This window comes from Pseudomonas sp. GYB4201 (assembly GCF_056312595.1).
In genome coordinates this window covers 1-114,271 of sequence record NZ_JBWGIG010000014.1, presented here as the reverse complement: position 1 = coordinate 114,271, position 114,271 = coordinate 1, and the positions used below count along the sequence as shown (strand labels likewise).

Here is a 114,271-nt window from a genome sequence, read left to right as displayed (position 1 = left end):
AGGCTGGCTTCCTGGAACACGTAGCCCAACGGGCGCTGGTGCGGCGGCAGGAACAGGCCGCGCTGGCTGTCCTGCCAGACCTGGCCGTTGATTTCGATGTAGGCGTCGGCGGCGCGCTCAAGGCCGGCCAGGCAGCGCAGGCAGGTGGTCTTGCCCGAGCCGGACTGGCCGAACAGCGCGGTGACACCGCGGCCGGGCAGTTGCAGGTCGACGTCCAGGGTGAAGGCGGGGAAGCGCTGGCGAATGCGCGCGGTCAGGGGGGCGGCCACGGGTCAACTCCAGCGGGCTTTGGCGTGGCCGCGGGCGTACAAGGCCAGCAGCACCAGGAACGAAAAGACCAACATGGCACCGGCCAGCCAGTGGGCCTGGGCGTACTCCATGGCTTCCACGTGGTCGTAGATCTGCACCGAGACCACGCGGGTCTTGTCGGGGATGTTGCCGCCGATCATCAGCACCACGCCGAACTCACCGACGGTGTGGGCGAAACCCAGGATGCTGGCGGTGACGAAGCCGGGGCGGGCCAGGGGCACCACCACGCTGAAGAAGCAGTCCCAGGGGCTGGCGCGCAGGGTCGCGGCCACTTCCAGGGGGCGGTCGCCGATGGCGGTGAAGGCGTTTTGCAACGGCTGCACCACGAACGGCAGGGAATAGATGGCCGAGCCGATCACCAGGCCGGCGAAGCTGAAGGTCAGGGTGCCCAGGCCCAGGGCCTGGGTGGCATGGCCGATGAAACCGTTGGGCCCCATGGCCAGCAGCAGGTAGAAACCGATGACCGTGGGCGGCAGCACCAGCGGCAGCGCTACCACGGCCCCCACCGGCCCGCGCAGGCGCGAGCGGGTGCGGGCCAGCCACCAGGCGATCGGGGTGCCGATCACCAGCAGCAACAGGGTCGTCAGCGACGCCAGCTTGACCGTCAGCCAGATGGCCGACAGGTCACTTGCATCCAGTGGCATCAGAGCTCATAGCCGTAGGACTTGATGATGGCGGCGGCTTTCGGGCCTTTCAGGTACTGCACCAGGGCCTTGGCGGCGGCGCTGTCCTTGCCCTTGTTGAGGATGACCGCGTCCTGCTTGATCGGGTCATGCAGGTTGGCCGGCACGATCCACGCCGAGCCGCTGGTGACCTTGCCGTCCTTGTAGATCTGCGACAGCGCCACGAAGCCCAGCTCGGCGTTGCCGGTGGAGACGAACTGGTAGGCCTGGGTGATGTTCTGGCCTTCGACGATCTTGGCCTTGGTGGCCTCGGTGAGTTTCAGCTTGTCCAGCACCTGGGTGGCGGCCAGGCCGTAGGGCGCGGCTTTCGGGTTGGCGATGGACAGGTGCTGGTACTGGTTGGCCTTGAGCACCTCGCCCTTGCCGTCGACGTAGCCGTCCTTGGCCGACCACAGCGCCAGGGTGCCCACGGCGTAGGTGAAGCGCGAGCCCTTGACGGTGTCGCCTTCGCTTTCAAGCTTGGCCGGGGTGGTGTCGTCGGCGGCCAGGAACACCTCGAACGGCGCGCCGTTCTTGATCTGGGTGTAGAACTGGCCGGTGGCGCCGTAGGCCGCGACCAGCTTGTGGCCGGTGTCGGCCTCAAAGCCCTTGGCGATGGCCTGGATGGGTGCGGTGAAGTTGGCGGCCACGGCCACCTGCACTTCATCGGCGTGGGCGTTGAAGGCCAGGGCGGCGAACAGGCCGAGAAGGGCGAGGCGAGGGGTGCTGACGGACATGCTGAAACTCCTTTTTTGAATTTTTCGTTATGTTCGCGAATATATAGCGAAGCGCCATAAGTGCCTACCCCCCCAGTGATGGCGGGACGCAGCCTTCGGCAGCTGCTACGGGGGCGCGTTCGACAATGGTTGACAATCGAGACGGCCAGTCTAATATCGGTGTTCATGACTACGCCAACCCAAGCACCCGTCCCCCGCAGACCCGGCCGCCCCCCCAAGGTGCCTCGCGAGCATTACGACACCCGCGAGCTGCTGGTCCGTTGCGGTACTGAAATCCTCACCGAGCAAGGCTTCAGCGCCACCGGCATCGACATGATCCTCAAGCGTGTCGGGGTGCCCAAGGGCTCGTTCTATCACTACTTCGCCAGCAAGGACGCCTTCGGCCGGGCCTTGCTCGACAACTACGCGCAGTACTTCGCCGCCAAGCTCGACCGCTGGCTGCTGGACGAGTCGGTAGCGCCGCTGGAGCGCGTGCTGGCGTTTGCCGAGGACGCGCAGAAGGGCATGGCCAAGCACGAATACCGCCGTGGTTGCCTGGTAGGCAACCTGGGCCAGGAAATCTCGGTGCTGCCCGAAGGCTACCGCGAGGCCATCGACGCGGTGTTCCGGGACTGGCAGCAGCGTTTGAGCACCTGCCTCAAGGCCGCCCAGGCCGCCGGCGACCTGCCCAAGGAAGCCGACTGCGACGAGCTGGCGGCATTTTTCTGGACCGGTTGGGAAGGCGCGGTGTTGCGCGCCCGGCTGGTACGCAGTGCGCAGCCCATGCGCGTGTTCGTCAGCGGCTTCCTGCGCTCGGCGTTTTTCCAGATCTGAGGTTGATCAAGCCGGCACTGCCGGCTTTTTCAGCGCCATTAAAAGACAATCGGTCTATATAAGGGAGAGCTCCATGTTCAACGCTATCGTGATCGAGAAGGATGAGCAGGGCCAGCGCGCCGCCGTGCAAGCGCTGGATGAGGCGCAGCTGCCTGCGGGCAACGTCACCGTCGCGGTGGCCTACAGCACCCTCAACTACAAGGACGGCCTGGCCATTACCGGCCAGGGCCCGGTGGTGCGCAGTTTCCCCATGGTGCCGGGCATCGACCTGGTGGGCACGGTGCAAAGCAGCCAGCATGCCGATTTCAAGCCCGGCGACGCGGTGCTGCTCAATGGCTGGGGCGTGGGCGAGGGGCATTGGGGCGGGCTGGCGCAGCAGGCGCGGCTGGACGGCGACTGGCTGATTCCGTTGCCCAAGGGCTTCACGCCGGCCGAGGCCATGGCCATCGGCACCGCCGGCTACACGGCGATGCTGTGCGTGATGGCCCTGGAGCGCCATGGCGTGACGCCAGACAAAGGTGAGGTGCTGGTGACCGGCGCCAACGGCGGGGTCGGCAGCTTCGCCATCGCCCTGCTGGCCAGGCTCGGCTACCGGGTGGTGGCGTCAACCGGCCGCGCCAGCGAGCACGACTACCTCAAGCGCCTGGGTGCCAGCGAGGTGATCGACCGCGCCAGCCTGTCGGCGCCGGGCAAACCGCTGGCGAAGGAACGTTGGGCGGGGGCGGTGGACTCGGTGGGCAGCCACACCCTGGCCAACGTCTGCGCCACCACCCGCTACCACGGCGCGGTGGCGGCCTGCGGCCTGGCCCAGGGCATGGATTTCCCAGGCTCGGTGGCGCCGTTCATTCTGCGGGGGGTGGCGTTGCTGGGCATCGACAGCGTCAAGCGGCCCAAGGCCGACCGTGTCGAGGCCTGGGACCGCCTGGCCCGCGACCTGGATCGCGAGCTATTGCCGCTGATCAGCCGTGAAGTCGGCTTGAGTGAAGCGGTGGAAGTGGCCAATCAATTGATGGCCGGCACCGTGCGCGGGCGCGTGGTGGTGGACGTCAACCGCTGACGGTCAGCGCTTGCCCATCGAACGGCGAGTGCCGTTGGGCGCGCGGCCCGGGGTCTTGTCGTGGTTGGACTTGCCGGCGCCCGGGTAGGTGGCGGCTTTTTTCGCCGCGGCGAAGGCGCCGGGCTTGAACGGGAAGCTGAACGCCGGCACGGCGGCCTGGCTGTCGCTGCCGGTGTCTTCGGGCAGGGCTTGGGCAGGGGCTTGTTGGTCGACAGACATGCGGGAACTCCGGGGCGTGCAGGGTAGTGTCCGGGGCCGTCCCCGGGAGCCGCGCAGTATACCTGCGCGGCTGCGCGGGCGCGCCTACTCGCCGCGAATATATTGCTCCAGCTGGCGGATCAGGTCGGCCTGCTCGGCAATGGCCTCCTTGACCAGGTCACCGATGGACAGCAGCCCCACCAGCTGGCCATCCACCACCACCGGCAGGTGGCGCAGGTGGCCGTCGGTCATCATGTTCATGCAGGCGTCGATGTTCTGGTGGGTGTCCACGGTCACCACCTTGGCGCTCATGATGTCGCGCACCGGCGTGCCTACTGACGAACGCCCCTCCAGCACCACCTTGCGGGCGTAGTCGCGTTCACTGACGATGCCCACCACGGCGCCATCCTTGACCACCGGCAGGGCGCCGACGTTTTTCTCGGCCATCAGGCGCAGGGCCTCGACCACCATCTGGTCGGGGCCGATGGTGTGCACCTGCTGATTCTGCTGGGCCTTGAGCTTGAGTAATTCGGCAACGGTCTTCATCACAGCCTCTGCGGTTCTGGTTATACGCACAGCGTAGCAGCAACTGTGTGAGGAAGTTCCCGTAGCCGCTGCCTATAGGCTGCGCTGGCCCCTGAGTACACTGCAGATCTTCAGTGAGGAGGCGGGCCAGCGCAGCCTATCGGCAGCGGCTACGGTCGATCTGCGTACCGGGCGCGGGCTATTGCACCTTCGGCGGCTGCGCGCCCTTGGGCCACAGCAGCCAGATCTGCCCCTGCTGCTTCATGTTGCCCGCCAGTTCGCCGGCCTTGTCGCCGGTGCCCCAGAACAGGTCCGCGCGCACTTCGCCGGCGATGGCGCCGCCGGTGTCCTGGGCGGCCACCGGGCGTACGATGGTCTTGCCGTCGGGGCTGGTGGTGTTCAGCCACAGCAGGCTGCCCAGTGGGATCACCTTGCGGTCGATGGCCACGCTGTAGCCGGCGGTCAGCGGCACGTTCAGCGAGCCGCGCGGGCCTTCGTTGCTGTCCGGGCGGGTGGAGAAGAACACGTAGCTGGGGTTGCTGGCCAGCAGCTCCGGCACCCGCGCCGGGTTGGCGGTGGCCCAGTCGCGGATCTTGCCCATGCTGACCTCTTCCTTCTTCAGCAGCCCCTGTTCCACCAGCCAGCGGCCCACCGGCTTGTAGGGCCAGCCGTTCTGGTCGGCATAACCGATGCGCAGCTGGCGGCCGCTGTCCAGCTGGATGCGCCCCGAGCCCTGGATCTGCAGGAATTGCAGGTCCATGGGGTTGGTCAGCCAGGCCAGGGTGGGCGCGTTGACCGGTTTCTGGTTAATGGCGGAAGCGTCGTCATAGGGGCGCAGCACATGGCCGTCCAGGCGCCCGCGCAGGCGCTTGCCCTTGAGTTCGGGGTAGACGCTGTCCAGCGCTACCACGATGAGGTCGTCGGGCACGCCCAGCACCGGCACGGTGTGCTGGTCGTCGCGGGCCAGGCTGCCGGGGTACACCGGCTCGTAGTAGCCGGTGATCAGGCCGCGGTCCTGGTCCTGGCCCGAGCGCAGGCTGTAGACCTGCAACTGGTTCTGCAGGAAGGCGCGCACGGCGGCCGGTTGTGCCGGCACCTGGGCGGCGGCCGCGCAGGTGGCGCCCCAGGTGGCGTCCTTGGCCAGGCGCTGGCAGGCCGAGTTCCAGGCGGTATAGCCGGCCATCAGGTCGGCGTCGCTGACCGCCGGCAGGGCGCTCCAGTCGACACTGACGTAGGTGGTGGGTGGCGGTGGCTTGGGCTTGCCGAAGTCGCAGCCGGCCAGCAGCGCCAGCACACCGGTGGCGGCCAGCAGCAGGCGTGGCCATTTGATCGCTGAAGTCTTCACTCAGGGGGTGTCCGCAATACGAGTGGAAAGGGGCGTAGCTTGGGCAAAGGCGGGCGCGGCGTCAAATCGTCGGGCAAGCAGGTATAATGGATGTTTATCCAGCGGTTCGACGAGGTCAGTGCAGTGGATGTCCAGCAAGGTTTTATCCTGACCCGCCATTGGCGCGACACGCCGGCGGGAACGGAGGTCGAGTTCTGGCTCGCCACCGACGCTGGGCCCCGCCAGGTGCGCCTGCCCGTGCAGCCCGCGGTGGCCTTCGTGCCGGCCGAACACGCCGAACGGGCCCAGGCGCTGGTGGCCGCGCAGGCTGGCGCCGAGCTGCGGCCGCTGGGGCTGCAGGACTTTCACCGCCGCCCGGTGCAGGGCCTGTACTGCCAGCAGTACCGCCACCTGCTGGACCTGGAAAAAAGCCTGCGGCGCAACGATGTCGACGTTTATGAAGCCGATATCCGCCCGCCCGAGCGCTACCTGATGGAGCGCTTCATCAACGCCCCGGCCACCATCGCCGGGCGCGACGACGGCAGCGGCCTGCTGCTGGACGCCCAGCTCAAGCCGGCGCCGGGCTACCGCCCCAACCTCAAACTGCTGTCGCTGGACATCGAGACCACCGAGCACGGCGAGCTGTATTGCATTGGCCTGCAGGGCTGCGGCCAGCGCCAGGTGTACATGCTGGGCCCGGCCAACGGCGACGCGAGCGGGCTGGACTTCGACCTGCAGTACTGCCCGTCGCGGGTTGAGCTGCTGGAATGCCTGAACCAGTGGATGGCCGAGCATGACCCCGACGCCATCATCGGCTGGAACGTGGTGCAGTTCGACCTGCGCGTGCTGCACGAACAGGCCCGGCGCCACGGCGTGCAACTGCGCCTGGGGCGCAACGGCGGCGAGCTGCTGTGGCGCGAACATGGCAGCGGCAACGGGCACTACTTTGCCAGCGCCGCCGGGCGGCTGATCATCGACGGCATCGAGGCGCTGCGCCAGGCCACCTGGAGTTTCCCCTCGTTCAGCCTGGAAAACGTCGCCCAGACGCTGCTGGGCGAGGGCAAGGATATTTCCACGCCGTACCAGCGCATGGACGAGATCAACCGTCTGTTCGCCGAGGACAAGCCGGCCCTGGCGCGCTACAACCTCAAGGACTGCGAGCTGGTGCTGGGCATCTTCGACAAGACCCGCATCATGGACTTCCTGCTCGAACGCGCGACCGTCACCGGCCTGCCCGCCGACCAGAGCGGCGGCTCGGTGGCGGCGTTCACCCACCTGTACCTGCCGTTGATGCACCGCCAGGGCTTCGTCGCCCCCAACCTGGGCGAGCGCCCGCCCCAGGCCAGCCCCGGCGGCTTCGTCATGGACTCGCGGCCGGGCCTGTACGAATCGGTGCTGGTGCTGGACTACAAGAGCCTGTACCCGTCGATCATCCGCAGCTTCCTGATCGACCCCATCGGGTTGATAGAAGGCCTGCGCCAGCCCGACGACGCCCACTCGGTGCCCGGTTTCCTCGGCGCGCGCTTCTCACGCACGCGCCACTGCCTGCCGTCCATCGTGCGCACCGTGTGGCAGGGCCGCGAGGCGGCGAAGGCCCAGGGCAACCAGCCGTTGTCCCAGGCACTGAAGATCATCATGAACGCCTTCTACGGCGTGCTCGGCTCCAGTGGCTGCCGCTTCTTCGACCCGCGCCTGGCGTCGTCGATCACCCTGCGTGGCCACCAGATCATGCAGCGCACCCGCCAGCTGGTCGAAGCCCAGGGCTACGAAGTGATCTATGGCGACACCGACTCCACCTTCGTCTGGCTCAAGCGCGCCCACGGCCAGCAAGAGGCGGCGGACATCGGCCGGGCGCTGGTGGCCCACGTCAACGCGTACTGGCGCAGCCACCTGCAGGCCGAATACGGCCTGGAAAGCGCCCTGGAACTGCAGTTCGAAACCCATTACAGCCGCTTCCTCATGCCCACCATTCGCGGCGCCGAGGAGGGCAGCAAGAAACGCTACGCCGGCCTGGTGCGGCGCGCCGACGGCAGCGACGAAATGATCTACAAGGGCCTGGAGGTGGTGCGCACTGACTGGTCGCCGCTGGCCCGGGCCTTCCAGCAAGAACTCTATGAGCGCATCTTCCATCACCGGCCCTACCAGGCCTACGTCCGCGACCTGGTGCAGCGCACCCTGGCCGGCGAGCTGGACGCCCAACTGGTGTACCGCAAGCGCCTGCGCCGGCCGCTGGACGACTACGAGCGCAACGTGCCGCCCCACGTGCGCGCCGCGCGCCTGGCCGACGAGTACAACGCCCGCCACGGCCGGCCGCTGCAGTACCAGCGTGGCGGCTGGATCAGCTATGTCATCACCCTGGCGGGGCCGCAGCCGCTGGAAGCCATCGACGCGGCCATCGACTACGACCACTACATCAGCCGCCAGCTGCAGCCGGTGGCGGACGGCATCCTGCCGTTCGTGGACGACGATTTCGCCACCCTGGTTGGCGGGCAGATGGGCTTGTTCTAACGTGGACCTTACTTCAGCACACCTAACGGAGAAACACCCATGACCCGGATTGCAGTCGTGGCATTGATGCTGCTGTGCACCCTCGGCAACGCCCAGGCCCGGCAGAACACCCAGTCCAGGGGCGAGGCCGGGGTATTCGATTACTACCTGTTGAGCCTGTCCTGGTCGCCGACTTTCTGCCTCACCCATGGCAACAACGAGCAGTGCAGCGGCAAGGGCTATGGTTTTGTCCTGCATGGCCTGTGGCCGCAGTACCAGGCCGGCGGCTGGCCGCAGCGTTGCGCGCCGGTCACGCCCTTGACGGCGGCGCAGCGACAGCAGGGCGCTGCGCTGTTCCCCAGCCGCCAGCTGCTGGCGCATGAATGGGAGCGTCACGGCACCTGCAGCGGCCTGGACGCCTCGGCGTACCTGGATACCGCTGACAAGGCGCTGGGCCGGGTCAAGGTGCCGGCTGCATTGCAGCCGTCCGAACGCGCCCAGGCCTTCGCGCCACGGCAGATTGTCGATCTGTTCCGCCAGGCCAACCCCGGCATGCCTGCCGATGGCGTAGTGGTGCGCTGCAGCGGTGCGCAACTGGCCGAGGTGAAGGTCTGCCTGTCCAAGGACCTGGGCTTTGTTTCCTGCGGGCGCGGGGTCAAGATGCAATGTGCGCAGGATGAGGTCAGGGTGCCCGGTATCCGCTGAAGCGCCAGCGGCTCAGGGCACCAGCACTCGGCGTGCCTGGGGCGATTCGAACACACAGCTCACGTCATGCCCGCAACCCGGCGCCACCACTAACGGCGCCTGCTGGCTGCGGGCATAGGCCTGGGCGCGCTCCAGCCGGTACGGGCCCTGGGCCTGGGCTGCGCAGGAGCGGTCCAGCACTGAATAAGCGGTGCCCTTGCCGGTGCCGGTGTCCAGGCCGCCGGCCAGGTAATGCACCTCGGCCGCAGCGTACTGCCGCTGTGCGCTGGCGGCATCCCTGGGCAGCCAGGCGGGCAGGGCGTCGGTGCCATATTTCCACTGGTTCAACCCAGGGCAATCCGCGGTCGGGAAGGGCCGTGCGGCGCTGAAGTACAGCCAGCTACCCGGGTCTGCCACCACGAAGCGCAGGCCCGGCTGCGGCGCGGCGAAGCCGATGTAATGCTGCACCAGCTGCGCCCCTGCGGAAAAACCTGCCACGGTAATGGACTGTACCTGCGGCCACTGCTGGTGCACCTGCGCGATCAGTGCGTCCATGGCCTTGAACGCCGTGACCTGCGGCGCATCCAGCGCCGGTTCGCCCTGGGCCCAGCCGCCGCAGCTCCACACCAGGTCGCCAGGCTGGGGCTCTGGCTCATCGCCGCCGCATTTGCCTGAACGTGCCGCGAACAACGGCGCAATCACCAGCCCATCCGGGCTCACCGCGGTGCCGGCGTCGAAGGTGGCCTTGGCATCATGATGAAAGCCATGCACCACGATCAGCGCCGAGCGCGCCTGGCGGTTGGCCGCCTGCGAGGCGTAGTAATGCAACCGGCCCTGGCCGGGCACGGGCGTCACCGCCAGCCACTGGCTGGCGTGGGCGAGGGCGGGCAGGGTGAACAGCAGGGCGAGCCAGTGGCGCATGGCGGGGTACTCGTCGAGGGATAGGGGCAGATTACCACTCGGCTATGCCGCGCCAGATGAATCTGGCACTCTTCAAGCCCCGCAGCCGAAGGAACGCAGGCCATGCCCACGGATTTTCAAGTCAGCGGCGCCAATGACGCCGCCCTGTTCAGCCTCAAGCTGCACCGCAGCGAAGGCATGCTGCTGTTGGCGATGAACTGGAAAAACGGCCCGCCACCGGCGGATTTCGTCGGCTTCGGCATCGAGTACAAGGAGCCGGGCGGCGACCGCTTCTACGCCCTCAACAACCGCCTGACGTTCCCCACCGCCGACGGCAGCGTGCCCACCACGGCGCTGTCCAGCCTGCTGTCGCCGATCCAGAAATTTCGCTGGGTGCACTTCCCGCGCAACGCCGAACTGGCCGGCGCCTTCACCTACCGGGTCACCCCGGTGTTCATGAACGCCCAGGACCAGCTCAGCTACGGCGAGGCCCAGAGTGGCGACATCGAACTGCAGCGCGACACCTGGCCGGGCCAGCTCAACGTCACCTTCACCCGCGGCTACGTGTCGTCCCAGGCGTTCGTGGAGCGCTACGGCAAGGACGACCGCAACCTGACCACGCTGCTGCCACGCAAGGCCGACGACGGCCTGGACTTCGTGCCCAGCAACCCCGACGCCAGCGCCGCGCTCCAATGGATGGGCTTCGAGGCCCGCGAGGCGATCCTGGCGGTGCTCGACCAGGCCGTGGCCGACAGCGGCGCCAAGGTGCAGGTGATTGCCTATGACCTCAACGAGCCCAACGTCGTCGGGCGCCTGGAAAAACTGGGCAGCCGCCTGCAGATCATCATCGACGACAGCAGCGACCACGGCGCCGCCGACTCTGCCGAGACCCTGGCCGCCGCGCGGCTGGCCCAGGCCGGTGCCACGGTGAAGCGCCAGCACATGGCCAGTCTGCAGCACAACAAGGTCATCCTGCTGGACGGCACGGCGCTGAAGACCGTGGTGTGCGGTTCCACCAACTTCAGCTGGCGCGGCTTGTACGTGCAGGCCAACAACGCCCTGGTACTGCAGGGTCAGACCGCGCTGGGCCTGTTCCAGGCCGCGTTCGCGCAATACTGGGCCAGCAGCGCCGCCAAGGCGTTCGGCGCCCAGCCGCCGGCCCAGTGGCACAGCCTGGGCCTGGACAACATCGACGCCCAGGTGACGTTCTCGCCCCACGCCCTGGACAATGCCGCCCTGGCCGGGGTGGGCAGCGACATCGCCACCACCGGCTCCAGCCTGCTGTTCTCCCTGGCCTTCCTGTACCAGACCAATGGCCCCATCCAGGCGGCGATCAAGCAGGTGGCGGGCAACCCCCAGGTGTTCGTCTACGGCATCTCCGACCGGCAGATGCAGCAGGGCCTGGACGTGCTGCTGCCGGGCGGTGAGAGCGCAATACTGCACGCGGCGGCGCTGAACAAGAACATCCCGGCGCCGTTCCAGGCCGAGCCCACCGGGCTGATCGGTGGCGCCGGGGTGCGCCTGCACCACAAGTTCGTGGTCATCGATTTCGACAAGCCTAGCGCGCGGGTGTACATGGGCTCCTACAATTTTGCCGACGCCGCCGACCGCAGCAACGGCGAGAACCTGCTGCTGATCCGCGACCGCCGCGTGGCCGTGGCCTACATGGTGGAGGCCGTGCGGTTGCTGGACCACTACCACTTCCGCGTGGCCCAGGAAAGCGCCAGCGCCGGCACGCGCAAGGCCCTGACCTTGCAGCGCCCGCCACGGCAGGCCGGCGAAAGCGCCTGGTGGCAGGAGGATTACAGCGATGCGCGCAAGGTCCAGGACCGTGAGTTGTTTGCCTGAGGCGTCGTGGGGGGGGGCGGGACGCGGCCTTTGGCCGCTGCTACGGGGATTCGCGGCGTCCGGGGTGTCAGAAGGACGCTACGATCCGCCCCAGTATCGCCATCGCATCCTCGTTGCGCTTGTCCCAGGGGTGCCCATGGTTCAAGCGTGCACAGTGGCTGAACCCGCGCGTGGCGGAAAAGATCGGCCCCGGCGCGATGCTGATGCCCTGGGCCAACGCCAATTGGAACAGCTGCAGCGCGTCCACCTGCTCGGGAAACTCGAACCACAGGAAATAGCCGCCGTCGGGGCGGGTCACCCGGGTGCGCTCGGGGAAATGCCGCGCCGCTGAGGCCAGCATGGCGCTCTGCTGCATCTCCAGGTTGTGCCGCAGTTTGCGCAGGTGGCGGTCATAGCCGCCGTGCTGCAGGTAATCGGCAATGGCCGCCTGGGCCGGCACCGAGGGCGAAATAGTGGTCATCAGCTTCAGCCGGCTGATCGCCTGGGCAAAGCGCCCGCCGGCCACCCAGCCCACCCGGTAGCCAGGCGCCAGGCTTTTGGAAAACGAGCCGCAGTGCATCACCAGCCCGTCGCGGTCCAGGCGCTTCACCGGCTGCTGGGGTTGCGGGCCGTAATGCAGCTCGCTGTAGACGTCGTCCTCGATCAGCGGCACCTGGTGGCGCTGCAGCAGGCCGTACAGCGCCTCCTTGGCCGGCCCCGGCAGGCTGGCGCCCAGCGGGTTCTGCAGGCTACTCATGAACCAGCAGGCCTTGATGGGCAGGCGTTGCAGGCGGTCTTCCAGCACGCTCAGGTTGACGCCTTCGCGCGGGTGCACCGGGATCTCCACCGCCTTGAGCTTCAAGCGTTCCAGCACCTGCAAGGTGGCGTAGAAGGCCGGCGACTCAATGGCCACCAGGTCGCCGGGCTGGGTCACCGATTGCAGGCACAGGTTCAGCGCTTCCATGGCGCCGTTGGTGATCACCAGCTCCTCCATGGCCAGGTGCACGCCGCTGATCATGTAGCGCAGGGCGATCTGCCGGCGCAGGTCGGGGTTGCCGGCGGTCATGTCGGCGATCACTGCCTGGGGCGCCATGTCGCGCACCGTGCGGGCCATGGAGCGGGCCAGGCGCTGCAAGGGGTACAGGTCGGGGCTGGGGAAGGCCGAGCCGAACGGCACGGTGCCCGGGTCCTTGAGCGAACCGAGCACGGAAAACACCAGCTCGCTGACGTCCACGTCGGTGCTCTCGGCCTGCCGGTCGGTGATGGCCGGCTCGTCCAGCGGGCGTGCCTGCTGCTCGCGCACGAAGTACCCCGAGCGCGGCCGCGCCTGGATCAGGCCGCGGTCCTCCAGCAGGTAATAGGCCTGGAACACGGTAGAAGGGCTGACCACAAAGGTACGGCTGGCGGTGCGCACCGACGGCACCTTTTCACCGGCCTTGAGCACCCCGTTGCGGATCATCAGGGCAATGTCGTCAGCAAGCTGTTCGTAGCGTTTCATGGCGGGCCGGTGCGGGGGAGGGGGGCACCAGCATGGCGCCAAATCTGCCTGCATACCAGCGGCAGATTCGGCGCAAAACAGCAGATCAGGCGATGGGCTCAAGCCCGGCGAAGGGTTGCGGCCACGGCGTGAGGATCTCGAAACCGTCGTCGGTCACCGCCACCATGTGCTCCCACTGCGCCGACCACGAGCGGTCGCGGGTCAGCACCGTCCAGCCATCGGCCAGGGTCTGGGTGCCGCGCTTGCCGGCATTGAGCATCGGCTCCACGGTGAAGATCATGCCCTTCACCAGCTTCATGCCCTGGCCCTTCATGCCGTAGTGCAGCACCTGCGGCTCGTCGTGGTAGACCTTGCCGATGCCGTGCCCGCAGTACTCGCGCACCACGCTGAAGCCGGCGCCCTCGGCCACCGTCTGGATGGCATGGCCAATGTCACCCAGGTGCGCGCCCGGGCGCACCTGGCGGATGCCGGCGCACATGGCTTCGTACGTAATACGTATCAGGCGCTGGGCTTCGTCATTGACCGTGCCCACCTGGTACATGCGGCTGGTGTCGCCGAACCAGCCGTCCTTGATCACCGCCACGTCGATATTGAGAATGTCACCATCGGCCAGCGGCTTGCCGTTGGGAATGCCGTGGCAGATCACCTCGTTGGGCGAGGCGCAGATGGTTTTGGGGAACCCGTGGTAGCCGATGTTGGCCGGCTTGGCCTTCTGCACGTTGACGATGTAGTCGTGGCAGATGCGATCCAGCTCGTCGGTGGTCACCCCGGGCTTCACATGGGGGGCGATCATGTGCAGCACATCGGCGGCCAGCTTGCCGGCAATGCGCGACTGCTCGATATCGGCGGCGCTGTTGATCGTGACTTTCTTGCTCATTGTACATTCCCGGCCAGTTGGCGTTGGTCCATGCAGGTGGCGACCGTCTGCAGGTCGAAGCCGCCGGCCTGTTCGGCGCGGATCAGCAGTTGCGTGAGTTCATTGTGGGGCAGGTGCGGGTGCAGCTCGGCCAGCATGCCGATGCGCATCCAGTGTTCGGCCTGGGCGTTGATGGAACGGCTCAGGGCGTTGGAGGTGATGCGCAGGTTCTCGTGCATCACGTCGGAGATTTTCACGATGCCCATGAGATAGGGTCCGTATATGAAGTGTATATGGAACATATGGTATCCGCCCCACCCAACAAATGCCAGCGCCCAAACCTGTAGCAGCGGCCCCAGGCCGCGTCCTGGCCCCAATGCCTTTCATGTACCTGTCATGTTTCATTGCTAGCGTTGCGCGCGGTCGTCTGTACCGCCGCCCATACAACAATGAAACATCAGGACGTTCGCCATGCTCCCCACCTCTGCGCGCAAGCCGTTCATCATCCGTTCCGACGCCATGGGCGCGGATGAATTCGGCGCGCTGTTCAGCCGGGTGTTCGGCGATCTTTACGCCGACGTGCCGCGATTCGGCCAACTGATGGGCGTGGCCGGGGTGTATGGCCGTTATGAGGGCGTGAGCTTCCGGCGCATGAGCTACCGCGGTAATTTCACCGTGCAGATCCCCGACTTGAACGACGAGATCACGTTCGTGATTCCAACCGCGGGGCAGATCATCTTCAACATCGGCGACGATGCCGTGGGCCGGCCCGACGTGGGCCTGGCGGTGGAGAAAAGCGCGGTGCGCTCGGTGACCTTCGTCGACGGCCACGGCCAGCACGGCATTTCCGTGCGCCGCGGGCTGTTCACCCAGCGCCTGGCCACGCTGCTGGGGCGGCCGGTGGTGAAGAAAATCCACTTCGAGCCGGTGGTGGACCTCAACCGCCCGGCTTTCAAGGCCATTCGTGCGCTGGTGGATTTCGCCACCGGCGCCGAGCTGGATGCGCTGATGAACGCCAGCGTGCTGATGCCCACGCGCTTGCAGGAGATGCTGGTGGACGCGCTGCTGGAAGGCTGGCCGCACAGCTACAGTGAAGCCTTGCAGCGCCCCGGGCCGAGCATTGCGCCGCGCCATGTGCGCCTGGCCATGGATTACATTCAGGCGCACCCGCACTGCCTGGTCAGCGGCACCGAACTGGCGCAGCTGAGCAACGTCAGCCTGCGCGCGTTGCAGGAAGGGTTTCGGCGGTTCATGGGCACCTCGATCGTCGCCTATCAGCGCCAGGTGCGGTTGGAGCGGGCCTACCAGGCGTTGCGCCAGGGGCCGGTGGTGTCGGTGACGGACGTCGCCCTGGGGCTGGGCTTCTCCAACGTCGGACGCTTCTGCCAGTACTTCCAGAGCGCCTACGGCGTCACCCCCCAGGACGTGCGCAAGGGCCGGTAGCGCGGGCTACCGGCCCCGCCCTGATCAGAAGCGGTAGCTGGCCTTCAGGCTGCCGCTGGCCCCCTGGCTGTCGCCACCGCTGACGGCGCCCACCTCGGCGCCGACGCTGACGTTGCCCAAGCTGGCGGTCAGGTTCACCGCGCCGCTGTACAGGTCGCGGGTGGCGAAGGCGGCGCGCTGGTCCACATCGAAGCCCAGGATGCTCGCCGAACTGTCGACGTGGGCGTTGCCCAGCACGTGCTCGTAGCCTACCTGCACGCCTGGCACCAGGCTCCAGCCACCGCTGATGCCGATCGGCGCCAGCGCTGCCTTGAGGTTGGCGAAGGCGCTGCGGCGGGTCTGCTGGTTGCTGTCGACGTCCAGCGCCAGGTCGCTGCCTTTCTCGTCGAAGCCGGCCAGGTTCAGGTGGCTGATGCGCACGCCGGCGCTGGGCTCCAGGGTCACCGCGCTGATCGGCAGGCGGTAGCCCAGGGCCAGGCTGGCGGCGCTGAGGGTGCCGTGGGTGTCGCCCTTGGTCGAACCCAGGCCGCCGCCCAGTTGGCGCTTGCTGTCGTAATCGACGTAGCCGGTGCTGGCGTCGGCGGCCACGAACAGGCCGCGGTCCAGGCTGTCGAGGGCCAGGCGCGCGCCGGCGGACAGGAAGGTGTAGTCGGTGGTCACTTCACCGCCGGCGCCGCCCACGCTGCCGTGGCTGTAGCCGAAGCTGGCGTGGCCGCTGAGCTGCTCGCTGAAGCGCTGGGTGAGGCCGACCATGGTGCCCTGGGTGTGCTCGTTGCTGCTGTCGGCGTGGGCCGAGCCGTCGGTGCCCAGGTAGCCGGCAAGGCCTGCGGTCCACAGGCTGCGCTGGCCGACCTTGAGGTCGGTGCCGCTGGTGTAGGGCGCCGCGGCGGCGTCGATCAGGGCGTTCTGGCGCAGCAGGAAGGCGGCGGCGTCGGCGTGCACCTGGCCGCCGATGGTGTTCTGCACGCCGCCCAGGGTGCCGGCGTCGATGGCCGATTGCAGGTAGTAGTTGTAGTCGGTGTAGGCGCCCGACAGGCTGCTGTTCTGCAGGCGTTGCAGCAGCAGCGCGCCGGCGGCGGCGTTGCCCACCATGGCGTCCTGGCCGGGCAGGCTGTTGTAGTAGACCATCTTGCCGCGCAGCACGTAGATAGTGGCTTGGGACAGGCCCAGGCCTTCCTTGAGGTAGTTGTCCATGCTGCCGTACAGCGCGGTGATCTCGTCGAGACCTGCCTGCAGGTAGCTGGCGTCCACGGTCAGCAGCGGCTCGTAGATGGCCGCCATGCTCGACGGCAGCGCTGCCAGGGTGGCGGCCACGCGGGTGGCGGTGTAGTCGTTGGTGGCCAGGTAGTTGGCCATGATGGTGGCGCTGTCCACCCCGGCGATGCTCAGCAGCACGGCGGCGGTCCAGCCAGTGCGGTCCTTGCCGGCGGTGCAGTTGAACAGCGCGGCGCCGTCGGTGGACGCCAGGTCGTTGAACAGCGTGGCGAACTGGCTGCGCATGCCGGCGTCGCTGACGAACTCGCGGTTGGTCTCCTGCATCATGGCCACGGCGTCGGCGGCGCTGCTCACCGAAATCGAGCTGATGTTGGCGCCGGAAGTGGCGTTGCCGATGATGTCGATGTTGGTGTAGGTGGCGCCGGTCAGCGGGCTGTCCGGGGTGGCGGCGATCTCGCTGGCGGTGCGCAGGTCATACACCGCAGTGATGCCCAGGGTGTTGAGGGTGGCGATGTCGGCGGCCGAGCCCGACAGCGCGTTGGAGCGGTAGAACACCCCGGCGCGCATGGTGCCGTCGTTGGCGGTGGTGTAGGCGGTGGTGGTGCCGGCGATGTCGCGGAAGTTGTCGATGGTCGACAGGATCGGCGTATCGAGGGCGTAGGTCTCGGCGGCCTGCGCGGCGGAGATGGACAGACTCAACACAGACAGCGAAAACACAATGCGGTGCAACACGGTGTAGCTCCTTGGATACAAGTCAAGGGGGCTACTATCGGTATCGTCGGGGACGCGATTGTGACAAGTTCAGGTACGTGGCGAATGGCGGCGCGATGTGTCCGTGGCGTGCGTGATGTGTCTGTGTTGGGGCCTGACGCGGCCTGCGGCCGCTGCTACGGGGCAACCGCGTCAGGCGCACCGCTTACCAGCGGCCGTAACCCCGGCCATGGTCATAACCGTAACCGTGGCCGTAACCGTCATGGCGGTAGTGGCCGCCATAACCATAGTAGTAAGGGCGCGGGGCTACCGGTACATAAGCCACCGGCTGGTACGCGGGCTGGTACACCGGCTGGTAATAACCCTGCTGGTACGCCGGGCGGTAATAGTGTTCATGGTACGACGGGCCACTCAGCGCGCCAGCGACGACGGCGCCTACCACGGCTCCAGCGATGACAGGCACGACCACGTTGCGTTCGCCTGCGCTGGCGGTGCCGGCGGCAATCAGGCAACCGGACAGGATCAGGGCTTGGGTCATCTTCGAAATCATGGGTGTCTCCTCAGGCGGATATGGGTTCGCCATGGAGCTATGAAACAACGGATTCGTGTCAGCGGACGTCTACATTTCGTAAAGGTTACGTAAACCTCTCAACGCCGGCTTTCCAGTGCCATGCGCACCGCCAGGCCCGCCAGCACGGTGCCCATCAGCCAGCGCTGCACGGTCTGCCACAGCGGCCGGCCACCGAGGAACAGGGCGATGCTGCCCGCCGTCAGGGCGATCAGGCCGTTGACGCTGACGCTGATGACGATCTGCGTAGCGCCCAGCACCAGCGACTGCCCCAGCACGCTGCCATGGCCGGCGGGGCTGATGAACTGCGGCAGCAGCGACAGGTACATGACCGCAATCTTGGGGTTGAGCAGGTTGGTCAAGAAGCCCATGGCGAACAGCCGGCGCGGGCTGTCGGCGGGCAGGTCGCGCACCTGGAACGGCGAGCGGCCACCCGGCTTCACTGCCTGCCAGGCCAGGTACAGCAGGTACAGGGCGCCGCCCAGGCGCAGGGTGTCGTAGGCGAACGGCACGGCCATCAGCAGGGCGGTGATGCCCAGCGCGGCGCACAGCATGTACACCACGAAGCCCAGCGCCACGCCGCCCAGGGAGATCAGCCCGGCCTTGCGGCCCTGGCAGATGGAGCGCGAAATCAGGTAGACCATGTTCGGGCCTGGGGTGAGCACCATGCCCAGGGAAATCAGGGCGAAGGCCAGCCAATGGGTGAGTTCGGGCATGGGGCGCTCCAGGCGGAAAAGGCGATGGCAAAGGATCCGATTTATTGTCGGACAATGCCACTCTTTTCACTCAAGCCATCGGCTTTCGAGCCGATAGGGGTGCAACGAGCAAATGAGCCTTGGAATCCGGTCATCATGATGTTTAACAAGCGGTTGAAAGAAGAGTTGGCGCAGCTGCGCGAGAAGCTGTCCTCCATGGAGCAGGTGCAGCGCAGCCTGGACAGCGAGATGCTGGTGCTGATGCTAGACCCCCAGGGCCGGATTCAATACACCAACGCCAACTTCGACAAGGAGTTGGGCCACCGCCGCGAGCAGCTCACGGGCCGCGCCCTGGTGGACCTGGTGCCCAGTGACGCCCGCACCACCGATCATTTCAACCGCATGAAGGCCGCCATCCAGGCCAGCGCGCACTGGGCCGGGGCCTTGCAGCTGATGCGTGGCGACGGCGGCGAGGCCTGGTTGCGTGCCATCGTGCAGCCGGTGCGCGACAGCGAAGGCAAGGTCATGCACTGCGAGGTATACGCCAACGACCTCACGCGCACCATCGAGACCTCGCGCGAGCACCAGAACCTGATCGACGCCTTGCAGCGCTCCACCGCCGTGATCGAGTTCGACCTGGACGGCAACGTGCTCACCGCCAACGGCCGCTTCCTCAGCGGCATGGGCTACCGCCTGGAGCAGGTGCAGGGCAAGCACCACCGTATGTTCTGCTCGGCCGAGGAAGCCAACTCGGCCCAGTACCAGGCGTTCTGGGACACCCTGCGCCGGGGTGAATTCGTCGCCGACCGCTTCCAGCGCCTGGACAGCGCCGGCCGCGTGGTGTGGCTGGAAGCCTCCTACAACCCCATCGCTGACGTACAGGGCCGCCTGTACAAAGTAGTGAAGTTCGCCACGGTGATCACCGAGCAGGTGAACCGTGAACAGGCCGTGGCCCAGGCGGCGGACATCGCCTACACCACCTCGGAAGACACCGACGCCGCCGCGCGCCGGGGCAGCGGCGTGGTGCAGGACACCGTCGAGGTGATGCGCCAGCTGGCGGCGCAGATGCAGGCCGCCGCCGATGGTATCGCCGCCCTGGACCAGCAGTCCCAGGTGATCGGCACCATCATCAAGAGCATCAGCAGCATTGCCGACCAGACCAACCTGCTGGCGCTGAACGCGGCCATCGAGGCGGCGCGGGCGGGCGAGCAGGGCCGTGGCTTTGCCGTGGTGGCCGACGAAGTGCGCCAGCTGGCCTCGCGCACCAGCACCGCCACCGACGAGATCGTCACGGTGGTGCTGCAGAACCAGAAACTGGCAGCGGACGCGGTGCAGGTCATCGAGCAGGGCAAGCGCCAGGCCGAACAGGGCCTGGCGCTGGCGGCGCAGTCCGGCGAGGTGATCGCCGAAATCCAGGACGGGGCGCGCAAGGTGGTGGACGCGGTGGGGCAGTTCAGCAGCCAGTTGAGCCATTAAGCATTGCGCACCGCCCTGTAGCAGCGGCCGCCAGGCCGCGTCCGGGCGTTGCGCGGTGCCTGGGACGCGGCCTGCGGCCGCTGCTACGTGTGCGGTGGGTGCGACTGCTGCAGCCGCTGCCGCCAGGCTGCGGCCCACGGGGCCTCGTCTATCGCGTCGCCTGCATCGCGGCCAAGGCCGGCTCCTACCACGTACGGCGTAGGAGCCGACTTTAGTCGCGATGCAGACGACGCGATTTCAAGACAGTTGCTGGCACGGGGGCGGCTCAACCATCTACCGCCAGCGTCACTTCCACCGCATCCGGGCGCCAGAACTCCAGGTCCAACTCGACCACGTTGCCGTCCTCGTCAAAGCACAGCCGCTCCAGGTACAACCCGCTGGAGCCGCTGGCAATCTCCAGCCGTTCGCTCTGTTCCTCGTCCAGCAGGCATGGCTTGAGGCTGATCTGGCTGCGCGCCTGCTGGCGGCCGTAATGGTCGCGCAGCAGGGCGGTCAGCGAGCCGTCCAGGCGCTGGTCGAGCAGGCCGGGGCAGCCACTGGGGTTAAGCACGTTGGTCTCCAGCAACACCGGGCGGCCGTCCACCCAGCGCCGCCGCTGCAACTGGAACAGCGGCTCGCCAAGGGCTACCTGCATGCGCTGGGCCAGCCAGGCATCGGCCGCGCGCAGCTCGGCCAGCAGGCACTCGGTGCGCGGCTCGCGGCCCTGGGCGCTGACGTAGTCCATGAAGCCGGTGATGCGCGTGGGGTCGTAGCGGATGGGCACCGGTGACACGAACCAGCCGCGCCGGTGGCCACGGTACAGCGCGCCCTGGGCCTCCAGGCGCTGCAGCGCCTGGCGCAGGGTGACGCGGGTGCAGCCGAACTGCGCGGCCATGTCGCGTTCGGTGGCCAGGCGCGCGCCCGGCGCCAGGCGGCCGTTGGCGATGTCCTCGGCCAGCTGCTCGCCGATGCGCAGGTACTGGGACTGGGCAGGCCGGATGCTCATGCCACAGCCTGTAGCGCGGCTTCATGGGGCTGCTGCGCCAGGTCACGCTGCCAGGCGCGCAGGCCATACACCGCCAGCACGATGAAGCCGGCGTACAGCACCGCCGTCAATGGCAGGCCCTTGTAGTAATACAGGCCGGTGTACACCACATCCAGCACGATCCACAGCCACCAGTTGGCGACGAACTTGCGCGCCGCCCAGTAGCTGGCCACCAGGCTGTAGCCGGTGAGGGTGGCGTCCAGCCACGGCACGGCGGCGTCGGTGAAGTGCGCCATGGCCGTGCCCAGCAGCACCGACAGCACGGCGCCGGCCACCAGGCTCAGCAGCGCCACGCGCGCCGGCAGCGGCTCGATGCGCACCTTGCCCTGGGCCAGGCGCCCGGTGCGCCAGCGCCACCAGCCGTAGCCCTGCAGGCCGGCGAACAGCACCTGCAACAGCATGTCCGAGTACAGCTTCACGTCGTAGAAAATCCACACGTAAAGCAGCACCGCCACCACGCCCACAGGCCAGCACCAGGGGGTGCGGCGGGCGGTCAGCCAGACGCCGAGGACGTTGACGATGACCGCGAGTATTTCCAGGTTCGACATGGTTGCAGCCCTTAGAAGTTGACGGTGGCGGACAGCCGCGCGGTACGCGGGGCGCCCAGGAACAGGTAGTCGTCGCCGGCGTATTCGCCCACGTCGCGCCAGTAGCGCTTGTCGAACAGGTTGTCGACGCTCAGGCGAAACACCGTATCGTACCCTTCGATGCGCGTGGTGTAGCGGCTGCCGGCGTTGAACACGGCGTAATCGCCGACCTGCACCGTGCCTTCGCGGTTCGCGTACTTCTTGCCGCTGTACTGCACGCCGCCCAGCAGCGCCAGGCCGTCGATGCCCGGCACGCTGTAGTCGCCGTAGAAGCTGGCGCGCAGGGTGGGCACGTTGATGGCCTGGTGGCCTTCGTAGGCGTCCACGCCGCTGTCGGTGACCCGCGCGCGGGTGGCGGCGACGCTGGCGTTGAGCTGCAGGCGCTCGGTGGCGCGGCCGCTGGCGGTCAGCTCCAGGCCGATGTTCTTCTGCTTGCCCTGTTGCACGTAGGTGAAGGTGCCGTCGCCGTTGGGCCGCGGGAACTGGTAGGCCTGGGTGATCTGGAACAGCGCCGCGCCCAGGCTCAGGCGTTGCCAGTCCTGCTTGATGCCCACTTCCAGCTGCCGCGAGATCGTCGGCGCCAGGGTCTCGCCGGCGTTGCTGGCGAACCACGACGCCTCGCTGCCCAGGGACAAGCCCTTGCTGTAGCGGGTGTACAACGACAGGTCGTCGGTGGGCTTGTAGACCACCGCCAGGTTGGGCAGGAACTCCCACATCTGCGTATGGCGCGTGGTGCCGCCGTCGGCGTCGAAGGCCTTTTCGTCCAGGCGCACCTCGCGGCCGCCCAGCACCAGCTGCCACTGCTCGTTGAGGTGCAGGCGGTCGTTGATGAACAGGCCGTACTGGCGGCTGTCGAGGTGGCGGTAGGTGTGGTTCAGGCTGCCGTCGTAGGGGGCGTAGGTGGGCGGCGTGGCGCCGATGTTGCCGCTGCCCACGTACTCGTTGATGGCGTCGCGCTGGTCCACGGTGCGGCGGAACGCGCTGACGCCCACGTCCAGTTCGTTGCGCAGGCCGAAGGCGTTGAACGCGCCGCTGAGCGAGGCCTCGGCCTCGTCGTTGCGGCGGGTGTCGTCGGGGTTGCGGTAGTCGTAGATGTCGTAGTCGCCGCTGCTGCTGAACGAGCTGGTGGTAGCCGTGCAGCCGGCGCCGTAGTAGCAGCCATAGGGGAAGGCGCTGTAGTCGTCGATGATCACCCGGCTGCGCGACAGGCTCAGTTGCGCGCTCCAGTCATCGGTCAGTTGGTAGCGGTAGCGGCCTTCCATGTTCAGCGAGGTGATGCCCACCGGGTTCGACCAGCTCTGGTAGCCCAGCAGGTCGTGCGGGTCGGCGTGGTGGGGCACCTCGGTGCCGCCCAGCAGCTGGTAGCCGGGCACCGAGCGTTGTTCGCGGTGCTGGTATTCGACGTCCAGCTGCAGGCTGGAGCGCGGGTCGATGTTCCAGTCGAAGGCCACCGAACCGAAGTCGCGGCTGCCGTCGGCGTGGTCGACGTAGGAACGGATGTCCTCGTGGGCCAGGTTGGTACGAATGCCGAACTGCTGCTCGCTGCCGAACCAGGTACCCAGGTCGGTGGCCAGGTAGCGGCCGCCTTGCTCGTCCGTGGAAACGGTCACCGAGCGCACGTCGGTGGGGCGCTTGGTCTGGTAATTGATGACCCCGCCCGGCTCGCTGACGCCGCTTTGCAGGCCGGCCAGGCCCTTGAGCACTTCCACCTGCTCCTTGTTCTCCAGCGCCACGTTCTGCTCGCCGGTGATGGTGCGGCCGTTGATCTTGTAGCTGCTGGCGGCGTTCAGGGAAAAGCCACGCACCACGAAGTTCTCGTAGTAGCCGATGGGCGCGTAGCTGTCGCCCACCGCGGCGTCGTTGCGCAGCACTTCGCTGAGCAGGCGCACCTGCTGGTCTTGCAGCAGTTGCGCGTTGAACACCGACACGGCGGCAGGGGTGTCCAGCAGCGGCGTATCGCTGAGGCCGGTGACCGAGGCATGGTCGGCCCGGTAGCTGTCCGGCGCGTCACCGGTGACGGTGACGGCGCTCAGCGTCGTCGGTTCTTCCGCGGCCACCCACGGCGAGGCGAGGGCAATGCTCGTCGCCAGCACACGGGCCCGGAAGGGAATGGGGGGAAACATGGGGCAGCTCCTTGTCGCGCATGATTTTTTTGGGTGCAGGCTACCCTGCGCGGGGCCGTAAAGCCACGCGCATGGGTCATTACCTGACCTATTGGTTTTTCAGGCCGGAGCTGCTCCGGTGGTCATTGGCAAGGCGGGGTCGGCGCTCCATTGCTGCAGCGAGCCGTCAAACAGGGTGACATCGTGGCGCCCCAGCAGCGCCAGGGCGAAGGCCGTGGCGGCGGCGGAAATGCCGCCACCGCAGTACAGCAGCAGGGGTTCGGGCAGGGCGTCCACCGCCAGGATCTGGCGCAGCAGCGGGGTGAAGTGGTAGCGCCCGCTGGCGTCGAACAGTTGCCGCGCCGGGCGGTTGCGGCTGTTGGGAATGTGCCCGCGGCGGCTGTAGCGGGTGGCGGCGCTGCCGTCGAACACGGCCTGGCCCAGGGCGCAGATCAGGTGGCCGGGCAGGCGCCCTTCGCTCACCGCCTGCACCTGTTCCAGGCTGGCCCAGTAGCCGGGTTGCGCGTGCAAGGTCGCAGGCGTTGCACCCCCGGGGGTGTTGGCAGCGCCGCTGGCCAGCGGCAGGCCGGCCTGGCGCCAGGCGTTCAGGCCACCGTCCAGAATCGCGGCCGCAAGACCAACGCTGCGCAGCATCCACCACAACCGCGCCGCCCAGAAGCCGTCGCTGCGGTCGTAGATCACCACGCGGCTGTGCTGGCCGACGCCCAGGGCCTGCAACTCGGCAGCCAGCTGCGGCAGCGGTGGCATGGCGAAGCTGTAGTGGGCCTGGGCGTCGTGCAGGCGCTCGAGCAGGTCGGCGTGGCGGGCGCCGGGAATGTGCGCGGCGCGCCAGCCGGGTTCGCCGCTGAAGGCCTGGTAGTCACCGTCGAAGCGCGGCGCGCGCAGGTCCACGGTGGCGTCCAGCAGCACCAGGTCGCTGGCGTTCAACTGTTCTGCCAGCCAGGTCGGGTCTACCAGCAAACGGTTCATGGCCAGCTCCGCAGGTGTTCGATCAGGCGCTGGCCTTCGCTGCCCTGGAACCAGCGGGCGTGGCGCAGCAAGTAGTCGTCCCAGGCAATGTCGGCGCTGGCGCGGTCGTCGAGGATGCCGGCGAAGTACTCGGTTTCGGACACGGCGAAATCGGCGTGCACCAGCGGCAGCCAGGCGGCCAACGCCTGCAGGTCGGCCGGTGACAGCGGGCGCACGCTGGCGTAGCCGTTCAGCAGCGCATCCACCGTGGCCAGGTCGGCGCGGGCCACGCCGCCTGCGTCCAGGTCCAACCAGGGAATGGCATTGCGCTCCAGCGCGGTGGCCAGGTCGTACAGGGCGAAGGTGCGGTCGCACAGGCCGAAGTCGAGCACGCTGCGCACCTCGCCGTCGGCCCACAGCAGGTTGGAGGCGTGCCAGTCGTTGTGGGTCCACAGGGGCGCCTGGCTGGCCAGGTGCGGCAGCAGGGCGGCATGGGCGGGCAGCAGGGCGTCGGCCAGTTCGCTGCGCCAGTCACGGTTGGCCAGGTAGCGGCTCAGCGCCGGGCTGTTGGCTATTTGCTCGGCCAGCACGGCCAGCGGGTCGGGCTGGGTGAAGGCGTGGCAGCGGCTGGTGAGCACGCTGGCCTGGCGCGGCCCGGCGTCGAAACCTGCTGCGGCCAGGTGCAGGCGGGCCAGCGCCGTGCCGGCTGCGTGGGCATGGATCGGGCTGTGGAACGGCGACCAGGATTGCGCGTCGCGGTACAGGTCGTCACCCGCTGAGCGCGCGTGCACCTCATAGGTCCACAGCCCGTGGCCGATGGTCGTGGCGCCTTGGCTGTTCACCTGCACGTCCGGGGCGGGCACGCCATGGCGGCGCAGGTGCTGGATGAAACGGTGTTCTTCCACCAGCCAAGGCTGCGAACGCACCTGATGGAAATGGCGTTTGACGAACCACCGGCCCTGGGCGGTGCTGATCAGCGCAGCGGCCGAGAAGGGCCGCGGGCTGTGCCAGTCGATGCGCTGCAAAGGGCCCACCTGCGGGTAGTGGGCCAGCAGCGGTTGCAACTCGGCCTCGGTCAGCGGCGCCCACACCGGCGCGACTATTTCGCCGGCCAGGCCATGGCTGTGCAGCAGTTGGCTCATCGCGCCTCCCCGGGCAGGTAGGCGTTGGTGGTGGCATTGGCCCAGGCGTCGGGCCGTTGCAGGATGCCATGCTGGTGCAGCCAGTGGGCGTAAGGTTCCAGCAGCGCCTGGCGTTGCTGGCCAAAGCGGCCTTCATGCAGCCAGGTGGGGGCGATGTGCGCAAGCGACTGCTCGATCAGCGCGCCGGGGAAATAGGGAATCACCCGCTCGTAGGCCTGGCGCGCCCGTTGCGGCTCGGCGGCCACGCTTTCGAAGCCGCGCGCGGTGGCGGCGAGGAAGGCGCGCAGCACCTGCGGGTTGGCGTCGATCCAGTCCTCGCGGGCGCCCAGCAGGTAGCTGTGGTAGGCCGGCGCGCCCCAGCGGCTGACGCGGTGCACCACGCGGCGTTCGGCCGCCACCGGGCTGTCCATCAGCGCCTCCCAGGCCCAGTAGCCACCAAAGCTGGCATCGGCCACGCCGGCCGCCAGTTCCTCGGGGCGCAGCTCGCGGGCGCCGGCATCGACGATGATCACCGCGTCCGGGTCGCCACCGTCCTGGCGCACCAGGTCGCGCACCATGGCCAGCCCGCGCGGGGTGGGGTTCATGGCCAGGCGCTTGCCCATCAGGTCGCGGGGGCGCTGGATAGCGAATTCGCGCAGGGTCTGGAAGGCTTCCAAACCATCATGGTTGATGGCCGCCACGCCCTTCAGCGGCTGGCCCTGGTCGCGGCGCACCAGCAGGCGGTTGCTGGGGAACACGCTCAACTGCACCGCGCCGTCCAGCAGGTGCTGCAGGCTGTCGCCACGCTCCGGGTCGGGCACGCACAACTCCACGTCAAGGCCGGCGTCGGCGTACCAGCCGCGTTCGCGCGCCAGGTAGAAGCCGGCCGAGTTGGGCCAGGGGTGGAAGTATTCGAGCATGATCCGCAGTGGCAGCATGGAGGGGTAGGCCTTGTTCGCTGTGAAGTGATGGCCCTTTATAATCGGGTATTTGGTATATACCAAATACCCAATAGCATTATGCTTAGACGCAAATGGCGGCTAGCCGATATCGCGCGTGCTCTGCCGGTCAATGATGCTGAACCCCGTATCAATGCACACCGGCGCCGCCGCCTCGGTGCCTGGCGTGGCGCGCAACCGTGCCAGCAACGCCTCGGCCACTTGCTGGCCGATCAACGCGCCGTTCACCTGCACGGTGGACAGCGGCGGGTGCACGTGGGCGGCGCTGCTCAGGTCGCCGAAGCCCATCACCGCCAGGTCTTCCGGCACGCGAAGGCCGCGGCTGGCCGCTTCCGCCAGCACGCCCTGGGCAATGGTGTCCGAGCTGCACACCACCACCTGCGGGCCATGGCCCTTGTCCAGCAGGCCTTGCAGGCCCAGGCGACCGGACGCCAGGGTGGCGGGGGCGGGGAGTATTTCGGTGGGTGTGTCGGTGATGCCGTGGGCCTGCAGCTCGGCTTTCAGGCTGGCCACGCGGCGCAGCCCACGCGGGTCGTCGAGGGTCACCACGGCGAAGCGCCGGTAGCCTTTGCCCAGCAGGTTGCGGGCGATGCCCACGCCCACCTGTTCGTGGGAAAAACCCACCAGCATGTCGATGGGCGCCTCGCTCAAATCCCAGGCTTCCACCACCGGAATGCGCGCCGAGGCCAGGCGCTGGCGGCTGGCCTCGGTGTGCAGGGTGCCCGTCAGCACGATGCCGTCGGGGCGCCGGCCCAGCACGGCTTCCAGCAGTGCTTCTTCCTGCTCGGCGCTGTAGCCGGTGAGGCCGATCAGGGTCTGATAACCGGCGGCGGTGAGGCGGTCCATCACCGCCTGCACGGTGTCGGCGAAGATCGAGTTGGCAATGGTGGGCAGGAAAATCGCCACCAGCCGGCTTTTGTTGGTGGCCAGCCCGCCGGCCAGCATGTTCGGCACGTAGCCCATGGCCCGCGCGGCCTCGCGCACCTTGTCGCGGGTGCGCTCGCTGACCAGCTCGGGGCGGTGCAGGGCGCGCGACACGGTAATGGGCGAGACGCCGGCTACGCGTGCCACGTCGATCAACGTGTAGCCGGGTACGCCGGCGGCGCCGCTGGCGGAAAGTGAAAGGTCCTTGTTCGACTTCTTGGCCATCAGGGGGGCGGGTCTACGGTGGGGAGGGGGAGATATCTTAACCCACACACCTTTGATGTCGCTTACACAACGGCTGCCAACACCAACCCCACAGGCCATGGCACGTTGCAATCGATGTAGGAGCCGACCTTGGTCGCGATGCGCCGCGCGGGCGGCGCTCGATCTAAAGGCCGCCCCAGCAATCACGACGTGCACCCCCGGGGTCACACCAAACCTCGCGTAGCCGCTGCCGTAGGCTGCGCTGGCCTGAAGACTTGCAGGGTTCACACCGGCCAGCGCAGCGCTGACGGCAGCGGCTACGGGTCGGCGTTTGTTGATCGCGACCAAGGTCGGCTCCTACGTTGGTTGCAACGTACCTGTGCCTGACGGATAGCCGTTGCATGATTGCGCAATCAGTGTATTTTATAAGTGCTGATGATTGCGCAATCATTTCCGTATCAAAGGAGCTTGCACCGAGCCACCGCACCACTCACAACAAGGAAAATAACAAGTGAACCCAGCCACGCCCCCCGTCGCCAGGACCCGCGTCCGCTACCTGATCCTGACGCTGATTTTCATCGTCACGGTGTTCAACTACGTCGACCGCGCCACGCTGTCCATCGCCGCCCCGAGCATGCGCGGCGACCTGGGCTTCGACGCCATGACCATGGGCATCGCCTTCTCCGCCTTCGGGTGGGCCTACACCGCCATGCAGCTGCCGGGCGGGGTGATCCTCGACCGCTATGGTTCGCGGGTGGTGCTGGGCGCCAGCCTGATCCTGTGGTCGACGCTGACCTTCCTGCAGGGCTACGTCGACTACTTCGCCTCGGCGTTCCTGGTGCTGTTCGGCCTGCGCTTCTTGATGGGCGTGGCCGAGGCCCCGGCGTTCCCGGCCAACAACCGCCTGACGGTGATGTGGTTCCCGCGCCAGGAGCGTGGCCTGGCCACGGCGGTGTTCCAGTCGGCGCAGTATTTCGCCCTGGCGGCGTTCACGCCGCTGATGGTGTGGCTGGTCAGCACCTGGGGCTGGCAGCATGTGTTCTGGGTCACCGGCCTTGCCGGCATCGCCATTGGCCTGGCCTGGTTCCGCCTGGTGCGTGAGCCGCGCAAGGACCACCGCGTCAACCAGGCCGAGATCGACTACATCGAGGCCGGTGGCGGCCTGCCCACCATCGGCGACGTCAAGACCCCATTCAGCTGGCAGCGCGTCAAAGCCATCGGCGCCAACCGCATGATGGCCGGCATCTACCTGGGCCAGTTCTGCCTCACCTCCATCACCTGGTTCTTCCTGACCTGGTTCCCCACCTACCTGATCGAAGCCAAGGGCATGACCCTGCTCAAGGTCGGCCTGGTAGCGGCCATCCCGCCCGTCGCCGGCTGCCTGGGCGGGGTAGTGGGCGGCGTGTGGTCGGACTGGATGCTGCGCAAGGGCTTCAGCCTCACCGCCGCGCGCAAGACCCCGATCATCTGCGGCCTGCTGCTGTCCAGCAGCATCGTCGTCGCCAACTACAGCGCCTCGCTCACCGTGGTGATCGCGGTGATGTCCCTGGCGTTCTTCGCCAAGGGCGTCGGCAACCTGGGCTGGTGCATCGTCGGCGACGTGTCACCGGCCCGGGCCATGGGCATCAGCGGCGCCATGTTCAACTTCTGCGGCAACCTGGCCAGCATCGTCACGCCCATCGCCATCGGCGTGATGATCAACCAGCTGGGCTCCTTCGATGTGGCGCTGATGTACGTGGCCGCCATGGGCCTGCTGGGCGCCTTCGCCTACCTGTTCATCGTCGGGCCGCTCAAGCGCCTGGACCTCGATGACTTCGCCGAACCGCAGCCCCGGGCCACGCCTGCGGCCACCCCCGATTCTTCCCTGTCCCGTTAACAAGGAGAGCGCTCATGCTCACACAACAACAAGCTTTGCCCACCGGTGACGACGACGCCATTGCCTGGGTGCGCGTGTCCTCGGTGTTCCTGCCGCTGGCCAACCCCATCAGCGACGCCAAGGTGCTCACCGGGCGGCAGAAGCCGATGACCGAGATCGCCATGCTGTTCGCCGAGATCGAGACCAGGGATGGCCACCGCGGCCTGGGCTTCAGCTATTCGAAGCGGGCAGGGGGGCCGGGGCAGTTCGCCCACGCCCAGGAGATCGCCCCGGCGCTACTCGGCGAAAACCCCAGTGACATCGCCAAGCTGTGGACCAAGCTGTGCTGGGCCGGTGCCTCGGTGGGCCGCAGCGGCTTGTCCACCCAGGCCATCGGCGCCTTTGACGTGGCCCTGTGGGACCTCAAGGCCAAGCGCGCCAACCTGTCGCTGGCGCGCCTGCTGGGTGCCCAGCGCGACAGCGTGCGCTGCTACAACACCTCCGGCGGCTTCCTGCACACGCCGCTGGACCAGTTGCTGAAGAACACCGACCTGTCGCGCGAAAAGGGCATCGGCGGCATCAAGCTCAAGGTCGGCCAGCCGGACTGCGCCATCGACATCGAACGCGTCAGCACCGTGCGCCGCCACCTGGGTGACAAATTCCCGCTGATGGTCGACGCCAACCAGCAGTGGGACCGGCCCACCGCCCAGCGCATGTGCCGGCAGTTCGAGCCCTACAACCTGGTCTGGATCGAGGAGCCGCTGGACTGCTACGACGCCGAAGGCCACGCCGCCCTGGCGCAGCAGTTCGACACGCCCATCGCCACCGGCGAGATGCTCACCAGCGTTGCCGAGCACGCCGAGTTCATCAAACTGCGCGGCGCCGACTTCCTGATGCCCGACGCGCCGCGCGTGGGCGGCATCACCCCGTACTTGAAAGTGGCCGCCATGGCCGAGCAGGCCGGGCTGATGCTGGCGCCGCATTTCGCCATGGAGCTGCACGTGCACCTGGCCGCTGCTTACCCGACCGAGCCTTGGGTGGAGCACTTCGAGTGGCTGGAGCCGCTGTTCAACGAACGCCTGGAAACCCGCGACGGCCGCATGCTGGTGCCCAAGCGCCCCGGCCTGGGGCTGAGCCTGAGCGAGCAGGTCAAGGCCTGGACCGCCCAGCAGGTGGAGGTCGGCAGGCGGCCTTGATTGCCTGCACCGTGCCCGCCCGCCGGGCGGGCACGGCAATGTTTTGTGTTCAATTGCCGACGGGAAGGAGTTGTCAAAAAACACAACTGGCGTAGCATGAGCTCAAAGACAGGGACGCTCATGGATATAGTCACCCCATCACGCTTTGAAGAAGCTGCGGCTCGGTACCCGAACGACAAGGCCGGCCTGGACCGCTGCCACCGCCTGTTGAAAATGGCCCGCCCCGGCGGTTTTGCGGATTTGCAGAAAATGTTCGGGCCGCACAACATTGATCTGTTCAAGCCCAGGGCCGAGGCAAACTGGGTGGTCATTGATGTAGGTGGCAACAATCTCCGGTTGATTGGCGGCGTCAATTACCCCAGGCAGAAGTTTTACGTCAAACACATCTACACGCACGCCGACTACGACGTTGCCAACGCCTGGTACGCGAGAAACAAAGGGGTCAAACGATGAACGAAGCCCGTAACGACATTCAAACCGTGATTGCCACGCTGGCAGAGTTGCAGGCAGTGTTGGAGCGCCTGCGCGGTGAGTTCGTGCACGGTATCAAGACACCTGCCGACTACCAGCGCGCAACCGACCTGCTCGATGAACTGACCGATGGTCGCGTCTTGAGCAAGGTCGAGGAGAAAATCCTGGTCGAGCTGGAGGACGAAATACTGGCTTATCAGCGCGACGCCGCGCCGTTTCGCGAGGCCAGCGCGGGGCTGGAGGCAACCTGCACGCCCGTGCAGTTGATCAGGGATTTGATGGAGACGCTGGGGCTTACCGGCTCGGACCTCCCTGAAATCGGCGACAAGACCGCGGTCTCCAAGGTCCTCAACGGTGACCGCGCCATTAGCCACAAGATGGCGTATGCGCTGGCAGAGCGTTTCGCGATGGCCCCCCATGCGTTTCTGCCCACGTCGGGCGCGACACCCGCCACCAGGGCCAACGTCCGTTCCAGATTGCCGATTACCTCGGACCTGTTCCGCGGTCGTGAAGGCCATCAGGCCGTCGGGCAGGTGCAAGAGACGCGGGCCGGCGAGTACACAGCCCCAGGCACCCCCCCCAAGGCGTAGCAGCGGCCGCCAGGCCGCGTCCCGCACCGACTGGATGCTCGCCAGCCCCCACCCGCAACAAACTCCCCGTAGCAGCTGCCGAAGGCTGCGTCCGACCCGACCCGGTATACCGATAAATGCGCGGTGCTCGTGACGCGGCCTGGTGGCCGCTGCTACAGCCCCAACTCCGCAAGGCTGCGCGATTTCCCCTGTCCGTTACAAATTGCGCATCCACCTATTGACAGTCTTCCCCTGAAAATCCTAGTCTGCATACAGCGCTGCACACATGACGGCGCACAACGCTCCGATTTGTACCTTCCTGCCAACAAAAACCAAAGATGGAGAGGTCAATATGGTTCAGCTCTTTCCGCGCTCCCTGCGTACCCTGATGGTTGCCGCTACCGCCGCCCTGGCGTTGGCCAGCCAGGTTCCGGCCCACGCCGCCGACAGCAGCGGCCTCTGGCAAGACGTGCAGAAAGCCGGCGTGCTGCGCTGCGGTGCCGCGGTGGCGGCGCCGTACGTGATGCGCGACGCCAGTTCAGGCACCTACAGCGGCTACTTCGTCGACCTGTGCCGCGACTTCGGCGAGCGCGTGCTGAAGGTCAAGGTCGAGTTCGTCGACACCAACTGGGACAACCTGGTGGCCGGGCTGCAAAGCAGCAAATGGGACATGGCCATGGCCCTCAACCAGACGCCGGAACGCGCCATGGCGGTGACCTTCTCGGTGCCGGCCACCGACTATCAGGTGTCGCTGGTGGTCAACAAGGACAACCCCAAGTTCGCCGGTGCTGGCGCCTCGGTGGCCGACTACGACAAGCCCGATGTGACTTTTGCAGTCATGTCCGGCACCGCCCAGGACAAGGCCATTTCCGCGGTGATCAAGAACGCCAAGGTGATGCGCCTGGGTGGCATGGACGAGACCCGCCTGGCGGTGATGTCCAAGCGCGCCGACGTGCTGGTGGACGCCAGCGACACCAACCACCTGTTCGCCCTGGCCAACCCGGCCTGGACCCGCGAACTGCTGCCCAAGCCCGCGCTGGCCAAGCAGGGCGTAGCCTTCGGCGTACGCCGCGACGCAACGCCTGCCGACATGCAAGTGCTCAACATCTACCTCACCCAGCGCCGCGACAACGGCGAGATCGACACCCTGGTGGACAAGGCTTCGGTACTGGCCAACGCCGACAAGACCAAGCAATAAGCCCGGAGCACGTCCATGAATGACTCAACACGCGAACTGGCCAGCCAGACCGTGCTGGTGACCGGCGCCTCGGGCGGCATCGGCCGCGCCATCGTCCAGCGCCTGACGGCAGAAGGCGCCAGGCCGATCATCCACTACGGCCGCGACCGGGACAGGGCCCAGGCCTTGCTGGATGAGATCGGCGGCAACGGCTTCAGCGTCCAGGCCGACCTGTCGGTGCCCGGTGGCGCTGACCGCCTGTGGCGCCAGGCGGTGGCGCTGGCCGGGCGCATCGATGGGCTGGTGAACAACGCCGGCACCCGCACCGAAGTGTCCATCGAGGCCGACGACGACATCTGGCGCCAGGCCTGGCAACAGGAATTCCAGGTCAACCTGTTCAGCGCCGTCGACCTGTGCCGCGCTGCGGTGCGCCATTTCAAGGCCCATGGCGGCGGGCGCATCGTCAACATGGCCAGCCGCGCCGCCCAGCGTGGCTACGCCGCCGAGGCCTTGCCCTACGGCGCCAGCAAGGCGGCGCTGGTCAACCTGACCAAATCGCTTGCGCGCAGTTTCGGTGCCGATGGCGTAGTGGCGGTGGCCATAGCGCCAGGCTGGGTACGTACGCAGATGGCCGAGCAGTTCATCGCACAGTTCGGCAAGGCCGCCGCAGTGGCCGACATTCCCATCGGCGACATGGCCCAGCCCGGCGCGATCGCCGAACTGGTGGCCTTTGTGCTGCGGCCGTCCCAGGCCTCGCTCAACGGCGCCACGCTGGACGTCAACGGCGGCAGTTACATTCGATAATCGAGGGGGCAGCACATGCAACGTTTCCAGGACAAGGTAGCGCTCGTGACGGGCGGCGGCGGTGGCATCGGTTCGGCGATCTGCCAGCGGCTGGCCAGCGAAGGCGCGCTGGTGGTAGTCAGCGACGTGAATGCCGACGCCGCCCACACGGTGGTTGAACGGATCGAAGGGCAGGGCGGCACGGCCGTGGCCATTGCTGCCGACATTGCCAACGGCGACGCCTGCCGGGCGCTGGTGCAGCAGGTGATGCAGACGCACGGCCGCCTCGACCTGCTGGCCAACAACGCCGGCATCAACCGCCGCGGCAACCTGCTGGCCCTGAGCGAGGACGACTGGCACACCAGCTTCGCCGTCAACCTGGACGCCATGTTCCACCTGTGCCGCGCGGCGCTGCCGCACATGATCGCCGCCGGTGGCGGGGCCATCGTCAACACCGCGTCCCAGTGGGGGCTGTACCCGGCGCCCAACCATATCGCCTACAACGTCACCAAGGCGGCGGTGGCCGCCTTCACTCAGAACCTGGCGCGCGACTACGCGCCGCACAAGGTGCGGGTCAACGCCGTGTGCCCCGGTGAAGTGCACACGCCGATGCTGGAAGCGGGCGTGCGCCGCAGTGGCCGCAGCATCGCCGACCTGGACGCCCTGGTGCCGTTCGGGCGCATCGGCAAACCCGAGGAAATAGCGGCGCTGGTGGCTTTCCTGGCCAGTGACGAAGCCGCCTTCATGTGCGGCTCGCTGGTAGAAATCACCGGCGCCCAAGCCGTGGCCTGACCTTCCCTGCAACCCTGGGCGTCAACCACGCCGGGGTGGAGAACTTCGATGAACGCGATTCAGACAGTGGCGCCTGCGCCAGCGGTGCCGTTCGCCTGCGATTCCCGGGGCGCCGACTTTATCCAGTTGCGCGATGTGTGCAAATCCTACGGCGAAGGCCTGGTGGTCATGGACCACCTGAGCCTGGACATGCGCGCCGATGACCGCCTGGTGATCATCGGCCCCAGCGGCAGCGGCAAGAGCTCGCTGCTGCGGGTAATGATGGGCCTGGAGAGCATCCAGGGCGGCACCATCGCCTTCCAGGGCAAGCCCTACATCGATGGCAACGCCCGCAAGTACCACGGCAAGCCGCTGGACGCCACGCTGCAGACCCAGGTGGGCATGGTGTTCCAGCACTACACGCTGTTCCCGCACCTGTCGGTGCTGGGCAACCTGATCCTGGCACCGATGAAAGTGCACGGCCTGACCCGTGCCCAGGCCACCGAGAAAGCCCGGCTGTTCCTGGCCCGCCTGGGCCTGGAGAGCAAACTCCAGGCCTACCCCAGCCAGCTGTCCGGTGGCCAGAAACAGCGCGTGGCCATCGCCCGCGCGCTGATGCTAGAGCCACGGCTGATGCTGTTCGACGAAGTGACCTCGGCGCTCGACCCGGAAATGGTCATCGAGGTGCAGAACGTGATGCTGCAACTGGCCGAGGAAAAAATGGCCATGATCATCGTCACCCACGACATGCACTTCGCCCGCAACATCGCCACCCGCGTGGTGTTCTGCGCCAACGGCAAGGTGGTGGAGCAAGGCCCGCCCGCGCAGTTGTTCAGCCAGCCCAAAGAGCCGCGCACCCGCGAGTTCCTGGCCAAAGTGCTGCACCTGGACTGAGGAGGGCGGGGCGATGAATTACCAATTCGATTTTCACTTTCTGACCGGCAACTACGGCGCCCTGTGGGACGGCCTCAAGGTCACCCTGCAACTGGCCCTGGTGGCCAACGCCATCGGCCTGACCCTGGGCTTTGGCCTGTGCCTGCTGACCTTGAGCCGCTGGTTTTTCCTGCGCTGGCCGGCGCAGCTGTTCATCGAGTTCTTCCGCTGTACGCCAGTGCTGCTGCAGATCGTCTGGTTCTTCTACTGCGTGCCAATTCTGTTCGACGTGTTCATCGACCCGATCACCATGGGCGTGCTGGCGCTGGGCCTGAACCTCACCGCCTTCAACGCCGAGGCCTACCGTGCCGGCGTGCAGGCAGTGCCGCGTGAACACCTGGACGCCTGCGTGGCCCTGGGCCTGCGGCCCTGGCAGCGCACCCTGTACGTGATTTTGCCCCAGGCCCTGCGCAGCGCCTTGCCGGTGCTGATGACCAACGGCATCTCGATCCTGCAGCAGAGCGCGCTGGTGGCCATCGTCGCCGTCGCCGACCTGATGTACGTGGGCAAAAGCATCGCCACCGAGGCCTATCGCCCGCTGGAAACCTATTCGCTGATCGCCCTGGTGTACTTCGCCCTGTCACTGCCGGTGGCGCAACTGGTGCAGTGGCTGGAAAAACGCCACGAAGCCGCCCACGCCCGCTGAGGAGCCCGCCATGCAACTGGATTTCACCGTGGTTTTCACCTACTGGCAGGCCCTGGCCAAGGGGCTGTTGCTGACCCTGGCGTTCACCGTGGGCTGCGCCGTGCTGGGCAGTGTGCTGGGCTTTGGCCTGAGCCTGCTGCGGCTGTCCAAGAGCGCCTTCGTGCGCCTGCCCACCAGCTTGTACGTGGAGCTGTTTCGCGGCACGCCGTTGCTGATCCAGCTGTTCTGGATCTTCTTCTGCCTGCCGGTGGTGTTCGGCATCTCCGTGGCGCCCTACGTCTCGGTGCTGCTGGCCCTGACCCTGTACATGACCGCCATCACCAGCGAGACCTTTCGCGGCGCGCTCAAGTCCATCCCCAGCGAACAGCACGACGCCTGCACCGCCCTGGGCGTGGCGCGCTGGAACAAGGTGGTGTACGTGATCTTCCCCCAGGCGCTGCTGCGCGCGGTGCCGCCGCTGCTATCCAATGTGGTGGCGCTGTTCAAGGAGAGCGCGCTGATCTCCTCGGTGGGTATCGCCGACCTGATGTTCATCGGCCAGAACATTTCCAACAGCACCGCGCGCCCGGTGGAGTTCCTCTCGGCGGTGGCGGTGATCTATTTCCTTGTGGCGTTCCCCCTGACCCGGCTGGTGGGCGTGATCGAAACACGGATGCTCAAGCGTTACGCGTACTAATTCTCACACTGGAGATTCAACATGCAGCAACTCAAAGGCATCATGCCCGCCCTGGTGACCCCCTTCGACGCCAAGGGCAATGTCGACTACGAAGTGCTGGCCTCGATCGTCGAGTATCAGCTGGGGCAGGGCGTCAGCGGTTTCGTGCCGCTGGGCTCGACCGGCGAATACTACGCCCTGACCAACGAGGAGCGCCGCCGGGTCATGGCCACGGTGCGTGAGGTTACCGGTGACCGCGGCCAGTTGATTGCCGGGGCCAACGGCGCCTGCACCCGCGAGGTCATCGAACAGGTCAAGCAGGCCCGCGACACCGGCTTCACTACGTTGCTGATCGCGCCCCCGTACTACGCCATTCCCACCCAGGACGAGCTGATCGGCCACTACCAGGCCATCCTCGACGCCGTGCCCGACGTCAACGTGGTGCTGTACAACTACCCGATCCGCACCAATGTCGAAGTCGGCTACAGCGTGCTCGACGCCTTGCAGGACCACCCGCGGGTGATCGGCATCAAGGAAAGCGCCGGCAACCTGCTGCGCGCCATCGAGATCGGCGACAAGTACAAGGGCAAGATCCAGCTGTCGTGCGGCTCGGATGACCAGGCGCTGGACTTCTTCCTGTGGGGTGCCACCAGCTGGATCTGCGCCCCGGCCAACTTCCTGGCGCCGCAGATCGTGGGGTTCTACAACAAGTACACCAGCGGCGACCTGGCCGGGGCGCAGGCCATCGTGCGTTCGCTGTTCCCATTGATGGCGAACCTTGAAAGTGGCAAGTTCATTCAGAAGGTCAAGTACGGTTGTGAACTGGCCGGGTTCAGCGCAGGGGTGGCGCGCATGCCGCTGCTGCCGCTGACCGACGAGGAAAAGCGCGAATTCCGTAGCGAGTTCGAAAAACTGCAGGCCACCCACTGAGTGTAGGAGCCGAGCTTGCTCGCGATAAGGCCACCCCTGTTCTGCAGGGCCCCATCGCGAGCAAGCTCGGCTCCTACAGTGATCGCGTAGCGTCCATGTACAGTTACCGGGATTTGTTTATGACCCAACCAGCCGTTCCCCCACGGGCCATTGTCGTCGGCGGCGGTATCGTCGGCGTGTGCTGCGCCCTCTACCTGCAGCGCGACGGCCATCAGGTGACCCTGATCGACCCCGCCGCCCCCGGCGACAGCACCGCCAAGTGGAGCTGCGGGCAGATGGCGGTCAGCGAGGTCATCCCGCTGTCCAAGCCGGGCATCCTGAAGAAGATCCCCGGCTGGTTACTGGACCAGAACGGCCCCCTGGCCCTGCGCCCCAGTGCCTTGCCAGGCATCCTGCCGTGGTTCCTGCGCTTTCTGGCCTGTGCCCGCGAGTCGCGCATCGTCGATATTTCGCGGCAGATGGCAACCCTGACGCACCATGTATACGAAGATTATGCGCCGTTGCTGAAGCAGTGCGCCGACAAGACCCTGCTGGGCGATCGCCCGATCATCGAAGTGTTCGACAGCCCCGCCGGCCTGGCCCATGAACAGCCGCACCTGGCCCTGCGCCGTGAGCTGGGCTTTGCCAGCGAAACCCTCGACGCGGCCGCTATCGCCGAGCTGGAACCGGCCCTGGCCGGCAAGTTCCAGCACGGCCTGCTGTTCCCCGACTGGCGCGCCGTGAGTGACACCGAAGGCTTCATCGCCGCCCTGACTGCCAGTTTCATCGCTCAGGGCGGCGTGCGGGTGCGGGCCCGGGTGCGGCAACTGGACGAGGTCGCCGACAAGGCCAGCGGTGTCACCCTGGATGACGGCCAGCGCCTGGCGGCCGATCATGTGGTGATCGCCGCAGGCACTGGCTCCCGGCAGTTCTTCAGCCAGATCGGCGCCCACGTGCCCCTTGCCGGCATCGCCGGTTACCAGGTGGTGCTGCCTGCGCCCGCCGTGGAGATCCGCCATTCGGTGATCTACGCCGACGGCGGTTTCTGCTTCGCGCCCATGACCCGTGGCCTGCAGATCGGCGGCACCATCGAGTTCGCTGGCGCCAACGCCGAACCCAATTTCAAGCGCGCCGAGATCATCCTGGCCAAGGCGCGCAAGGTGCTGCCGCAACTGGACACCGCACGGCTGGAATACGGCGTGGGCTATCGGCCGTTCCTGCCCGACACCAAGCCGATCATCGACCGCAGCCCACGCCTGAATAACGTCTGCCTGGCGTTCGGTCACGGCCAGTTGGGCCTGACCCAGGGCGCCACCACCGGGCGGCTGATTGCCGACCTTGTAGGCGGGCGCACCCCGGCTCAGGACCTGACCCCTTTCAGCGCCTCACGCTTTGCCTTTTCAGGAGCTCATTGATGGACCGTTATGACCGCCTCTATATCGACGGCCAATGGCTGACGCCCGTGCGTGGCGGCCTGTTCGCCACTTACAACCCCAGCGATGAATCGCTGCTGGCCCACGTGGCTGCCGCCACCGCCGAGGACATCGACCAGGCCGTGCAGGCCGCGCGTCGTGCGTTTGACCAAGGCCCCTGGCCACGGCTGACCGGTGCCGAACGCGCGGCTGTGTTGCGCCGCATCGCCGCCGGTATCCGCGATCAGCAGCCGTTCCTCGCTGAACTGGAGGTGCGCGACAACGGCAAGCCGCTGCCCGAAGCGCTGTGGGACATTGGCGACACGGCGGGCTGCTTTGACTACTACGCCGACCTTGCCGAGCAACTGGACGCCGGCCGCGAGCAGGTCATTGCCCTGGCCGACGAGCGCTTCAGCAGCGTGGCACGCAAGGAGCCGGTCGGCGTGGCGGGGGCGATCATCCCGTGGAATTTCCCGATGCTGATGGCGGCCTGGAAAGTCGCCCCGGCGCTGGCAGCGGGCTGCACCCTGGTGCTCAAGCCCTCGGAACTGACGCCGCTCACCGCGCTGCACCTGGCCGACATCGCCGACAAGGCCGGGCTGCCGGCCGGCGTATTGAACGTGGTCACCGGCCTGGGCCCCGACGCTGGCGCGCCCTTGAGCGAGCACCCCGGCATCGACAAGCTGGCCTTCACCGGCAGCGTGCCCACCGGTAGCCGGATCATGCAGGCCGCTGCCCGCGACATCAAGAACATCAGCCTGGAGCTGGGCGGCAAGTCGCCCTTCATCGTCTTTGCCGACAGCGACCTGGAAGCCGCCGTGGAGTGGATCATGTTCGGCATCTTCTGGAACCAGGGCCAGGTGTGCTCCGCCACCTCGCGCATCCTGGTGCAACGCGCGCTGTACGAGCCGCTGCTCAAGCGCCTGGTGCAGGAAGCCGAGCGCCTGAGCATTGGCGACGGGCTGGGGGAGGGCGTGCTGCTCGGGCCCTTGGTCAGCCAGGGGCAGTATGACAAGGTGCGCGAAGCGGTTGCGCGCGGCAAGGCCGACGGCGCAACGCTGCTCTACGGTGGCCAACGCCCGGCGCACCTGGACAAGGGCCACTTCCTGACCCCGGCGGTTTTTGCCGACGTGCCCGAGCACAGCTGGATCTGGACCGAGGAGATCTTCGGCCCGGTGGTGTGCGTACGGCCCTTTGATGATGAGGCCCAGGCCTTGCGCAGTGCCAATGACTCACGCTTCGGCCTGGCCGCGGCGGTGATGTCCGCCGACCTGCCGCGTGCCGAGCGGGTGGCGCGCCAGCTGCGTGCCGGCATCGTCTGGGTCAACTGTTCGCAACCCACCTTTACCGAGGCACCCTGGGGCGGTTACAAGCAAAGCGGCATCGGCCGCGAGCTGGGCGAGTGGGGATTGAACAACTACCTGGAAACCAAGCAGATCACCCGCTACAACAGCCAGCAGCCCTGGGGCTGGTACATCAAATAAGGAGCCGTCATGCGCTGGAAGAAAACGTTGCAACTGGCCGAGGTCCACTGCGAGGGCGAGATCGGCAAGGTCATCACCGGTGGCGTCCTGGATGTGCCCGGCGCCTCCATGCTGGACAAGATGAACTACATCAACCAGGTGGACGACAGCCTGCGCCGGCTGGTGACCCTGGAGCCGCGCGGCTGCCTGCAAATGTCGGTCAACCTGCTGTTGCCGCCCACCCGGCCCGAAGCCGATGCCGGGTTTATCGTGCTGCAGGCCGACAAGGCCCACCCCATGTCGGGCAGCAACTGCATCTGCGTGGTCACCGCGCTGCTGGAGCTGGGCATCCTGCCGATGGTCGAGCCCGAAACTACCGTGGTGCTCGACACGCCGGCGGGGCTGGTCACGGCGCGGGCGGCCTGTGCCGATGGGCGCTGCGTCAGCGTGAGCCTGGACATGGTGCCGGCCTTCGTCGAGCAGTTGGATGCCGAAGTGGTGACCCCTGACTTCGGCACCCTGAAAGTCGATCTGGCGTTTGGCGGGGTGTTCTACGGCCTGATCGACGTGGAGCAGGTGGGCCTGAGCATCAGCGCCGACAACGCGCGTGCCCTGGCCACCGCCGGGGTGAAGCTCAAAGGGCTGATCAACGAGCAGCTACGCGTGCAGCACCCGCTGATTGCCGAACTCAACGAAGTGGCCTACGTGATGTTCCGCCACCGTCTGGACGATCACACCTGGCAGACCTGCACCACCTTGCCGCCCGGACGGGTGGATCGTTCGCCGTGCGGCACCGGCAGCTCGGCCAACCTGGCCACCCTCAGTGCGCGGGGGCAGGTGCAGGAGGGCGATGTGCTGACCTCGCGTTCCACCATTGGTGGTGAGTTCAAGGTGCAGTTGCTGGGGCATACCGAAGTGGGCGGGCGCGCGGCGGTGTTGCCGCGTGTGACCGGGAGGGCCTGGCTGTATGGCCTGCAACAGCTGGGTGTCGACCCGACCGACCCGCTGGCGGCCGGCTTCATGCTCAGCGACACCTGGGGCGAAGGCTTCTGACGGCGGCGCGGGCGGTGTTAAAGTGGCCGCCGGCCAACGGGCCGGTGGCAGGGTTGAGAGTGATCTGATGAGCAAAGACAACGTGGAAACCACGGGCACGGCAAAGCGCCACGGTGGGCGCTATATCTATGACGAGCTGCGCAAGCAGATCCTCACCCTGAAACTCAAGCCCGGCGTGCCGCTGGACGAAGTGTCGCTGGCCGCGCAGTTTGGCCTGTCGCGCTCGCCGGTGCGCGATGCGCTGGCGCGGCTGATCAGCGAGGGCCTGGTGACCATCCTGCCCAACCGCACCACCCTGGTCACGCCGTTTGAAATTGAGGAATTCCCCAACTACGTCTCGGCGCTGGACCTGATCCAGCGCGCCGTCACCCGCCTGGCGGCCTTGCACCGCAGCGATGAAGACCTGGTGCGCATCCGCGAGGCCGATGCTGCCTACCTGGCGGCGGTCGACAGCGGCGACTTCCAGGCCATGTCCGAGTGCAACAAGGCCTTCCACATGGTGATTGCCGAGGCGGGGCGTAACCCGTACTTCATCAGCTATTACGAGAAACTGCTGGGGGAGGGCCAACGCCTGCTGCACCTGCATTTCGACTACATCGTCAGCGCCGCCGGCAACACCCGGCTGGGCCGCGACCATGACGAAATCATCGAAGCCATCGCTGACCGCCGCGCGGACGACGCCGAGCGGGCGGCCCATGAGCACACCATGCTGTTCCAGCGACGCTTCCTGGCCTACCTGCAGCAGAATCTCACCGCGGGCATGGCGGTGTCATAAGGGCGTTCAGCTCGCCTGGAACCCGCCCGCCAGCCGCGCCTTGAGGTACGCCACCAACGCCGTCACCGACTTCGGCACGTGGGGCGAATACGGGCGTATCAGGTAGATTTCGTCGGCAAACGCGCCCTTCAAGGTCCAGTCCTTGAGCACCTGCACCAAGGTGCCGGCGTTCAACGCCGCCTGGGCGCTGAAGTCCGGCAGCAGGGCGATGCCCAGGTGGTTCAGGGCAGCGTCGCGCAGGGCTTCGCTGTTGTTGGTGGCGAAGCTGCCGGCGATCGGCACGGTGACGCGCTCGCCGCCCCTGGCGTGTTCGAAGGTCCAGGCCGGCTGGTCGGCCCCGCGCGGGTAGTACAGGCAGTTGTGCCCGGCCAGCGCCGCGGGGTCATGGGGCTGGCCCTCGCGTTGCAGGTAATCGCGAGTGGCCACCAGCACCGAATGGGTGTCGCACAGCTTCCACGCCACATGGGTTTCCGGCACCTGGAAGCCGTGGCGCACGGCCAGGTCGTAACCCTCGGCGGCCAGCGAGCTCAAGGCGTCGGACACGTCCAGCTGGATGCGTACCTGCGGGTACTGGCGCAGGAACCCCGACAGGTGCGGCACCAGCTGCTGGCGGGCGAACGCCACCGGCGCGGTCAGGCGCACCAGGCCGCGAATCTCGCCGGCGGAATCACGCACCGAGGAAAAACTGCGGGCAATGTGCTCGTAGGCGCTGCGTACCTCGCGGGTCAGTGACTGGCCGGCGTCGGTCAGGCGCACGCTGCGCGTGGTGCGGGTGACCAGGCGGGTGCCGGTGGCCTTTTCCAGGTCGCTGATGCGCTGGCTCACCGCCGATTTGCTCACCCCCAGGCGCGCGGCGGCGGCGGTGTAGGTGCCGTGTTCCTCCAGCACCGACAGCCAGTGGATGTGCGTCCACAAGCCTTCGATCTCGGACTTTTCCATGGGGCTATTGTTCGCCTGTGTGGACAATCAGTTCTGGATTCTGCTCTGGTCTGGAACAAAGTGAAAGCCTAAGGTGTATTCAACGCGGGCTGCCAGCCTTGTCCCTCACCCAGGATCACCTGCCATGACCACCACCATCGAGCACTACATCAACGACCAGCGCGTGTCGCGCGATGACCGCTACCAGGACGTCTACAACCCGGCCACCGGCGCCGTCACCGGCCGCGTGGCGCTGGCCAGCCGGCAGACTGTCGACGAAGCCGTCGCCGCCGCCCAGGCCGCCTTCACCGACTGGAGCGAGACCGCGCCCATCCGCCGTGCCCGCGTGCTGTTCCAGTACCTGCACCTGCTGCGCGAGCGCAAGGACGAACTGGCGCACATCATCGTCGCCGAGCACGGCAAGGTGTTCACCGACGCCCAGGGCGAAGTGGACCGCGGCATCGACATCCTCGAATTCGCCTGCGGCATCCCGCACCTGCTCAAGGGCGAGCACTCCGACCAGGTCTCGCGCGGCATGGACAACTGGACCATGCGCCAGGCCCTGGGCGTGGTGGCCGGCATCACGCCGTTCAACTTCCCGGTGATGGTGCCCATGTGGATGTACCCGATCGCCATCGCCGCCGGCAACACCTTCATCCTCAAACCCAGCCCCACCGACCCGAGCGCCTCGTTGTTCATGGCCGAGGTGCTGCGTGAAGCCGGCCTGCCCAAGGGCGTGTTCAACGTGGTGCAGGGCGACAAGGAAGCGGTCGACGCGCTGCTGGAAAACCCCGACGTGCGCGCCATCAGCTTCGTCGGCTCCACCCCCATCGCCCAGTACATCTACGAGACCGGCGCCCGCCACGGCAAGCGCGTGCAGGGCCTGGGTGGCGCCAAGAACCACATGGTGGTGATGCCCGACGCCGATATAGACCGCACAGTCGATGCGCTGATGGGCGCCGCCTACGGCAGTGCCGGCGAGCGCTGCATGGCCATCTCGGTGGCAGTGCTGGTGGGTGACGTGGGTGACAAGGTGGTCGCCGCCCTGACCCAGCGCGCCCGTGAACTGCGCATCACCGACGGCCGCGACCTCAAGGCCGAGATGGGCCCCATCGTCTCCCGCGCTGCGTTGGAACGTATCAAGGGCTACATCGGCCAGGGCGTGGAGGCGGGCGCACAGCTGCTGCTCGACGGCCGCGACTATACGCCGAGCGAGTCGGGGCTGGAAAACGGCTTCTGGCTGGGCGCCACGCTGTTCGACCACGTGACCCCGGAAATGAGCATCTACCGCGAGGAAATCTTCGGCCCGGTGCTGGCCTGCGTGCGCGTGCGCGATTTCGCCGAGGCGCTGCAACTGGTCAACGCCCACGAGTTCGGCAACGGCGTCAGCTGCTTCACCCGTGACGGCAACATCGCCCGCGAGTTCGCCCGGCGCATCGAGGTGGGCATGGTCGGCATCAACGTGCCGATCCCGGTGCCCATGGCCTGGCACGGCTTCGGCGGCTGGAAGAAGAGCCTGTTCGGCGACATGCACGCCTACGGCACCGAAGGCGTGCGCTTCTACACCAAGCAGAAGTCGATCATGCAGCGCTGGTCGGAAAGCATCGAGCAGGGCGCCGAGTTTGCCATGCCCGTCTCCAAGTAACCCCCCAGCAACCAGACGCGGCCTGCGGCCGCTGCGAGGGGGGCGTCCCCGCGGCCGCAGGCCGCGTCCAAAGCCAGCGCACATCTTTCATAATTTTACCGGTTCATTGACGGCTCTTTTACATCTTTTTGATGTCAGTTAGTTGTTGCAATTCAATTGCTTACCACACGGTGAAAGTTAGTTTAGTTTGCTTAACTAACACTACATGGGTGAGTTAGATTCGCATTCGCAACGTGCGCAACGACACGTCATCATGAACGGATTTCCAGCATGCCTCGATTCAACAAGAACTCGCTTGCCCGCCCTTCAACCCTGCTGTTTACCCTTGCCGCCACCTGCACCTGGAGCCTCGGCGCCCACGCCGACGGGGCCTTCGGCGCCGACTCGCAATGGATGACCGGCGACTGGGGCGGCACCCGCACGGCGCTGCTCAACAAGGGCATCGACATCCAGATGGCCTACCTGGGTGAGGCGGCCAGCAACCTGCACGGCGGCTATAACCACAGCCACGCTACCCGTTACGCCGACCAGTTCACCCTGGGCGCGGCCATCGACCTGCAGAAGCTGCTGGGCTGGCAGGACGCGCAGTTCATGGTGCAGCTGTCCAACACCAACGGCAGCAGCCTCAACGACGACCGCATCAGCGACCCGCGCGCCGGCAGCCTGTCGGCGGTGCAGGAGATTTCCGGCAACGGCAGCACCACGCGCTTGGCCGAACTGTGGTTCAGCAAGGGCTTCCTCGACAACGCCCTGAACATCAAGGCCGGTCGCTTCTCGTTCGGCGACGACTTCGCCGTGGAAGACTGCCTGTTCCAGAACCTGGCGTTCTGTGGGTCGCAGCCGGGCAACTACGTCGACAGCATTACCCAGGGGCCGGTCAGCACCTGGGCGGCGCGGGTCAAGTACAAGCTCAATGACCAGGTCTACGCCCAGGTGGGCGTGTTCGACGTCAACGATTCCTATGGCGACAACGGCAACGGCTTCAAGCTCAACGGCGCCGGCACCACGGGGGCGATGATCCCGGTTGAAGTGGTGTGGACCCCGACCCTGGGCCAGTTGCCCGGCGAGTACCGCGCGGGCTATTACTACAGCACTGCCAAGGCCAGCGACCTGTACAAGGACGCCAACGACCAGCCGGCCGCGCTGACCGGTGACGACTACCGCCGCGACGACAGCCAGCATGGCTGGTGGCTGACCGGCAAGCAGCAGCTGACCACGGTAAACGGCGACGCCGCCCGTGGCCTGGTGCTGTACGGCAACGTCAGCGCCTTCGACGCCGCCACCACGGCGGTGGACAGCTACCAGAAGCTGGCGCTGGTGTTCAAAGGCCCGTTCGACGCGCGGCCCAACGACACCCTGGGCCTGGGCGTGGCCCGCCTGCACGCCAGTGAGCAGTTCCTGCGCAACGCCAAGGCGGCCAACCTGGCCAGTGGCGCGAGCTATGCGGACGCCGACTTCGTGCCGCTGCAACACACCGAGTACGACGTGGAGCTGAACTACGGCGTGCAGGTGACGCCGTGGCTGAACGTGCGGCCCAACCTGCAGTACGTGGTCAACCCCGGTGGCGTGCGCCAGGTGCAGAACGCCGTAGTCGCCGGCCTGCAGGTGCAGTCCACGTTCTGACCGCGTAGCGTCAGGCCGCCCGGGCGTCCGCCTCGGCGGCCTCGGTGGCTTCGTCCATGGCCGCTTGCAGGTCTTCGGTCACCCGCAGCTCCACGCCGGTGGGCGACATCTGCGCGGCCGCGGCGAAGGGCGCGGCGCTCTCCGGCGCGGCGCGGCGGGTGCGGCGCCAGGCGAAGTACACCACCATCACCAGGTTCAGCAGGGCGAAGGCCCAGAACAGGCCGTTGTCGCCCATCTTGGCCATCAGCTGGCCGACGGTCATGGGGCTGAGCGCCGAGCCGATCGAGTTGATCAGCAGCAGGCCCTGGATCATCGGCACCACGGCGCCGGCCGGCGCGCGGTCGGCGGAATGGCTGACCGCCACCGGGTAGATGGCGAAAATTCCCCCGCCCAGCAGGAACAGCGCCCCGCCCAGCAGCAGGCTGGACGCCGGCAACGCCATGATCGCCAGGGACAGCACCAGGCAGGCGGCGCACAGCACCATCAGCACCCACTGGCGGTCCTGGCGGTCGGACCAGCGGCCCACCGGGTATTGCAACAGCATGGCGCCGAGGATCACGCAGGCCATCATCTGCCCTACCTGGCTCAGGTCCATGCCGCGGTGCTGCAGGTACAGCGGCAGCAGGGTATAGACCGCGGCGATGGCAACCCCCGAGCCGAAGCAACCCATCACCCCGGTGGGGGTCACCCGCAGCAGCTGCCGCGGGCTCAGGGCTTCGACGCGCTCCACCAACGGCGTGACCCGCGGGATCATCACCACCGGCATCACCGACAGCGACGCCAGCATGCCGGTGATCAGGAACGGCGCGCTGTCGCCCAGGCCCGACACCAGGCCGATGGCCGCCTGGCCGAACATGCCCGAGCCGTACAGGGCAATCATGTACACCGCCAGCACCCGGCCACGGGCCTTGGGGTCGGAGGCCAGCAGCAGCCAGCTCTCGATCACCAGGTACACGCCCACGCAGGCCCAGCCGTTGATCAGGCGCAGCACGAACCAGGCCGTGGTGTCGTTGCCCAGGCCTTGCAGCAGCACGGTGGCGGCGATCATCGAGGCGAAGCAGCTGTAGGCGCGGATGTGGCCAATGCGCAGGATCAGCCGGTCATTGAAGAACGAGCCCAGTGCCAGGCCGATGAAATAGGCCGACGACACCAGGCCGATCTGCAGGGCGGACGCACCGGCGGCGTCCAGGCGCAGCGTGGTGATGGACGACATCAGGCCATTGCCCATGCTGACGATGAACAGCCCGAGCAGGGGCGCCAGCGCCATGGCCAGTAATTGTGGAGACATTGAAACCTCGGAAGTGAACCTGCAAATGCGCCGCAAAGGCCTTGGAACAGGGCCGCCAGGGAATGCGGCGCGCAGATTTTATGCATTTTCCGCGGTTTGGCTAGTGCCGTCCGGCGCAGGGGTTAAAGGTGGCGATTTTGGTGGGGCAGCCAAGCTGTGGAAACACGGTTGCTGTTGCTGTTGCTGTTGCCGTTGATCTGGCTTTTGATCTGGCTTGTGATCTGGCTCTTGATCTTGATTGTATGCCCCGTAAAGCGCCCGGGCCGACTGGAGGCGTCGATCAACGGGCTGCCCGAAGGGCCGAGGCCGTAGGCCGAAGAGACGGTAACCCGCAGGCTCCTATAGCGGGTGCCGTCTGCCCGTTGATCGGCGCCGGAAGGAGGGGACCCGTAGCGCAGCGTAGGGCCCAAGCAGGGGCAAGCGTTTTTTGGTTACTTTTTTTGGCGTTTGAAAAAAAGTGACCCGCCGTAAGGGCGGAAAGGTGATTTTGCATCACCTCGTTAATGGATATGTTCACGATGGTCGGATCCTGCTTCTGGCGATTCTGGATATATCCATTTTCGCGGTGCGACCACCGACCGTTTCGGCCTTACGCCGAGTAACTTTTTGGCAGTCGCCCCAAAAAGTCACCAAAAAGGTCTCGCCCCTGCTTGGGCCCTCCGCTGCGCTACGGGTCCCCTCCCTACGGCGCCGATCAACGGGCAGACGGCACCCGCTAACAAAGCGGGCGGGATACCGTCTCTTCGGCCTGCGGCCTCGGCCCTTCGGGCAGCCCGTTGATCGACGCCTCCGGTCGGCCCTGGCGCTTAACGGGGCTTGAGATCAAAAGCAAGATCAAGATCAAAAGCGAGATCAAGATCAAGATCAAGATCAAGATCAAGATCAAGATCAAGATCAAGATCAAGATCAAGATCAAGATCAAGAGCGAGAGCGAGAGCGAGATCACAAGCTGGATCTGGCGCTACTTCGCTACGCGTTCGCCTCATACGCCGTCACCCCCGCCGCATGCCGCCCGGCAATATACCCAAAGGTCAACGCCGGCCCCAGGTTGATGCCACCCGAAGGGTAGAAGCCACCCATCACACTGGCCATGTCGGTCCCCACCGCATACAACCCGCTGATCGGCGCGCCGGCCTGGTCGAGCACCTGGGCGTCGCCGTTGGTCTTGAGCCCGGCAAAGGTGCCGAAGCTGCCCGGCCGCACCTTTACCGCGTAGAACGGCCCGGTCTCGATGGGCGCCACGCACGGGTTGCCGTCGGTGATCAGCGGGTCGCCCATTTTGCGGTTGTAGGCGGTGGAGCCGCGGCCGAACTCCGGGTCTTCACCGCGGCGGGCGTGTTCGTTGAACTGTTTGACCGTCTGCGCCAGCGCGTCGCCGTCGATGCCGCACTGGGCGGCCAGGGCGTGCAGGGTGTCGGCGCGCTGCAGGTAGCCGCTGCGCACCGCCGGGCCCACCGGCAGCGGGAACGGCCGCGAGTAGCCCAGGCCGAAGCGGCGCTGGAAGCGGTGGTCGCAGATCAGCCACGAGGCCACTTCCTCGCCAGCCGGGGCGCCGGCGACCATGGCGGCGGTGTAGTCGTAATAGCCGTCGGCCTCGTTGCAGAAACGCTTGCCGGTGGACAGCACGCCAATGATGCCCGGCTTGCCGCGCTCGATGATGTGCGGGAAGTGCCCGACCGTGCCGTCGCGGTGCCGCACCTGGGACACCGGCGCCCAGGCGGCAGGGGAGGCGACGCTGGTGTCGAGCACGCCACCGGCCGCTTCGCCCAGGCTGATGCCGTCCCCGGCGCAGGCCAGCGGCGGCAGCGCCAGGTGCTCGGCGCCGGTGGGGGTGCGCGGGAACAGCGCCTTGCGCCGGGCCAGGTCGTTGGGGAAGCCACCGGCCGCCAGCACCACGCCCTTGCTGGCGCGGATGGTCATGGGGCCTTGCGGGGTGTCGACCCGCGCGCCCAGCACCTTGCCGTCCTCGCGCAGCAGTTCGCGCGCCGGGGCCGATTCGATCAGCAGCACGCCCAGGTCCTCGGCCGATTTAGCCAGGCGGCCTGCCAGGGCCACGCCGTTGACCAGGTGCATGGCCCGGCCGTGCAGCGCCAGGTCGCGCAGGTGGGCGATGAAGCGCTTGCTCACGTGCAGGAACGACTTCAGCGAGCGGGTCATGGTCAGGAAGGCGCCCAGGTCGGCGCCGGCCATGATCGGCATGCCCAGGAACGAGGTCTCGCGCATGGTCTTGCGCATGCGCTTGATCAGCTTGCCCATCTGCCGGGCGTTGTACGGCGCGGCGATCACCTGGTGGCCCTGGGTGGCGGCGCCGGCGACATGGCCGTGCACGTCGGGAATGCCGTTGCCGTCCACCCACTGCAGCGAGGTGTGCTGCTCGAAGAACGCCACCATGCGCGGGGCGTTGTCGAGGAAGGCGTCCACGCGGGCGGCGTCGTAGCGCTCGCCCAACTCGTGCTTGAGGTAGGTGCGCGGTTGCTGCGGGTCTTCGTGAATGCCGGCACGCTTGGCCAGCGGGTTGCCCGGCACCCACGCCCAGCCGCCGGACCAGGCCGTGGCGCCGCCAAAGGCCTCGTGCTTTTCCACCACCACCACGCGCAAGCCGTGCCAGGCGGCGGTCACGGCGGCGGCCAGGCCCGAGGCGCCGGAGCCGATGACCAGCAGATCGCAGTCGATGTGGCGGGAGTGAGGGGGCAGGGGTGCGGTCATGAGTGGATACCTGGAGGCCGGGACGAATTATTTTGGAACAGGGTTCCATTTATGATTGGCGTTGTCAACGGTGCTCGGACGCTGGCCAAAACGTCTCCCGCCCAGTGAGCTAAAGTCGACTTGCATAAAAATGGAACTGGGTTCTAAATATGCCAATTGGTCCGTCACCCATGCCGAACGAGTGTCTTTCATGAGCGAACAGATTTTTTCCCTGGCAGCCCTGACCGTGCTGGAGCTGTCCCCACCCGAGATGGTCGAGGTGGCCGCCCGCGCCGGCTACAGCCACGTGGGCCTGCGCCTGGAACCCGCCACCCCTCAGGAATACCATTACCCGCTGGTGGCCGACCTCAGCCTGCGCCGGCAGACGGCCAAGGCCCTGAGCGACACCGGCATCCAGGTACTGGACATCGAGATCCTGCGGCTGAAACCGGCCACCCATGTGCCTGACTTCGAGATTTTCCTGGAAGTGGGCGCCGAGTTCGGTGCCAGCGAACTGCTGGTGGCCGGCAATGACCCGGACGAGGCGCGCCTGACCGACAACTTCGCCCAGCTGTGCGACCTGGCGCGGCCCTATGGCATCTACCCGCACCTGGAGTTCATGCCCTGGACCGACGCGCCGGACCTGGCCAAGGCGCTGCGCATCGTCGACAACGCCGGCCGCGACAACGGCTGCGTGCTGGTGGACGCCTTCCACTTCAATCGCTCGCGTTCGTCCCTGGCGCAGCTGGCCGCCGCCGTGCAGGCCAGCCCGCAGCGCTTTCGCTATGCGCAGATGTGCGACGTGGCAGGCCCGGTGCCCGACAGCATGGACGAGATCCTGCGCCAGGCGCGCAACGAGCGGCGTTTCCCCGGTGACGGCGACTGCGACCTGCGCGGCCTGCTGCAGGCCTTGCCGCGCCAGGTGCCCATCAGTATCGAGGCGCCGACGCAGCAGGTGCCGGCGCTGAGCGGATTTGAGCGCGCCGAGGCAGGCTTGCGCAAGATGCGCGAGGTGCTCGGCGGCTGAACGCCAGCCGGTGCCGGGCGCTCGTCGCCTGGCACCGGCAGGGGCATTTCTGTAGCGCGTCGTTATCCGTGGCGATAACGTTTTTTGTCATTGTATTCAACGCGATACAATAAAACTGGCGTTGAGCCATCTATTTTTTCGCATATCGTCTCTATCTAATTGACTGCACTTTTCCGCACGCCAATAATGGCGCCCCATTGCCGAGGAACAAGAGAGTCCGGCAATGATTGAGCACGGCAAGCCACTTGTCCGCGGCTCTATCTCGCATTGATACGCCCCCCGCCCCAAGCCCTTGGGGATTCGGCCCGCAGTGCAATCACCTGTTTTCTCTGTCGCCTGACCGTCCCCGCTCCTGTGCGGGCGATTGTGCATGCCGCGGAAAATGACTCCCTCTTTAAATTGCACGCGGGGTTCGCCCGCGCGCGTGGCTGTTGAGTGCGGGGAACATTTGAGTCAAGTCAGCTTAGCTATCGGTCATCTGCGCGATGAACAAATGGTGTTGCGCCAGGGCGGCCTGTATTGGATCGCCGCCGACCAGGCCGGCGACGCCGCGGCGCTGGCCAGCCAGTGCCTGGCGGCCATGCCCGCGCAGGCACGGGCGACGCTGGCCTGCTGTGGCCACCAGAGCCAGGCGCTGGCCGCCACCCTGGCCGCCGATGCCGGGCCGGGCGAGCTGGCGCTGTTCGACATCGACGAAGGTGACATCGGCCTGGCGCTGAAAGCGCTGGTGGGTGAGCTGACCCGCACCGTCAAGGCGCCGGGCAGCGTCATCGTGCTGATGCTGCCGGCCAGCGCCTGGCTGAGCGACATCGCCCCCGGCCTGCGCCACTGGTGCGAGACCCTGGGCCAGTGGCTGGCGCGGCGCCAATCGACCCTGCTGGTGATCAGCCACGGCCAGGCGCCGCAGCTGCACGAGCGCCTGCTGCGCCTGAACGAAACCCTGTCGGGCCTGGCGCAGCTGTACCGCCGCGACGGTGGCATCCGCTACCAGTTGCACTATTGGCACAGCGCGCTGGGCGTGTGCAGCGGCCAGGAGCTGGAACTGGAGCTGGGCGAGAAGGGCTTTGCCTTGTCGGCCAGCGAGCAGGCCAGCCCGCAACTGACCCACACCGACGACCAGCGCATCTACCTGACCCAGCGCTCGGTGCTGGAAGGCTCGCCGGCGCTGTCGGACCAGTGGCGCCTGTTCGAAGACCGCGACGACCTGCTGCTGCAGGCGCGCCAGGCGCGCGCCGCCAGCGTCATCGTCGCCATCGACAGCAACCAGGAGGTCGAAGGCCTGGCCCGGCAACTGCACGCCCTGCGCGAGCGGTGCGGCAGCAGCCTGAAGATCATCGTGCGTGAAATCGAGCCGTGCCTGCGCTACCGTGACGAACGCCTGCTGGTGTCCTGCGGCGCCAACATCACCGTGCCCTACGGCACCACCCTGGCGTACTTCTTCAGCATCATCGACAGCGTGCAGGGGCAGACCTGGCGGCACAGCCGCAACACCGACTTCCAGTCGCTGTTCGAGCGCCTGCGGCCGCCGGCCGAGCGCGGCCTGATGATGCCCTCGGAGTTCCTGGCCACGGTCACGCGCATCTATGGCGGCGCCGCCGGCGAGATCAGCCACCAGTTGCTCAAGCTCACCCCGCGCGGTGGCCTGGACATCGAGCAGTACCTGAACCAGATCAGCCTGCGCCGCTTCGGCGACATTGCCTGCGTGGTCGACGGTGACTTCTATCTGTTCCTGTTCGCCTGCCGCGCCGACGGCCTGGAACCGGCCCTGGGCAACATCTGCCGGTTGGCCTGGCGCGACCTGTTCAGCGCCTTCCAGATTCTGCCGGGGGTGGACGCCTTGCCCAAGGCCACCTTCCTCAGCGCCGCGGAACTGCCAGCCACCTTCCACCTGGCCGAGGAACGCACCGCCGGCAGCTCGGCGGCCATCGCCGAGCGGGGCGCCTATGCGCCCAAACGCACCACGCTGCCCCTTACGGACGCCTGCTTATGAGTTATTTCGAGCTGATCCAGGTCATTGCCCTGAGCAGCCTGCTGACCCTGGCCCTGGTGGTCGCCCTGACGCGTTTCGGCCGCCACCTGGCCGCCATCGTCCAGGCCGTGTTGCCGGCCCGTTATTTGAAATCCCGTGGCGTGCGCCGCCGCGCCCCTGCCAAGAGCGAGCCCCATGAGCCAGTTTGAAGTCATCCCCCAACGGCGCGTGCGCAGCTGGTCGGGCCTGGGCCTGTGGAACCTGTATTTCATCATCAAGTTCGCCCTGGTGTGGACCGGCTACCTGAACTTCCAGGTGCTGCCCAACGTGGTGTTCGCCGCCGCCTTGCTGCTGCCGCTGCGCCACCGCCACCTGCGCCTGCTGCGCACCGTCATTGCCATTCCGGTGGGCGTGGCGCTGCTGTACCAGGACACCTGGCTGCCGCCGTTCAGCCGCCTGCTGGCCCAGCCCGGCGTGCTCGACTTCACCGGCGCCTACCTGCTGGACCTGGTGTCGCGCTTCATTGACCTGAACCTGTGCGCCTTGCTCTGCGTGCTGGTGGTGGTCTACGCCTTCGTGCGCCACTGGCTGCGCCTGACCACCGTCAGCGTGCTGGGCCTGGCCTGGCTGGCCAGCGCCAACGTGCTGGCCATGCACCCCAGCGCCGCCCCGGCCCAGGCCACAGCGCCCGGCGCACCCGCCGTGGCCAGCGCCGGCGAGCCGGACAACGCCACCCTGGAAAACTACCTGCAGAAGTTCTACAGCACCGAGGCCACCCGCCAGGTCGAGTTCAAGCCCTCGACCTCGCCGGCGCAGCCGTTCGACCTGCTGCTGATCAACATCTGCTCCATGGCCTGGGACGACCTGGAAACCGTGGGCCTGCGCGACAACACGCTGTTCCAGCAGATGGACGTGGTGTTCGACAACTTCAACTCGGCCACCTCCTACAGCGGCCCGGCGGCCATCCGCCTGCTGCGCGCCTCGTGCGGCCAGACCCCGCACAGCAAGCTCTACGGCACCGCGCCCGAGCAGTGCCTGCTGATGGACGACCTGAAGAAGCTGGGCTTCGCCGACGAAGTCATGCTCAACCACACCGGCCAGTTCGAAGGCTTCCTCGACGAGGTGCGCTCCCAGGGCGCGCTGCCGCCACCGGCCATCAGCACCAGCAACCTGCCACGGGCGCTGGTGGGCTTCGATGGCACGCCGATCCTGCGTGACGGCCAGGTGCTGTCCAGTTGGTGGAAGCACCGCATGGACGAGAAGGGCGACCGCGTGGCGCTGTTCTACAACACCACCACCCTGCACGACGGCAACCGCGCCCTGACCGCCGACGGCGGCACCAAGAGCGCCGACTACAAGCCGCGCGCCCAGGGCCTGATCGACGACCTCAACGGCTTCATCGCCCAGCTGCAGGCCAGCGGCCGCCGCGTGGTGGTGGTGATCGTGCCCGAGCACGGCGCCGCGCTGCACGGCGACCGCATGCAGATTTCCGGCATGCGCGAGATCCCCAGCCCGTCCATTACCCACGTGCCGGTGGGCATCAAGCTGGTGAACATGGGCAGCACCTCGGCAACCGCGCCGATCCACGTCACCGCGCCGAGCAGCTTCCTGGCCCTGTCGGAAATCATCAGCCGGCTGTACACCGCCCAGCCCCAGGGCGAAGGCCTGGCGCCCAGCTGGCAGGCGCTGTTGACCGACCTGCCGCAGACCGCGGCGGTCTCCGAGAACGCTGGCACCGTGGTCGTCGACTACGCCGGCAAACCCTACGTTCGCATCAAGGAGAAAGGCCAGTGGCTGCCGTACCCTCAGCGCTTCAAGTAAAGGCCAACGTGCAGTCGCGGGCCGCCCGCGCCGACGACATCGCCCGCCTCAAGCAGGAACTTGAACTGCCTGAGCTGGACTACGTCGACATCTCCGCCCAGCTGGAGCTGCAGAAAGCCCTGCACCGCTGGCCGCTGCTGGCGGAAATGGAGCGCCTGCAACCGCGGGTGCTGCCGCCTGCGCGCAAATCCGAACTGGAGCTGCTGTCGTGACCGCCCTTAGCCTGCGTGGCCTGCGCGGTGGCGTCGGCAGCACTTCGTTGCTGGCTGCCACCGGCCAGGCCCTGCACAGCCTGGGCGAGCGCGTGTTGCTGGTGGACATGTGCCCCGAGAACCTGCTGCGCCTGCACTTCAACGTCGGCGTCAACGAGCGTGCCGGCTGGGCCCGGGCCATGGTCGACGGCCTGGACTGGAACACCCAGGCCTGGACCGTGGAGCCGGGCCTGAGCCTGTTGCCCTATGGCCGGCTGAAATGGGCCGAGCAGGACCAGGTGGAACAGCGCCTGCGCCACGAGCCCGAGCTGTGGCGCCGGCGCCAGGCGGCGCTGGCCGCGCAGTTCGACTGGATTCTGTTCGACGTGCCGCTGCGCCTGCCGGGCCATGCCCGCGTCGGCCCGTGCGCCATGCGCCTGCTGGTGGTGGAAGCCGATGCCGCTTGCCAGGTGCTGCTGCAACAGCAGGAAGAAGAGGGTGAACAGCTGCTGATCAACCGCTTCGACCCGGCCAGCCAGCTGCAGCGCGACCTGCTGCTGATCTGGCGCAAGCAGTTCGGCGAGCGCCTGCTGCCGCTCAACATTCACCAGGACGAAGCCATGCGCGAAGCCCTGGCGTTCAAGAAACCGGTAGGCGCCTACGCCGAGGCCAGCCTGGCGGCCCAGGACGTGCAGAGCCTGGCCACCTGGTGCCTGACCCGTCGCCTGGAGACCCTATGATCGCCCAGGTGTTTCCCTACACCCGGCTGCGCCAGCGCCACGACTGCGCGCCGCCCATCGCCCTGTTGCTGGCCAGCCTCTGCGCCCTGGCCTGGCTGTGCCTGCGCCTGGAGTCGGCGCAGTGGCGCGCCGTGCTCGAGCACCCGCGGCGCTGGTACCCGCAGGTGGCCGGCAAGGCGCCGAGCCTGGGCGACCCGCTGCGCTACGCGGTGCAGAGCCTGTGGCTGCTGCTGGTCAAGCCGGCGCCGGCACGCACCTGGTCGCTGCGCACCCCGCAGTGGCTCAAGGCCCTGGGCAGCCTGTACCTGCGCCTGTGGGCGAGGGTAGGGGCGGCCCTGGAAGAATTGCCCCAGCGCGCCGAAAGCAGCGCGCAGATCCGCCAGGGCAGCCATTGGTGGAAAGGCCTGGACCGCCGCCGCCAGCGGCTGTTCAACGGGGTGATTGCCAGCGTGGCGTTCCTGCTGACCCTGCTGTGCATCACCGAGCCGTTCAGCTACGTCGCCCAGCTGGTGTTCGTCCTGCTGCTGTGGGGCTTGGCCATGCTGGTGCGCAAGGTGCCGGGGCGCTTCCCGACCCTGCTGATGGTGGTGCTGTCGGTGATCGTCTCGTGCCGCTACCTGTGGTGGCGCTACACCTCGACGCTGAACTGGAACCAGCCGCTGGACCTGGTGTGCGGCTCGATCCTGCTGGTGGCCGAGACCTATTCCTGGGTGGTGCTGATCCTGGGCTACATCCAGACCTGCTGGCCGCTGGACCGCAAGCCCAAGCCGCTGCCCCGGGACCTGAGCCTGTGGCCCAGCGTCGACCTGCTGATCCCCACCTACAACGAGGACCTGTCCATCGTCCGCGGCACCGTGTACGCGGCGCTGGGCCTGGACTGGCCGGCGGAGAAGCTGAACATCTATATCCTCGACGACGGCAAGCGCGAGAGCTTCCGCCAGTTCGCCGCCGAAGTGGGCGTGGGCTACATCGCCCGCACTGACAACCGCCACGCCAAGGCCGGCAACCTCAACCATGCGCTGACCCTGATCGACAGCGAACTGGTGGCGATTTTCGACTGCGACCACGTGCCCGTGCGCTCGTTCCTGCAGCTGACCACCGGCGGCTTCCTCAGCGACCCGAAACTGGCGCTGGTGCAGACCCCGCACCATTTCCTCTCGCCCGACCCGTTCGAGCGCAACCTTGACGTGTTCCGCCAGCGCCCCAACGAGGGCGAGCTGTTCTACGGCCTGGTGCAGGACGGCAACGACATGTGGAACGCGGCGTTCTTCTGCGGCTCGTGCGCCGTGCTGCGGCGCACGGCCATCGACGCCATCGGCGGCTTCGCCGTGGAAACCGTGACCGAGGACGCCCACACCGCGCTGCGCCTGCACCGCAACGGCTGGAACTCGGCCTACATCAAGATCCCCCAGGCCGCCGGCCTTGCCACCGAGAGCCTGTCGGCGCACATCGGCCAGCGCATCCGCTGGGCACGGGGCATGGCGCAGATCTTCCGCACCGACAACCCCTTGCTGGGGCGCGGCCTGACGATCTTCCAGCGCATCTGCTACGCCAACGCCATGATCCACTTCCTGGCCGGCCTGCCGCGCCTGGTGTTCCTCACCGCGCCGCTGGCGTTCCTGTTCCTACACGCCTACATCATCTACGCCCCGGCGGTGATGATCCTGCTGTACGTGCTGCCGCACATGATCCACGCCAGCCTGACCAACTCGCGCATGCAGGGCGCCTACCGGCAGACGTTCTGGGGCGAGGTGTACGAGACGGTGCTGGCCTGGTACATCGCCCGGCCCACCACCGTGGCGCTGTTCAACCCCAAGAAGGGCAAGTTCAACGTCACCGCCAAGGGCGGCCTGATGGAGCACAACCAGTTCGACTGGAAGATCGCCCAGCCGTACCTGCTGCTGGCGCTGCTGAACATCGCCGGGCTGGGTTTTGCCGTGTGGCGCCTGTTGTGCGGGCCGGCCACCGAGATCGTCACCGTGCTGGTGAGCAGCCTGTGGGTGGTCTACAACCTGCTGATCGTCGGCGCCGCCGTGGCCGTGGCCGCGGAAGTGCGCCAGGTGCGCCAGACCCACCGCGTGCAGGTGCAACTGCCGGCCGCGCTGCGCCTGGACAGCGGCCACTGCTACCCGGGCATGCTGCAGGACTATTCCGACGGCGGCGCGGGCATCGAGCTCGACACCACTCTGGCGCTGCCGGTGGGCGGGCGCGTGTCGCTGCTGATGAAGCGCGGCAACCGCGAGTTCCTGTTCCCCGGCTTCGTCAGCCGCAGCCACAAGACCTTCGTGGGCATCAGCTTCAACAGCCTCAGCGCCCAGCAGAAGATCGACTTCGTGCAATGCACCTTCGCCCGTGCCGACGCCTGGCTCAACTGGGGCGACAACTTCGCCCCGGACCGCCCGCTGCACAGTTTCGTCGACATTCTCAAGCTGGGCGGCACCGGCTACTACCGCCTCTACGAATACCTGCCCGCCTGGGTACGTCACATCGCCGGGCCGCCGTTGCGCCTGCTGCGCTGGCTGGCCAGTTTCCTGCCGCGCATGCCCGCGGCCGCACCTCTTTCCACTTCTCGACCAGTGAGCGCAAAATGAGCCGCTTCTTCAACAAAACCATCGTTGCCAGCCTGGCGCTGCTGGCCGTCGCCTGTGCCCAGGCCGCCGCCCCCGTCACCGCCCCGGCGCCTGCCGCGGCCCCGGCGGCTACACCGGCCATTCCCAACTGGAGCAGCGCCCACAGCTTCGAGCAGCTGGGCCGCGCCAGCGACAGCCTGTTGCTGGGCATCCACACCAGCGACCAGGTGGAATTCAGCCTGCGCCGCGACCGCATCGCCAGCGATGCCAAGCTGCAACTGTCGTACACCCCGTCGCCGTCGCTGCTGCCCCAGGTCTCGCACCTGCGCGTGTACCTCAATGACGTGCTGATGAGCGTGGTGCCGATCGAGAAGGACCAGCTGGGCAAGAAGGTCACCCAGACCGTGGCCCTGGACCCGCACCTGATCGCCGACTACAACCGCGTGCGCCTGGAGTTCGTCGGCCACTACACCGACATCTGCGAAGACCCGGCCAACAGCACCCTGTGGCTGAACGTGGGCCGCGACAGCCAGATCCAGCTGCAGGAACAGGCCTTGAGCCTGAAGAATGACCTGGCGTACTTCCCCATGCCGTTCTTCGACCCGCGTGGCCAGGACAAGCCGTCGATCAACCTGGTGTTCGCCAACGCGCCGACCCTGGGCGAGGAACGCGCGGCCGGCATCCTGGCCTCGTACTTCGGCAGCCAGGCCGGCTGGCGTGGCACCCAGTTCCCGGTGCTGTTCGACCAACTGCCGGCGCTGGACGAGCAACACCGCGCCAAGCCGGCGATTGTCTTCGCCACCAACGACCACCGCCCGGCGTTCCTCGCCGACCTGCAGCGCTTCCCGGCCGTGGACGCGCCCGTGGTGCAGATGATCGACAACCCCCAGGACCCCTACAGCAAGGTGCTGCTGGTGCTGGGCCGCAACGACGACGACCTGGCCCAGGCCGCCCGCGCCCTGGCCCTGGGCGGCGACCTGTTCCGTGGCTCGCGGGTGACCGTGGACAAGGTGCAGCAGCTCAAGCCGCGCGTGCCCTATGACGCGCCGAACTGGATGCGCACCGACCGCCCGGTGCGCTTCGCCGAGCTGATCAAGTACCCCGAGCAACTGCAGGCCAACGGCTTGCAGCCGCGCTCCATTACCGTGGACGTAAACCTGCCGCCGGACCTGTTCGTGTGGCGCAACCAGGGCATCCCCCTGCAGACCAAGTTCCGTTACACGCCGCCGGCGGTCAACGACGCCTCGCGCCTGACCATCAGCCTCAACAACCAGTTCATCACCAGCCTGGCGCTGCAGAGCAAGAGCAACAGCCAGCTGGAGCAGCTGCGCCTGGCGGTGCTGTCCAACGAATCGGCCAACGTCACTGACAAGCTGCTGGTGCCGGCGCTGAAGATCGGCGACCGCAACACCCTGCGCTTCGACTTCAACTTTGCCACCACCTTCGCCAGCGCCCAGCGTGACCACTGCCAGACCTCGCTGCCGGTGAACAACCAGGCGGTGATCGACGAAGAGTCGACCATCGACCTGTCCGGCTACTACCACTACATCGCCATGCCCGACCTGCGCGCCTTCACCCGCGGCGGCTTCCCGTTCAGCCGCATGGCCGACCTGTCGCAGACCCTGGTGATGGTGCCCAGCCACGGCAGCGCCGTGCAGTTGAGCACGCTGTTCGAAGCCATCGCCGGCATTTCCGCGCGCTCGGGCCTGCCGGCCTTCGGCCTGCGCCTGTCCGATGACTGGAACGACGCCAAGGCCGACACCGACCTGCTGGTGTTCGGCGCCCTGGCCGCCAACGTCGGCAACGGCGACGACGCCAACCTGGTGCTGTCCAAGACCCGCGACTGGCTGCTGACCCCGGCCAACGAAGACAGCGGCAAGTCGGCCCGCGCCGGCCAGTTCAGCGACGCCCGCGACCTGGGCGCCAACCGAGTCGAGGTCAGCGCCCAGGCGCCGATCGCCGCCATCGTCGGCCTGCAGTCGCCGTACCACGAACAGCGCAGCATCGTTGCCCTGCTGGCCAGCGATGACGCCGACTACCAACTGCTGCGCGACACCCTCGCCGACAGCGGCAAGATGGAAGCGGTGGCTGGCTCCGTGGCGCTGATCCGCAGCAGCGGCGTGAGCAGCAGCTGGGTAGGGCAGCAGTACTTCGTCGGCCACCTGCCGTGGTGGCTGCTGCTGTGGTACCAGCTGTCCGAGCACCCGATCCTGCTGGCGGCCATGGCCACCCTCAGCGTGCTGCTGACCGCCTTCCTGCTGTGGCGTGGCCTGCGCTGGATGGCGCGTCGCCGCCTGGCTGGCCAGGAGTAAGCCGGTGAAAGCCTTCGCCGCCCTGGCCCTGGCCGGGTTCCTGCTGGCCCCCGGCGCTGCCAGCGCCGGGGGCTGCGCCTGGCCGGCCTGGGAACAGTACCGGCAGGCCATGCTCAGCCCGGATGGCCGGGTGATCGACCATTCCAGCGCGCAACTGGTCAGCACCTCGGAAGGGCAGAGCTACGGCCTGTTCTTCGCCCTGCTGGGCAACGACCCGGCCAGCTTCGCCAAGGTGCTGCGCTGGACCCAGGACAACCTCGCCGGCGGCGACCTAAACCGCCAGCTGCCGGCCTGGCAGTGGGGCCGGGACAAGGACGGCCAGTGGCGCGTGCTCGACGCCAACAACGCCTCGGACGCCGACCTGTGGATCGCCTACAGCCTGCTCGAAGCCGGGCGCCTGTGGCACCGCGACGACTACCAGGTGCTGGGCCGCAACCTGCTGTGGCGCACCGCCGCCCAGAGCCTGCGCACGCTGCCGGGCCTGGGCCTGATGCTGCTGCCCGGCACCGTGGGCTTCGACAGCGCCGACGGCTGGCGCCTGAACGCCAGCTACCTGCCGCCGCAGCTGCTGGCGCGCTTCGCCGCCGAGGCGCCGATCTGGGCCGAGCTGGCCAGCAATACCCAGCGCCTGCTGCTGGATGGCTCGCCCAAGGGCCTGGTGCCCGACTGGCAGCTGTGGAAGGCCGGGCAGGGCTGGGGCGTCGATGCCCAGAAAGGCGCGGTGGGCAGCTACGACGCCATCCGCGTGTACCTGTGGGCCGGCATGCTGGCCAAGGACGCGCCGGGGCGGGCGTCGCTGCTCGAACACTTGCAGCCCATGGCCCAGCTCACCGCGGCCCAGGGCTTCGTGCCGGAACGGGTCGACAGCGCCACCGGCACCGCCAGTGGCACCGGCCCGGTGGGTTTCAGCGCCGCCCTGCTGCCGCTGCTGGCCGCCAGCCCGGCCCAGGCCGCGGCCCTGGCTACCCAGCGCCAGCGCCTGGAGCAACAACCGCCCCTGGCGGACGCTTATTACAACCAGTCGCTGGCGCTGTTCGGCCAGGGCTGGGACCAACAACGCTATCGCTTTGACAAAGACGGACACCTCGTGCCGAACTGGACTGCCGCATGCAAAAAATGACGGGTTTGGGGCTGCTGCTCAGTAGCGTCTACGGGGTCGCCCTGGCCCAACCGCTGAGCCCGCCTGACCAGCAGCAGTGGTTGCTGGAGCAGATCCGCCTGGGCGAGGCGCTGTACCGCGAAGACCTGGTGCACGACTCGCTGGCGCGGCTGGAACTGATCGCCCCGGACAACCCCCAGGTGCAGGTGGCCGAGGTGCGCCAGGCGCTGCTCAACAAGGACCAGGCCGGCGCCGAGCGCCTGGTGGCGCGGCTGCGCCAGCAGATCCCCGGCACCGCGGCGCTGCACCGCGCCGAGAACCTGCTCAAGCTGCAAAGCAGCGACGGCCAGAAAGACCTGCAGCAGGCGCGCCTGCTGGCCACCGCCGGCCGTTACGAAGACGCCGAGCAGGCCTACCTGCAGCTGTTCGGTAACGATATGCCGGACTTTGCCATCACCCTGGAATTCCTCACCGTGCGCGCCGGCATCAAGCCCCAGCGCGCCACGGTCATCGACCAGCTGCGCGAGCTGGATCGCCAGTACCCCGGCAACGCCGGCCTGCGCCAGACCCTGGTGGGCCTGCTGTTCGCCGAGAAGCGCGACGCCGAGGCGCTGGCGGTGCTGCACCAGCTGGGCGGCGACCCGAACGCTGCGGCCAATGCCGCCGAGCGCGAGTACAACTACCTGCTCAAGCAGCCGGTGGGCCACGACACCGCCCAGGCCTGGCAGACCTTCCTCGACGTCTACCCCGACACCACCTACCGCGCCGACGCCATCAAGCAGTTGCACGACCAGCAGCACCTGCTGGCCGACCCGGCCTGGCAGGCGGGCGTGCGCGGCAAGGCGCTGCTCGACGCCGGCAACAACCCGGCAGCCGAGGCGCAGCTGCGCATCGCCCTCAAGCGCTACCCCCAGGACTCCAGCCTGCTGGGCTCGCTGGGCGTGGCGCTGATGCGCCAGAGCAAGCACGAAGGCGCCTACAACGCCTTCGTCAAGGCCTCGGCCATCGAGCAGGACACCTACTGGATGACCAAGTGGCAGGACCTCAAGGTGGCCAACTACCAGTGGATGCTGCTGCAAAAGGGTGACGAGGCCCTGGACCGCAAGCAGTACCCGCAGGCCAAGCGCTTCTACCAGCAGGCGCGCCAGGCCCAGCCCAAGGATGCCGCGCCCCTGATCGGCCTGTCGTACGTGGCCCGGGGCGAGGCCGACGACATCAGCGCCGAGGCGCTGCTGTTGCAGGCGCGCAAGCTTGACCCCAGCAACGCCAGCGTGGTGCGCGGCCTGGTGCGCCTGTACCAGTCGCAGTCGCCGGAAAAGGCCGAGCAGTACCTGGACAGCCTCACGCCCCGCGAGCAGCAGGAGTTCCAGAGCGTGCGCCGTGGCCTGGCCCTGGACCGCCTCAACGCCCAGGCCGACGAGGCCACCCGCCGCGGTGACTGGGCGCAAGTCGCCCGGACGCTGACCCAGGCCCGTGACCTTGACCCCGACAACCCCTGGCTGGTGTACCGCCTGGCCAACGCCCAGCGCAGCCTGGGCCAGGTTGCCCAGGCGGACAACAGCTTCAGCCTGCTGTTGCAGCGCCAGGGCCAGAACCCCGAGGCGCGCTACGCCCACGGCCTGTTCCTGGCCGACGCCGACCGCGACGGCGACGCCATGGGCAGCCTGCAGCAGATTCCGCGCGCGGCCTGGAGCGACAACATGCAGCAGCTGTGGGCGCGCCTGCAACGCCGCCAGCTGCTGGCCAAGGCCGAGGCCCTGCGCACCGCCGGGCACGAAAGCCAGGCCGAGGCGCTGCTGTTGCGTGCGCCCACCACCGATGACTACCTGACCCTGGCCGACTGGGCGCAGCAGCGCAACGACCTGGGCCAGGCCGAAAGCCGTTACCGCAAGGTGCTGGCCAGCGAGCCGAAGAACCCCGACGCGCAGCTGGGCCTGGCCGAGGTGCTGATCGCCCGTGGTCAGCCCCAAGCCGCAAAGGCCGACCTCGCCGCGGTGGTGGCGCCGGTGCCGGTCACCGTCTCGTTCCAGCGCCGCCTGGCCAACGCCTGGGCGGCAGTGGGCGACAAGGCCCGCGCCAACCAGCTGTTCGCCGAGCTGCTCAAAAGCCGCCCGGCCGACCCGCTGGCCTACCGCGACGCCGCGCGCCTGCTGTCACGCGACGAGCCGCAGCGGGCGCTGGACTACTACGCCCAGAGCATGGCCGCAGCCAAGCTGATCAGCCCGCAGCAGGCGGCGCCGCGCGACAACGTCGCCATGACCGCGGCCAGCCGCGCCAAGGACAGCGACGAGTGGCTGCCGCGCAGCATCCGCAGCGACGTCGACGCGCTGTACCAGAAGCAGAACCCCACGGTGAACCTGTACCACGACTTCGCCTGGCGCACCGACAACAGCGCCTCGGGCGTGTCCGACCTGAGCACCCAGACCACCATCCTGCGCATCGACGCGCCGGTGGCCCAGGGCCAGGGGTTCGTGCAGGCTGAACAGGTGCAGCTGGACGTCAGCAGCTTCGCCAGCAATGACCAGTTCGGCCTGTGCGCGGTGGTGCAGGGCGGCTGCGCCAAGGGCGCGCAAAGCGTCAACGGCACCATGCTGGGCGTGGGTTGGCACGACGACACCTGGGCCTTCGACCTGGGCCATACGCCGCAGGAATTCACCGTCTCCAACTGGGTGGGCGGGGTGACCTACAGCGGCGACTGGGACAGCATCGGCTACCGCCTGACCGCCTCGCGCCGGCCGTTGAGCAACTCGCTGGTGTCCTACGCGGGCGCCACCGACCCGGTCACGGGTACCAAGTTCGGCGGCGTCACCGCCAACGGCTTTACCCTGGGCCTGAGCCACGACGAAGGCGGCAAGGACGGCGTGTGGGCGAGCCTGAGCAGCCATTGGTTGGTGGGCGAGAACGTCGAGAACAACCAGCGCCGCAGCGCCATGGGCGGCTACTACTACCGCCTGGTGGAGCGCGCCGACGAGCGCGTGCGCACCGGCCTGACCCTGATGTACATGGGCTACGACAAGGACCTGAGCGAGTCGACACTGGGGCAGGGCGGTTATTACAGCCCGCAGCAGTACTATTCGGTGAGCGTGCCGGTGAACTTCGCCTGGCGCGACGCCAACTGGTCGGCGTTCCTGGAAAGCTCGTTGGGCTGGTCGTTCGCCAAGATCGACAGCAGCGACCTGTACCCCAAGGCCAGCAGCGCCAGCGACCTGGAGAACCTGTTGGCGCAGTCGGGCCATACCCTGGTGGATGACCCGACGCTGACCAAGGCCGGCAGTAGCAGCAACGGCGTCAACTTCCGCGTGCAGGGCCTGCTGGAGCGGCGCCTGTCGGACAACCTGGTGCTGGGTGGCGGGATTACCTGGCAGCACAGCGAGGGCTATGCCCCCAGCCGTGCGTTGTTGTACCTGCGCTACAGCTTCGATCCCTGGCAGGGCAACCTGCCGCTGCCGGTGGAGCCGATCTCGCCGTACGCTGACATGCGCTGAGCCCTGTGGGGCATCAGCTACCGGGTGAGCAGTTCAACGGCCCTTCGTTCGTCGCCAGCACCTCGGTGTGGCGGCGAAGCTGGAGGAACACCTTGCGGCCCAGGCGGTCCTCGTGAATGTTGTAGACCTCGTCATCCTTGAAGTTGGCGTACTGCAAGGTCGCGAAGCAGTACTGCATCTTGCCGTTGGTGTCCTGGCGCTGCACCACCACGACCAGGTCGTGGGAGCCGGCCTTCACCTTGAACGACTTGCCGTCCTCGGTGTTCTTGCCATCGAGTTTCTGCCCGACGATTTCGTCGGGGTTGTCGTGGCTGAAGCGCACCACCGAAAAGTCCGGGCCGGGCGGTGGCGGCGGTGCGGCGCAGGCTGCCAGCAACAACGCGAGTGCGGGCAGCGCCGTTTTCAGGGCGATAGAGGTGCTTGGCATGTGGTTTTCCTTTCTGGCAGGGGCACGGGTGTAGCGTAGCCTGTGGTGGGGCGGTTTGCAGCCATCGCCACCCCGCCACGGACGGCGGCATGATTGACTACCTGGTAGGCAGGTCCGCACCACTCATGCCGTGCACGCCAACTACATGGCCGGTGAAGCCCTGGGCGCTCAAGTAGTTCAACCCAACGACCAGGCGTCGTGACGCAGCTTGCTGGATGAGCGAATAAGGCGCGATGGTGCTTATATCGTCCTGGTCCACGTAGGCAAGGCCCTCCACACCGAAGCTCGGGTCCAGGGCTCCATCAATGGAATAGCGTCCGAGCACGAACGACTCTCGACCATGAACGTTAGGCGCCGCGCCCAACGTCACCAGCAAACTGGAGGAGTCGAGGATCGCCGCCAGCCAACGACCACCCGGTACGGTATGGCCCAGGCTGGTGAGGACTGGGTTTCCCTGGTTGAAGCCGATATCTGGCTGGCCCTCTTGGCTAAGCCGGTACACCAGGCCCAGATTATCGCTCGTCGAGTTCTCTGACCGCGTACGGCCCACGGCCAAGGGCTTGCCGTCCGGGGTAATGACCAACCCATGCAGTTCTGTGTGCAGGCCTATTGCCTGGAACGCCGCATAGCCGCCGTCACCGAAGGAGCGGTCCGGTGTACCGTCGTTGTTCAGGCTTGCAAACAGGCCGTGTTCCCCATTCGCCATGCTGGCACTTCCCGCCAGCAAGATCCGTGCGCGGGGGAGTACGGCCATGGCACTGATGCGCGTGGGGGAACCGGAGTGCTGGATGTGGGCAAAGCCGGTGCCGTTGAAAGCAGGGTCCAGATTGCCGTCGAGGTCAAGGCGGAACACCCGGCTGACAAACGAGGCCGCCTGCGTCAACGATTGGAAAGTGGCACTGACATAAGTGTATTGGTCGTCACAGAAGAGCGCAGCGGAGCCCTGGGTATAGGCATGGCCCGCGACATCGAGGCGTCGATGCCCCTGGTCGGCGAACCCGGGGTCGAGGAGGCCATCGGCGCTGAAACGGCTGGCCCAGAGTGTAACGGGCACGCCAAATTCCACTTGCGGAGGAAAGGCGCTACCCACCAACACAATTTTTTCCTGACCGCCATGGGCTTGAGTGCGTACCGCTTCGCCTTGGGCGTTTCCCTCAGAGGGATATTCCCCCAGGATAAAGCCGCTGTTTCCGCCAAAGGAAGTTTCCAATGCCCCGTCGGGCCGGAACTTGCACAGGGCGTATTTGGCGATGAGTTGTTCGCTGGCGTGCGCGGCCACAAAAAAATGTTCACCGGCCGCCAAGCACAGGCCACCTGTCATCCTGTCCTGGTCAGCAAAGGCCGGCAGCACGCTTCTGCCATTGTCACCAAACGCAAGGTCCAGTTCGCCAGGGTGAGCAAGGTTGCTATGATTAATCGACATGATTGTGCACTCGGTCGGGGAAAAGCCGGACGATATGCCGGTTACCCAGGCGGCGATACTGTCAGAACTTACAGGTGCAGTGCTGTTCATCACGAAACGTATCCACCCTGACATGCAATGGCGGTGCGCGGCACCGCCAGGGTGGCGCACACTCCACCTACCGACGTTAAACCACCCCCATCACGGTAGCCGCCCCTTGAACCAGCCTTCCATGACGGACTCATGATACTGCGCCACTTCGGCACCATTCGTGGCCAGATCCTGGCGATCGTGACCGGCTCGTCCGTGGTCACCTTCCTGGTCTTCCTGGGCCTGCTGTTTCTGCCCGGCGGGCCGCCAAGCCCGCCCTGGCCCTGGCAGACCACCTACCGGGTGTCGAACCTGGTGCAGATGTTGCGCGCCACCCCGCCCGAACAGCGCCAGTACGTGCAGGCCTCGGCCCAAGCCCTGGGCCTGAAGATGACCCTGCAGCCGTCGATTACCCCGTGCCCGGACACCAACCTCAATTCCCGCGACCTGCAAAAGGCCCTGCGCGACGAACTGGGGCCTGGGCAACCGGTGAGCGCCCACGCCTGCAACCCCGACGCCGACCAGGCCAATATCCAGATCCTGGTGCCCCTGGGCGAGCAGACCCTGGAGGTGCGCACCATGCGCATCGAGCGCGAGCCACCGCGGTTTTCCTTTCCGTTCTTCGGTGCCTTGCTGTTTCTGTGCGTGGGCGTGACCGCGCTGTCGGCCTGGGCCGCCTGGCGCGTGGTGCGCCCGCTGCGGCGCTTGTCCGACCAGGCCGAGGCCTTCGGCCGCGACATTGTGGTGGCGCCCATTGTCGAGGAAGGGCCGCTGGAGATTCGCCGCGCCGCCCATGCCTTCAACCTGATGCAGCAACGCATCACCGCGTCCATCGAGGGCCGCACGCGCATGCTCGCGGCGGTCAGCCACGACCTGCGCACGCCGCTGACGCGCATGCGCCTGCAACTGGAAACCGACCGCAAGGAGATCTCCCGGGACAAGCTGATCCGCGACATCAGCCTGCTGCAGACCATGGTCTCTTCAGCGCTGGCGTACTTGAGCAGCAGCTCGCATGCCGAGAAGAAGGAATGGCTGGACCTGGGCGCGCTGCTGTCCACGCTGTGCGACGACTACGAGGACGCCGGCGCGCACATCGCCTACGACGGCCCGCTGCAGCTGCGTTTTCAATGCCGTCCGGACGCCATCCAGCGGGTGATGTGCAACCTCATCGACAATGCCCTGGGCTTCGCCACCCAGGTGGCCGTCAGTGCCACGGTGGTGGGCGGGGTGATCACCGTCGAGGTCGCCGACAACGGCCCGGGCATTGCCCCGGAGCGGCTCAAGGACGTCATCGAACCCTTCTTCCGCCTCGACCCTTCGCGCGGCGACCGCCCCGGCAGCGTCGGCCTGGGCCTGTCCATCGTCAACGACATCGTGCAGGCGCACAACGGCACCCTGACCCTGTTCAACCGCGTGCCCCACGGCCTGGTGGCGCGCATCGTCTTCAGTTGAGCAGGCACTGACGCGGCCTGCGGCCGCTGCTACGGAAGGGCGGCGTCTGCTTCACGCGACCGCAGCGGCCGTGACGCGGCCTGGGGCCGCTGCTACGGGAGGGCGGCGTAGCAGCTGCCGCCAGGCGGCGTCTGCTTCGTGCGGTGCGCCAGGTTTACCGCAGCGGCCGCTGCTACGGGTTTGTGACCAGCCTTTCACCTGCTTTTGACCGCCCAGTGCGCATGCTGGCGAAGTGTTATCTCATTTCGTCTTCGCTGGAGCCGTACCGATGGAAGCCTTCAACCGCACGCTGTTCATGTGGCTCAATGCCGGCGAACACCCTCCGCACATCATGCTGTTCCTGGCCACGGCCGTCGCCCAGTGGTTGATCGGTGGGGTAGCGCTGTTGCTGCTGGCGCTGTGGTTGTGGGGCTCGCGCGACTGCCGCGCGGCGGTGCTGATGGCGGCGCAGACCGCCGGCCTGGCGCTGTGCTGCAATGTGCTGATCGGCCTGTGCTTCATGCACCCGCGGCCGTTCATGATCCCCCTGGGCCACACCTACCTGGCGCACGCCGCCGAGACATCTTTCCCCAGCGACCACGCGGTGGTGTTCTTCGCCGTGGGCCTGGGGCTGTGTACCTGGCGCAAGGCCTTGGGCGGGCTGCTACTGGCGCTGGGCGCGCTGGTAGGGCTGGCGCGTATCTACCTGGGCGTGCATTTCCCCTTCGACATCGCCGGCTCGCTGGTGGTGGCGGTGGCCTGCTATTGGCTGGTGGTGGCGGTGCTGCACGCGGCCACGCTGCAACGGCGGTTGCTCGATGGCCTGGAGGCGTTGTACCGGCGCCTGTTCGCGCCGGCCATCCAACGGGGTTGGGTGTGCCCCTAGCCGACGGTGAAGTCGATGCCGCCCCGGCGCGAGGCGAACAGCCACTCGCCGCCGGCCAGCACCAGTTCATCCTCGAAATGCCCGATCAACCACGGTGCCTCGGGGATGCTGGCAGCCAGGCCGGCGGCGTACAGCACAATCCGGCTCGTGGCCCTGGCCGAGGTCGCGCTGGCAATGTCCACCACGACGTTGCTGACCAGGTGCACCGCCTTGCGCGGGGGGCGCTGGGTGAACGCCGCCAGGATAGCTTTGCGGCCCACCAGCACTTCGTTGGGTTTTGATGGGCGGGCGAAGGTGCCGTCGGGCGTGAACATCCGCGCCAGCGCCTCATGTTCGCCGCGATCGTTATGGTAGGCGAAGCGTTTGATCTGGCGGGTGCAGGCCTGTTCGATCAGTAGGCGTTCGAGTTCAGTGAGCATGGCACGGGACCTCGCTGGGTAGATGCAGCCAGTGCTGCAGCGCCATCAGCACTGCGGCTGGGTTCTCGAAGGGCGCCATGTGGCCGCTGTCTTCGAAAATCACCAAGGTGGCGTGGGCGATCGCCCGGGCGATGCCCTGGTGCTGCTCCACCGGGCTCCAGCGGTCCTGGCGCCCCACGCCCACCAACGTCGGGCAGTGAATGTGAGCCAGCTGCGCGCTGGCATCGGGGCGGTTAAGCAGGGCACGCACCTGGCCGGCGAACACCTCGGCGTCCATGCCCTCGACCATGTGCATGAGCGGGTCCATCAAGGCGCGTTCGGTCGTGTGCTCGGCGCGCATCATCGGTGGCAGCCACTGTTCGGCCAGGGCGTGCATGCCGGCCGTGGCGGCCAGGTCGACCAGGCGTTGCCGGGACTCCTGCTCGCCGGGCCGGGCCGGGTGCACGCCGGTGTCCAGCAGCGCCAGGCGCTGCACCCGCCCGGGTGCCAGGCGGCAGACCTCCAGGGCCACCCGCGCGCCCATGGAATGGCCGGCCAGGGCAAAGCGCGGCGGCGCCTGGTCGAGGACATGGCGCGCCATCGCGCCAATGTCATCGAAACCGCGGAAGTCCAGGGTCTGCACGCTGGCCTGTTCGCGCAGGCCGGGGCTGATGCGCGACCAGACGGTGGCATCGCACAGCAGCCCGGACAGCAGTAGAAGGTGTTGTTGCGTCACGTGGGGGTTCCTCCGGCAACGGTCAGCGTAGTTCCGGCACGCGCCGGGTTTTCAGGAAGTCCTCGTAGCTTTCGCCGCGCATCATGGCGTAGACCTGCATGTTGCTGAGCTGGGCCACGCGCACGAACTTCTCCACCACGAAGAAGTTCGCGCCGTGCTGCACCAGCCCCAGCCAGTCCTGCTCGCGGACCATGGCTTGTTCCTGCTCGGTGAGGCCGGCCTCGGCCATCAGTCCCTGCGGATCCTGCCGGTAGCGCAGGCGCCAATCGGCGCGGATCATCAGCCACAGGAAGCGGTTGAGGTTGAGGGTGCGGTTGCTGGCGCGCACGTCGAAGACGTAGGTGCCGGGAATGTCCTCGATGCCTTGCAGTTGCGGGTTCATGATGGCTGCTCCGACGCCTGGCCAGGGACGGTTTCGTACAGCACCGCGGTCATGGCGGTGGTGGTGGCCAGGTAGTAGTTCTGATGGACCTTTTTCAAGGGGCCTTCCACCGCGCCGCGCATGGACAGCCACATGATCTGCTCCACGCTCTCCGCGCCACCCAGGCGCACGTAGTCGGCGTGGGTCAGGCGGGTCAGGGCGGCCGGGTCGTGTTCCAGCAGCTCCAGGAACTCAAGGTCCCATTCGGTGTTGTTGAAGCCGGTGCGCTCGCCGTGGATCTGGTGGGACAGGCCGCCAGTGCCGACGATCACCACGTTGAGGTCCCGGGGGTAGGACTCGACGGCGCGCTTCACCGCCTGGCCCAGGCGGTAGCAGCGCTGCGGCGTGGGCAGGGGGTACTGCAGCACGTTGATTGCGATCGGCACCACCACGCCCGGCCAATCGGGTTCGTGGGGCCACAGCAGCGGCAGCGGCGACGCACAGCCGTGGTCGATGGGTTTGTCCTGGAACACGGTGATGTCGAATTCATCGTTCACCAGCGACTCGAGGATGTGCGCCTGCAAGGCCACGTCGCCGCGGATGGGCGGCAGGTCGCGCGGGCCGGCGCCTTCATCGGCGACCGTGAAGCGCTCACCCACGCCCAGGGCGAACATGGGGTACAGGTCGAAAAAGAACGTGGTGCAGTGGTCGTTGTAGAAGAACACCAACGCGTCCACCTGCTTGTCCTTCAGCCAGGCGGCGATGGGTTCATAGCCCTTGAACAGCGGCGCCCAGGCCGGGTCCTGCTGTTTCTTGCGGTCGTAGGCCAAGCCGATGGTGGGGACGTGGGAGGTACCGATTGCGCCGAGGATCCTGGCCATGCGGTGGGTCACCTGTAACCTGTGAAGATTGTTGGGATCCCTAATTGATCAAAATGGCGATTAAATAGGGGGTTTTTGCTAGTTGGGGATCCCATGCTAGCTTTGCCCTGCGGCATCCGTCAATGCATTGCAGGCGTTGACGGCACCGTTGGGATCCCGAATGCCATGGCCGCCAGGGGCGCAGGGCGGTAGTATTCGCACCTGGCCCCGGCTTGAAGGGGATGACACTGCCTGGGAGGCCACCGTGAGTTCGCTACAAAAGCAGCACCTGCTCGTTGCCCTGGAGATTCGCCAGTTGATCCTGCGTGGCGACCTGGCGCCGGGGCAGCGCGTGACTGAAGCCGCGTTGGCGCAAATGCTCGACGTCTCGCGCACGCCGGTCCGCCAGGCGCTGCCCACCCTGGCCCAGGAGGGCTACCTGGTGGCGGTGGGCAAGCGTGGCTATGCAGTCAAGACGTTCACCACCCAGGAGGCGCTCGCGGCGCTGGAGCTGCGTGCCACCCTGGAAGGCGTGGCGGCGCGCGAATGTGCCCAGCGCGGCATTTCCAGCGAGGCGTTGGCGGCGTTCCAGGCGTGCCTGGACGAGGGCGATGCGCTGCTGCAGGCCGAGCTGACCATGGATGAGCTGGAGCACGCCTACGGCGAAATGAACCAGCGCTTTCACCAGTTGCTGCTGGACAATGCGGGCAACCCCTTGTTGCGCGACCTGGTGGAACGCTGTTCGGCGGTGCCCTTCGTGGCGCCGCAGCGCGTGACGTTCAAGAGCAAGAACATCGACTTCATCAAGCAGGACCTGGCCTACGCGCATCGCCAGCATGGGGCGATTGTCGAGGCCATCCAGCGCAAGGAAGCCACGCGGGTTGAAATGCTGCTGCGCGAACATGCGCAAACCCAGCGGCATAGCATGAATCTTTAAGCAGGGATTGTTTCACGGCATAAACAAAACGCATGGCTGGATACCCGTTACGCGTTAGACGAACCAGGTAGTTACCTAAACAATGCGGGGCATTTCCCGTGGGCTACCTGACCAGTCTCCCCAGAAGAACTAGATTTACCTTGCCGTGTGCCTGAGAAAAAAAACATGACCTCCTTATCAGACTCCGATGTATTCAGCCGGCGTGCCGTGCTGAGGGCGGGTGCCGTGGCCATGGCGGCCTCGGCTGCCTTCAGCCTGTCACCGCTGGGCCGCGTGCTGGCCGACACCCTGGCGCAGGATGATTTCGCCCTGTTCATGGCGATCTCCCAGCCGCTGTGTGGCCAGCAGGTGCTGGACCCGGCGCTGGGCCGGGTATTGTTCGCGGCCTTGAGCCAGGGCAACCCCGACTTCACCCGCCTGCTGGCGCCTTTCAAGCAGTGGCTGGCCGAGCGTGGCCAGGCCACCCGCAACCTCACCGCCGATATCACCGCCCAGCACAAGGAATTGGCCCTCGTGCCGGCCCTGATTACCCGTGCCTGGTACCTCGGGGTGGTTGGCAACCAGGCGTATGCCTATGAACAGGCGCTGATGTACCCGCCGATCAAAGACATGGTGGTGCTGCCCACCTATGCCCGCGGTGCGCCGGGGTATTGGGAAGCCAAGCCGTACCCGCTGCCTGCCAACTGACCCGAGAGCCATCATGACCACACCAACTTCCGCTGACGTGGTGATCGTCGGTTCGGGCATTGCCGCCTGCCAGATCGCCCGCAAACTCGCCAACGCCGGCATCGACGTGCTGATGCTCGAAGCCGGCCCGCGCATCCAGCGCTGGGAAATCGTCGAGAGCTACCGCAACTCCGCCTTCAAGGGCGACCTGCAAAGCCCGTACAAACCCACCGAGCACGCCCCGCACCCGCAGTACTCGCCCGAGGACAACGGCTACTTTATCCAGAAGGGCCCCACCCCCTACAAGGCCGGTTACCTGCGCGTTGCTGGTGGCACCACCTGGCACTGGTCGGCCCAGGCCTGGCGCCTGCTGCCCAACGACTTTCGCATGAAGACCAAGTACGGCGTGGGCCGCGACTGGGCCATCAGCTACGACCAACTGGAGCCGTTCTACTGCGAAGCCGAGCAGGAGCTGGGCGTGTCCGGCCCGGCTGAAGACCTGGGCTCGCCACGCAGCAAGCCGTACCCGTTGCCGCCGCTGAAAATGTCCTACCTGGACCAGCGCTTCAAGGACGTGGTGGCGCCCGCCGGCTACGAAGCCGTACTGGAACCGGCCGGCCGCAACAGCGTGGCCTTCGAGGACCGCCCGGCCTGCTGCGGCAACAGCAACTGCATGCCGATCTGCCCGATCGAGGCCCAGTACGACGGCGGCACCGCCTTGCGCCGCGCGGAAGCGGCGGGGGCCAAGCTCATCGTCAACGCCGTGGTCTACCGTATCGAGCACGATGACGCCAACCGCATCGTCGCCGTGCATTACTACAACCCCGACAAGACCAGCGTGCGCGTCACCGGCAAGCATTTCGTGCTGGCCGCCAACGCCATTGAAACGCCCAAGCTGATGCTGATCAGCAAAAGCGAGAAAAACCCCAACGGCATCGGCAACAGCTCCGACCAGGTGGGCCGCAACCTGATGGATCACCCAGGCACCAGCGTCCGTTTCCTGGCCAACGAACCGCTGTGGCCAGGCCGCGGGCCCATGCGGCTGTCGTGCATCAACAACCTGCGCGACGGTGATTTCCGCAACGAGCGCTCGTCGATGAAGATCAACGTCGGCAACTACTCGCCGGTGCGGCCGGTGGCCGAATACCTGGTGGGCAAGGGCCTGGTAGGTGACGAACTGAACGAGCAGATTCGCGACGTGGCCTCGCGCTGGATGATGGTCAACAGCTTCTTCGACATCCTGCCCAACCCCAACAACCGCATCCGTGCCAGCGACACCGAAACCGACGCCCTGGGTATCCCCAAGCCCGAGGTGCATTACTTCGTCGACGAGTACGTGGACAAGGCCGCCGTGGTCTGCCGCGAGCATTTCACCAAGATTGCCGAGCTGTTCGGCGGCACCGACGTGACTTACTTCGACACCTACTTCAACAACAACCACATCATGGGCACCTTGATCATGGGCAACGACCCCAAGGACTCGGTGGTGGACGCCGACCTGCGCAGCCATGACCATCCCAACCTGTTCATCGCCTCCAGCGGCGTGATGGCCAGCGCCGGCAACGTCAATTGCACCCTGACCCTGGTGGCGCTGGCCGTGCGCCTGGGCGACAAGCTGCTTGCCGAAGTGCGCGCCTGAGGAGCCCTGTGATGAAAGCCACTAAACACTGCATCACCTTGCTGGTCGCCGCATTGTCCCTGGCAAGCCTGGGCGCCAACGCCGACGACGCGCTGATCAAGAAGGGCGAGTACCTGACCCGCGCCGCCGACTGCGAGGCCTGCCACACCACGGCGGGCGGCCAGCCGTTCGCTGGCGGCACGCCCTTCAAGACGCCCATGGGCACGTTGTTCTCGCCCAACATCACCCCGGACAAGGACACCGGCATCGGCAACTGGACCGACGCCCAGTTCCTGCGCGCCGTGCACGAAGGCAAGGGCAAGGACGGCGAGAACCTGTACCCGGCGTTCCCCTACACTGACTACACCGCGCTGACCGACGACGATGTGCTGGCCATCAAGGCTTACCTGATGAGCACGCCGCCCGTGCACAACGTGGTGCCGGAGAACCAGATGCCGTTCCCGTTCAACCAGCGCTGGTCGCTGATGTTCTGGAACCTCATCAACTTCAAGGAAGGCCGCTTCAAGCCGCAGCCCCAGCAGAGCGAGGCGTGGAACCGCGGCGCCTACCTGGTCGACGCTCTTGGCCACTGCGGCCAGTGCCACACCCCGCGCGACATCACCATGGGCCTCAAGGACTCGAAGAAATTCGCCGGCGCCGACCTTGCCGGCTGGAAGGCCTTCAACATCAGCAGCCACAAGCAGGACGGCATCGGCAGCTGGAGCGATGACGAGATCATCCGCTACCTGGGCACCGGCAACGTGCCGGGCCGTGCCCAAGCCGGTGGCCCCATGGCCGAAGTGATCGAGAAGAGCACCCGCCACCTGAGCGATGCCGACCTCAAGGCCATGGTTACCTACCTGCGCAGCGTGCCGGCCCAGGCCAACGACATCGACAAGGCACGCAGCGAGCAGGGCGCCCCGATTGCCTCGCTGGCCGCGGTGCGTGGTGCGCCGATCAAGGCTGAAGGCGCCAATCTGTACAGCGGCAACTGCGCCAGCTGCCACCAGTGGTCGGGTGGCGGCATCGGCAACGGCTACTACCCGTCGCTGTACAAGAACAGTGTGGTGGGTGCCGACAACGCCAACAACCTGGTGCTGGTGATGTTGCAGGGTGTGCAGCGTGACATGGGCAACGACAAGGTGGTGATGCCGGCGTTTGGTCGTTCATTGACGGACGAGCAGATCGCGACCTTGGCCAACTACGTGGGCAAGCAGTTCGGTGGCGCCGACTATGGCCTCAAGGCCGCGGACGTAGCGGAACTGCGCAAGGCCGGCCTGCATTGAAACCACGCCCCAGGCCGCCTGACGGCAGCTGCTACGCCGATCTCCTGTAGCAGCGGCCCCAAGGCCGCGTCATGGGCCCTGCGGTGTGCCTGGCTCACCGCGTGAAGCAGACGCCGCCTGACGGCAGCTGCTACGGGCGGCCATTATTTGCGCAGCGGGCGGAATGCCTCGCGCAACTCCTCGCTGAACAGCTGCGGCTGCTCCCAGGCGGCGAAGTGGCCGCCCTTGGCCACTTCGTGGAAGTAGCTCAGCGATGGGTAGGCGCGCTGCGCCCAGCGCTTGGGCGCGCGGTAGATTTCGTGGGGGAACACGCTGATCGCCACCGGCACCTTGATGTCGGCGGTCTTCTGCGCCGTGGCGCTGAAGTTGTTATTGTTGTTCTCCCAATAGAAGCGCGAGGCCGAGGTACCGGTGTTGGTCAGCCAGTACAGGCTGATGTCATCGAGCATCTCGTCACGGCTCAGCACGCGCTCGGGGTGGCCGTCGCTGTCGCTCCAGGCCGCGAACTTCTCGTACATCCACGCCGCAGTGCCGGCCGGCGAGTCCGACAGCAGGTAGCCGGTGGTCTGCGGCCGGGTGACCATCAGGGCGCCGCCCAGGCTGGCGGGCGGGGCGTCGCCGCTGTTGATTGGCTTGACCAGTTCCGGCGGCGCCGTGGTCGCCCCCCTGGGATACGTAATGGCTATAGCCCAGGCGTTTCATCAGCACGTCCCAGTTCAGTGGGCTTGCCGGAAAAACCGTAGCCGGGAATGGACGGGATCACCACGCCCTGGGAGGTGTCGGCGACGGTTTCCTTGTCTGGCCAACGGGTGGCGGCGAGGCGTTGGCGCAGGTCGGTGAGTTGTTGCGCGTCCACGTGCATGTGGTAGCCGTAGCCGCTGCCGCAGGCTGTGCTGGCCGTCATGCAGCCCGCAGATTTCCAGCGAGGCAAAGGACCAGCGCAGCCTGGCGGCAGCGGCTACAGGGCAGACTTCAAGCCGGCGCTTTCACCGCCGCGCCTGCCGTGGCCGTGCGCCGCCGGCAGGTGATGATGCCCACGAACGACACCGCCAGCGCCAGGATCAGCGTGCTGGTGGCCTCGGCCCGGTGGTCGGGGGTGAACAGCAGCACGGCGATCGCCGCCAGGATGAACAGGATCACCCCATAGGTCGCCCAGGGAAACAGCCACATCTTGAACGTCAGGGCGTCGCCCTGGGTGCGGCGCATGCGCAGCTGCGACACGGCGATCGCCAGGTACACCAGCAGCGCCACGGCGCCCGAACTGGACAGCAGGAAGTCGAACAGGCTGGCGGGGGCGAAATGGTTGAGGGCGGCGATGAAGGCGCCGACGGCGGCGGTGCCCAGCACGGCGCGGCGCGGCACACCGTTGCCTGAGGTCTTGGCCGCCGCTGCGGGCGCATCTCCGCGGCGGGCCAGGGAGTAGAGCATGCGCGAGGCAATGTAGATCGAAGAGTTCATGCAGCTGGTCACGGCCACCAGCACCACCAGGTCGACGATCAGCTTGGCGTGGGGCACCTGCAGCAGCTCCAGTGCGCGCTGGTAGGAGCCGACGCTGGCCAGCGCCGGGTCGCTCCAGGGCACCACGGAAATCACCACCATGATCGACAGCAAGTAGAACACGCCGATGCGCCAGATCACCGAGCGGGTGGCCTTGGCGATGTTGCGCGACGGCTCGCCCGACTCGGCGGCGGCGATGGTGACCGACTCGGTGCCGATGAAACTGAACATGATGGTGATGAACGCACCGACCACCGCGGTCAGGCCGTTGGGGGCGAAGCCGCCGTGCTCGCGCATCAGGCTGACGATGCCGGGGCCTTCGTGCAGCGGCAGCCAGCCCAGCAGGGCGGCGGCGCCGAAGCCGATGAAGCCGATGATGGCGGTGACCTTGAGCAGGGCGAACCAGAACTCGAACTCGCCGTATTTGTCGACGCCGAACAGGTTGGTGATGCTCAGCAGCACCACCGACGCCAGGGCATAGATCCAGGTGTCGCACCAGGGAAACCACTGGTTGAGGATGTGCCCGGCGGCCAGCGCCTCGATGGGCACCACCAGCACCCAGAACCACCAGTACAGCCAACCGATGGTGAAGCCGGCCCAGGGCCCGATGGCTTTTTCGGCGTAGGTGGAAAAGGAACCGGTGTCGGGGTTGGCGACGGCCATCTCGCCAAGCATGCGCATCACCAGCACCACCAGGGTGCCGGCGGCCAGGTAGGCGAGGATGACGGCGGGGCCGGCGGCGGCAATCGCATGGCCGGAGCCGACGAACAGCCCCGCGCCAATGATCCCGGCAATGGACAGCATGGTTACGTGGCGCGGTTTGAAGCCGTTGGACAGCTGGCCGCCGCTTTGATCGTTCAGGCTCGTCATACTCTGCTCTTGTTCGAGGGTTTTAGGGGGCAGAGAAGGGCAGTGACACGAAGAGGCAGGTGAAGCTCGACAGCGCCAATCCTGGGCCACGCCGCTTTGCATGTTATTGTTTTGTCAGGCGTTCCTGGGGCGCTAGCTTAAACCGGGTGCAAGCGGCGGGCTGTTTCAGTTGCGCCACGAGGCTTTCAGGGAACGACATGGGCGGCGCGCCGGGGTCGTTTTCAGCGCGGCTCGAGCCGGCGCCGATGCTCCCACTCGCGCACCGCGTCCATGAACAGCCTCAGGGCAATCGGCGGGTGGCGGTTGGCCGGGTAATAGAAGCACAGCCCCGGCAGCGTCGGGCTCCATTCGGGCAGCAGGTGCAGCAGCCGCCCGGCCTGCACGTGGGCCTCGACGTGGTAGTGGGGTATCCAGGCCACGCCGATGCCGGCCAGGGCGGCGTCCACCATCAGGTTGGTGTTGCCCAGGGTCATCGGCCCGTCCACGTCGATGACCGCCACCTCGCCGGCGCGCTCCATGCCCCAGTGGTACATCGCGCCGCTGGCGAAGCGGTAGCGAATGCAGCGGTGCTGCTTGAGGTCGTGGGGCGCGCGTGGCGTGCCGTACTGCGCCACGTAGGCGGGCGAGGCCACGGCGGCGAAGCGCAGCGGCTCGCCGAACGGCACCGCGACCATGTCCAGGGGGATGTCCTCGTGCACGCGGATGCCGGCGTCGAAGCCATCGGCGACGATGTCGACGAAGCGGGTGTCGATGACGAACTCGACGTGGATGTCCGGGTAGGTGGCCAGGAACGCGGGCAGCACCTCGCGGATGATCGGGCGCGCGCCGGCTTCGGCGGCGCTGATGCGCACCGAGCCCGAAGGGCGGTTGCTGGTCGACACCACTTCGGTCACCGCTTCATCCAGGTCGGCCAGCGCCGGCATGATCCGCCGCAGCAGGCGTTCGCCCACCTCGGTCAGGGCCACCGAGCGGGTGGTGCGGTTCAGCAGGCGCAGGCCCAGGCGTGCCTCCAGGTTGCGCATGGTGTGGCTCAGCGCCGAGGGCGACACGCCCAGCCTGGCGGCGGCGGCGCGGAAGCTCTTCAATTCGGCGATCGCCGCGAAGGCGTTGAGTTCGGACAGGCCGGCGCGTTGCATTGATGAAAAATCCTCATTACATCGTGCGCAATGGCACGGATTGTTGAGGTTTTACCATCAACCTATGCTGATGACCATCCTACCGTCATCACGCAGAGGCAACTCCATGAGCAATAACATCTCCGCCAAGGTCGTGGTCATCACCGGCGCCAGCAGCGGCCTGGGCGAAGCCACCGCACGCCACCTGGCCGCCCAGGGCGCGCGGGTGGTGCTGGCAGCGCGCCGCCTGGAGCGTATCGAAGCCGTGGCCCAGGCGCTGCGCGCCAGCGGCGCAGAAGCCCTGGCCGTGGCCACCGACGTCACCGACGCCGTGGCCGTGAAGGCCCTGGTGGACCAGGCCGTGAGCGCCTTCGGCCGCATCGACGTGATGATCAACAACGCCGGGATCATGCCCCACTCGCCGCTCGAGCGCCTGAAAATCGAGGACTGGCACCAGACCATCGACGTCAACATCAAGGGCGTGCTGCACGGCATTGCCGCCGCCTTGCCGCACATGATCCAGCAGAAAGCCGGGCAGATCATCAACGTCTCCTCGGTGGCCGGCCACAAGGTGCGCCCGGGCAGCGCCGTGTACGCGGCGACCAAGAGCGCCGTGCTGATGATCTCCGAAGGCCTGCGCCAGGAGGTCAAGCCCTACGACATCCGCACCACGGTGATCTCCCCGGGCGCGATCGACACCGACCTGCCGGCCAGCATCACCGAGGCCGATATCGCCGGGCACATCCAGAACTTCTACAACGAGTACGCGATTCCTGCAGAGTCGTTCGCCCGCGCCGTGGCGTTCGCCATCAGCCAGCCGCCGGAGGTCGACATCAACGAAATTCTCTTCCGGCCGACCCGCCAGGAGCTCTGAAGCACCGCTGGGCCACTGGATCGAACCCGGTGGCCCTTCAGTAGTCAGCTGCAATGTGATGCAACCCACGTGAGGGTGAACCTGATGACTGACCAGAAGAACAGGCCACCGGCCGATGCCCATGATGCGGCGGCGCCCCAGGCGTCGCGGCGCAATTTCCTCAAGTTCGGTGCCTCGGGCATCGCCGCCGCCACCGTGTCCCACTGGATACCGCCAGCGCTGGCCCATGGCGTGGCGCCGGCGGCCGAAGTCAACGATCCGGACGCGCCCGCCGCTGGCGAGCAGCGCATCAAGCTGCAGGTGAATGGCCAGTGGCACAGCCTCAACGTGCCGGCCAACGCCATCCTGCTGGACGTGCTGCGCGACCGCCTGCAACTGACCGGCAGCAAGAAGGGCTGCGACCACGGCCAATGTGGCGCCTGCACCTTGCTGGTGAATGGCGTGGCGATCAATTCGTGCCTGTCCATTGCCGTGCAGCACGACGGCGAGAGCATCACCACCATCGAAGGGCTGGCCAAGGACGGCGCCCTGCACCCGGTGCAGCAGGCGTTCTGGGAGCACGACGCCTACCAGTGCGGCTACTGCACCTCGGGGCAGATCATGAGCGCGGTGGCCATTCTCAACGACCCGAACATCCCCGCCGATGACGCCAGCGTGCGCGAGGCCATGAGCGGCAATATCTGCCGCTGCGGCGCCTACAAGAACATCCTGGCGGCCGTGCAGGCGGCGCGGGCGAAGATGGGGAGGGCGGTCTGATGCGTACCTTCGACTATTCGCGCGCCGACTCGGCCGCCAACGCCGTGCGCACCGCGTCCGGGACAGGCCAGCGCCTGTACCTGGCCGGCGGCACCAGCTTGCTCGACCTGGTGAAGCTGGACGTGATGCAGCCCGACCAGTTGGTCGATATCAACCGCCTGGCGCTCAAGCAGATCGAGCCCTTGCCCGACGGCCGCCTGCGGGTTGGCGCGCTGGTCAGCAACACTGACCTGGCGCGGCACCCCTGGGTGCGCCTGCACTACCCGGTGCTGTCCCAGGCGCTGCTGGCCGGGGCCTCCACCCAGCTGCGCAACAAGGCCACCACCGCCGGCAACATCATGCAGCGGGTGCGCTGCAACTACTTCCGTGACGGCATTTCACCCTGCAACAAGCGCCAGCCGGGCAGCGGCTGCGCGGCCATCGGCGGGCTGAACCGCAGCGTGCACGCGGTGCTGGGCACCAGCGAGCACTGCATTGCCAGCCACCCCTCGGACATGTGCGTGGCGGTGGCGGCCATCGGTGCGCGCGTCACCGTGCAGGGCGCGGCCGGCTCGCGGGAGATCGACTTTGCCGACTTCCACCTGCTGCCCGGCGACACGCCCTGGCAGGAACACGCGCTGCAGCCCCACGAGTTGATCACCCACCTGACCCTGGACGCGCCCCTGGCCAACAGCCGCTCGGGCTACCTGAAGCTGCGCGACCGTACTTCGTACCAGTTCGCCCTGGCGTCCAGCGCGGTGGTGCTGGTGCTCGATGGCCCGCGCATCACCCAGGCGCGCATCGCCCTGGGCGGGGTGGGCACCAAGCCCTGGCGCGCGCGTGAAGCCGAGCAGGCGCTGGTGGGGCAGCCGGCAACGCTGGACAGCTTCACCCGCGTGGCGCAACTCGCCATGAAGGACGCCCACGCCTACGAACACAACGCCTTCAAGATCCCGCTGGGGCAGCAGGCCATCATCCGCAACCTGCGAGACCTGACCGCCTAGGAGCTGCCCATGAACCAGAGCATTATCGGCACCCCCACGCCCCGCGTGGACGGCCGCCAGAAAGTCACTGGCGCGGCGCGTTATGCCGCCGACCACCCCATGCCCGGCCTGTTGTTCGCCTATGGCGTGTACAGCAGCATTGCCAGTGGCCGCGTGCGGGCCATCGACGACGCCCGGGCCAGGGCCATGCCTGGCGTGGTCAGTGTGCTGCACCACGGCAACGTCGGGCCGTTGCACCGCACGCCCAACACGCCGCTCAAGGACGTGCTGACCGCCAGCAAGGCCGACGAGCACCGGCTGCCGTTCGAGGACGATGGCGTGTACTACCCGGGCCAGTTCGTGGCGCTGGTGGTGGCCGACACCTTCGAACATGCGCGCGCCGCGGCCTATCAGGTGAAGGTCGACTACGAACAGAGCGAGCCGACCAGGACCCTGGCCGACGCCTTGCGCCTGCATGGTGCCACGGACGGCGGCCGCGGCCACAGCCGTGGTGACCCCCAGGCTGGCTACGAGGGCGCGGCGCACCAGCTGGACCAGACCTACACCACGCCGGTGGAGGTGCACAACCCGATGGAAATGCACGCCACCACCGCCTGGTGGCAGGACGGCCGGCTGTACGTCTACGAGGCCACCCAGGGCGTGGTCAACCACCGCAACATGCTCGCCAACGTCTTCGACCTGCCGCCGGACAAGGTCGAGGTGCGCGCGCCGTTCATTGGCTCGGGGTTTGGCGGCAAGCTGTGGCCCTGGCCGCATTCGGTGGCCGCCTGCATGGCCGCCAAGGCCACCCAGCGGCCGGTGCAACTGATGCTGCCGCGCGCGCAGATGTTCACCACCGTGGGCCATCGGCCCGAGACGCAGCAGCGTATTCGCCTGGCCACCGATGCCAGCGGCAAGCTGCTGTCGATCCGGCATGAGTCGGTCAACAGCACCTCCACCCTGGACGCCTACACCGAGGCCTGCGGTGGCGTCACCAGCAGCTTGTACTCTTGCCCCAACGTGCTGGTGTCGCACAAGCACAGCCCGCTGAACCGCGGCACGCCCACCTCCATGCGCGCGCCGGGCGCCGCCCCTGGGTTGTTTGCCCTGGAGTCGGCGATTGACGAGATGGCCTTGCTGCAGGGCATGGACCCGGTGGCGTTCCGCAAGCTGAACCTGGCCACCCGTGATGAAGCGCTGAACCTGCCGTTCTCCGGCAACCACCTGCCCGAAGCGCTGGCGCAGGCGGCGCAGCGTTTTGGTTGGGAGCGGCGCAATGGCGAAATTGGCTCCATGCGCGAAGGCGATGAAATCATTGGCTATGGCGTGGGCGCCTGCAACTGGGAGGCGTTCCAGATGCCCACCGAAGCGCGGGTGATCCTGCGTGCCGACGGCAGCGCGCTGGTGCAGTCGGGCGTGCAGGACATTGGTACCGGTACCTACACCGTGGCTGCGCAGACGGTGGCGCAGCTGACCGGGTTGCCGGTGGAGCGCATTGAAGTGGAGCTGGGCAGCTCGGCGTTGCCGCCGGGCGCCTTGTCGGGTGGCTCCTGGCTCACCGCCAGCTTGATGCCGGCACTGGCCGGTGCCACGCGCCAGGCCCTGACGCAACTGCGTGAATACGCCGTGGCGCCGGGCGGGGTGTTCGCCGGCGCCGATGCCGAGCACTTGCAGGTGGACGGCGGGCAGCTGGTCAACGGCGACCAGCGCGCCAGCTTCGCCCAGGTGCTGGACCGCCAGCGGCTGGCGCGGGCCGAGGGCTTCTTCCACAGCGGCGCCAAGTCGGGGGAGTTTTCCTTTCGCTCCTTCGGCGCGCATTTCGTCGAGGTGCGCTGGGACCCGGGCATCTCGCGCCTGCGGGTGGCGCGGGTGGTCAGCGCCATCGACGTCGGCAAGGTGGTCAACCCGCTGGCGGCGCGCAACCAGGTGGAGGGGGCCATTGTCATGGCCATCGGCATGGCCCTGTTCGAAGCCGGCGAGTTCGACCCGCGCACCGGCCTGCCGGCCAACAACAACTACGCCGAGTACGTAGTGCCGGTGCACGCCGACCAGCCGGATATCGACGTGACCCTGCTGGACTTCCCCGACCTGAACCTCAGCGAGTTCGGCGCCCGCGGCATCGGCGAGATCGGCGTCACCGGCCTGGCGGCGGCCGTGGCCAACGCCGTGTACCACGCCACCGGCAAGCGCATCCGCAGCCTGCCCATCACCAAGGAAAAATTAATGACGGTATAACCCCGTAGCAGCGGCCCAAGGTCGCGTCCCAGGCGCCGCGATTGGGCAGGCCCACCGCCGGACGCCGCCTTCGGCAGCTGCTACGCCGCTCCCGTAGCAGCGGCCAACGGCCGCGTCCCAGGCACCGCGATTGGGCAGGCCCACCGCCGCCCCACCGTAGCAGCGGCCAAAGGCCGCGTCCCAGGCGCCGCGATTGGGCAGGTTCGCCGCCGGACGCCGCCTTCGGCAGCTGCTACGGGTTGCCCAATGCCCAGGCGGGGCGGGTGGCGGTGACTTCGCCGTTGGCCCAGGCCTTGAGGTAGTCGCGTGCGAAGACCATGCCGGCCTCGCATTCCTCGGCGCTGCACCCCAGGCTGCGCAAGGCCATGCGCACAGCTTCATCCATATAGGCATCCGGCGCTTCCACACCCTGGCGCAGGGCCTGGATGGCGTGGGCCGAGGCGCCCATCAGGAAATCGGTGGCGACGTCGATGCGCGGCAGCTCAAAGGCGCCGCTGGCCCGGCCGTGCTCAAGGTCGCGGGACATGTACTCGGCCACCAGCGAGGTGTGCTGCCAGGCATCCACGCGGGTCACGAAACCTGCCCACAGCGGGTCGAGCAGGGCGCGCAGCATGAACAGCCGGAACGCCGTGGCCACCCGCTGGCGCGGCTCGGTGAGCACGTCGTACACCGGCAGGATGTCCGTGGTCATCTGGTTGTTCAGCGCCTGCCCGATGGCCACCAGCACCTCGTCCAGCGAGGTGAAGTAGTTGTAGAAAGTGCCGCGCGACACCTCCGCCTCGCGAATCACATCATCGATGACCGGGGCGGTGGCGCCGCTGGCGGCAAACACGCGCATGGCCGCGTCCAGCAGCTTGGCGCGCATCAGCTGGCGTTTTTTCAAGGCAACGTGCGGGCGGTGGTCGACCACCGGGGTGGCAGGCGCGGGCTTGGACACTGCAAAACCTCGTTCAAGTGACAGATCGTCAGAATGACAGTCTAGGCGCCGCTTATCAGAATGACAACTTTGTTCAAAATACCCCTTGCGCCGCCTTCAAGGCTGGCCTACATTCAACTCAATTGTCGGAATGACAATATCGTCATAAAAATAATAGGAGACGAGCATGTTGATCCCTTCCCACCCCGCGTCACGCCCGCATCCCACCTCGCCCAGCGCCCGTTCGAACTGGCACGTCTGCGTCTTCAAACTGCACCGCCGCACCTGACCGCACCGCACCCGCACCTGGTTGAATGATCGCCTGCCCACTGCCCCGGGCGGCTTGCATGCACCTGAACGTTATAAATGACATTTTTGTTCATTATGATAGCCGAGGTTGGTATGAACGCAGACCTGAACACCGCACGCGCCTTCACTGAATTCGCCGCCCAGCCCAGCCTGGCCGAGCTGATCGAACGGGCCCGCGCCCTGCAGCCGTTGCTGCGCAAGAACACCGTCGAAAACGAAAAGAACCGCCGCACCTGCGAGGAAAACATCCAGGCCATCCAGGACGCCGGCCTGTTCCGGCTGATGGTGCCCAAGCGTTTTGGCGGCCACGAAGGCACGCTGCGGGCGCATATGGAGGTCTCCGCCGCCCTGGGCGAGGCCTGTGGTGGCACCGCCTGGGTGGTGGCGCTGACCAACGTCTGCGCCTGGTTCACCGGGCTGTTCTGCGAGCAGGCGCAGAACGAGGTGTTCGGCGCCAACCCCGACGCGCGGGTGGCCGGGGTGTTCAACGCCTCGCCTAACACCCGGCGGGTGGAGGGCGGGCTGATTGTCAGCGGCAAGTGGTATTCCTCGTCCGGCAGCCTGCACGCCGACTGGGCCGTGGTCGGTGCCGAGGAGCGCGACGCCAACGGCGCGGTCATCGGCCAGTACCTGGCGCTGATGCCCAAGGCCGACTACCGCATCGAAGACACCTGGTTCACCGCCGGCATGCGCGCCTCGGGCAGCAACTGCGTGGTGGCCGAGGAGGTGTTCGTGCCCAACCACCGCCTGCTGCACATGGGCGGCGCCATCGAAGGCGAGTACGCCACCGAGTTCAAGGACGAAGCCGCCTACCGCGGCCTGTTCGTGCCGTTCGCAGCCTTGATCCTCAATGGCCCGCAGCTGGGCCTGGGCCGCGCCGCGCTGCAGTACGTGATCGACAACGCGCCGCGCAGGGCCATCGCCTACACCTCGTTCGAAAAACAGCCCGACTCGGTGGTGTTCCAGACCCAGATCGCCGAAGCCGCGCTGAAGATCGACACCGCGCACCTGCGCGCCTTCCGCGCCGCCGACGAGATGGACGCCGCGGCGCGCCAGGACATCAAGCTCGACACCCTGACCCGCGCGCGCATCCGCGCCGATGTCGGCCTGGTCAACACGCACATCACCGAGGCGATCAACATCCTGCTCTCGGCCCACGGCGCCGGCAGCTTCTCCGAGGCCAGCCCGATGCAGCGCTGGTGGCGCGACTCCAACACCGCGGCGCGGCACGCGGTGGCGTTGCCGGCGGTGGGCAACGAGCTGTACGGCAAGGCGCTGCTGGGTGTGGAAAACACCGTCACGCCGCTGGTTTGATCGCCCCCTGACCGAGGACTGTCCCATGGACACCAAACTCCTGCGCTCAGTGATGGGCCAGTTCGCCACGGGCGTCACCGTGGTCACCTTCAACGCCGACGGCGAGCCCGCCGGCATGACCGCCAACGCCTTCATGTCGGTGTCCCTGGAGCCACCGCTGATCCTGGTGTCGATCCGCAACGCCTCCAGTTTCAACCGCTTCGTGGATGTGGGCGTGCGCTACGGCGTCAACTTCCTCGCCGAAAGCCAGCGCTGGCTCAGCGGCCACTTCGGCGGTCGCCCGGAGCAGGGCGCCGAGCTGCCCTTCATCGACCATGAAGGCACGCCCTTGCTCGACGGCAGCCTGGTGCAGCTGGTGGCGCGCACCGTCGACGTGCACCCGGCAGGCGACCACCTGCTGTACATCGGCGAAATCGAGCACCTGCGCATCGGCGCCCAGCGCAAGCCCTTGCTGTTCTTCAGCGGCCGCTACCACCAGATGCACGCCCGCTCGCCCGGCAGCGAATGGAGCGGCTGCATCGACGGCTGGTAACCCGCCGCGCCACACCCCAACAGCCACATGAGCGCCCCCACGCATGCCTTGCCCAGGCAGGCCGGGCCCGCTCATGCCTGATAAACCTGAATCGAGTGTGTTTGCCATGACCTCCTTTACCCGCGAAGGGTCAATAAAGACCGACAGCGATATTGATCACCAGGAAACCCGCGACTGGCTGGAAGCCCTGGAAGCCGTGGTGCGCAGCGACGGCAGCCAGCGCGGCGAATACCTGTTGCGCCGCCTGGACGAGCACGCCAGCCACCTGGGCGTGCGCCGCAGCGCGCACCCCTATTCGCAGTACCAGAACAGCATTGCCCTGGAGCAACAACCGGCCTTTCCCGGCGACCTGGCCATGGAAGAACGCCTGACCTCGATTATCCGCTGGAACGCCCTGGCCATGGTGGCCCGGGCCAACAAGGCCTACGGCGAGCTGGGTGGGCACATCTCCAGCTACGCCTCGGCGGCGGAGATTTTCGAGATCGGCTTCAACCATTTCTTCCGCGCCGACAACGCCGAAGGGAAGGGCGACCTGGTGTACTTCCAGCCGCACTCGGCGCCCGGGGTGTACGCCCGGGCCTTCCTCGAAGGCCACCTGGACGAAACGCAGCTGGCCCGCTACCGCCAGGAAGTCGACGGCGGCGGCCTGTGTTCCTACCCGCACCCGTGGCTGATGCCGGACTTCTGGCAGTTCCCCACCGGCTCCATGGGTATTGGACCGATCAGTTCAATCTACCAGGCGCGCTTCCTGCGTTACCTGGAACACCGTGGCATTGCCGACACCTCGGCCCGTCATGTCTGGGGCGTGTTCGGCGACGGCGAAATGGACGAACCCGAATCCATCGCCGCGCTGTCGCTGGCGGCGCGGGAAAACCTCGACAACCTGACCTTCATCGTCAACTGCAACCTGCAACGCCTGGACGGCCCGGTGCGCGGCAACGGCCAGATCATCCAGGAGCTGGAAGCGCTGTTCAGCGGCGCCGGCTGGAACGTGATCAAGGTGGTGTGGGGTTCGGACTGGGACGCGCTGTTCGCCCGCGACCACAACCACGTGCTGCTGCGCCGTTTCGCCCACACCGTCGACGGCCAGTACCAGACCCTGGGCGCCAACGATGGCGCCTATAACCTTGAGCATTTCTTCGACCAGGACCCCGAGCTGCAGGCACTGGTGGCGCACATGACCCCGCAGGAAATCGACGGCCTGCGCCGTGGCGGCCACGACTTCCGCAAGCTGTACGCCGCGTTTGCCGCCGCCAAGGCCCACAACGGCCAGCCCACCGTGATCCTGGCCAAGACCAAGAAAGGCTACGGCATGGGCCTGGCGGGTGAGTCGCGCAACACCACGCACCTGCAGAAAAAGCTGGATGTCGACGCCCTGAAGGCCTTCCGCGACCGCTTCGCCATTCCCCTGGACGACACCGCTCTGGAGGAAATGCGCTTCTACAAGCCGGCCGCCGACAGCGCCGAGATGCGCTATCTGCACGCCCGCCGCGCGGCGCTGGGCGGCTACCTGCCGCGCCGCCAGAGCCGCGCCGAGGCGCTGCCGGTGCCGGCGCTGGCCAGCTACGCGCAGTTCGCCCTGGCCCCGGATGAGCGCGAGACCTCGACCACCACCGCCGTGGTGCGGCTGTTCACCAACCTGCTCAAAGATCAAACGCTGGGACCGCGCATCGTGCCGATTGTGGCGGACGAGGCGCGCACCTTCGGCATGGCCAACCTGTTCCGGCAGATCGGCATCTACTCGCCGGTGGGCCAGCTGTACGAGCCGGAGGACGCCGGGGCGATGCTGTACTACAAGGAGTCGCGCGACGGCCAGCTGCTGGAAGAAGGCATCACCGAGGCCGGCGCCATCTCGTCCTGGGTGGCCGCCGCAACCTCCTACAGCGTCAACGGCGTGGCCATGCTGCCGTTCTACATCTACTACTCGATGTTCGGCTTCCAGCGCATCGGCGACCTGATCTGGGCGGCTGCCGACCAGCGCGCCCGCGGCTTCCTGATCGGTGCCACCGCAGGCAGAACCACCCTGGCCGGCGAAGGCCTGCAGCACCAGGACGGCAGCAGCCAGCTGGTGGCCTCGACGGTGCCCAACTGCCGCGCCTACGACCCGGCGTTCGCCAGCGAGGTGGCGGTGATCATCGACCACGGCAGCCGGCGCATGCTGGAACAGCAGCACGACGAGTTCTACTACCTCACCGTCACCAACGAGAACTACCCCCAGGCGCCGCTGGACGCTGCCGACCACGCCGCCGTGATCAAGGGCATGCGCCGCTTCGGCCGCCGTGGCGCGGAGGACGCCGCCAGCCAGGTGCGCCTGCTGGGCTCGGGCTCGATCCTGCGCGAGGTGATCGCCGCCGCCGACCTGCTGGCGGCGGACTGGGGCATCGCCAGCGAGATCTGGAGCGTCACCAGCTTTTCCGAGCTGGCCCGCGAGGCCCGCGAGGTGCAACGCGCCACGCTGTTCGGCGCCGAGGCGCCTGCGCCCAGCCACGTGCAGCAGTGCCTGGCCGGCAGCTGCCCGGTGGTGGCCGCCAGCGACTACGTGCGCAGCTACGCCGAACTGATCGCGCCCTACGTGCAGGCGCCATACACCGCCCTGGGCACCGACGGCTTCGGCCGCAGCGACACGCGGCCGGCGCTGCGGCGCTTCTTCGAGATGGACCGCCAGCACATCGCCGTGGCCGCCCTGGTCTCCATCGACCCGCGCCTGGCCGTGCAAGCCCGTGAACGCTACGCCATCGACGTCGCCCTCGACGCGCCGTGGAACCGTTGAGCCGAGAAAAAGGAGGACTGCCCAATGCAACAACTCATGGTGCCTGACATCGGCGATTTTCACGATTTGCCGGTGATCGAAGTATTTATCAAGGCGGGCGACAGCGTGGCGGTGGAGCAATCGCTGATCACCCTGGAGTCCGACAAGGCGGTGATGGACGTGCCCAGCACTGTCGCCTGCACGATTCGCGAGGTGCTGATCAAGCCTGGCGACGTGGTCTCCAAGGGCAGCCTGATTGCCCATGTGCAGTACGCCGAGGCGGTGGCCAGCGCGCCAGCAGCCGTCAAGCCAGCCCCGGTGCCGGCGCATGCACCGTCTTCGCCGCCTGCGCCGGTTGCACTGGCCCTGGCCGGCCCGGCGGTGCGCAAGCTGGCCCGCGAGCTGGGCGTTGACCTGGCCAAGGTCACCGCCAGCGACCCGCGCGGGCGCATCCAGCGCGAGGACGTCAAGGCGTACGTCAAGGCCCAGGCGCAGCAACCGTCGCCCGCCGGCAAAGGCGGCGGGCTGGAGGTGCTGCCCTGGCCGGAGGTCGACTTTGCCCAGTTCGGCGCCATCCAGCGCAGCGCCATGCCGCGCATCAAGCGCCTGTCAGCGGCCAACCTGCACCGCAACTGGGTGAGCATTCCCCACGTCACCAACCACAGCCAGGCCGACATCACCGAGCTGGAAGCGCTGCGCGTGCAGCTCAATCGCGAAGCGCAGGAGGGCGGGGCGAAGGTCACCCTGCTGGCGTTCCTGCTCAAGGCCTGCGCGGTGGCGCTGCAGCGCTATCCGCAGTTCAACGTCAGCCTGCAGGGCGAGGAGGTGGTGCACAAGCAGTACTGCCACCTCGGTTTCGCTGCCGACACCCCGGACGGCCTGGTGGTGCCGGTGATCCGCGACGTCGACCGCAAGGGCATCGCCGCCATCGCCGCGGAAATGGCCGAGCTGTCGCAGCTGGCGCGCAGCGGCAGGCTGGGCGCGGCGCAGATGCGCGGCGGCTGCTTCACGGTGTCGTCCCTGGGCGGCATCGGTGGCGGGCACTTCACGCCGATCATCAACGCGCCAGAGGTGGCGATCCTCGGGGTGGGCAGGGCGGCCATGGCGCCGAGCTGGGATGGCACGGCGTTCCAGCCACGCCTGCAACTGCCGCTGTCGCTGTCCTGGGACCACCGCGCCGTGGATGGCGCCGAGGCCGGGCGTTTCCTTGCCTGCCTGGTGGCATTGCTGACGGATTTTCGTCGTGTGTCGATCTGACCCGTAGAACAAGAACAAGGAGAACCGAGATGACTGCACTGCAAGCAAGCTCACCCGAGGCGGCAACCCAGCCCATCGTGCCGGTGAAGATGGCGCACCTGGTGTACCGCTGCGCCAACCGCCAGGCCATGGTCGACTGGTACCGCCAGGTATTCCAGGCCCGGTTGGTGTTCCAGGACGAGGTGCTGGCGTTCATCAGCTTCGATGACGAACACCACCGCCTGGCCTTCTTCAACATGCCCGAACTGCCGGCGAAAACCGACCACATGGTCGGCGTGCACCACGTCGCCTACAGCTACCAGACCATCGCCCAGGTGCTGGCCACCTACGAGCGCCTGAAAGGCGAGGGCATCCTGCCGTCGTGGACCATCAACCACGGGCCCACCACCTCGCTGTACTACCGCGACCCCGAGGGCAACGACATCGAACTGCAGGTCGACAACTTCGCCGACCCAGCCGACGCCGCGGCCGTGTTCCAGTCGGAGATCTTCCGCCAGAACCCCATCGGCGTGGAATTCGACGCCGACGCGCTGGTAGCGCACTGGCGCGCCGGAGCCAGTGACGCACAGCTGTGCGCCCTCGGCACCTGCGCCACCGGCCAGAGCCTTGGCCCCCAATACAGGTAAGCACCATGAAACTCTGCACCTTTGAAACACCCAGCCGCGCCGCCCGTGTCGGGCTGGTGATGGGCGACCAGGTGGTGGCCCTGCGCGACCATTTCGACGACGCGCCGGCCAGCATGATCGAGCTGATCCGCGAGTGGGCGCTGTGGCAGCCGCAGTTGGCCGAACTGGCCGCCAGCGCAATCACCGGCACGCCGCTGGCCCAGGTCACCCTGCTGGCACCGGTGCCGCGCCCCGGCAAGCTGCTGGGCATCGGCCTGAACTACGCCGACCACGTGGCCGAGTCGGGCATGGACATGCCCGCCGACCAGCTGTGGTTCGCCATGATGAACACGGCCGCCAACGGCCCCTACGCGCCGGTGGACCTGCCGCGGGTGTCGGAGGCGCTGGACTACGAGGCGGAGATGGTCTTCATCGTCGGCCGGCGCGCCCGTCACCTTTCGCCCGAGCAGGCGCGGCAGGCGATTTTTGGCTACTGCGTGGGCAACGACGTCAGCGTGCGCGACTGGCAGCTGCGCACCTCGCAGTTCCTGCTGGGCAAGACCTTTGACAGCCACGCGCCGTTCGGCCCCTGGATCGTCACCGCCGATGAGGTCGGCGACCCGCACACGTTGGGCATCCGCTGCTTCGTCAACGGCGAGCAGCGGCAGGCCTCGAACACCGACCAGCTCATCTTCGACTGCTACCAGCAGGTGGCGCACCTGTCGAAAGTCATGACCCTTGAACCGGGCGACGTGATTTTCACCGGCACCCCGGGCGGCATCGGCGGCGGCTTCAAACCGCCGCGCTGGTTACGCGAGGGCGACCGGGTGCGGGTCGAGATCGACGGCCTGGGCATGCTGGAAAACACCGTGCGTGCCGAAGCCTGATGGCCTGTGTCCCCCCCTTTCTTCAAGGAGCAAGCGTCATGAGTGAACGCGCCATCATCGACACCATCAACGAACTGGAGGCGCTGCGTTGCCGGGCGCTGGTGGCCAACGACCTGGACGGCCTGGCCGAGCTGCTCGACGAGCAGCTGGTGCATGTGCACGCCACCGGCCAGGTCGACGGCAAGCAGCAGTACCTGCAACTGGTGCGCGGCGCCATCCGCTTTCTCAAGGTGGAGCGCAAGGCGCTGCAGGTGCGCGTGCTGGGGGACGTGGCAGTGGCCAGCGGGCGGCTGTTGCAGCACATCGAGTTTCGTAGCAGCGGCGAGCGCCGTGCCATGGACGTGATGACCATCCAGGTGTGGGCGCGTGAGGCCGCCGGCTGGCGCCTGGTCAGTTTCCAGGCCACCAATCTCTGACGGACGTTTTTCCCGGCCCACCCGCCCGGGTGGGTCGCTGACAATAACAACAAGAGACAGACCATGATCAACGTCAAAGTGAAAGCGCTTGGCGCGGTGCTGGCCGCCCTGGCGATCGTCAACTGCCATGCCGATGAAAGCGAAGAACCCGCCGAGGGCACGCTGTTTCGCAGCCTGTTCGGCGATACCCTCGAACGCGACCATGGCATTACCGTGTCCAACCTGCTGGACGTCGCCTACACCCGCAACAACCGCTCCACCCGGGCCGAGCGCAAGGACGGCCTGAGCAACCTGCCCATCACCGGCATGTCCGACGAAGGCCTGGAGCTGGGCAGCCTGCATCTGTTTATCGACAAGCCGCTGGCGGCCACCTTCGTGCCACGCATCACGCCCTTGCCGGGCCCGCGGCCCGACGCGGTGGCCTGGGGCTTCACCCTGGAATTCAACTACGGCCGCAACGCCCAGTTCGCCCGCACCTACGGCTGGGACCAGAGCCTGCACATGAACCAGCAGGACAACCTGCGCGCCCAGCGCGACAAGGACTATTTCCTGGCGGTGCCCAACGCCGCGCTGACCTTGTACCTGCCGTACGGGCCGGGCGTCAGCTTCATGGCCGGGGTGTTCGGCCCGGCCATGGGCTATGAAATCCCACCCAACATTCGCCTGGCGCGCAACCCGTTCGCCAGCAAGACCTACGCCTTCGTCAGCGAGCCGGGCACCGTCGCCGGGGTGCTGGCCAGCAGCCGCGTGTACAACGGCGACGCCGGCTTGCTGGGGCTGGAACTGGGGGTGGTGCAGGGCTGGAACAACCTGCGTGACAACAACAACGACAAGTCGCTGACCGGCGCCTTGCGCTGGCGCGCGGCGGACATGAACACCTGGGTGGACTACGAGTTCATGGTCGGCAACGAGCAGGACGACAGCTTGGGCGACGTGCAGGCGCCGCCGTCGCGGGTCATTGCCGCGTCGGGGCAGCTCAAGCAGCAGCATTCGCTCAACGGCTGGCATCAGTTCAATGCCCGTTGGTCCATGGGCGCGGAGCTGGTCTACGGCCATCAGGCGGGGGACGGCAAGGCCTCCACGGTGGACGTGCTGACCGGCCCCGGGTTCGACGGCGCGTCGTGGTGGGGCGCCAACGCGGTGGTCACCTATCAGCTGCGCAAGGACCTGGCGTGGTCGCTGCGCGGCGAGCACTTCAGCGACCCCGAGGGCTTTGCGCTGTTCCCCACCACCACCGCCCGCGGCGCCTTCAATGCGCTGACCAGCGGCGTGCGCTATGACATGAACAAGCACCTGTCGCTGCGCCCCGAGCTGCGCTACGACTGGTTCAAGGGCGGCGACGACCAGCGCCCCTTCGGCAACGGCCGCGACCGCACGCAGCTGACGGCGATGGTGGAGGCGCTGTATTACTTCTGATGGGCTATGGACGCGGCCTTTGGCCGCTGCTACGGGGCAGGGGGGCGCTGCCGATTTCTCGTAGCAGCGGCCGAAGGCCGCGTCCTAGCATACCCATTCCACAAGATTCCTCCTCCTTTCGGGCAGTATCCCTCGCTATTACGAAGAAGGCATAATGCCATCCCGCTTTCTTCGCCCCCCGCCTGAGGTTCGCAACGCATGCAGTTCAACGCCGACTCGGATGCCATGTACCGCCTGCTGGTGCAGAGCGTGGTGGACTACGCCATCTACATGCTCTCCCCCGAGGGCATCGTCACCAATTGGAACCCCGGGGCGGAACGGGCGAAAGGCTACACGGAAGCTGAAATCGTCGGCCGGCATTTCTCGGTGTTCTACACCGAGGAGGACCGTGCCGCTGGGTTGCCTGCTCAAAGCCTGGAAACCGCGCGGCGCGAAGGGCGCTTCCATGCCGAAGGCGTGCGGTTGCGCAAGGACGGTTCGCCGTTCTGGACCAGCGTGGTGATCGACGCCGTGCATGATGACCAGGGGCGGATGATCGGCTTCGCCAAGGTGACCCGTGACATCAGCGAGCGGCGCCAGACCGAACTGCAACTGCTGGAGGCCAAGGTGCTGGCCGAGCAGTACAGCGCCGAGATGAGCTCGCTGTCACAGTTCCTCGACTCGGTGATCTCCAACATTCCCGCCAGTGTCATCGTCAAGGACGTGCAGACCGAGCGCATCCTGCTGGCCAACCATCAGGCCGAGGCGCTGTTCGTGCCCAATGGCGCGAGCATGGTCGGCCAGTTGATGAGTGAGGCGCTGGCGCCGGAGACCGCAGCCTACATCGAGCAGCAGATGGGCCAGGACCTCAACATCGGCGCGATCAAGACCGTGGAAACCCTGGTGGCCACCAACCGTGGGCCACGCACGCTGCGCAGCCGCACGGTGCTCAACCAGGACCCGGGCAACGCCTCGGAATACGTGCTGTTCGTGGCCGAGGACGTCACCGTCGAGCTGGCGGCCAACGCCCGCATCCACCACATGGCCCACCATGACGCGCTGACCGGGCTGCCCAACCGCGTGCTATTCCACGAGAAGCTCAAGGAGGCGCTGCAACTGGCCGACGGCAGCGGGAAAATCACCGGCACCCTGTGCCTGGACCTGGACGACTTCAAGAACGTCAACGATTCCCTGGGCCACGGCATCGGCGACAAGCTGCTGCGGGCGCTCAGCAGCCGCTTGAAGGTGGAACTGCGCGAGGTCGACACCCTGGCGCGGCTGGGTGGCGATGAGTACGCGGTGATCCTGCCGGAGCTGGAAACCGCCGAGGCCGCCGAGCTGTCGGCGCAGCGCCTGATCCAGGCCGTGCGGCCGCCGTTCCTGATCGAGGGGCACAGCTGCTCGGTGGGCGTGAGCATCGGCATTGCCCTGTCGCCCCATGACCACGACAGCCCCGAGCAGCTAATGGGCTACGCTGACATGGCCCTGTACGAGGCCAAGCGCAACGGCCGCAACCGCTTCGAGCGCTTCAAGTTCCAGCTCGACGAAGCGGCGCGCCACCGCCGCACCATGGAGACCGACCTGCGCACGGCGCTGCACCTGGGCCACCTGCAACTGCACTACCAGCCCATCGTCACCCACGCCGGCGACGAGATCTCCGGGTACGAGGCGTTGCTACGCTGGCGGCACCCCACCAAGGGCACCATCATGCCCATGGATTTCATCACCATGGCCGAGGAAACCGGGTTGATCCACGAGGTGGGCAACCGCGCGCTGAACCTGGCCTGCCAGGAGGCGGCCAGCTGGGGCACCCGCCAGACCGTGGCGGTGAACCTGTCGGCGGTGCAGTTCAAGAACCCCGGGCTGGTGGATTCGGTGGCGCTGGCGCTGAGCGATTCGGGGCTGGAACCCGAGCGCCTGGAGCTGGAAATCACCGAGTCGGTGCTGCTGGAGGACAGCGAGGGCAACGTCGCCACGCTCAGGGCGCTGAAGGCGCTGGGCGTGGCGATTTCCCTGGATGACTTCGGCACCGGGTATTCGTCGCTGGGCTACCTGCGCTCCTTCCCGTTCGACCGGATCAAGATCGACATGTCGTTCGTGCGCGAGATGGCGGACAGCAAGGAGGCCCTGGCGATCATCCGCGCCATTACCGGCATGAGCAACAGCCTGCTGATCAAGACCACCGCCGAAGGGGTGGAGACCGCCGAGCAGATGCAGCAGTTGATCAGCGAAGGCTGCTCGCACTTTCAGGGCTACTACTTCGGCCGCCCGGTCCCCGCCGCCGAGCGCCGCCACGCCTGATGCACCGCGTGGCCTGGGACGCCGCCTGCGGCAGCTGCTACGGGAAATGCATATACTCCCTATCGCGGCCAAGGCCGGCTCCTACCACGCACGGCGTAGGAGCCGACTTTAGGCGCGATGCAGGCGACGCGATTGCCTTCGCGTAGCAGCGGCCGCAGGCCGCGTCCCGGCCAACGCGGTGTTCCAGGCACACCGCCTCAAGCCCGCGCTGCCTCGGCGCTGAACTGCTCCGCCAGCTTCACCGCGCTCATGGGCTTGCCCAACAGGTAGCCCTGCAGGATGTCGCAGCCCAGCTCCGTGAGCATTTCCCGCTGCTCGGCCGTCTCCACCCCTTCGGCCACCACCTTCAGGCCCAGGGTCTTGCCCAGCGCGACAATGGCCGAGACGATGGCTTCGTCCTCGTTGCCCTGGGCCAGTTCGGTGATGAAGCCGCGGTCGATCTTCAGTTCGTTGGCCGGCAGGCGCTTGAGGTACAGCAGGCTGGAGTAGCCGGTGCCGAAGTCGTCGATGGAAATACCCACGCCCAGGGCCGCCAGCTGGTCGAGCACCACCAGCGCCGCCTCGGCGTCGCGCATGGCGGTGGTCTCGGTGATCTCCAGGGTCAGGCAGCGCGGCGGCAGGCCGGTGCGCTGCAACGCCGAGCGCACCACTTCCACCAGGTGGGCGTTGGCCAGCTGCACCGTGGAAAGGTTGACCGCGATGGTCCAGTCACGCTGGCCCTGGGCGTGCCATTGGGCCATCTGCCGGCAGGCCTCGTTGATCACCCAGTTGCCGATCGGCACGATCAGCCCGCTGCGCTCGGCCAGGGGCAGGAAGCGGTCGGGCGGCACCAGGCCCATGTCCGGCTTGTTCCAGCGCAGCAGCGCCTCGACGCCGGTCATGGGGCCGGCAGGGGCGAGGATCTTGGGTTGGTAGAACAGCACGAACTCATTGCGCTCCAGGGCCTGGCGCAGGTCGTGCTGCAGCTGCAGTTGCTGGTGAGCGTTGATGTTCATGGCGCGTTCGAAGAAGCAGTAGCCGTCGCGCCCCTGTTCCTTGGCGTGGTACATGGCGGCGTCGGCGTTGACCATCAGTTCATGGTCGTTGGCGCCGTCGGCCGGGTACACCGCCACGCCGATGCTGACCGACACGTGCACGGTCTGCTGGCCCAGCACGTAGGGTTGCCTGATGGTTTCCACCAGGTGCTGGGCCAGCGCGGCGGCGTCGTCGGGCTCGCAGCTGTCGGTCAGCAGCACGAACTCGTCGCCGCCCAGGCGCGCCACGGTGCCTTCGTCATGCTGGTCGAGGCTGATGCGCCGGGCCACCTCGATCAGCAACTGGTCGCCGACGTGGTGGCCGTAGGTGTCGTTGATCGCCTTGAAGCCGTCCAGGTCCATGAACAGCATGGCGAAGCGGGTTTTCTGCCGGTTGGCCTTGTGGATCGCCTGTTCCAGGCGGTCGTTGAGCAGGGTGCGGTTGGGCAGGTGGGTCAGGCTGTCGTGCAGGGCCAGCTTCAGCAGCTCGCTGTTGGCGCGGTCCAGGGAGTTGGCGAGCAGGCTGGTGCGGATGTCGAGCATCGAGATCACCAGGGCGATGGCGCACACCGCCAGGGTGACGACGATGACCACCACCACCAGCCATTTGCTGTCCAGCCCGCCGTTGGCGGCGCCGCAGACGCTGCCCTCGGGGAACTGCGCCGCCGCCATGCCGGTGTAGTGCATGCCGACGATGGCGCAGCCCATCACCAGCGAGGCGCCCAGGCGTGCCCGGCGGATGAACCGGCCTTCGTTGCGCAGGCGGAAGGCGATCCACAACGCCGCCCCTGACGCCAGGATGGCGATGACCACCGACAGCACGAACAGCCAGGGGATGTAGTGCACATCGGGGTTCATCAGCAGCGCCGCCATGCCGGTGTAATGCATGGCGGCAATGCCGATGCCCATGAGCACCGCCCCCAGCAGCAGGCGCGGCAGCGGCATTTCCTTCTGGCAGGCCAGCCACAGGGCAAAGGCCGAGGACGCCACGGCGATCAGCAGCGACAGGCCGGTCAGGACCGGGTCGTAGCCCAGCTGGATGGGCAACTGGAAGGCCAGCATGCCGATGAAATGCATCGACCAGACGCCCGTGCCCATGGCGAACGAGCCGCCGGCCAGCCACAGCGCCGCGGCGCGGCCCCTGGCGCGGTTGACCCGGCCGGTCATGTTCAGCGCGGTATAGGAGGCCAGGATGGCGACAACCAGGGAAAACAGGACGTACAGGTTGTTGTAGCTGCTTGCGTACATTGGCGCTCCCTGTGCGGAACCCACTCACTGTGTTAACGGCGGCCCGGCGGTTTTCTAAAGCGGTGCGTGGTGCGTTCACTCGGCCTTGGGGCGCTTGAGCGCCTCGCGGTTTTCCTCCCTGAACTTGGCGCACAGGATGCGCATCATCAGGTTGGCGCGGTCGACGCCTTCCGGCGACTCCAGCGCGCGCCTGGCCTCGTGGGCCAGGTTGCTGAGCGAGCGGTATTCGTTGTTCGGGCGCGGCATGGGGTCACCTTGATCGGGGCTGAGTCACACTGGGCAGGGTAACGCTAGCACCTGGAGGGCCGGATTGCATCCTCCGCCTGGCCGGCGTCCGCGCCGATTTTTTCCACGCGTGCACGCACGAACGACGACGGCCCCTGCACTTCATTAGCCTGCGCTCATCGTTTGATGACAGGAGGCTTCGATGAAGTCGTGGGGTGAGATCAGTCTGTGGATGGACCAGCTCGAGGAGCCGCGCACCGCGCGCCCGGCGCTGGGCGCCCAGGTGCAGGCCGACGTGGCGATTATCGGCGCAGGCTACACCGGGCTGTGGACGGCCTATTACCTCAAGCGCCAGGCGCCGCACTTGCGCGTGGTGGTGGTCGAGGCCCAGGTGGCCGGCTTCGGCGCCTCGGGGCGCAACGGCGGCTGGCTGATGGGCAACCTGCTGGGCGAGGACCGCATGCTGGCGCCGCTGCCCGCCGCGCAACGCCGCCAGGCCTTTGACCTGCTGCACGGCATCCCGGACGAAGTGGCCCAGGTGGTGGCCCGCGAAGGCATCGACTGCAACCTGCGCAAGGGCGGGGTGCTGTACTGCGCCGCCCGTTACCCCGAACAGCTGGCCAGCCTGCGCAGCTACCTGCAGCACCTGCGCGAGCTGGGCCTGGGCGAGGACGACTACCGTTGGCTGGAGCCTGGCGAGCTGGCCGGCCAGGTGCGCATGGCCAACGCCTACGGCGCCGTCTATAGCCCACACTGCGCGACCATTCACCCGGCCCGGCTGGCCCGTGGCCTGGCCCGCGCGGTCGAGGCCCTGGGCGTGGAGATCTATGAAAGCAGCCGGGTACTGGACTGGCAGCCGGGCCGGGTCACCACCGCCCACGGCAGCGTGGACGCCGACTGGGTAGTGCCGGCCGTGGAAGGCTACGCCGCCGAACTGCCGCCCCTGGGCCGCCACCAGCTGCCGGTGCAGAGCCTGATGGTGGCCACCGAGCCGCTGCCAGCCTCGGTGTGGGAGCAGATCGGCCTGAACCGTGGCCAGGCCTTCAGCGAGCTCAGCCGCCAGGTCACCTATGGCCAGCGCACCTTTGATGACCGCCTGGTGTTCGGCGCCCGTGGCGGCTACCGCTTCGGCGGCCGCCTGCGCAGCGACTTCACCTTGAACGCCGACGAGCGCGGCCTGCGCCAGGCGCTGATGGGCGAGCTGTTCCCAGCGCTGCGCAGCGTGCGCCTGACCCACGCCTGGGGCGGCAACCTGGGCATGGCCCGGCGCTTCCGCCCGCACATGCTGCGCGACACCCAGCAGCGCATTGCCCTGGCCGGCGGCTATGGCGGCGAAGGCGTAGGCGCCAGCAACCTGGCCGGGCGCACCCTGGCCGACCTGATCCTGGGCCAGGACAGCGCCTTGCTGCAGCAGCCCTGGGTGTTCACCGACAGTCCGGTGAGCAGCCTGCGCAGCTGGGAGCCCGAACCCTGCCGCTGGCTGGGCTACAACGCCATCATCCGCAGCTTCAGCAGCGAAGACGCGCTGCTGGCCAACCCCCAGACCCCGGCGTGGCGGCGCCGCCTGGCGCAAGCCCTGGCCAACCGCATGGAAGGCCTGATGGCCTGGAAAGTCGGCTGAACCCTCAATAACAACACGGAGCGCAACATGAACATCACGCATTTGAAAGGCAGCCACACCATGGCCCTGGCGGAAAGCTTCCCGGTGGCCGTGCCCCTGGGCGAGCCGGTGGCCACGGTGTCGGTCACCAGCGTGGAACGCACCGACGGCGTCGAGACCGGGGTGTGGGAATGCACCCCCGGCCGCTGGCGCCGGCAGATCGCCCAACAGGAGTTCTGCCACTTCACCACGGGCCGCTGCACCTTCACCCCGGACGGCGGCGAGGCGCTGGAAATCGTCGCCGGCGACGCCCTGATGTTGCCCGCCAACACCCACGGCATCTGGGATGTACAAGAGACAACAAGAAAAACCTACGTGCTGGTCTTCTGAACTGCCGCCCCCCCTTAGGTCTGGTAATCGAGGTGCTCATGCTCAAGAAACTGTTGCCGCTGATGTTCGTGGCCTGTACCACCCAAGCCGCTGAAGTCGTGCACATCTACAACTGGGGCGAGTACATTGCCCCCGATACCTTGCAGAACTTCCAGAACGCCACCGGGTTCGGCACCCAGTATGACGTGTACGACAGCAACGAGACCCTGGACGCCAAGCTGGCGGCCGGCCATTCGGGCTACGACGTGGTGTTCCCCTCGGCGCACTTCATGGCCCACCAGATCCAGAGCGGCGCCCTGAAAACCCTGGACCGCAGCAAGCTGCCGAACTGGAAAAACCTCAACCCCATGCTGATGAAGGCCCTGGAGGCCGACGACCCGGGCAACCTGCATGGCGTGCCGTACCTGTGGGGCACCACCGGCATCGGCTACAACGTCGACAAGGTGCGCGCCGCGCTGGGCAAGGACATCCCCATGAACACCTGGGACGTGCTGTTCAAGCCCGAGGTCCTCGCCAAGTTGCACGGCTGCGGCGTGGCGGTGCTCGACAACGGCCCCGAACTGCTGCCCATCGCCTTGCGCTACCTGGGCCTGCCGCCGCACAGCAAGGACCCGGCGGACTACAAGAAGGCCGAGGCGCTGCTGTTGCAGATGCGCAAGAACGTCACCTACTTCCACAGCGCCAAGTACATCGGTGACCTGGCCAACGGTGATATCTGCCTGGCCGTGGGCTGGTCGGGCGACGTGATGCAGGCCGCCAACCGCGCCACCGAGGCGGGCAACGGCGTGAAGGTCAAGTACGAGATTCCCAAGGAAGGCGCGCCGTTCTGGATCGACCTGATGACCATGCCCGTGGACGCCCCCAACGAGGCGGCCGGCTATGCCTTCATCAACTACATGATGGAGCCCAAGGTGGCGGCCAGCATCAGCAACGCGGTGCGTTACGCCAACGGCAACGCGGCGGCGGACAGCCTGGTGGACCCGAAACTGGCGGCTGACCCTGCGGCCTATCCGCCGCAGGAGGTGATGGACAAGATGTTCATCCTCGAAGCCATGCCGCTGAACATCGACCGCCTGCGCACGCGCATCTGGAGCAAGGTCAAGAACGGCGTGTAACCCCTACAGTGATTGCGTAGCAGCTGCCGCAGGCTGCGTCTGGCCCACGCGGTGTGTCAGGTTCACCGCGGCGTTAATGACGCGGCCTGCGGCCACTGCTACGGGGTTTGCGTAGCAGCTGCCGCAGGCTGCGTCTGGCCCACGCGGTGTGTCAGGTTCACCGCGGCGTTAATGACGCGGCCTGCGGCCGCTGCTACGGGGGTTGCGTAGCAGCTGCCGAAGGCTGCGTCTGGCCCACGCGGTGTGTCAGGTTCAGCGCGGCGTTAATGACGCGGCCTGCGGTCGCTGCTACGGGGGTTGCGTCCGATTCACGCGGTGTGCGGGTGCAGGCTGCGTCACAGGCGTTGCTCGGGCGGCAGTATCAAGCGCAGCAACGCCGGCAACGCCACCAGCACCAGCGGCATCTGCACCACCAGCCCGGAGATGATGGCGATGGCCAGCGGCTGCTGCATGGCCGAGCCAGCCCCCAGGGCAATCGCCAGCGGCAGCAGGGCCAGGGTCGCGGCAATGGTGGTCATGGCGATCGGCCGCAGGCGGTTGGCGCCGGCCTCCAACAGCGCCTGCTGCAGCGGCAGGCCTTCGTCCTTCATCAGCGTCTGCAGCTCCGAGATATAGAAGATGGCCACCTCGGTGACGATGCCGATGATCATGGTCATGCCCATCATCGCCGAGATGTTCAGCTCGATGCCGGTCAGCCACAGGCCGATGAACACCGCGCCGGCGGCCAGCAGCGGCATCAGCATCACCGCCAGGGCAATCAGGAAGCTCTCATACAGCCACAGCAGCAAGGCGAACACCAGCGCGGTGGCGGCGCCGAACACCAGCATCAGGCCGTGGAAGGCGATCTGCTGCTGTTGGAACAGGCCGCCCATCTCATAGGTCACGCCACGGGGCAGGGTGTGCTGCTGGCCCAGCAGCTTCTGCACGTCGGCCACGGTGGAACCCAGGTCGCGGTTCTCCAGGCGCGCCGTCACGCTGACCACCCGGCGCAGGTTGTCCCGCGAGATCTCCTTTTCGCCCACCACCGGCACCAACTGCGCCACGCGCTTGAGCGGGAACAGGTGGCCGTCCGGGGCGCGCAGTTGCAGGTTGGCCAGTTGCTGCTCGTCCAGGGCCATGGCGCCAGCGGTGCGCACGCGGATGCCCACGGTCTTGCTGCCCTGGGTGAAGCTGGTGGCGACCACGCCCTGCACCAGCTCGGTCACGGCCTGGGAGACGAACTGCGGGTCGACGCCTTCGGCCGCTGCGGCCTGGGGCGACACCTGCAACTCCAGCGAGTCGCCGGCCGGGTTGAGGCCGTCGTTGACGTCCACCACACCCTGTACCTTGGCCATGGCCTGGGCCACCGCCTGGGCGGTGTGCGCCAGCAGGTCGGGGTCGTCGCCATACAGCTTGACCTGGATGGGCTGCGGCACGGCAGTCAGGTCGCCGATCAGGTCTTCCATCAACTGCGCCAGCTCAATGGTCAGCCCCGGCACGCTGTGCTCGACGTCGGCGCGCACCTGGGTCATCACCGCGTCGATCGGCTGGCGATCGCCGGCCTTCAGCCGCACGAAGAAATCGCCCTTGTTCGGCTCGCTGAGGCCGCCGCCCAGGCCGGCGCCGGTGCGCCGCGACCAGGTCAGCACGTTGGGGTTGTGGCGCAGGATGGTCTCCACCTGGCGCACCATGCGGTCGGTTTCCGACACCGAGGTGCCGGGGGTGGAGTGGTAGTCGAGGACGAAGCCGCCTTCGTCCATGGCCGGCATGAAGCCACTGCCCACCCGCGCGAACGCCAGTAGCGACACCAGCACCAGCGGCACGATGCCCGCCAGCAGCCACCAGGGCCGCGCCGACACCCGCGCCAGCAGGCGCTGGTAGCGCTGCTGCACGGCGTGGGCCAGGCGGCCTTCCTTCTCTTCGGCGTCCCTGGCCGTGAGCAATTTTTTGCATACCAGCGGCACCGCCAGCCAGGTGAACAGGAAAGAGATCAGCAGGGCGCTGGCCATGGTGATCGACAGCGCCTTGAAGAACGCCCCGGTGACCCCGCTGAGGAATGCCAGGGGAATGAAAATCACGATGGTGGCGCTGGACGAGCCCACCAGCGGCCGGGTGAATTCCTGGGCGGCGCGCATCACGCTGCCCTCGAACGCGCTGCGGCCACCTTCGCGCACCCGGCGCATGATGTGCTCGATCATCACGATGCCGTCGTCGATCACCAGGCCCACCGCGGCCGCCATGCCGCCCAGGGTCATGATGTTGAAGCCCATGCCGAACAGCTTCAGCAGCAGGATCACCGGCGCCATCACCGTGGGCACCAGGGCGATGGCGATGACAGTGATTTTCCAGTTGCGCAGGAACACCAGCAAGGTCAGCGCCGCCAGCACCACGCCGATCAGGATGGCGTCGCGCACGCTGCCCTGGGACGCGACCACCAGTTCGCTCTGGTCGTACCAGTTGGCGATGGTGACCCCGGGCGGCAGCTGGGCCTTGGCCGCGTCGAGGGTGTCGCGCACCTGCCGGGCCATGGTCACGCTGTTGGCGCCGGGCTGCTGGTAGACGTTGATCAGCACCGCGTCGGTGCCGTCCGCGGTCACCCGCACCCATTGCGGGGTGGCGCCCAGGCTGACCTTGGCCACCTGGCCCAGGCGAATGGGCGTCGGCGTGCCGGCGCCGGCGACAATCACGTTCTGTACGGCGGCAAGGTTGGTCAGCTGCGCGTTGGCCACCAGCAGGTACAGCTTGTAGCGGCTTTCGATGCGGCCGGCGGCCGTCAGGGTGTTGCTGGCGGCGATGGCCTTGGTCACGTCCGCCGGGCTCAGGTGGTGGGCCGCCAGGGCGAGGGGGTCGATCTCTACTTCGATTTCATCCTGCTCGCCGCCGGCCACATCTACCTTGGCCACGCCCTCGATGGACGACAACAGCGGCCGCAGTTGCAGCTGGGCCAGGTCGTGCAAGGCGGCCAGCGACTGGTTTTTCGAGGTCAGGCTGTAGGCGATCACCGGGAACACCGTGGGGTCCATGCGCCGCACCGTGAAGTTGGTACCCGGCGGCAGCTGCGAGGCGGCCTCGGTCAAGGCCGTCTGCAGTTGCAGGGTGGCCTGGTACATGTCGGTGCCCCAGTCGAAGTTCACCGAGATGTCGGCGGCGCCACGGCTGGTGGTGGACTCCACCCCGCGCACGTTGGGCACTTTGCGCAGGGCTTCCTCGGCGGGCATGGTCACCAGGGTGGCCATCTGCTCGGCGGGGCGGTCGCCGTTGTCCAGCGACACCTGGGCTCGGGGGAACTGGATGTCGGGGAACAGTGACGTCGGTAGCTGCAGGGCGCTGAGCACGCCTACCACCACCAGCAGGGCGATCATGAACAGCAGCGAGCGGGTGTGCCGTTGCATCCAGGGTTGGCGCGCGTTATCGATAGGCGAAGTCACTGCGCGGCTGCCCCTGTGGCGGAGGTGTCCAGCTGCACGGCCATGCCATCAGCCAGCTGCGCGCTGCCGATGGTGACCACCGGTTGGCTGGCGTCCAGCGCACCGTCGACGCCCAGTTGCTGGCCGTCGTCGGCCAGCACCTTGACCGCCACCCGCCGGGCATGGCCCTGGGCGACTTGGAACAGGTAGGTGTCCGGCTGGCCCAACAGGGCGGCGGCGGGCACCTGCCACAAGGTTTTGGGTTGGGTGCGCACCTCGACGCTGACGTGCATGCCGGGCATCAGCGTGGCGTCCTGCAGGGCGACGTTGGCGCCTATCGTCACCAGCTGGCTGTTGGCGTCGATCGAATGCCCCAGGCTGGTCACCGAACCCTGGGCGCTGGCGGCCAGGTTGCTGGCCACGGCCGTGACGGTAAGGGCGTCGCCCTTGTGCAGTTGCGCGGCGTCGGCCGGCTCGATGCCGAAATAGAAGTTGGACTGGGCGGCGGGCCCGGACGGCTGGCTGAGCAGCATCAGCGCGGTGCCGGCGGCCATCTGGTCGCCCTGGGCGGCGCTGATCTGCAGCACGGTGCCGTCGCGGGGCGCGGTGATCACCTGGGTGCCGGGGCGGGCGCCGGTGGCCTGTTGCGCGTCCAGCGCCTGCTGGGCATCGGCCACGGCCTTCTGCGCCACTGCCAGTTGCGAGGCGGTGGCCAGGCGCAGGTCGAACTGCGCCTTGACCCGCGCCTGTTCGGCGCGGGCGTCATTCACCGCGGTGCGCGCCTGGGCCGAGGCCAGCACGGCAGCGGGGTCGGCGCTTATTTCCAGCAGCGGGTCGTGCTGGTGCACCACCTGGCCGGGGCTGACCCGCAGGCGGGTGACGCGGGCCAGGTAAGGCAGGCTGATGGACTGGGTGAGCGAGGCGGTGGTGCCGACCACGCCGTAGCCGCGCAGCAGCGAGCTGACCGGCCCTTGCTGGGTACGCACGGCCTGCACCGTGGCCACCGGTTCATCAGCGGCGCGGGCTTGCAGGATGGCCAGCGACAGCACGGCCACGGTCAGGGGGCCGAGGGGGCGAAGCGTCATGGTGCGGTTACTCCAACGGCCAGGGGCTTGCTGGCATAGGGTTGAGGAATGTCGGCGCCCATCAGCGCCTGCAGGGCCACGCGCTGTTCGGCCAGGGCTTCCTGGGTGGTGGCCACGGCGATGTCGCGGGCCAGCAGCGAGTTCTGCGTGTCGGTGTAGGTGCCGATGGTCACTGCGTGCAGGGCATAGGCCCGCTCGGTGGCGGCCGTCAGGCTGTCGAGGTCGGGCAGGGCGTGTTGCAGGGTGTCGACCTGCGCAGCCAGCAGCTGGATATCGGCGCGCAGGCGGTCGACGTCGGCGTAGGCGCTGTTGACCCGGTTGAAGTACTCCACGTGCAGGCGCTCGCGGCTGGCTTTCTCGATGGCAATCACCCCGCGGTTGCGGTTGAACACCGGCAGCGACAGGGTCAGGGTGTAGCCCTGGGTTTTCACGTAGGAAGTGTCGCGGGCCTGCTGCACGCCGAACTGGAAGGTGGGGAACTGGTTGAGCACGGCGGCGCGGTACTTGTTTTCCTGGGCCAGGTAGCCCTGTTTCAGGGCCAGCAGGTCGGGCCGGCGGCTGGCCAGTTGGCCCAGGTCCTGGTGGGTCAGGGCGATGCTGGCGGCGATCGCCTGGGCAAAGGCAGCGTCGCCCAGGGGCTCGCGGGGCAGCAGCTTGAGCTGGGCGTCGGGCGCCAGGCCCAGCAGGGCGTTGAGGTCGTGGCGGGTCTGGGAGGCGGTGCGCTGGGCGTCGGCCAGGGCGGTCTGGCTGTCCTGGTACGCCAATTGCGCCACGCCCAGGGCGTCGCCGGTAATGTCGCGCTGGCGGGCGCCCTGGCTCATGGCCTGCAAGCGGGCCAGGTTCAGGTCACGCTGGCGGGTCAGCAGCGGCAGGGTGGTGTCCTGCAGCTGCGCCTTGAGGAACAGAATGCGCGCCTGGGCCACCAGCTGCCATTCCTGCCACAGCATGCCCAGGTCGGTCTTGCGCACCGTGGCGTCGGCGGCGGCCTTGTTGGCGCCGCGGGTGATGATCTTCATCACGTCGATGCTCAGGCCGGCGGTGTAGTCCGAGGAGGCGCCGCTGATGTGCGGCCGGGTCCAGTCCTGGATTGCCGTGAGCTGCGGGTCGGGCAGCAGGCCGGCGTCGAACGCCTGGGCCTTGGCGATGGCCAGGTCGCTGCGGGCCAGCTTCAGGTCCGGGTTGTTGAGCACGGCCAGGGTGGCGATGTCGGTCATGTCCAGGCCCTGGGCGGCGGCGAAACGGTGCGCGGGCAGGGGTGGCAGGCCCAGGGCGTGGGCGTCGACCTCCACGCGGGTGGCGCTGGTGGGCAGGGTGGGGTGGTCGTCGCCGGCCCCCAGGGGGCTTGCGTGGTACACGGCGCAGGCCGACAGCAGGCAGCCTGTCGCGGTGAGCAGGGCCGCGCGGGTGAAGGCGGGCAGGGTCCGATGCATAAGGTGTCGTTCGCTTTATAGGGATCGCTGCCGGGCATCCTGAACGAGCGTCAATGGCGCCGAGTTCGCCGCTGGGTAAACTTTTTGACAGGTGATAAGTACTTGTCGCTGCGCGGTTTTTTATTCGCGTCGGGGCAGCGGTGGCAGGGTGCAAAGCGTCAGTGGCGTTGTGCTAGGCTTCGAAGGTAGTCAGGAACGGCAATGTTTTGTCGACAAACCGATCGCAGGAGGGATTGTTCAAAGCCTGCGGGGGTGATCAAGGGAGGGGCACGGATGCACGTATTGGTTGCAGAACACGACACACAGACACGACTCACCATTGGCAATTACCTGCGCCTGCACGGGCACCAGGCCACCTGCGTGGGCGATGGGCTGACCGGGCTGCACCTGGCGGTGACCCAGCCCTACGATGCGCTGGTGTTCAACGCGCAATTGCCCGGCATAGACGGCTACCAGGCCTGCGAGCGACTGCGAGGAGCGGGGCGCGCGCATCTGCCGTTCGTCATCGTTGCCCAGGCCCGGGACCTGGGCGAGGTGTTGCGCGGCTTCAAGCTGGGCGCGGACGATTACCTGGCCGGGCCACTGGAGCCCAGCGAGCTGGTGGCGCGCCTGACAGCCATCACCCGGCGCATGGCGCGCCTGCACACCCGGGTGCTGGAGGTCCACGACCTGACGTACGACCTGGACACCCTGCACGTCAGGCGCGGCGAGCAGGCCATAGACCTCAACCCCACCTCGCTGCACCTGCTGGAGCTGCTGATGCGCAAGAGCCCCGCCGTGGTGTCCCGGCAGGAAATGCTGGACGCGGTCTGGGAAGGCGCGCCGCGCAGCAGTGATACGTTGAGAAGCAACGTCCACCTGCTGCGCCGCGCGGTGGACAAGCCGTGCTATACGCCGCTGATCCACACCCTGCATGGCGTGGGGTATCAACTGATGTGTCGAAGCGCCTGATGGGACGCGCGCGGCATATTGGGACGCGGCCTGCGGCCGCCGCGGGTTGTTGATGCTGTACTGCTTCGGCACCTGGCGAGCCGGGGTGAAAAAACAAGGAACAGGCGGTGAGTGAGATGCACAAGGTCACGTTGAGCGATGGCCACGCAAGCGGCCCGACGCTGGTCTGCCTGCCGGGCGCGATGTGTTCGCCGCGGGTATTTGAACAGGCCGCGCAGGCATGCGGCCTGCCAGCGGTAGGCTTGGGTTGGCTCGAAGGCGCTGGCCCCCATGACCTGGAGGCCGTGGCCGCCCGTGTGTGCGAGGTGATCGCCGAGCTGCCGGCGGTCATCCTGGTCGGCCATTCGATGGGCACGCCGATTGCCCTGCTGGCCGCGTTGCAGAGTGCAGGGCGCGGCAGCAGTCCAATCCAGGGCCTGGTGCTGTCCAACAGCGGCGCCAACACCCGCGGCCACGGCGACATCGACAGCCTGGTGGCGCGCATCGGCGAGGACTGGTCGGAAGACTTCTGGGACGCGTTCATGGCCCGCTGTTTCCGTAAGCTGCCCCAGGAGCCGTTGCTGCAGGCCGTGCGCAGTTACCCGGCGCGCCTGGACCGCCACGCGGTGATTCAGGCCTTGCTCAGCCAGCAGGCACTGGATTGTGCACCGTTGCTGGCGAGCCTGCCGCGGCTGCCCACCGCCATCGTTCATGGGCGGCATGATCCGGCACGCACACTGGCCCACGCCGAGGCGTTGGCCGGCGGCATCCACGGTGCGAGCCTGCATGTGCTGGACACCGGCCACACCTCCTGCGCCGAAGCCCCCGAGGCCTTCGCCGCCGTGCTGCGCGGCATCGCCAACCCCCACCCGTAGCAGCTGCCGCCAGGCGGCGTCCGGCCCCAACGCGATACGCCAGGCAATACGCGGCGCCTTTGGACGCGGCCCGGGGCCGCTGCTACGGGCGCGGTTTAGGCCGGGCCTTCTGCGCCGTGGACTGGGCCGTGGACTCGCGGTTGGGCTGGCCGGGCTTGCTGGAACGGTGGGCGTCGTTGTCGCGCTCCACTTCGCCGGGCGGTTGCGTGGCGGTGGTATCAGGGCGGGTGTCTTTGGGCTGGCTCATCAGGTGTGCTCCTCTTCGAAGCGCTCGTGGGTCATCTGGGTCGGCGCCGGTCACCAGGGCGATCTTGCCCGCCAGCCTGCCGCTGCCCTTGTAGCTCTGCTCGCCGCAGTCGGGCGTGGGGTCCATCTGCCGTTGTGAACCGGGCACGGCCTGGGGTTGGCGGGGGAAGGGCGGTCTGGGGTAGTCGCGCATGTTCGGCTCTCCTGATGATTGAACAGGTCTGTGGTTGAGATACCAGCGCGAAGGTGAAGGTTGAGTTGGATCGTGGATTGGCTCGACGAGCGGTGTGGCTGGGTAGGCGGGGCTGCCGGACGCGGCCTGGTGGCCGCTGTTACGGGGCGAGGTGGCAGCGCCTTTCGTCTGCTGCTGGCGTGATCCATTGAAACGATGGCCGTGCCGCGTCGGCCTGATTCCCGTAAGCGAGTCAATTGTTCAGCCATGCCAACGGAGAACACCATGAAAGCCATCGTCTACAACGGCCCACGCGACGTCAGCGTGCAAAACGTCCCTGATGCCCGTATCGAGAAACCCACCGACGCCCTGGTGCGTATCACCACCACCAACATCTGCGGCTCTGACCTGCACATGTACGAAGGGCGCACCTCGTTCGAGACCGGCCGGGTGTTCGGCCACGAGAACCTCGGCGAGGTGATCGAGGTGGGGCAGGGTGTGGACCGCATCAAGGTCGGCGACCGCGTGTGCCTGCCGTTCAACATCGGCTGCGGCTTCTGCGAGAACTGCGAGAAAGGCCTCACCGGCTTCTGCCTCACTGCCAACCCCGGCAACGCCGGCGCAGCGTACGGCTTTGCCGAGATGGGCCCGTACCAGGGTGGCCAGGCCGAACTGCTGCGCGTGCCGTACGCCGACTTCAACTGCCTGGTGCTGCCCGAGGACGCCCAGGAGCGTGAGGACGACTACGTGATGCTGTCCGACATCTTTCCCACTGGCTGGCACGCCACCGAATTGGCCGGCCTGCTGCCGGGCGAAAGCATCGCCATTTACGGTGCAGGCCCGGTGGGATTGATGGCCGCCCATTCGGCGCTGATCAAGGGCGCGTCCCAGGTGTTCGTGGTCGACAGCCACCCCGACCGCCTGCAGTTGGCCGCGCAGATGGGCGCCACCCCCATCAATGCGCTGGAACAGGCAGCGGTCGACCAGATTCTCAACCTCACCCATGGCAAAGGCACCGATCGCGGTTGCGAATGCGTGGGCTACCAGTGTTGTGATCGTCACGGCCACGAGGCCAACCACTTGACCATGAACAACCTGGTGGCCTCCACCAAAGCCACGGGCGGGATCGGCGTAGTAGGGGTGTTCGTGCCGCAGGACCCCGGTGCCAAGAGCGAATTGGCGAAGGAAGGCAAGATGGCCTTCGACTTCGGCGCGTTCTGGTTCAAGGGGCAGCAGATTCGCACGGGCCAGGCCAACGTCAAGGCCTACAACCGTCGGTTGGCGGAACTGATCCACCATGGCCGCGCATCACCGTCGCAGATCATTTCGCATCGGCTACCACTTGCCGATGGGCCTGCCGCCTATGGGCATTTCGATGCGCGGGACCAGGGCTGGACCAAGGTAGTGCTCAAGCCGGCTGCCTGACCGGACGACGCCCGCCCCCTGGAGCGTACTGGCCCCAGGGGGCGTTGCAGTGCGGGCAGGCACCATCAGCTGCCCGACTTGGCCGATTGCGGCGCCTGTTGCTGTTGCGCCTGGTCGTGGGCCGCGGCCACGGCGCGCTGTTGGTCCTGCACCTGCTCGTAGTGCGCCATGGCGTGGTCACGCGCGGCATCCATGCGGGCCGCGACGATGTCACCGCCGCCTTCGGCCATGGCTGCAACCGAACTGCCCATCAGACCTGCCAGTACCAGCATTTTCAAGATTTTCATGATTCTCTCCACTGTATTTGGCGGGCCGTTGTGGCCCGGTGAAGAGAGAATGCGGCCAGGGGCCTTTCAACGATTTCGCCGGGGCCTAAACAATTTGACAGGTGGGATGGGGTTCGCACGCCCAGGTGCAGAGTGAGCCGTTGCAGCCAGGCAAGCTAGGCCAACCGTGCCACCAGCCCGTAGCCCAGGAACGTCATCAGCAGCGACCCCAGCACGTGGGCGCTGACGGTCGCCGCCGCCCACCCCAGGCGGCCTTCCTGGAGCATGAACACCACTTCGGCCGAGAAGGTGGAAAAGGTCGTCAGGCCGCCGCAAAAGCCTGTGGTGATCAGCAGTTTCAACGCAGGGTCGAGGTTGGGGGCGCGCATGAAGAAGGCCATGGCCATGCCGATGATGAAGCCGCCGACAAGGTTTACCAGCAAGGTGCCCAGGGGTAGGTTGGGGAACAGCCCGTTGAGCTTGATTGCCAGCAGCCATCGGCCCAGGCAGCCAATGGCGCCGCCGATGGCGACGGCGAGGAAAGAACTGTACATGCGCAGGTGTCCGCAGGGGCGAGGTGTGACTGTAGCGCAATGACGCCGCCTGCGGCAGCTGAGGGGTTCCGTAGCAGCGGCCGCAGGCCGCGTCCAAGGCGCCGCGCTTTTCTTGGTACACCGCGGTGGCTCCGGACGCAGCCTGCGGCAGCTGCTACGGGGGGCTGTAGCAGCGGCCGTAGGCCGCGTCCAAGGCGCCGCGCTTTTCCTGGCACACCGCGGTGGGCCCGGACGCCGCCTGCGGCAGCTGCTACGGGGGGCTGTAGCAGCGGCCGTAGGCCGCGTCCCGGGCGCTGCGCTTTTCCTG

At 67.2% G+C, this 114,271-nt stretch carries 97 protein-coding genes and 4 pseudogenes (1 of these 101 cut by a window edge); 60 read left to right on the top strand and 41 right to left on the bottom strand.

The annotated features are described in order from the left end of the window. The 3 genes in view from modC to modA are tightly spaced (at most 3 nt apart) and all read right to left on the bottom strand, a layout consistent with a single transcriptional unit that may run on beyond the window. Positions 1-269, bottom strand: partial view of a molybdenum ABC transporter ATP-binding protein gene (gene modC / locus AC0Z2B_RS15625; RefSeq protein WP_476297804.1) — the beginning only. It extends 820 nt beyond the left edge of the window; the window shows 269 of its 1,089 coding nt (coding positions 1-269); it begins with the start codon at positions 267-269; its stop codon lies off the left edge, out of view. Positions 270-272: 3 nt separating this feature from the next. Beyond that, positions 273-953, bottom strand: coding sequence for a molybdate ABC transporter permease subunit (modB, locus tag AC0Z2B_RS15620; protein WP_416424641.1), 681 nt, complete (start codon positions 951-953; stop codon positions 273-275). Then, positions 953-1,708 carry a molybdate ABC transporter substrate-binding protein gene (modA, locus tag AC0Z2B_RS15615; protein WP_476297802.1) on the bottom strand — a complete coding sequence of 252 codons (756 nt, stop codon included), beginning with the start codon at positions 1,706-1,708 and terminating at the stop codon, positions 953-955. The genes modB and modA overlap by 1 nt, the downstream gene beginning before the upstream one ends. Before the next feature lie 165 nt (positions 1,709-1,873). Here modA and acuR point away from each other — a divergent pair, with 165 nt between their 5' ends. Next, positions 1,874-2,521, top strand: coding sequence for an acrylate utilization transcriptional regulator AcuR (gene acuR / locus AC0Z2B_RS15610; RefSeq protein ID WP_416424639.1), 648 nt, complete (start codon positions 1,874-1,876; stop codon positions 2,519-2,521). Positions 2,522-2,594: 73 nt separating this feature from the next. Next, positions 2,595-3,578 carry an acrylyl-CoA reductase (NADPH) gene (acuI, locus tag AC0Z2B_RS15605; protein ID WP_476297800.1) on the top strand — a complete coding sequence of 328 codons (984 nt, stop codon included), beginning with the start codon at positions 2,595-2,597 and terminating at the stop codon, positions 3,576-3,578. A 3-nt stretch (positions 3,579-3,581) separates the two neighbouring features. On the opposite strand, the gene AC0Z2B_RS15600 is transcribed toward acuI, so the two are convergent. The 3 genes from AC0Z2B_RS15600 to mltA form a co-directional block, all read right to left on the bottom strand. Then, positions 3,582-3,797 carry a hypothetical protein gene (locus AC0Z2B_RS15600; RefSeq protein WP_416424637.1) on the bottom strand — a complete coding sequence of 72 codons (216 nt, stop codon included), beginning with the start codon at positions 3,795-3,797 and terminating at the stop codon, positions 3,582-3,584. Between the two features lie 84 nt (positions 3,798-3,881). Further along, positions 3,882-4,322, bottom strand: a complete 441-nt coding sequence (locus tag AC0Z2B_RS15595) for a CBS domain-containing protein (protein WP_476297798.1) — start codon at positions 4,320-4,322, stop codon at positions 3,882-3,884. A gap of 178 nt (positions 4,323-4,500) precedes the next feature. Then, the gene (gene mltA, locus AC0Z2B_RS15590; protein ID WP_476297796.1) at positions 4,501-5,646 is read right to left on the bottom strand and encodes a murein transglycosylase A; all 1,146 of its coding nucleotides are present in this window, start codon (positions 5,644-5,646) and stop codon (positions 4,501-4,503) included. Positions 5,647-5,769: 123 nt separating this feature from the next. On the opposite strand from mltA, the gene AC0Z2B_RS15585 reads away from it, so the two are divergent. After that, positions 5,770-8,133, top strand: a complete 2,364-nt coding sequence (locus AC0Z2B_RS15585) for a DNA polymerase II (RefSeq protein ID WP_476297853.1) — start codon at positions 5,770-5,772, stop codon at positions 8,131-8,133. A gap of 39 nt (positions 8,134-8,172) precedes the next feature. After that, the gene (locus tag AC0Z2B_RS15580) at positions 8,173-8,817 is read left to right on the top strand and encodes a ribonuclease T2 family protein (RefSeq protein ID WP_476297794.1); all 645 of its coding nucleotides are present in this window, start codon (positions 8,173-8,175) and stop codon (positions 8,815-8,817) included. A 12-nt stretch (positions 8,818-8,829) separates the two neighbouring features. On the opposite strand, the gene AC0Z2B_RS15575 is transcribed toward AC0Z2B_RS15580, so the two are convergent. Beyond that, positions 8,830-9,717, bottom strand: a complete 888-nt coding sequence (locus AC0Z2B_RS15575) for a hypothetical protein (RefSeq protein ID WP_476297792.1) — start codon at positions 9,715-9,717, stop codon at positions 8,830-8,832. 102 nt (positions 9,718-9,819) lie between these two features. Between AC0Z2B_RS15575 and AC0Z2B_RS15570 the strand changes: the two genes are divergently transcribed. Further along, positions 9,820-11,544, top strand: a complete 1,725-nt coding sequence (locus AC0Z2B_RS15570; RefSeq protein ID WP_476297790.1) for a phospholipase D-like domain-containing protein — start codon at positions 9,820-9,822, stop codon at positions 11,542-11,544. A gap of 67 nt (positions 11,545-11,611) precedes the next feature. On the opposite strand, the gene mapR is transcribed toward AC0Z2B_RS15570, so the two are convergent. The 3 genes from mapR to AC0Z2B_RS15555 all read right to left on the bottom strand — a co-directional run bounded on the left by mapR (position 11,612) and on the right by AC0Z2B_RS15555 (position 14,143). Then, on the bottom strand, positions 11,612-13,021 hold the full coding sequence (mapR, locus tag AC0Z2B_RS15565; protein ID WP_476297788.1) for a GntR family transcriptional regulator MpaR: 1,410 nt from the start codon (positions 13,019-13,021) through the stop codon (positions 11,612-11,614). 85 nt (positions 13,022-13,106) lie between these two features. Beyond that, the gene (gene map / locus AC0Z2B_RS15560; protein ID WP_476297786.1) at positions 13,107-13,898 is read right to left on the bottom strand and encodes a type I methionyl aminopeptidase; all 792 of its coding nucleotides are present in this window, start codon (positions 13,896-13,898) and stop codon (positions 13,107-13,109) included. Further along, positions 13,895-14,143: a TA system antitoxin ParD family protein gene (locus AC0Z2B_RS15555; protein ID WP_473002471.1), complete on the bottom strand. Its 249-nt coding sequence runs from the start codon at positions 14,141-14,143 to the stop codon at positions 13,895-13,897. The genes map and AC0Z2B_RS15555 overlap by 4 nt, the downstream gene beginning before the upstream one ends. A gap of 205 nt (positions 14,144-14,348) precedes the next feature. Here AC0Z2B_RS15555 and AC0Z2B_RS15550 point away from each other — a divergent pair, with 205 nt between their 5' ends. Next, on the top strand, positions 14,349-15,320 hold the full coding sequence (locus AC0Z2B_RS15550; protein WP_476297784.1) for a helix-turn-helix transcriptional regulator: 972 nt from the start codon (positions 14,349-14,351) through the stop codon (positions 15,318-15,320). 24 nt (positions 15,321-15,344) lie between these two features. Here the strand turns inward: AC0Z2B_RS15550 and AC0Z2B_RS15545 are convergent, their stop codons facing one another. From AC0Z2B_RS15545 to AC0Z2B_RS15535, 3 genes are all read right to left on the bottom strand, one after another. Further along, a complete protein-coding gene (locus tag AC0Z2B_RS15545; protein WP_476297782.1) occupies positions 15,345-17,267 on the bottom strand; it encodes a tyrosine-protein phosphatase in 1,923 nt (640 codons plus the stop codon). Positions 17,268-17,451: 184 nt separating this feature from the next. Then, complete coding sequence (locus tag AC0Z2B_RS15540) at positions 17,452-17,796, bottom strand: hypothetical protein (RefSeq protein ID WP_476297780.1); 345 nt, start codon at positions 17,794-17,796, stop codon at positions 17,452-17,454. A 98-nt stretch (positions 17,797-17,894) separates the two neighbouring features. Then, the gene (locus AC0Z2B_RS15535) at positions 17,895-18,530 is read right to left on the bottom strand and encodes a LysE family translocator (protein WP_476297778.1); all 636 of its coding nucleotides are present in this window, start codon (positions 18,528-18,530) and stop codon (positions 17,895-17,897) included. On the opposite strand from AC0Z2B_RS15535, the pseudogene AC0Z2B_RS15530 reads away from it, so the two are divergent. Beyond that, positions 18,513-19,445 (top strand): annotated as a pseudogene (locus tag AC0Z2B_RS15530) (PAS domain-containing protein); the annotation flags it as partial. The gene AC0Z2B_RS15535 and the pseudogene AC0Z2B_RS15530 sit on opposite strands and share 18 nt — an antisense overlap. Next, a complete protein-coding gene (locus AC0Z2B_RS15525) occupies positions 19,425-19,985 on the top strand; it encodes a methyl-accepting chemotaxis protein (protein WP_476297852.1) in 561 nt (186 codons plus the stop codon). The pseudogene AC0Z2B_RS15530 and the gene AC0Z2B_RS15525, both read left to right, overlap by 21 nt. 265 nt (positions 19,986-20,250) lie before the next feature. On the opposite strand, the gene AC0Z2B_RS15520 is transcribed toward AC0Z2B_RS15525, so the two are convergent. The 7 genes from AC0Z2B_RS15520 to AC0Z2B_RS15490 all read right to left on the bottom strand — a co-directional run bounded on the left by AC0Z2B_RS15520 (position 20,251) and on the right by AC0Z2B_RS15490 (position 27,896). After that, on the bottom strand, positions 20,251-20,970 hold the full coding sequence (locus tag AC0Z2B_RS15520) for a UTRA domain-containing protein (protein WP_476297776.1): 720 nt from the start codon (positions 20,968-20,970) through the stop codon (positions 20,251-20,253). Beyond that, the gene (gene pnuC, locus AC0Z2B_RS15515) at positions 20,967-21,557 is read right to left on the bottom strand and encodes a nicotinamide riboside transporter PnuC (protein WP_476297774.1); all 591 of its coding nucleotides are present in this window, start codon (positions 21,555-21,557) and stop codon (positions 20,967-20,969) included. The genes AC0Z2B_RS15520 and pnuC overlap by 4 nt, the downstream gene beginning before the upstream one ends. 11 nt (positions 21,558-21,568) lie before the next feature. Then, positions 21,569-23,719, bottom strand: coding sequence for a TonB-dependent siderophore receptor (locus tag AC0Z2B_RS15510; RefSeq protein ID WP_476297772.1), 2,151 nt, complete (start codon positions 23,717-23,719; stop codon positions 21,569-21,571). Between the two features lie 99 nt (positions 23,720-23,818). After that, a complete protein-coding gene (locus AC0Z2B_RS15505) occupies positions 23,819-24,688 on the bottom strand; it encodes a sulfurtransferase (protein WP_476297770.1) in 870 nt (289 codons plus the stop codon). Further along, positions 24,685-25,809 (bottom strand): phosphotransferase enzyme family protein, encoded by a 1,125-nt coding sequence (locus AC0Z2B_RS15500; protein ID WP_476297768.1) that lies wholly within the window; start codon positions 25,807-25,809, stop codon positions 24,685-24,687. Before AC0Z2B_RS15500 ends, AC0Z2B_RS15505 begins: the two co-directional genes overlap by 4 nt. Continuing rightward, the gene (locus tag AC0Z2B_RS15495; RefSeq protein ID WP_476297766.1) at positions 25,806-26,726 is read right to left on the bottom strand and encodes an ABC transporter substrate-binding protein; all 921 of its coding nucleotides are present in this window, start codon (positions 26,724-26,726) and stop codon (positions 25,806-25,808) included. The genes AC0Z2B_RS15500 and AC0Z2B_RS15495 overlap by 4 nt, the downstream gene beginning before the upstream one ends. A gap of 102 nt (positions 26,727-26,828) precedes the next feature. After that, positions 26,829-27,896 (bottom strand): LacI family DNA-binding transcriptional regulator, encoded by a 1,068-nt coding sequence (locus tag AC0Z2B_RS15490; protein WP_476297764.1) that lies wholly within the window; start codon positions 27,894-27,896, stop codon positions 26,829-26,831. Positions 27,897-28,386: 490 nt separating this feature from the next. Here AC0Z2B_RS15490 and AC0Z2B_RS15485 point away from each other — a divergent pair, with 490 nt between their 5' ends. The 15 genes from AC0Z2B_RS15485 to AC0Z2B_RS15415 all read left to right on the top strand — a co-directional run bounded on the left by AC0Z2B_RS15485 (position 28,387) and on the right by AC0Z2B_RS15415 (position 42,543). Then, positions 28,387-29,751 carry an MFS transporter gene (locus AC0Z2B_RS15485; protein WP_476297762.1) on the top strand — a complete coding sequence of 455 codons (1,365 nt, stop codon included), beginning with the start codon at positions 28,387-28,389 and terminating at the stop codon, positions 29,749-29,751. 14 nt (positions 29,752-29,765) lie between these two features. Continuing rightward, the gene (locus tag AC0Z2B_RS15480; protein WP_476297760.1) at positions 29,766-30,926 is read left to right on the top strand and encodes an L-talarate/galactarate dehydratase; all 1,161 of its coding nucleotides are present in this window, start codon (positions 29,766-29,768) and stop codon (positions 30,924-30,926) included. A 120-nt stretch (positions 30,927-31,046) separates the two neighbouring features. After that, complete coding sequence (locus tag AC0Z2B_RS15475; RefSeq protein WP_476297758.1) at positions 31,047-31,379, top strand: type II toxin-antitoxin system HigB family toxin; 333 nt, start codon at positions 31,047-31,049, stop codon at positions 31,377-31,379. Continuing rightward, the gene (locus AC0Z2B_RS15470) at positions 31,376-31,987 is read left to right on the top strand and encodes a helix-turn-helix domain-containing protein (RefSeq protein ID WP_476297756.1); all 612 of its coding nucleotides are present in this window, start codon (positions 31,376-31,378) and stop codon (positions 31,985-31,987) included. The genes AC0Z2B_RS15475 and AC0Z2B_RS15470 overlap by 4 nt, the downstream gene beginning before the upstream one ends. Positions 31,988-32,318: 331 nt before the next feature. Next, complete coding sequence (locus AC0Z2B_RS15465) at positions 32,319-33,164, top strand: transporter substrate-binding domain-containing protein (RefSeq protein ID WP_476297754.1); 846 nt, start codon at positions 32,319-32,321, stop codon at positions 33,162-33,164. Between the two features lie 15 nt (positions 33,165-33,179). Then, a complete protein-coding gene (locus AC0Z2B_RS15460) occupies positions 33,180-33,947 on the top strand; it encodes an SDR family NAD(P)-dependent oxidoreductase (protein ID WP_476297752.1) in 768 nt (255 codons plus the stop codon). Positions 33,948-33,962: 15 nt separating this feature from the next. Next, positions 33,963-34,718 (top strand): SDR family NAD(P)-dependent oxidoreductase, encoded by a 756-nt coding sequence (locus AC0Z2B_RS15455; RefSeq protein WP_476297750.1) that lies wholly within the window; start codon positions 33,963-33,965, stop codon positions 34,716-34,718. Between the two features lie 48 nt (positions 34,719-34,766). Then, positions 34,767-35,591: an amino acid ABC transporter ATP-binding protein gene (locus tag AC0Z2B_RS15450; RefSeq protein ID WP_476297748.1), complete on the top strand. Its 825-nt coding sequence runs from the start codon at positions 34,767-34,769 to the stop codon at positions 35,589-35,591. A gap of 13 nt (positions 35,592-35,604) precedes the next feature. Further along, a complete protein-coding gene (locus AC0Z2B_RS15445; protein ID WP_476297746.1) occupies positions 35,605-36,276 on the top strand; it encodes an amino acid ABC transporter permease in 672 nt (223 codons plus the stop codon). A 10-nt stretch (positions 36,277-36,286) separates the two neighbouring features. Continuing rightward, a complete protein-coding gene (locus AC0Z2B_RS15440) occupies positions 36,287-36,952 on the top strand; it encodes an amino acid ABC transporter permease (protein ID WP_476297744.1) in 666 nt (221 codons plus the stop codon). A 21-nt stretch (positions 36,953-36,973) separates the two neighbouring features. Continuing rightward, positions 36,974-37,861: a 4-hydroxy-tetrahydrodipicolinate synthase gene (gene dapA, locus AC0Z2B_RS15435; protein ID WP_476297742.1), complete on the top strand. Its 888-nt coding sequence runs from the start codon at positions 36,974-36,976 to the stop codon at positions 37,859-37,861. Between the two features lie 119 nt (positions 37,862-37,980). Next, positions 37,981-39,255, top strand: coding sequence for an NAD(P)/FAD-dependent oxidoreductase (locus AC0Z2B_RS15430; RefSeq protein WP_476297740.1), 1,275 nt, complete (start codon positions 37,981-37,983; stop codon positions 39,253-39,255). Then, positions 39,255-40,736: an aldehyde dehydrogenase family protein gene (locus tag AC0Z2B_RS15425; RefSeq protein WP_476297738.1), complete on the top strand. Its 1,482-nt coding sequence runs from the start codon at positions 39,255-39,257 to the stop codon at positions 40,734-40,736. The genes AC0Z2B_RS15430 and AC0Z2B_RS15425 overlap by 1 nt, the downstream gene beginning before the upstream one ends. 9 nt (positions 40,737-40,745) lie before the next feature. Beyond that, complete coding sequence (locus AC0Z2B_RS15420; RefSeq protein WP_476297736.1) at positions 40,746-41,768, top strand: proline racemase family protein; 1,023 nt, start codon at positions 40,746-40,748, stop codon at positions 41,766-41,768. A gap of 67 nt (positions 41,769-41,835) precedes the next feature. Next, positions 41,836-42,543: a GntR family transcriptional regulator gene (locus AC0Z2B_RS15415; protein WP_476297735.1), complete on the top strand. Its 708-nt coding sequence runs from the start codon at positions 41,836-41,838 to the stop codon at positions 42,541-42,543. A gap of 6 nt (positions 42,544-42,549) precedes the next feature. Here the strand turns inward: AC0Z2B_RS15415 and AC0Z2B_RS15410 are convergent, their stop codons facing one another. Next, on the bottom strand, positions 42,550-43,482 hold the full coding sequence (locus tag AC0Z2B_RS15410) for a LysR family transcriptional regulator (RefSeq protein WP_476297733.1): 933 nt from the start codon (positions 43,480-43,482) through the stop codon (positions 42,550-42,552). 124 nt (positions 43,483-43,606) lie between these two features. Here AC0Z2B_RS15410 and AC0Z2B_RS15405 point away from each other — a divergent pair, with 124 nt between their 5' ends. Together AC0Z2B_RS15405 and AC0Z2B_RS15400 are read left to right on the top strand one after the other, a co-directional pair. Continuing rightward, positions 43,607-45,106, top strand: a complete 1,500-nt coding sequence (locus AC0Z2B_RS15405) for a CoA-acylating methylmalonate-semialdehyde dehydrogenase (RefSeq protein WP_476297731.1) — start codon at positions 43,607-43,609, stop codon at positions 45,104-45,106. 270 nt (positions 45,107-45,376) lie between these two features. Next, entirely contained in the window at positions 45,377-46,729 is a 1,353-nt protein-coding gene (locus tag AC0Z2B_RS15400) for a carbohydrate porin (protein WP_476297729.1), read from the top strand. A gap of 10 nt (positions 46,730-46,739) precedes the next feature. Here AC0Z2B_RS15400 and AC0Z2B_RS15395 read toward each other — a convergent pair whose 3' ends face one another. The 3 genes from AC0Z2B_RS15395 to AC0Z2B_RS15385 form a co-directional block, all read right to left on the bottom strand. Next, on the bottom strand, positions 46,740-48,017 hold the full coding sequence (locus AC0Z2B_RS15395) for an MFS transporter (protein WP_416424605.1): 1,278 nt from the start codon (positions 48,015-48,017) through the stop codon (positions 46,740-46,742). A gap of 806 nt (positions 48,018-48,823) precedes the next feature. After that, entirely contained in the window at positions 48,824-49,003 is a 180-nt protein-coding gene (locus AC0Z2B_RS15390) for a hypothetical protein (RefSeq protein WP_476297727.1), read from the bottom strand. Next, positions 48,987-50,723, bottom strand: coding sequence for an FAD-dependent oxidoreductase (locus tag AC0Z2B_RS15385; protein WP_476297725.1), 1,737 nt, complete (start codon positions 50,721-50,723; stop codon positions 48,987-48,989). The genes AC0Z2B_RS15390 and AC0Z2B_RS15385 overlap by 17 nt, the downstream gene beginning before the upstream one ends. 190 nt (positions 50,724-50,913) lie before the next feature. On the opposite strand from AC0Z2B_RS15385, the gene AC0Z2B_RS15380 reads away from it, so the two are divergent. From AC0Z2B_RS15380 to bcsC, 10 genes are all read left to right on the top strand, one after another. After that, positions 50,914-51,729: a sugar phosphate isomerase/epimerase family protein gene (locus AC0Z2B_RS15380; protein ID WP_476297723.1), complete on the top strand. Its 816-nt coding sequence runs from the start codon at positions 50,914-50,916 to the stop codon at positions 51,727-51,729. A 424-nt stretch (positions 51,730-52,153) separates the two neighbouring features. Then, positions 52,154-53,719: a BcsE family c-di-GMP-binding protein gene (locus AC0Z2B_RS15375; RefSeq protein ID WP_476297721.1), complete on the top strand. Its 1,566-nt coding sequence runs from the start codon at positions 52,154-52,156 to the stop codon at positions 53,717-53,719. Next, positions 53,716-53,907, top strand: coding sequence for a cellulose biosynthesis protein BcsF (bcsF, locus tag AC0Z2B_RS15370; protein WP_416424600.1), 192 nt, complete (start codon positions 53,716-53,718; stop codon positions 53,905-53,907). Before AC0Z2B_RS15375 ends, bcsF begins: the two co-directional genes overlap by 4 nt. Beyond that, positions 53,894-55,519, top strand: a complete 1,626-nt coding sequence (gene bcsG / locus AC0Z2B_RS15365; RefSeq protein WP_476297719.1) for a cellulose biosynthesis protein BcsG — start codon at positions 53,894-53,896, stop codon at positions 55,517-55,519. The genes bcsF and bcsG overlap by 14 nt, the downstream gene beginning before the upstream one ends. Beyond that, a complete protein-coding gene (gene bcsR / locus AC0Z2B_RS15360) occupies positions 55,489-55,731 on the top strand; it encodes a cellulose biosynthesis protein BcsR (protein ID WP_416424598.1) in 243 nt (80 codons plus the stop codon). The genes bcsG and bcsR overlap by 31 nt, the downstream gene beginning before the upstream one ends. Then, positions 55,728-56,450 (top strand): cellulose biosynthesis protein BcsQ, encoded by a 723-nt coding sequence (gene bcsQ, locus AC0Z2B_RS15355; protein ID WP_416424597.1) that lies wholly within the window; start codon positions 55,728-55,730, stop codon positions 56,448-56,450. The genes bcsR and bcsQ overlap by 4 nt, the downstream gene beginning before the upstream one ends. Beyond that, positions 56,447-59,041 (top strand): UDP-forming cellulose synthase catalytic subunit, encoded by a 2,595-nt coding sequence (gene bcsA / locus AC0Z2B_RS15350; protein WP_476297717.1) that lies wholly within the window; start codon positions 56,447-56,449, stop codon positions 59,039-59,041. The genes bcsQ and bcsA overlap by 4 nt, the downstream gene beginning before the upstream one ends. Then, positions 59,038-61,332, top strand: coding sequence for a cellulose biosynthesis cyclic di-GMP-binding regulatory protein BcsB (gene bcsB / locus AC0Z2B_RS15345; RefSeq protein WP_476297715.1), 2,295 nt, complete (start codon positions 59,038-59,040; stop codon positions 61,330-61,332). Before bcsA ends, bcsB begins: the two co-directional genes overlap by 4 nt. Positions 61,333-61,336: 4 nt before the next feature. Beyond that, a complete protein-coding gene (gene bcsZ, locus AC0Z2B_RS15340; RefSeq protein WP_476297713.1) occupies positions 61,337-62,452 on the top strand; it encodes a cellulose synthase complex periplasmic endoglucanase BcsZ in 1,116 nt (371 codons plus the stop codon). After that, positions 62,440-65,916 (top strand): cellulose synthase complex outer membrane protein BcsC, encoded by a 3,477-nt coding sequence (gene bcsC, locus AC0Z2B_RS15335; RefSeq protein ID WP_476297711.1) that lies wholly within the window; start codon positions 62,440-62,442, stop codon positions 65,914-65,916. Before bcsZ ends, bcsC begins: the two co-directional genes overlap by 13 nt. Before the next feature lie 13 nt (positions 65,917-65,929). Here bcsC and AC0Z2B_RS15330 read toward each other — a convergent pair whose 3' ends face one another. Next, positions 65,930-66,343, bottom strand: coding sequence for a PA0061/PA0062 family lipoprotein (locus AC0Z2B_RS15330; RefSeq protein WP_416424592.1), 414 nt, complete (start codon positions 66,341-66,343; stop codon positions 65,930-65,932). A 97-nt stretch (positions 66,344-66,440) separates the two neighbouring features. Continuing rightward, positions 66,441-67,766 carry an NHL repeat-containing protein gene (locus tag AC0Z2B_RS15325; protein WP_476297709.1) on the bottom strand — a complete coding sequence of 442 codons (1,326 nt, stop codon included), beginning with the start codon at positions 67,764-67,766 and terminating at the stop codon, positions 66,441-66,443. 222 nt (positions 67,767-67,988) lie between these two features. Here AC0Z2B_RS15325 and AC0Z2B_RS15320 point away from each other — a divergent pair, with 222 nt between their 5' ends. Together AC0Z2B_RS15320 and AC0Z2B_RS15315 are read left to right on the top strand one after the other, a co-directional pair. Beyond that, positions 67,989-69,287 carry an ATP-binding protein gene (locus tag AC0Z2B_RS15320; RefSeq protein ID WP_416424590.1) on the top strand — a complete coding sequence of 433 codons (1,299 nt, stop codon included), beginning with the start codon at positions 67,989-67,991 and terminating at the stop codon, positions 69,285-69,287. Between the two features lie 268 nt (positions 69,288-69,555). After that, the gene (locus AC0Z2B_RS15315) at positions 69,556-70,152 is read left to right on the top strand and encodes a phosphatase PAP2 family protein (RefSeq protein WP_476297706.1); all 597 of its coding nucleotides are present in this window, start codon (positions 69,556-69,558) and stop codon (positions 70,150-70,152) included. On the opposite strand, the gene AC0Z2B_RS15310 is transcribed toward AC0Z2B_RS15315, so the two are convergent. The 3 genes and pseudogenes from AC0Z2B_RS15310 to AC0Z2B_RS15300 form a co-directional block, all read right to left on the bottom strand. Next, the gene (locus AC0Z2B_RS15310) at positions 70,149-70,571 is read right to left on the bottom strand and encodes a nuclear transport factor 2 family protein (protein ID WP_476297704.1); all 423 of its coding nucleotides are present in this window, start codon (positions 70,569-70,571) and stop codon (positions 70,149-70,151) included. The two genes, AC0Z2B_RS15315 and AC0Z2B_RS15310, sit on opposite strands and share 4 nt — an antisense overlap. Further along, a complete protein-coding gene (locus AC0Z2B_RS15305) occupies positions 70,561-71,286 on the bottom strand; it encodes an alpha/beta fold hydrolase (RefSeq protein ID WP_476297702.1) in 726 nt (241 codons plus the stop codon). The genes AC0Z2B_RS15310 and AC0Z2B_RS15305 overlap by 11 nt, the downstream gene beginning before the upstream one ends. A 22-nt stretch (positions 71,287-71,308) precedes the next feature. Continuing rightward, positions 71,309-72,528, bottom strand: a pseudogene (locus AC0Z2B_RS15300) (gallate dioxygenase). Between the two features lie 244 nt (positions 72,529-72,772). Here AC0Z2B_RS15300 and AC0Z2B_RS15295 point away from each other — a divergent pair. From AC0Z2B_RS15295 to AC0Z2B_RS15280, 4 genes are all read left to right on the top strand, one after another. Further along, on the top strand, positions 72,773-73,444 hold the full coding sequence (locus AC0Z2B_RS15295) for a GntR family transcriptional regulator (protein WP_476297700.1): 672 nt from the start codon (positions 72,773-72,775) through the stop codon (positions 73,442-73,444). 165 nt (positions 73,445-73,609) lie between these two features. Further along, on the top strand, positions 73,610-74,131 hold the full coding sequence (locus AC0Z2B_RS15290; protein WP_476297698.1) for a sugar dehydrogenase complex small subunit: 522 nt from the start codon (positions 73,610-73,612) through the stop codon (positions 74,129-74,131). A 13-nt stretch (positions 74,132-74,144) separates the two neighbouring features. Then, entirely contained in the window at positions 74,145-75,749 is a 1,605-nt protein-coding gene (locus AC0Z2B_RS15285; protein ID WP_476297696.1) for a GMC family oxidoreductase, read from the top strand. Positions 75,750-75,760: 11 nt separating this feature from the next. Beyond that, positions 75,761-77,014: a c-type cytochrome gene (locus AC0Z2B_RS15280; protein WP_476297694.1), complete on the top strand. Its 1,254-nt coding sequence runs from the start codon at positions 75,761-75,763 to the stop codon at positions 77,012-77,014. A 143-nt stretch (positions 77,015-77,157) separates the two neighbouring features. Here the strand turns inward: AC0Z2B_RS15280 and AC0Z2B_RS15275 are convergent. The 3 genes and pseudogenes from AC0Z2B_RS15275 to AC0Z2B_RS15265 all read right to left on the bottom strand — a co-directional run. Then, positions 77,158-77,882: pseudogene (locus tag AC0Z2B_RS15275) on the bottom strand (alpha/beta fold hydrolase); the annotation flags it as partial. Between the two features lie 104 nt (positions 77,883-77,986). Next, positions 77,987-79,381, bottom strand: a complete 1,395-nt coding sequence (locus tag AC0Z2B_RS15270; RefSeq protein WP_473002421.1) for an amino acid permease — start codon at positions 79,379-79,381, stop codon at positions 77,987-77,989. Between the two features lie 221 nt (positions 79,382-79,602). After that, positions 79,603-80,517, bottom strand: coding sequence for a LysR family transcriptional regulator (locus AC0Z2B_RS15265; RefSeq protein WP_476297692.1), 915 nt, complete (start codon positions 80,515-80,517; stop codon positions 79,603-79,605). Positions 80,518-80,623: 106 nt separating this feature from the next. Here AC0Z2B_RS15265 and AC0Z2B_RS15260 point away from each other — a divergent pair, with 106 nt between their 5' ends. The 4 genes from AC0Z2B_RS15260 to AC0Z2B_RS15245 all read left to right on the top strand — a co-directional run bounded on the left by AC0Z2B_RS15260 (position 80,624) and on the right by AC0Z2B_RS15245 (position 85,323). Then, complete coding sequence (locus AC0Z2B_RS15260) at positions 80,624-81,370, top strand: SDR family oxidoreductase (protein WP_476297690.1); 747 nt, start codon at positions 80,624-80,626, stop codon at positions 81,368-81,370. 84 nt (positions 81,371-81,454) lie between these two features. Then, complete coding sequence (locus AC0Z2B_RS15255; RefSeq protein WP_476297688.1) at positions 81,455-82,126, top strand: (2Fe-2S)-binding protein; 672 nt, start codon at positions 81,455-81,457, stop codon at positions 82,124-82,126. After that, a complete protein-coding gene (locus AC0Z2B_RS15250; protein ID WP_476297686.1) occupies positions 82,126-83,109 on the top strand; it encodes an FAD binding domain-containing protein in 984 nt (327 codons plus the stop codon). Before AC0Z2B_RS15255 ends, AC0Z2B_RS15250 begins: the two co-directional genes overlap by 1 nt. Before the next feature lie 9 nt (positions 83,110-83,118). Further along, entirely contained in the window at positions 83,119-85,323 is a 2,205-nt protein-coding gene (locus AC0Z2B_RS15245; protein WP_476297684.1) for a xanthine dehydrogenase family protein molybdopterin-binding subunit, read from the top strand. Positions 85,324-85,555: 232 nt separating this feature from the next. Here AC0Z2B_RS15245 and AC0Z2B_RS15240 read toward each other — a convergent pair whose 3' ends face one another. After that, entirely contained in the window at positions 85,556-86,260 is a 705-nt protein-coding gene (locus tag AC0Z2B_RS15240; RefSeq protein ID WP_476297682.1) for a TetR/AcrR family transcriptional regulator, read from the bottom strand. Between the two features lie 381 nt (positions 86,261-86,641). On the opposite strand from AC0Z2B_RS15240, the gene AC0Z2B_RS15235 reads away from it, so the two are divergent. From AC0Z2B_RS15235 to AC0Z2B_RS15195, 9 genes are all read left to right on the top strand, one after another. Further along, on the top strand, positions 86,642-87,862 hold the full coding sequence (locus AC0Z2B_RS15235) for an acyl-CoA dehydrogenase family protein (protein WP_476297680.1): 1,221 nt from the start codon (positions 86,642-86,644) through the stop codon (positions 87,860-87,862). 25 nt (positions 87,863-87,887) lie between these two features. Next, positions 87,888-88,394, top strand: coding sequence for a flavin reductase family protein (locus tag AC0Z2B_RS15230; protein WP_416424577.1), 507 nt, complete (start codon positions 87,888-87,890; stop codon positions 88,392-88,394). Between the two features lie 106 nt (positions 88,395-88,500). Beyond that, positions 88,501-91,164: an alpha-ketoglutarate dehydrogenase gene (mdeB, locus tag AC0Z2B_RS15225; RefSeq protein WP_476297678.1), complete on the top strand. Its 2,664-nt coding sequence runs from the start codon at positions 88,501-88,503 to the stop codon at positions 91,162-91,164. Positions 91,165-91,188: 24 nt separating this feature from the next. Further along, positions 91,189-92,400, top strand: coding sequence for a 2-oxo acid dehydrogenase subunit E2 (locus AC0Z2B_RS15220; protein WP_476297676.1), 1,212 nt, complete (start codon positions 91,189-91,191; stop codon positions 92,398-92,400). Between the two features lie 29 nt (positions 92,401-92,429). Beyond that, positions 92,430-93,026 (top strand): VOC family protein, encoded by a 597-nt coding sequence (locus tag AC0Z2B_RS15215; RefSeq protein ID WP_476297674.1) that lies wholly within the window; start codon positions 92,430-92,432, stop codon positions 93,024-93,026. A 5-nt stretch (positions 93,027-93,031) separates the two neighbouring features. Then, complete coding sequence (locus AC0Z2B_RS15210; RefSeq protein ID WP_476297672.1) at positions 93,032-93,892, top strand: fumarylacetoacetate hydrolase family protein; 861 nt, start codon at positions 93,032-93,034, stop codon at positions 93,890-93,892. Positions 93,893-93,930: 38 nt separating this feature from the next. After that, on the top strand, positions 93,931-94,308 hold the full coding sequence (locus AC0Z2B_RS15205) for a nuclear transport factor 2 family protein (protein WP_476297670.1): 378 nt from the start codon (positions 93,931-93,933) through the stop codon (positions 94,306-94,308). Positions 94,309-94,371: 63 nt separating this feature from the next. Further along, positions 94,372-95,724 carry an outer membrane beta-barrel protein gene (locus AC0Z2B_RS15200; protein WP_476297668.1) on the top strand — a complete coding sequence of 451 codons (1,353 nt, stop codon included), beginning with the start codon at positions 94,372-94,374 and terminating at the stop codon, positions 95,722-95,724. A gap of 198 nt (positions 95,725-95,922) precedes the next feature. Then, positions 95,923-98,004: a sensor domain-containing protein gene (locus AC0Z2B_RS15195; protein WP_476297666.1), complete on the top strand. Its 2,082-nt coding sequence runs from the start codon at positions 95,923-95,925 to the stop codon at positions 98,002-98,004. 197 nt (positions 98,005-98,201) lie between these two features. Here the strand turns inward: AC0Z2B_RS15195 and AC0Z2B_RS15190 are convergent, their stop codons facing one another. Beyond that, entirely contained in the window at positions 98,202-100,265 is a 2,064-nt protein-coding gene (locus AC0Z2B_RS15190) for a putative bifunctional diguanylate cyclase/phosphodiesterase (RefSeq protein ID WP_476297664.1), read from the bottom strand. 75 nt (positions 100,266-100,340) lie between these two features. Next, complete coding sequence (locus AC0Z2B_RS15185; protein WP_416424569.1) at positions 100,341-100,511, bottom strand: hypothetical protein; 171 nt, start codon at positions 100,509-100,511, stop codon at positions 100,341-100,343. Between the two features lie 181 nt (positions 100,512-100,692). Here AC0Z2B_RS15185 and AC0Z2B_RS15180 point away from each other — a divergent pair, with 181 nt between their 5' ends. From AC0Z2B_RS15180 to AC0Z2B_RS15170, 3 genes are read left to right on the top strand one after another with little or no spacing between them, the layout of a single operon-like run. After that, positions 100,693-102,111 carry an NAD(P)/FAD-dependent oxidoreductase gene (locus AC0Z2B_RS15180; protein ID WP_476297662.1) on the top strand — a complete coding sequence of 473 codons (1,419 nt, stop codon included), beginning with the start codon at positions 100,693-100,695 and terminating at the stop codon, positions 102,109-102,111. Positions 102,112-102,138: 27 nt separating this feature from the next. Further along, positions 102,139-102,480: a cupin domain-containing protein gene (locus AC0Z2B_RS15175; RefSeq protein ID WP_416424567.1), complete on the top strand. Its 342-nt coding sequence runs from the start codon at positions 102,139-102,141 to the stop codon at positions 102,478-102,480. Positions 102,481-102,518: 38 nt separating this feature from the next. After that, the gene (locus AC0Z2B_RS15170) at positions 102,519-103,595 is read left to right on the top strand and encodes an extracellular solute-binding protein (RefSeq protein ID WP_473002400.1); all 1,077 of its coding nucleotides are present in this window, start codon (positions 102,519-102,521) and stop codon (positions 103,593-103,595) included. A 335-nt stretch (positions 103,596-103,930) separates the two neighbouring features. Here the strand turns inward: AC0Z2B_RS15170 and AC0Z2B_RS15165 are convergent, their stop codons facing one another. The 3 genes from AC0Z2B_RS15165 to AC0Z2B_RS15155 are packed head-to-tail and all read right to left on the bottom strand — an operon-like array spanning position 103,931 to position 109,496. Beyond that, complete coding sequence (locus AC0Z2B_RS15165; RefSeq protein WP_476297660.1) at positions 103,931-107,002, bottom strand: efflux RND transporter permease subunit; 3,072 nt, start codon at positions 107,000-107,002, stop codon at positions 103,931-103,933. After that, positions 106,999-108,066 carry an efflux RND transporter periplasmic adaptor subunit gene (locus tag AC0Z2B_RS15160; protein WP_476297658.1) on the bottom strand — a complete coding sequence of 356 codons (1,068 nt, stop codon included), beginning with the start codon at positions 108,064-108,066 and terminating at the stop codon, positions 106,999-107,001. Before AC0Z2B_RS15160 ends, AC0Z2B_RS15165 begins: the two co-directional genes overlap by 4 nt. After that, the gene (locus AC0Z2B_RS15155) at positions 108,063-109,496 is read right to left on the bottom strand and encodes a TolC family protein (protein WP_476297656.1); all 1,434 of its coding nucleotides are present in this window, start codon (positions 109,494-109,496) and stop codon (positions 108,063-108,065) included. The genes AC0Z2B_RS15160 and AC0Z2B_RS15155 overlap by 4 nt, the downstream gene beginning before the upstream one ends. Positions 109,497-109,769: 273 nt before the next feature. On the opposite strand from AC0Z2B_RS15155, the gene AC0Z2B_RS15150 reads away from it, so the two are divergent. Continuing rightward, on the top strand, positions 109,770-110,447 hold the full coding sequence (locus AC0Z2B_RS15150; protein ID WP_476297654.1) for a response regulator transcription factor: 678 nt from the start codon (positions 109,770-109,772) through the stop codon (positions 110,445-110,447). Between the two features lie 116 nt (positions 110,448-110,563). Next, positions 110,564-111,301: an alpha/beta fold hydrolase gene (locus AC0Z2B_RS15145; protein WP_476297850.1), complete on the top strand. Its 738-nt coding sequence runs from the start codon at positions 110,564-110,566 to the stop codon at positions 111,299-111,301. Between the two features lie 265 nt (positions 111,302-111,566). Here the strand turns inward: AC0Z2B_RS15145 and AC0Z2B_RS15140 are convergent. Beyond that, positions 111,567-111,740, bottom strand: a pseudogene (locus AC0Z2B_RS15140) (NAD(P)-dependent oxidoreductase); the annotation flags it as partial. A 264-nt stretch (positions 111,741-112,004) separates the two neighbouring features. On the opposite strand from AC0Z2B_RS15140, the gene AC0Z2B_RS15135 reads away from it, so the two are divergent. Next, positions 112,005-113,144 (top strand): alcohol dehydrogenase catalytic domain-containing protein, encoded by a 1,140-nt coding sequence (locus AC0Z2B_RS15135; protein ID WP_473002394.1) that lies wholly within the window; start codon positions 112,005-112,007, stop codon positions 113,142-113,144. A 65-nt stretch (positions 113,145-113,209) separates the two neighbouring features. Here the strand turns inward: AC0Z2B_RS15135 and AC0Z2B_RS15130 are convergent, their stop codons facing one another. Both AC0Z2B_RS15130 and crcB read right to left on the bottom strand, forming a co-directional pair. Beyond that, the gene (locus tag AC0Z2B_RS15130; RefSeq protein ID WP_416424558.1) at positions 113,210-113,431 is read right to left on the bottom strand and encodes a co-regulatory protein PtrA N-terminal domain-containing protein; all 222 of its coding nucleotides are present in this window, start codon (positions 113,429-113,431) and stop codon (positions 113,210-113,212) included. 155 nt (positions 113,432-113,586) lie between these two features. Next, positions 113,587-113,964 (bottom strand): fluoride efflux transporter CrcB, encoded by a 378-nt coding sequence (crcB, locus tag AC0Z2B_RS15125; protein ID WP_476297652.1) that lies wholly within the window; start codon positions 113,962-113,964, stop codon positions 113,587-113,589. Between the last annotated feature and the right edge of the window lie 307 nt (positions 113,965-114,271).

Coding starts and splice junctions, on each gene's coding strand:
- modB (WP_416424641.1), bottom strand. CDS start 953: ATGCCACTGGATGCAAGTGACCTGTCGGCCATCTGGCTGACGGTCAAG.
- modA (WP_476297802.1), bottom strand. CDS start 1,708: ATGTCCGTCAGCACCCCTCGCCTCGCCCTTCTCGGCCTGTTCGCCGCC.
- acuR (WP_416424639.1), top strand. CDS start 1,874: ATGACTACGCCAACCCAAGCACCCGTCCCCCGCAGACCCGGCCGCCCC.
- acuI (WP_476297800.1), top strand. CDS start 2,595: ATGTTCAACGCTATCGTGATCGAGAAGGATGAGCAGGGCCAGCGCGCC.
- AC0Z2B_RS15600 (WP_416424637.1), bottom strand. CDS start 3,797: ATGTCTGTCGACCAACAAGCCCCTGCCCAAGCCCTGCCCGAAGACACC.
- AC0Z2B_RS15595 (WP_476297798.1), bottom strand. CDS start 4,322: ATGAAGACCGTTGCCGAATTACTCAAGCTCAAGGCCCAGCAGAATCAG.
- AC0Z2B_RS15580 (WP_476297794.1), top strand. CDS start 8,173: ATGACCCGGATTGCAGTCGTGGCATTGATGCTGCTGTGCACCCTCGGC.
- AC0Z2B_RS15575 (WP_476297792.1), bottom strand. CDS start 9,717: ATGCGCCACTGGCTCGCCCTGCTGTTCACCCTGCCCGCCCTCGCCCAC.
- AC0Z2B_RS15570 (WP_476297790.1), top strand. CDS start 9,820: ATGCCCACGGATTTTCAAGTCAGCGGCGCCAATGACGCCGCCCTGTTC.
- mapR (WP_476297788.1), bottom strand. CDS start 13,021: ATGAAACGCTACGAACAGCTTGCTGACGACATTGCCCTGATGATCCGC.
- map (WP_476297786.1), bottom strand. CDS start 13,898: ATGAGCAAGAAAGTCACGATCAACAGCGCCGCCGATATCGAGCAGTCG.
- AC0Z2B_RS15555 (WP_473002471.1), bottom strand. CDS start 14,143: ATGGGCATCGTGAAAATCTCCGACGTGATGCACGAGAACCTGCGCATC.
- AC0Z2B_RS15550 (WP_476297784.1), top strand. CDS start 14,349: ATGCTCCCCACCTCTGCGCGCAAGCCGTTCATCATCCGTTCCGACGCC.
- AC0Z2B_RS15540 (WP_476297780.1), bottom strand. CDS start 17,796: ATGATTTCGAAGATGACCCAAGCCCTGATCCTGTCCGGTTGCCTGATT.
- AC0Z2B_RS15535 (WP_476297778.1), bottom strand. CDS start 18,530: ATGCCCGAACTCACCCATTGGCTGGCCTTCGCCCTGATTTCCCTGGGC.
- AC0Z2B_RS15520 (WP_476297776.1), bottom strand. CDS start 20,970: ATGAGCATCCGGCCTGCCCAGTCCCAGTACCTGCGCATCGGCGAGCAG.
- pnuC (WP_476297774.1), bottom strand. CDS start 21,557: ATGTCGAACCTGGAAATACTCGCGGTCATCGTCAACGTCCTCGGCGTC.
- AC0Z2B_RS15510 (WP_476297772.1), bottom strand. CDS start 23,719: ATGTTTCCCCCCATTCCCTTCCGGGCCCGTGTGCTGGCGACGAGCATT.
- AC0Z2B_RS15505 (WP_476297770.1), bottom strand. CDS start 24,688: ATGAACCGTTTGCTGGTAGACCCGACCTGGCTGGCAGAACAGTTGAAC.
- AC0Z2B_RS15500 (WP_476297768.1), bottom strand. CDS start 25,809: ATGAGCCAACTGCTGCACAGCCATGGCCTGGCCGGCGAAATAGTCGCG.
- AC0Z2B_RS15495 (WP_476297766.1), bottom strand. CDS start 26,726: ATGCTGCCACTGCGGATCATGCTCGAATACTTCCACCCCTGGCCCAAC.
- AC0Z2B_RS15490 (WP_476297764.1), bottom strand. CDS start 27,896: ATGGCCAAGAAGTCGAACAAGGACCTTTCACTTTCCGCCAGCGGCGCC.
- AC0Z2B_RS15480 (WP_476297760.1), top strand. CDS start 29,766: ATGCTCACACAACAACAAGCTTTGCCCACCGGTGACGACGACGCCATT.
- AC0Z2B_RS15475 (WP_476297758.1), top strand. CDS start 31,047: ATGGATATAGTCACCCCATCACGCTTTGAAGAAGCTGCGGCTCGGTAC.
- AC0Z2B_RS15470 (WP_476297756.1), top strand. CDS start 31,376: ATGAACGAAGCCCGTAACGACATTCAAACCGTGATTGCCACGCTGGCA.
- AC0Z2B_RS15465 (WP_476297754.1), top strand. CDS start 32,319: ATGGTTCAGCTCTTTCCGCGCTCCCTGCGTACCCTGATGGTTGCCGCT.
- AC0Z2B_RS15460 (WP_476297752.1), top strand. CDS start 33,180: ATGAATGACTCAACACGCGAACTGGCCAGCCAGACCGTGCTGGTGACC.
- AC0Z2B_RS15455 (WP_476297750.1), top strand. CDS start 33,963: ATGCAACGTTTCCAGGACAAGGTAGCGCTCGTGACGGGCGGCGGCGGT.
- AC0Z2B_RS15450 (WP_476297748.1), top strand. CDS start 34,767: ATGAACGCGATTCAGACAGTGGCGCCTGCGCCAGCGGTGCCGTTCGCC.
- AC0Z2B_RS15445 (WP_476297746.1), top strand. CDS start 35,605: ATGAATTACCAATTCGATTTTCACTTTCTGACCGGCAACTACGGCGCC.
- AC0Z2B_RS15440 (WP_476297744.1), top strand. CDS start 36,287: ATGCAACTGGATTTCACCGTGGTTTTCACCTACTGGCAGGCCCTGGCC.
- dapA (WP_476297742.1), top strand. CDS start 36,974: ATGCAGCAACTCAAAGGCATCATGCCCGCCCTGGTGACCCCCTTCGAC.
- AC0Z2B_RS15430 (WP_476297740.1), top strand. CDS start 37,981: ATGACCCAACCAGCCGTTCCCCCACGGGCCATTGTCGTCGGCGGCGGT.
- AC0Z2B_RS15425 (WP_476297738.1), top strand. CDS start 39,255: ATGGACCGTTATGACCGCCTCTATATCGACGGCCAATGGCTGACGCCC.
- AC0Z2B_RS15420 (WP_476297736.1), top strand. CDS start 40,746: ATGCGCTGGAAGAAAACGTTGCAACTGGCCGAGGTCCACTGCGAGGGC.
- AC0Z2B_RS15415 (WP_476297735.1), top strand. CDS start 41,836: ATGAGCAAAGACAACGTGGAAACCACGGGCACGGCAAAGCGCCACGGT.
- AC0Z2B_RS15410 (WP_476297733.1), bottom strand. CDS start 43,482: ATGGAAAAGTCCGAGATCGAAGGCTTGTGGACGCACATCCACTGGCTG.
- AC0Z2B_RS15405 (WP_476297731.1), top strand. CDS start 43,607: ATGACCACCACCATCGAGCACTACATCAACGACCAGCGCGTGTCGCGC.
- AC0Z2B_RS15400 (WP_476297729.1), top strand. CDS start 45,377: ATGCCTCGATTCAACAAGAACTCGCTTGCCCGCCCTTCAACCCTGCTG.
- AC0Z2B_RS15395 (WP_416424605.1), bottom strand. CDS start 48,017: ATGTCTCCACAATTACTGGCCATGGCGCTGGCGCCCCTGCTCGGGCTG.
- AC0Z2B_RS15390 (WP_476297727.1), bottom strand. CDS start 49,003: ATGAGGCGAACGCGTAGCGAAGTAGCGCCAGATCCAGCTTGTGATCTC.
- AC0Z2B_RS15385 (WP_476297725.1), bottom strand. CDS start 50,723: ATGACCGCACCCCTGCCCCCTCACTCCCGCCACATCGACTGCGATCTG.
- AC0Z2B_RS15380 (WP_476297723.1), top strand. CDS start 50,914: ATGAGCGAACAGATTTTTTCCCTGGCAGCCCTGACCGTGCTGGAGCTG.
- bcsF (WP_416424600.1), top strand. CDS start 53,716: ATGAGTTATTTCGAGCTGATCCAGGTCATTGCCCTGAGCAGCCTGCTG.
- bcsG (WP_476297719.1), top strand. CDS start 53,894: ATGAGCCAGTTTGAAGTCATCCCCCAACGGCGCGTGCGCAGCTGGTCG.
- bcsA (WP_476297717.1), top strand. CDS start 56,447: ATGATCGCCCAGGTGTTTCCCTACACCCGGCTGCGCCAGCGCCACGAC.
- bcsB (WP_476297715.1), top strand. CDS start 59,038: ATGAGCCGCTTCTTCAACAAAACCATCGTTGCCAGCCTGGCGCTGCTG.
- bcsC (WP_476297711.1), top strand. CDS start 62,440: ATGCAAAAAATGACGGGTTTGGGGCTGCTGCTCAGTAGCGTCTACGGG.
- AC0Z2B_RS15330 (WP_416424592.1), bottom strand. CDS start 66,343: ATGCCAAGCACCTCTATCGCCCTGAAAACGGCGCTGCCCGCACTCGCG.
- AC0Z2B_RS15325 (WP_476297709.1), bottom strand. CDS start 67,766: ATGTCGATTAATCATAGCAACCTTGCTCACCCTGGCGAACTGGACCTT.
- AC0Z2B_RS15320 (WP_416424590.1), top strand. CDS start 67,989: ATGATACTGCGCCACTTCGGCACCATTCGTGGCCAGATCCTGGCGATC.
- AC0Z2B_RS15315 (WP_476297706.1), top strand. CDS start 69,556: ATGGAAGCCTTCAACCGCACGCTGTTCATGTGGCTCAATGCCGGCGAA.
- AC0Z2B_RS15310 (WP_476297704.1), bottom strand. CDS start 70,571: ATGCTCACTGAACTCGAACGCCTACTGATCGAACAGGCCTGCACCCGC.
- AC0Z2B_RS15290 (WP_476297698.1), top strand. CDS start 73,610: ATGACCTCCTTATCAGACTCCGATGTATTCAGCCGGCGTGCCGTGCTG.
- AC0Z2B_RS15285 (WP_476297696.1), top strand. CDS start 74,145: ATGACCACACCAACTTCCGCTGACGTGGTGATCGTCGGTTCGGGCATT.
- AC0Z2B_RS15280 (WP_476297694.1), top strand. CDS start 75,761: ATGAAAGCCACTAAACACTGCATCACCTTGCTGGTCGCCGCATTGTCC.
- AC0Z2B_RS15270 (WP_473002421.1), bottom strand. CDS start 79,381: ATGACGAGCCTGAACGATCAAAGCGGCGGCCAGCTGTCCAACGGCTTC.
- AC0Z2B_RS15265 (WP_476297692.1), bottom strand. CDS start 80,517: ATGCAACGCGCCGGCCTGTCCGAACTCAACGCCTTCGCGGCGATCGCC.
- AC0Z2B_RS15260 (WP_476297690.1), top strand. CDS start 80,624: ATGAGCAATAACATCTCCGCCAAGGTCGTGGTCATCACCGGCGCCAGC.
- AC0Z2B_RS15255 (WP_476297688.1), top strand. CDS start 81,455: ATGACTGACCAGAAGAACAGGCCACCGGCCGATGCCCATGATGCGGCG.
- AC0Z2B_RS15250 (WP_476297686.1), top strand. CDS start 82,126: ATGCGTACCTTCGACTATTCGCGCGCCGACTCGGCCGCCAACGCCGTG.
- AC0Z2B_RS15245 (WP_476297684.1), top strand. CDS start 83,119: ATGAACCAGAGCATTATCGGCACCCCCACGCCCCGCGTGGACGGCCGC.
- AC0Z2B_RS15235 (WP_476297680.1), top strand. CDS start 86,642: ATGAACGCAGACCTGAACACCGCACGCGCCTTCACTGAATTCGCCGCC.
- AC0Z2B_RS15230 (WP_416424577.1), top strand. CDS start 87,888: ATGGACACCAAACTCCTGCGCTCAGTGATGGGCCAGTTCGCCACGGGC.
- mdeB (WP_476297678.1), top strand. CDS start 88,501: ATGACCTCCTTTACCCGCGAAGGGTCAATAAAGACCGACAGCGATATT.
- AC0Z2B_RS15220 (WP_476297676.1), top strand. CDS start 91,189: ATGCAACAACTCATGGTGCCTGACATCGGCGATTTTCACGATTTGCCG.
- AC0Z2B_RS15215 (WP_476297674.1), top strand. CDS start 92,430: ATGACTGCACTGCAAGCAAGCTCACCCGAGGCGGCAACCCAGCCCATC.
- AC0Z2B_RS15210 (WP_476297672.1), top strand. CDS start 93,032: ATGAAACTCTGCACCTTTGAAACACCCAGCCGCGCCGCCCGTGTCGGG.
- AC0Z2B_RS15205 (WP_476297670.1), top strand. CDS start 93,931: ATGAGTGAACGCGCCATCATCGACACCATCAACGAACTGGAGGCGCTG.
- AC0Z2B_RS15200 (WP_476297668.1), top strand. CDS start 94,372: ATGATCAACGTCAAAGTGAAAGCGCTTGGCGCGGTGCTGGCCGCCCTG.
- AC0Z2B_RS15195 (WP_476297666.1), top strand. CDS start 95,923: ATGCAGTTCAACGCCGACTCGGATGCCATGTACCGCCTGCTGGTGCAG.
- AC0Z2B_RS15190 (WP_476297664.1), bottom strand. CDS start 100,265: ATGTACGCAAGCAGCTACAACAACCTGTACGTCCTGTTTTCCCTGGTT.
- AC0Z2B_RS15185 (WP_416424569.1), bottom strand. CDS start 100,511: ATGCCGCGCCCGAACAACGAATACCGCTCGCTCAGCAACCTGGCCCAC.
- AC0Z2B_RS15180 (WP_476297662.1), top strand. CDS start 100,693: ATGAAGTCGTGGGGTGAGATCAGTCTGTGGATGGACCAGCTCGAGGAG.
- AC0Z2B_RS15175 (WP_416424567.1), top strand. CDS start 102,139: ATGAACATCACGCATTTGAAAGGCAGCCACACCATGGCCCTGGCGGAA.
- AC0Z2B_RS15170 (WP_473002400.1), top strand. CDS start 102,519: ATGCTCAAGAAACTGTTGCCGCTGATGTTCGTGGCCTGTACCACCCAA.
- AC0Z2B_RS15160 (WP_476297658.1), bottom strand. CDS start 108,066: ATGACGCTTCGCCCCCTCGGCCCCCTGACCGTGGCCGTGCTGTCGCTG.
- AC0Z2B_RS15155 (WP_476297656.1), bottom strand. CDS start 109,496: ATGCATCGGACCCTGCCCGCCTTCACCCGCGCGGCCCTGCTCACCGCG.
- AC0Z2B_RS15150 (WP_476297654.1), top strand. CDS start 109,770: ATGCACGTATTGGTTGCAGAACACGACACACAGACACGACTCACCATT.
- AC0Z2B_RS15145 (WP_476297850.1), top strand. CDS start 110,564: ATGCACAAGGTCACGTTGAGCGATGGCCACGCAAGCGGCCCGACGCTG.
- AC0Z2B_RS15135 (WP_473002394.1), top strand. CDS start 112,005: ATGAAAGCCATCGTCTACAACGGCCCACGCGACGTCAGCGTGCAAAAC.
- AC0Z2B_RS15130 (WP_416424558.1), bottom strand. CDS start 113,431: ATGAAAATCTTGAAAATGCTGGTACTGGCAGGTCTGATGGGCAGTTCG.
- crcB (WP_476297652.1), bottom strand. CDS start 113,964: ATGTACAGTTCTTTCCTCGCCGTCGCCATCGGCGGCGCCATTGGCTGC.